Source organism: Arthrobacter sp. AK01 (genome assembly GCF_021109375.1).
Lineage (GTDB): Bacteria > Actinomycetota > Actinomycetes > Actinomycetales > Micrococcaceae > Arthrobacter.
On record NZ_JAJOHP010000001.1, the window covers coordinates 1 to 114215 of the forward strand.

At 62.8% G+C, this 114215-nt stretch carries 102 protein-coding genes, 1 tRNA gene and 1 riboswitch (1 of these 104 running past the window's edge); of the genes, 63 read left to right on the forward strand and 40 right to left on the reverse strand.

The genetic code is table 11. From position 1 onward, the window contains the following. Positions 1-115: 115 nt before the first annotated feature. From LN996_RS00005 to LN996_RS00020, 4 genes are all read right to left on the reverse strand, one after another. Complete coding sequence (locus LN996_RS00005; protein WP_231337910.1) at positions 116-1009, reverse strand: amino acid ABC transporter permease; 894 nt, start codon at positions 1007-1009, stop codon at positions 116-118. Further along, the gene (locus LN996_RS00010) at positions 1006-1656 is read right to left on the reverse strand and encodes an amino acid ABC transporter permease (RefSeq protein ID WP_089595689.1); all 651 of its coding nucleotides are present in this window, start codon (positions 1654-1656) and stop codon (positions 1006-1008) included. Before LN996_RS00010 ends, LN996_RS00005 begins: the two co-directional genes overlap by 4 nt. Positions 1657-1749: 93 nt before the next feature. Then, entirely contained in the window at positions 1750-2625 is an 876-nt protein-coding gene (locus LN996_RS00015) for a glutamate ABC transporter substrate-binding protein (protein ID WP_231337911.1), read from the reverse strand. Positions 2626-2700: 75 nt separating this feature from the next. Further along, positions 2701-3456, reverse strand: coding sequence for an amino acid ABC transporter ATP-binding protein (locus LN996_RS00020; protein ID WP_062072913.1), 756 nt, complete (start codon positions 3454-3456; stop codon positions 2701-2703). 163 nt (positions 3457-3619) lie between these two features. Between LN996_RS00020 and LN996_RS00025 the strand changes: the two genes are divergently transcribed. The 4 genes from LN996_RS00025 (at position 3620) to LN996_RS00040 (ending at position 6505) form a co-directional block, all read left to right on the forward strand. Further along, positions 3620-4459, forward strand: coding sequence for a TIGR00730 family Rossman fold protein (locus LN996_RS00025; RefSeq protein WP_231337912.1), 840 nt, complete (start codon positions 3620-3622; stop codon positions 4457-4459). 26 nt (positions 4460-4485) lie between these two features. Beyond that, complete coding sequence (locus LN996_RS00030; protein ID WP_231337913.1) at positions 4486-4818, forward strand: DivIVA domain-containing protein; 333 nt, start codon at positions 4486-4488, stop codon at positions 4816-4818. Between the two features lie 74 nt (positions 4819-4892). After that, entirely contained in the window at positions 4893-6110 is a 1218-nt protein-coding gene (locus LN996_RS00035; protein ID WP_231338299.1) for a hypothetical protein, read from the forward strand. A gap of 227 nt (positions 6111-6337) precedes the next feature. Further along, positions 6338-6505 carry a DUF3117 domain-containing protein gene (locus LN996_RS00040; protein WP_064721643.1) on the forward strand — a complete coding sequence of 56 codons (168 nt, stop codon included), beginning with the start codon at positions 6338-6340 and terminating at the stop codon, positions 6503-6505. Between the two features lie 81 nt (positions 6506-6586). Here LN996_RS00040 and LN996_RS00045 read toward each other — a convergent pair whose 3' ends face one another. Continuing rightward, positions 6587-7219, reverse strand: a complete 633-nt coding sequence (locus tag LN996_RS00045) for an O-methyltransferase (protein ID WP_090818104.1) — start codon at positions 7217-7219, stop codon at positions 6587-6589. Positions 7220-7455: 236 nt separating this feature from the next. Here LN996_RS00045 and sigE point away from each other — a divergent pair, with 236 nt between their 5' ends. The 3 genes from sigE to LN996_RS00060 are packed head-to-tail and all read left to right on the forward strand — an operon-like array spanning position 7456 to position 9437. Then, a complete protein-coding gene (gene sigE, locus LN996_RS00050) occupies positions 7456-8079 on the forward strand; it encodes an RNA polymerase sigma factor SigE (RefSeq protein ID WP_231337914.1) in 624 nt (207 codons plus the stop codon). Positions 8080-8086: 7 nt separating this feature from the next. Beyond that, positions 8087-9001, forward strand: a complete 915-nt coding sequence (locus LN996_RS00055) for a hypothetical protein (protein ID WP_231337915.1) — start codon at positions 8087-8089, stop codon at positions 8999-9001. 31 nt (positions 9002-9032) lie between these two features. Continuing rightward, the gene (locus tag LN996_RS00060; protein ID WP_231337916.1) at positions 9033-9437 is read left to right on the forward strand and encodes a Sec-independent protein translocase TatB; all 405 of its coding nucleotides are present in this window, start codon (positions 9033-9035) and stop codon (positions 9435-9437) included. 36 nt (positions 9438-9473) lie between these two features. Here LN996_RS00060 and LN996_RS00065 read toward each other — a convergent pair whose 3' ends face one another. Genes LN996_RS00065 through LN996_RS00075 form a run of 3 tightly spaced genes read right to left on the reverse strand, consistent with a single transcriptional unit; the run spans position 9474 to position 12601 of the window. Continuing rightward, entirely contained in the window at positions 9474-10601 is a 1128-nt protein-coding gene (locus LN996_RS00065; RefSeq protein ID WP_231337917.1) for an Mrp/NBP35 family ATP-binding protein, read from the reverse strand. Positions 10602-10605: 4 nt separating this feature from the next. Beyond that, positions 10606-11337, reverse strand: a complete 732-nt coding sequence (locus LN996_RS00070) for a DUF1003 domain-containing protein (protein ID WP_231337918.1) — start codon at positions 11335-11337, stop codon at positions 10606-10608. Beyond that, positions 11318-12601 carry a magnesium transporter MgtE N-terminal domain-containing protein gene (locus tag LN996_RS00075; protein WP_011775428.1) on the reverse strand — a complete coding sequence of 428 codons (1284 nt, stop codon included), beginning with the start codon at positions 12599-12601 and terminating at the stop codon, positions 11318-11320. The genes LN996_RS00070 and LN996_RS00075 overlap by 20 nt, the downstream gene beginning before the upstream one ends. A 76-nt stretch (positions 12602-12677) precedes the next feature. On the opposite strand from LN996_RS00075, the gene LN996_RS00080 reads away from it, so the two are divergent. Beyond that, a complete protein-coding gene (locus tag LN996_RS00080) occupies positions 12678-13505 on the forward strand; it encodes a general stress protein (protein WP_231337919.1) in 828 nt (275 codons plus the stop codon). Positions 13506-13600: 95 nt separating this feature from the next. On the opposite strand, the gene LN996_RS00085 is transcribed toward LN996_RS00080, so the two are convergent. Beyond that, the gene (locus tag LN996_RS00085; protein WP_231337920.1) at positions 13601-15184 is read right to left on the reverse strand and encodes an aminopeptidase P family protein; all 1584 of its coding nucleotides are present in this window, start codon (positions 15182-15184) and stop codon (positions 13601-13603) included. A gap of 80 nt (positions 15185-15264) precedes the next feature. Between LN996_RS00085 and LN996_RS00090 the strand changes: the two genes are divergently transcribed. Together LN996_RS00090 and LN996_RS00095 are read left to right on the forward strand one after the other, a co-directional pair. Beyond that, positions 15265-16110 carry a PHP domain-containing protein gene (locus LN996_RS00090; RefSeq protein ID WP_231337921.1) on the forward strand — a complete coding sequence of 282 codons (846 nt, stop codon included), beginning with the start codon at positions 15265-15267 and terminating at the stop codon, positions 16108-16110. 13 nt (positions 16111-16123) lie between these two features. Next, positions 16124-16732 carry a MarC family protein gene (locus LN996_RS00095; protein WP_231337922.1) on the forward strand — a complete coding sequence of 203 codons (609 nt, stop codon included), beginning with the start codon at positions 16124-16126 and terminating at the stop codon, positions 16730-16732. 17 nt (positions 16733-16749) lie between these two features. Here LN996_RS00095 and LN996_RS00100 read toward each other — a convergent pair whose 3' ends face one another. The 3 genes from LN996_RS00100 to LN996_RS00110 all read right to left on the reverse strand — a co-directional run bounded on the left by LN996_RS00100 (position 16750) and on the right by LN996_RS00110 (position 21118). After that, on the reverse strand, positions 16750-17628 hold the full coding sequence (locus LN996_RS00100; RefSeq protein ID WP_231337923.1) for a site-specific DNA-methyltransferase: 879 nt from the start codon (positions 17626-17628) through the stop codon (positions 16750-16752). A gap of 8 nt (positions 17629-17636) precedes the next feature. Beyond that, a complete protein-coding gene (locus tag LN996_RS00105; protein WP_231337924.1) occupies positions 17637-19343 on the reverse strand; it encodes a DEAD/DEAH box helicase in 1707 nt (568 codons plus the stop codon). Between the two features lie 278 nt (positions 19344-19621). Next, the gene (locus tag LN996_RS00110; RefSeq protein ID WP_231337925.1) at positions 19622-21118 is read right to left on the reverse strand and encodes an RNB domain-containing ribonuclease; all 1497 of its coding nucleotides are present in this window, start codon (positions 21116-21118) and stop codon (positions 19622-19624) included. Between the two features lie 41 nt (positions 21119-21159). Here LN996_RS00110 and LN996_RS00115 point away from each other — a divergent pair, with 41 nt between their 5' ends. Then, a complete protein-coding gene (locus LN996_RS00115; RefSeq protein WP_231337926.1) occupies positions 21160-21828 on the forward strand; it encodes a ferritin-like fold-containing protein in 669 nt (222 codons plus the stop codon). A 21-nt stretch (positions 21829-21849) separates the two neighbouring features. Here LN996_RS00115 and thiE read toward each other — a convergent pair whose 3' ends face one another. Beyond that, positions 21850-22515, reverse strand: coding sequence for a thiamine phosphate synthase (gene thiE, locus LN996_RS00120; protein ID WP_231337927.1), 666 nt, complete (start codon positions 22513-22515; stop codon positions 21850-21852). A 27-nt stretch (positions 22516-22542) separates the two neighbouring features. After that, a riboswitch (TPP riboswitch) is annotated at positions 22543-22661 on the forward strand. Between thiE and thiO the strand changes: the two genes are divergently transcribed. The 4 genes from thiO (at position 22654) to LN996_RS00140 (ending at position 25336) form a co-directional block, all read left to right on the forward strand. Beyond that, a complete protein-coding gene (gene thiO, locus LN996_RS00125; RefSeq protein ID WP_231337928.1) occupies positions 22654-23919 on the forward strand; it encodes a glycine oxidase ThiO in 1266 nt (421 codons plus the stop codon). Its footprint overlaps the riboswitch before it by 8 nt. Then, positions 23916-24152, forward strand: a complete 237-nt coding sequence (gene thiS, locus LN996_RS00130) for a sulfur carrier protein ThiS (protein WP_159703647.1) — start codon at positions 23916-23918, stop codon at positions 24150-24152. The genes thiO and thiS overlap by 4 nt, the downstream gene beginning before the upstream one ends. A 3-nt stretch (positions 24153-24155) precedes the next feature. After that, a complete protein-coding gene (locus tag LN996_RS00135) occupies positions 24156-24968 on the forward strand; it encodes a thiazole synthase (RefSeq protein WP_256491633.1) in 813 nt (270 codons plus the stop codon). 17 nt (positions 24969-24985) lie between these two features. Further along, on the forward strand, positions 24986-25336 hold the full coding sequence (locus LN996_RS00140) for a 4a-hydroxytetrahydrobiopterin dehydratase (protein WP_231337929.1): 351 nt from the start codon (positions 24986-24988) through the stop codon (positions 25334-25336). 76 nt (positions 25337-25412) lie between these two features. Here the strand turns inward: LN996_RS00140 and LN996_RS00145 are convergent, their stop codons facing one another. The 3 genes from LN996_RS00145 to LN996_RS00155 are packed head-to-tail and all read right to left on the reverse strand — an operon-like array spanning position 25413 to position 26763. Beyond that, positions 25413-25715, reverse strand: coding sequence for a hypothetical protein (locus LN996_RS00145; RefSeq protein WP_231337930.1), 303 nt, complete (start codon positions 25713-25715; stop codon positions 25413-25415). A gap of 38 nt (positions 25716-25753) precedes the next feature. Then, positions 25754-25978: a DUF3107 domain-containing protein gene (locus LN996_RS00150; protein WP_026539987.1), complete on the reverse strand. Its 225-nt coding sequence runs from the start codon at positions 25976-25978 to the stop codon at positions 25754-25756. A gap of 50 nt (positions 25979-26028) precedes the next feature. Next, a complete protein-coding gene (locus LN996_RS00155; RefSeq protein ID WP_231337931.1) occupies positions 26029-26763 on the reverse strand; it encodes a TetR/AcrR family transcriptional regulator in 735 nt (244 codons plus the stop codon). Positions 26764-26769: 6 nt separating this feature from the next. Between LN996_RS00155 and moeB the strand changes: the two genes are divergently transcribed. Then, a complete protein-coding gene (gene moeB / locus LN996_RS00160) occupies positions 26770-27972 on the forward strand; it encodes a molybdopterin-synthase adenylyltransferase MoeB (RefSeq protein ID WP_231337932.1) in 1203 nt (400 codons plus the stop codon). A gap of 39 nt (positions 27973-28011) precedes the next feature. Continuing rightward, the gene (locus tag LN996_RS00165) at positions 28012-28998 is read left to right on the forward strand and encodes an SDR family NAD(P)-dependent oxidoreductase (protein ID WP_231337933.1); all 987 of its coding nucleotides are present in this window, start codon (positions 28012-28014) and stop codon (positions 28996-28998) included. A gap of 8 nt (positions 28999-29006) precedes the next feature. Here LN996_RS00165 and LN996_RS00170 read toward each other — a convergent pair whose 3' ends face one another. Continuing rightward, entirely contained in the window at positions 29007-30329 is a 1323-nt protein-coding gene (locus tag LN996_RS00170; RefSeq protein ID WP_231337934.1) for a glutamyl-tRNA reductase, read from the reverse strand. Between the two features lie 158 nt (positions 30330-30487). Between LN996_RS00170 and hemE the strand changes: the two genes are divergently transcribed. The 10 genes from hemE (at position 30488) to LN996_RS00220 (ending at position 41740) form a co-directional block, all read left to right on the forward strand. After that, positions 30488-31603: a uroporphyrinogen decarboxylase gene (gene hemE, locus LN996_RS00175; RefSeq protein ID WP_231337935.1), complete on the forward strand. Its 1116-nt coding sequence runs from the start codon at positions 30488-30490 to the stop codon at positions 31601-31603. A 5-nt stretch (positions 31604-31608) separates the two neighbouring features. Next, positions 31609-33078: a protoporphyrinogen oxidase gene (hemG, locus tag LN996_RS00180; RefSeq protein ID WP_231337936.1), complete on the forward strand. Its 1470-nt coding sequence runs from the start codon at positions 31609-31611 to the stop codon at positions 33076-33078. A gap of 72 nt (positions 33079-33150) precedes the next feature. Further along, the gene (hemQ, locus tag LN996_RS00185; RefSeq protein WP_231337937.1) at positions 33151-33852 is read left to right on the forward strand and encodes a hydrogen peroxide-dependent heme synthase; all 702 of its coding nucleotides are present in this window, start codon (positions 33151-33153) and stop codon (positions 33850-33852) included. Next, on the forward strand, positions 33849-35072 hold the full coding sequence (locus tag LN996_RS00190; protein ID WP_231337938.1) for a ferrochelatase: 1224 nt from the start codon (positions 33849-33851) through the stop codon (positions 35070-35072). The genes hemQ and LN996_RS00190 overlap by 4 nt, the downstream gene beginning before the upstream one ends. Next, positions 35069-36067, forward strand: coding sequence for a hydroxymethylbilane synthase (hemC, locus tag LN996_RS00195; RefSeq protein WP_231337939.1), 999 nt, complete (start codon positions 35069-35071; stop codon positions 36065-36067). Before LN996_RS00190 ends, hemC begins: the two co-directional genes overlap by 4 nt. Next, entirely contained in the window at positions 36054-36932 is an 879-nt protein-coding gene (locus tag LN996_RS00200) for a uroporphyrinogen-III synthase (RefSeq protein WP_231337940.1), read from the forward strand. The genes hemC and LN996_RS00200 overlap by 14 nt, the downstream gene beginning before the upstream one ends. Continuing rightward, positions 36929-37909 (forward strand): porphobilinogen synthase, encoded by a 981-nt coding sequence (gene hemB / locus LN996_RS00205; protein ID WP_231337941.1) that lies wholly within the window; start codon positions 36929-36931, stop codon positions 37907-37909. The genes LN996_RS00200 and hemB overlap by 4 nt, the downstream gene beginning before the upstream one ends. After that, positions 37909-38988 (forward strand): LLM class flavin-dependent oxidoreductase, encoded by a 1080-nt coding sequence (locus tag LN996_RS00210; protein ID WP_231337942.1) that lies wholly within the window; start codon positions 37909-37911, stop codon positions 38986-38988. Before hemB ends, LN996_RS00210 begins: the two co-directional genes overlap by 1 nt. A 43-nt stretch (positions 38989-39031) precedes the next feature. Next, positions 39032-40351, forward strand: coding sequence for a glutamate-1-semialdehyde 2,1-aminomutase (gene hemL, locus LN996_RS00215; RefSeq protein ID WP_231337943.1), 1320 nt, complete (start codon positions 39032-39034; stop codon positions 40349-40351). A 111-nt stretch (positions 40352-40462) separates the two neighbouring features. Next, the gene (locus LN996_RS00220) at positions 40463-41740 is read left to right on the forward strand and encodes a glycoside hydrolase family 3 N-terminal domain-containing protein (RefSeq protein ID WP_231337944.1); all 1278 of its coding nucleotides are present in this window, start codon (positions 40463-40465) and stop codon (positions 41738-41740) included. A 64-nt stretch (positions 41741-41804) separates the two neighbouring features. Here LN996_RS00220 and LN996_RS00225 read toward each other — a convergent pair whose 3' ends face one another. The 4 genes from LN996_RS00225 to LN996_RS00240 form a co-directional block, all read right to left on the reverse strand. Then, positions 41805-42542, reverse strand: coding sequence for an amino acid ABC transporter ATP-binding protein (locus LN996_RS00225; protein WP_231337945.1), 738 nt, complete (start codon positions 42540-42542; stop codon positions 41805-41807). After that, positions 42539-43303 (reverse strand): amino acid ABC transporter permease, encoded by a 765-nt coding sequence (locus tag LN996_RS00230; RefSeq protein WP_231337946.1) that lies wholly within the window; start codon positions 43301-43303, stop codon positions 42539-42541. Before LN996_RS00230 ends, LN996_RS00225 begins: the two co-directional genes overlap by 4 nt. A 12-nt stretch (positions 43304-43315) precedes the next feature. Next, positions 43316-44266, reverse strand: coding sequence for an ABC transporter substrate-binding protein (locus LN996_RS00235; RefSeq protein WP_231337947.1), 951 nt, complete (start codon positions 44264-44266; stop codon positions 43316-43318). Between the two features lie 324 nt (positions 44267-44590). After that, positions 44591-45301 (reverse strand): 3'-5' exonuclease, encoded by a 711-nt coding sequence (locus tag LN996_RS00240; RefSeq protein ID WP_231337948.1) that lies wholly within the window; start codon positions 45299-45301, stop codon positions 44591-44593. A 65-nt stretch (positions 45302-45366) separates the two neighbouring features. Between LN996_RS00240 and LN996_RS00245 the strand changes: the two genes are divergently transcribed. Genes LN996_RS00245 through LN996_RS00255 form a run of 3 tightly spaced genes read left to right on the forward strand, consistent with a single transcriptional unit; the run spans position 45367 to position 52615 of the window. Beyond that, the gene (locus LN996_RS00245) at positions 45367-45783 is read left to right on the forward strand and encodes an MGMT family protein (protein ID WP_231337949.1); all 417 of its coding nucleotides are present in this window, start codon (positions 45367-45369) and stop codon (positions 45781-45783) included. Continuing rightward, positions 45780-49106: an ATP-dependent DNA helicase gene (locus LN996_RS00250; RefSeq protein ID WP_231337950.1), complete on the forward strand. Its 3327-nt coding sequence runs from the start codon at positions 45780-45782 to the stop codon at positions 49104-49106. Before LN996_RS00245 ends, LN996_RS00250 begins: the two co-directional genes overlap by 4 nt. After that, positions 49103-52615, forward strand: a complete 3513-nt coding sequence (locus LN996_RS00255; protein ID WP_231337951.1) for an ATP-dependent DNA helicase — start codon at positions 49103-49105, stop codon at positions 52613-52615. Before LN996_RS00250 ends, LN996_RS00255 begins: the two co-directional genes overlap by 4 nt. A gap of 20 nt (positions 52616-52635) precedes the next feature. On the opposite strand, the gene LN996_RS00260 is transcribed toward LN996_RS00255, so the two are convergent. Then, on the reverse strand, positions 52636-53913 hold the full coding sequence (locus LN996_RS00260) for a macrolide 2'-phosphotransferase (protein WP_231337952.1): 1278 nt from the start codon (positions 53911-53913) through the stop codon (positions 52636-52638). A 171-nt stretch (positions 53914-54084) separates the two neighbouring features. Between LN996_RS00260 and nudC the strand changes: the two genes are divergently transcribed. Genes nudC through LN996_RS00275 form a run of 3 tightly spaced genes read left to right on the forward strand, consistent with a single transcriptional unit; the run spans position 54085 to position 57799 of the window. Then, positions 54085-55074 carry an NAD(+) diphosphatase gene (nudC, locus tag LN996_RS00265; protein WP_231337953.1) on the forward strand — a complete coding sequence of 330 codons (990 nt, stop codon included), beginning with the start codon at positions 54085-54087 and terminating at the stop codon, positions 55072-55074. Further along, on the forward strand, positions 55071-57203 hold the full coding sequence (locus tag LN996_RS00270; protein ID WP_231337954.1) for an ATP-dependent DNA helicase UvrD2: 2133 nt from the start codon (positions 55071-55073) through the stop codon (positions 57201-57203). Before nudC ends, LN996_RS00270 begins: the two co-directional genes overlap by 4 nt. Continuing rightward, positions 57203-57799 (forward strand): M48 family metallopeptidase, encoded by a 597-nt coding sequence (locus LN996_RS00275; RefSeq protein WP_231337955.1) that lies wholly within the window; start codon positions 57203-57205, stop codon positions 57797-57799. Before LN996_RS00270 ends, LN996_RS00275 begins: the two co-directional genes overlap by 1 nt. Before the next feature lie 56 nt (positions 57800-57855). Here the strand turns inward: LN996_RS00275 and LN996_RS00280 are convergent, their stop codons facing one another. Beyond that, a complete protein-coding gene (locus LN996_RS00280) occupies positions 57856-59322 on the reverse strand; it encodes a zinc-dependent metalloprotease (protein ID WP_231337956.1) in 1467 nt (488 codons plus the stop codon). 210 nt (positions 59323-59532) lie between these two features. Here LN996_RS00280 and LN996_RS00285 point away from each other — a divergent pair, with 210 nt between their 5' ends. From LN996_RS00285 to LN996_RS00300, 4 genes are all read left to right on the forward strand, one after another. Continuing rightward, entirely contained in the window at positions 59533-60669 is a 1137-nt protein-coding gene (locus tag LN996_RS00285; RefSeq protein ID WP_231337957.1) for a PDZ domain-containing protein, read from the forward strand. Between the two features lie 126 nt (positions 60670-60795). Beyond that, positions 60796-63792, forward strand: a complete 2997-nt coding sequence (locus tag LN996_RS00290) for a UPF0182 family protein (RefSeq protein ID WP_231337958.1) — start codon at positions 60796-60798, stop codon at positions 63790-63792. Between the two features lie 137 nt (positions 63793-63929). Continuing rightward, positions 63930-64003, forward strand: a tRNA-Met gene (locus tag LN996_RS00295). Positions 64004-64164: 161 nt separating this feature from the next. Continuing rightward, on the forward strand, positions 64165-64965 hold the full coding sequence (locus tag LN996_RS00300) for a GntR family transcriptional regulator (RefSeq protein ID WP_231337959.1): 801 nt from the start codon (positions 64165-64167) through the stop codon (positions 64963-64965). Between the two features lie 93 nt (positions 64966-65058). On the opposite strand, the gene LN996_RS00305 is transcribed toward LN996_RS00300, so the two are convergent. Beyond that, complete coding sequence (locus LN996_RS00305; RefSeq protein ID WP_231337960.1) at positions 65059-65847, reverse strand: PspA/IM30 family protein; 789 nt, start codon at positions 65845-65847, stop codon at positions 65059-65061. A 98-nt stretch (positions 65848-65945) separates the two neighbouring features. Further along, on the reverse strand, positions 65946-68006 hold the full coding sequence (locus tag LN996_RS00310) for a TPM domain-containing protein (protein WP_231337961.1): 2061 nt from the start codon (positions 68004-68006) through the stop codon (positions 65946-65948). A 321-nt stretch (positions 68007-68327) separates the two neighbouring features. On the opposite strand from LN996_RS00310, the gene LN996_RS00315 reads away from it, so the two are divergent. From LN996_RS00315 to LN996_RS00340, 6 genes are all read left to right on the forward strand, one after another. Then, positions 68328-70046 (forward strand): trypsin-like peptidase domain-containing protein, encoded by a 1719-nt coding sequence (locus tag LN996_RS00315; RefSeq protein WP_231337962.1) that lies wholly within the window; start codon positions 68328-68330, stop codon positions 70044-70046. A gap of 250 nt (positions 70047-70296) precedes the next feature. Beyond that, positions 70297-71100 carry an electron transfer flavoprotein subunit beta/FixA family protein gene (locus LN996_RS00320; RefSeq protein ID WP_231337963.1) on the forward strand — a complete coding sequence of 268 codons (804 nt, stop codon included), beginning with the start codon at positions 70297-70299 and terminating at the stop codon, positions 71098-71100. A 14-nt stretch (positions 71101-71114) separates the two neighbouring features. Beyond that, a complete protein-coding gene (locus LN996_RS00325; protein ID WP_231337964.1) occupies positions 71115-72068 on the forward strand; it encodes an electron transfer flavoprotein subunit alpha/FixB family protein in 954 nt (317 codons plus the stop codon). Between the two features lie 20 nt (positions 72069-72088). Then, positions 72089-72853 carry a PIG-L deacetylase family protein gene (locus LN996_RS00330; RefSeq protein WP_231337965.1) on the forward strand — a complete coding sequence of 255 codons (765 nt, stop codon included), beginning with the start codon at positions 72089-72091 and terminating at the stop codon, positions 72851-72853. Between the two features lie 74 nt (positions 72854-72927). Continuing rightward, entirely contained in the window at positions 72928-73473 is a 546-nt protein-coding gene (locus LN996_RS00335; RefSeq protein WP_231337966.1) for a gluconokinase, read from the forward strand. Beyond that, positions 73470-74873 (forward strand): gluconate:H+ symporter, encoded by a 1404-nt coding sequence (locus LN996_RS00340; protein WP_231337967.1) that lies wholly within the window; start codon positions 73470-73472, stop codon positions 74871-74873. The genes LN996_RS00335 and LN996_RS00340 overlap by 4 nt, the downstream gene beginning before the upstream one ends. Before the next feature lie 79 nt (positions 74874-74952). Here the strand turns inward: LN996_RS00340 and LN996_RS00345 are convergent, their stop codons facing one another. The 4 genes from LN996_RS00345 to LN996_RS00360 form a co-directional block, all read right to left on the reverse strand. Then, entirely contained in the window at positions 74953-75786 is an 834-nt protein-coding gene (locus LN996_RS00345) for an anti-sigma factor (protein WP_231337968.1), read from the reverse strand. Position 75787: 1 nt separating this feature from the next. Then, complete coding sequence (gene sigK, locus LN996_RS00350; protein WP_256492644.1) at positions 75788-76393, reverse strand: ECF RNA polymerase sigma factor SigK; 606 nt, start codon at positions 76391-76393, stop codon at positions 75788-75790. Between the two features lie 188 nt (positions 76394-76581). Further along, a complete protein-coding gene (locus tag LN996_RS00355; RefSeq protein WP_231337970.1) occupies positions 76582-77049 on the reverse strand; it encodes a tRNA (cytidine(34)-2'-O)-methyltransferase in 468 nt (155 codons plus the stop codon). Positions 77050-77111: 62 nt separating this feature from the next. After that, positions 77112-78056: a J domain-containing protein gene (locus LN996_RS00360; RefSeq protein WP_231337971.1), complete on the reverse strand. Its 945-nt coding sequence runs from the start codon at positions 78054-78056 to the stop codon at positions 77112-77114. Positions 78057-78176: 120 nt separating this feature from the next. On the opposite strand from LN996_RS00360, the gene LN996_RS00365 reads away from it, so the two are divergent. The 4 genes from LN996_RS00365 to LN996_RS00380 all read left to right on the forward strand — a co-directional run bounded on the left by LN996_RS00365 (position 78177) and on the right by LN996_RS00380 (position 81850). Then, positions 78177-79106, forward strand: a complete 930-nt coding sequence (locus LN996_RS00365; protein WP_231337972.1) for a diacylglycerol kinase family protein — start codon at positions 78177-78179, stop codon at positions 79104-79106. Between the two features lie 59 nt (positions 79107-79165). Continuing rightward, the gene (locus tag LN996_RS00370) at positions 79166-79843 is read left to right on the forward strand and encodes a hypothetical protein (RefSeq protein ID WP_231337973.1); all 678 of its coding nucleotides are present in this window, start codon (positions 79166-79168) and stop codon (positions 79841-79843) included. Positions 79844-79917: 74 nt separating this feature from the next. Continuing rightward, positions 79918-80595 carry a metalloregulator ArsR/SmtB family transcription factor gene (locus LN996_RS00375; RefSeq protein WP_231337974.1) on the forward strand — a complete coding sequence of 226 codons (678 nt, stop codon included), beginning with the start codon at positions 79918-79920 and terminating at the stop codon, positions 80593-80595. A gap of 22 nt (positions 80596-80617) precedes the next feature. Next, the gene (locus tag LN996_RS00380) at positions 80618-81850 is read left to right on the forward strand and encodes a cysteine desulfurase family protein (RefSeq protein ID WP_231337975.1); all 1233 of its coding nucleotides are present in this window, start codon (positions 80618-80620) and stop codon (positions 81848-81850) included. Here LN996_RS00380 and LN996_RS00385 read toward each other — a convergent pair. Further along, entirely contained in the window at positions 81847-83094 is a 1248-nt protein-coding gene (locus LN996_RS00385; RefSeq protein WP_231337976.1) for an NAD(P)/FAD-dependent oxidoreductase, read from the reverse strand. The genes LN996_RS00380 and LN996_RS00385 overlap by 4 nt on opposite strands. A gap of 159 nt (positions 83095-83253) precedes the next feature. On the opposite strand from LN996_RS00385, the gene mnmA reads away from it, so the two are divergent. Both mnmA and LN996_RS00395 read left to right on the forward strand, forming a co-directional pair. Continuing rightward, positions 83254-84393, forward strand: a complete 1140-nt coding sequence (gene mnmA, locus LN996_RS00390; protein WP_256491624.1) for a tRNA 2-thiouridine(34) synthase MnmA — start codon at positions 83254-83256, stop codon at positions 84391-84393. Between the two features lie 108 nt (positions 84394-84501). After that, the gene (locus LN996_RS00395) at positions 84502-86127 is read left to right on the forward strand and encodes a hypothetical protein (RefSeq protein WP_231337977.1); all 1626 of its coding nucleotides are present in this window, start codon (positions 84502-84504) and stop codon (positions 86125-86127) included. Between the two features lie 30 nt (positions 86128-86157). Here LN996_RS00395 and LN996_RS00400 read toward each other — a convergent pair whose 3' ends face one another. Then, a complete protein-coding gene (locus tag LN996_RS00400; protein ID WP_231337978.1) occupies positions 86158-86985 on the reverse strand; it encodes a caspase family protein in 828 nt (275 codons plus the stop codon). Between the two features lie 246 nt (positions 86986-87231). Between LN996_RS00400 and LN996_RS00405 the strand changes: the two genes are divergently transcribed. From LN996_RS00405 to LN996_RS00420, 4 genes are all read left to right on the forward strand, one after another. Then, positions 87232-88860 carry an ABC transporter substrate-binding protein gene (locus LN996_RS00405; RefSeq protein ID WP_231337979.1) on the forward strand — a complete coding sequence of 543 codons (1629 nt, stop codon included), beginning with the start codon at positions 87232-87234 and terminating at the stop codon, positions 88858-88860. A gap of 129 nt (positions 88861-88989) precedes the next feature. Next, complete coding sequence (locus LN996_RS00410; protein WP_231337980.1) at positions 88990-90081, forward strand: ABC transporter permease; 1092 nt, start codon at positions 88990-88992, stop codon at positions 90079-90081. Positions 90082-90083: 2 nt separating this feature from the next. Further along, complete coding sequence (locus LN996_RS00415) at positions 90084-91097, forward strand: ABC transporter permease (protein ID WP_231337981.1); 1014 nt, start codon at positions 90084-90086, stop codon at positions 91095-91097. Continuing rightward, positions 91094-92800, forward strand: coding sequence for an ABC transporter ATP-binding protein (locus LN996_RS00420; protein WP_231337982.1), 1707 nt, complete (start codon positions 91094-91096; stop codon positions 92798-92800). The genes LN996_RS00415 and LN996_RS00420 overlap by 4 nt, the downstream gene beginning before the upstream one ends. A gap of 72 nt (positions 92801-92872) precedes the next feature. Here the strand turns inward: LN996_RS00420 and LN996_RS00425 are convergent, their stop codons facing one another. After that, positions 92873-93529 carry an NADPH-dependent F420 reductase gene (locus LN996_RS00425; RefSeq protein WP_231337985.1) on the reverse strand — a complete coding sequence of 219 codons (657 nt, stop codon included), beginning with the start codon at positions 93527-93529 and terminating at the stop codon, positions 92873-92875. Between the two features lie 149 nt (positions 93530-93678). Between LN996_RS00425 and LN996_RS00430 the strand changes: the two genes are divergently transcribed. Both LN996_RS00430 and LN996_RS00435 read left to right on the forward strand, forming a co-directional pair. Further along, positions 93679-94068, forward strand: coding sequence for a chorismate mutase (locus LN996_RS00430; RefSeq protein ID WP_231337986.1), 390 nt, complete (start codon positions 93679-93681; stop codon positions 94066-94068). Between the two features lie 3 nt (positions 94069-94071). Continuing rightward, positions 94072-95106 carry a hypothetical protein gene (locus LN996_RS00435; RefSeq protein ID WP_231337987.1) on the forward strand — a complete coding sequence of 345 codons (1035 nt, stop codon included), beginning with the start codon at positions 94072-94074 and terminating at the stop codon, positions 95104-95106. Positions 95107-95151: 45 nt separating this feature from the next. Here the strand turns inward: LN996_RS00435 and LN996_RS00440 are convergent, their stop codons facing one another. Genes LN996_RS00440 through LN996_RS00465 form a run of 6 tightly spaced genes read right to left on the reverse strand, consistent with a single transcriptional unit; the run spans position 95152 to position 101487 of the window. Next, the gene (locus tag LN996_RS00440) at positions 95152-95877 is read right to left on the reverse strand and encodes a DUF4166 domain-containing protein (RefSeq protein WP_231337988.1); all 726 of its coding nucleotides are present in this window, start codon (positions 95875-95877) and stop codon (positions 95152-95154) included. A 25-nt stretch (positions 95878-95902) separates the two neighbouring features. Continuing rightward, on the reverse strand, positions 95903-97195 hold the full coding sequence (locus LN996_RS00445; RefSeq protein ID WP_231337989.1) for a DUF58 domain-containing protein: 1293 nt from the start codon (positions 97193-97195) through the stop codon (positions 95903-95905). Between the two features lie 32 nt (positions 97196-97227). Beyond that, positions 97228-98331 carry a MoxR family ATPase gene (locus LN996_RS00450; RefSeq protein ID WP_231337990.1) on the reverse strand — a complete coding sequence of 368 codons (1104 nt, stop codon included), beginning with the start codon at positions 98329-98331 and terminating at the stop codon, positions 97228-97230. Beyond that, positions 98328-99530, reverse strand: coding sequence for a DUF4350 domain-containing protein (locus tag LN996_RS00455; protein ID WP_231337991.1), 1203 nt, complete (start codon positions 99528-99530; stop codon positions 98328-98330). The genes LN996_RS00450 and LN996_RS00455 overlap by 4 nt, the downstream gene beginning before the upstream one ends. Then, positions 99527-100165 (reverse strand): DUF4129 domain-containing protein, encoded by a 639-nt coding sequence (locus LN996_RS00460; protein WP_231337992.1) that lies wholly within the window; start codon positions 100163-100165, stop codon positions 99527-99529. Before LN996_RS00460 ends, LN996_RS00455 begins: the two co-directional genes overlap by 4 nt. A 50-nt stretch (positions 100166-100215) precedes the next feature. Beyond that, positions 100216-101487 (reverse strand): hypothetical protein, encoded by a 1272-nt coding sequence (locus tag LN996_RS00465; protein WP_231337993.1) that lies wholly within the window; start codon positions 101485-101487, stop codon positions 100216-100218. A 223-nt stretch (positions 101488-101710) separates the two neighbouring features. On the opposite strand from LN996_RS00465, the gene mtrA reads away from it, so the two are divergent. The 7 genes from mtrA (at position 101711) to secA (ending at position 112098) form a co-directional block, all read left to right on the forward strand. Then, positions 101711-102385, forward strand: coding sequence for an MtrAB system response regulator MtrA (gene mtrA / locus LN996_RS00470; RefSeq protein WP_014922244.1), 675 nt, complete (start codon positions 101711-101713; stop codon positions 102383-102385). Beyond that, entirely contained in the window at positions 102357-104324 is a 1968-nt protein-coding gene (gene mtrB / locus LN996_RS00475) for an MtrAB system histidine kinase MtrB (RefSeq protein ID WP_231337994.1), read from the forward strand. The genes mtrA and mtrB overlap by 29 nt, the downstream gene beginning before the upstream one ends. Then, a complete protein-coding gene (locus LN996_RS00480) occupies positions 104321-106033 on the forward strand; it encodes an LpqB family beta-propeller domain-containing protein (RefSeq protein ID WP_231337995.1) in 1713 nt (570 codons plus the stop codon). The genes mtrB and LN996_RS00480 overlap by 4 nt, the downstream gene beginning before the upstream one ends. Before the next feature lie 85 nt (positions 106034-106118). Next, a complete protein-coding gene (locus tag LN996_RS00485) occupies positions 106119-107123 on the forward strand; it encodes a ComF family protein (protein WP_231337996.1) in 1005 nt (334 codons plus the stop codon). A 143-nt stretch (positions 107124-107266) separates the two neighbouring features. Beyond that, positions 107267-107995: a ribosome hibernation-promoting factor, HPF/YfiA family gene (gene hpf, locus LN996_RS00490; RefSeq protein WP_231337997.1), complete on the forward strand. Its 729-nt coding sequence runs from the start codon at positions 107267-107269 to the stop codon at positions 107993-107995. A gap of 29 nt (positions 107996-108024) precedes the next feature. Next, positions 108025-109314, forward strand: a complete 1290-nt coding sequence (locus LN996_RS00495; RefSeq protein WP_231337998.1) for a winged helix-turn-helix domain-containing protein — start codon at positions 108025-108027, stop codon at positions 109312-109314. Between the two features lie 42 nt (positions 109315-109356). Beyond that, positions 109357-112098, forward strand: a complete 2742-nt coding sequence (secA, locus tag LN996_RS00500) for a preprotein translocase subunit SecA (RefSeq protein WP_231337999.1) — start codon at positions 109357-109359, stop codon at positions 112096-112098. A gap of 110 nt (positions 112099-112208) precedes the next feature. On the opposite strand, the gene LN996_RS00505 is transcribed toward secA, so the two are convergent. After that, a complete protein-coding gene (locus tag LN996_RS00505; RefSeq protein ID WP_231338000.1) occupies positions 112209-112631 on the reverse strand; it encodes an Rv3235 family protein in 423 nt (140 codons plus the stop codon). Between the two features lie 158 nt (positions 112632-112789). Beyond that, positions 112790-113563, reverse strand: a complete 774-nt coding sequence (locus tag LN996_RS00510) for a LysM peptidoglycan-binding domain-containing protein (RefSeq protein WP_231338001.1) — start codon at positions 113561-113563, stop codon at positions 112790-112792. 148 nt (positions 113564-113711) lie between these two features. Between LN996_RS00510 and LN996_RS00515 the strand changes: the two genes are divergently transcribed. Continuing rightward, positions 113712-114215: the 5' portion of a hypothetical protein gene (locus LN996_RS00515; RefSeq protein ID WP_231338002.1), read on the forward strand. It continues 84 nt past the right edge of the window; 504 of the gene's 588 nt are visible here — the first part of the coding sequence; the start codon lies at positions 113712-113714; its stop codon lies off the right edge, out of view.

Below are 114215 nucleotides of genomic sequence, written 5' to 3' on the forward strand. Positions count from 1 at the left end.
CCCCTGCCGGGCGCGCGCCCGCCGCGGCCGCGGGGGGTGCAGTCCAACCCCCCCCCCCCAAAACCCCCCCCCCTGCCGCGGGGGGCGGCGCCCCCCCTTCTGGCTTGGTGCAGGACTACGCCTTGTTCGGGCCTTCGACGGAGTCCTTGGCGATGGGGTCGTTACCGCCCACCACGAGCCCTGTCCGGAGGCTGGGGGGAGCCACGCCGCCAGCGGCCTTCTTGGAGCCACGGCGTTCGATCAGGATGGCGATCCGTGAAACGGTCAGGTTGATCAGGATGTAGATCGCAGCACCGACGAAGAAGGCCGGGAACAGGAAGTCCGGGCCCAGGAAGTCGGCCATGATCTGGATTTTCCGCAGAAGTTCCTCGTAGCCAACGATGTACCCGAGGGAAGTGTCCTTGAGCAGGACCACCAGCTGGGCGATCAACGACGGCAGCATCCGGCGGACGGCCTGCGGGAATTCGATGGACATCCGCGACTGGAAGCTCCGCAGGCCAATGGCCAGGCCGGCTTCACGTTGTCCCTTCGGCAGGGACTGGATGCCTGCACGGAGGATTTCGGCGAAGATGGCGGCGTTGTAGAGCGTTAGGCCCACCACTACAGCTTGGAACTGACCGGTTGCGAAAACCAGCAGGACGAACAACATCATGAGGACCACGGGCATGCCGCGGAGGAACTCGAGGACCACCTGGGTTGGAATGCGGATCCAGGCGATCAGGGAGATTCTCAGCAGGCAGAGGGCTATGCCCAACGGGAAGGCAATGATTGCTGCGACTGCAGCTGCAGCCAGCGTGGAGAGAATGCCTTGGCCGATCAGGCTCCAGACATCCGGGGCCATGGGGCCGTAGAAGATCTCCCAGCGGTCTGCGTCGAAGATGCCCTGCTGAGCCAGAGTTGTGACGGCAATGGCAAGGACACCGAGGATGATCAGGATTCCGGCTGCGGATCCCAGGAGCGAGTAAAGGCGGGCTTTGGGCCCGGGGACGTCGTACAGGACCGAAGTCATCGGGCAATCGCCACCTTTCGTTCAACAAAGTGCGCCAGAAGACCCAGGGGCACCGTGATCAGGAGGTAGAAGAAGGCCACCCCGAGCAGGATCCAGAGGACTTGGTCTCCGTAGTCGTTGGAGAGCTGGCGGCCGTAGCCGAACAGCTCGAGGACGAAGAACGCGCCGGCCACCGAAGAGTTCTTGACCAAGGCGATCAGGATATTGATCAAAGGAGGTATGACGGTTCGGACGGCCTGGGGAAGCACAATGAAGCCCAGGACCTGGGTGAATGTCATGCCGATACTGCGGGCAGCTTCTGCTTGGCCCACCGGCACGCTGTTGACACCGGAACGGACTGCTTCGGCGATGAAGGCTGCCGTGTAGCTGCTCAGCGCGATGATGGCGGCGACTTCGAATTGCTCGAATTTGACGCCCAGCCGGGGGAGAACGATGGCTGCGAAGAAGAAAATGATGGTCAACGGGGTGTTACGGGCGACTTCAACATAGAACATGCTGAAACCGCGGAGTGCAGCCACGGGGGAAACCCTCATGGCCGCCAGGAGTGTGCCGACAAGGAGGGCAATGATTCCTGAAATTACGGAGAGATAAAGGGTTCGGAGAAATCCGTCCCAGTATTCGGGGAGGCTTGCTATGACGGCGTCCATGGCTTCCTTTGACTGCAGCTAATCAGGGAACAGGGTCCTGGAGTGGTCAACTGCCGCCGTCCGGAAGGGGCGGCGGCAGCTAACGGATCCCGACTAGTAGCGGTTGATCGCAGGAAGTTCAGGAGTGGTCTTGATGACCTTGCCTGCGGTGGCTTCCCAAGCCTTCTTGTATTCGCCGTCCTTCTGGAATGCTTCGAGCTGATCGTTGATCCAGTTGCGGAAGACGGTGTCGTCCTTCTTCAGGCCGATGCCGTAAGGCTCCTTGGTGAAGGTCTCGTCCGAGGCGAGCTTGAAGGCGTCCGGTTCCTTGTCCACGTAGCCGGCGAGGATCACGTTATCCGTGGTCACTGCAACTACCTGCTTGTTGCGCAGCGGCTCCAGGCAAGCGGTGTAGGTGGCGGCCGGAACAACCTCTGCGCCGTACTTCTCTGCGATGGTCTTTGCCGGGGTGGAGCCCGTCACGGAGCAGACCTTCTTGCCGGAGACGTCTTCAGGCTTGGTGATGGAGTTGTCGTCCTTGTTCACCAGCAGGGCCTGGCCGGCTTCGTAGTAAGGTCCGGCGAAGGCAACCTTCTCCTTGCGGGCGTCGTTGATGGTGTAGGTGGCGATGACCAGATCAACGCGACCCTGCTCAATGAACGATTCACGGTTCTGGGAGACGGTCTCTACCCATTCGATCTTGTCGGCAGGAATGCCCAGCTTGGCGGCGATTGCCTTGCCCATTTCGACGTCGAAACCGACAGGCTTGCCGTCAAGGCCCTTCTGGCCGAACAGGGGCTGGTCAAACTTGGTGCCGATGGTGATCTTCTGGGCTTTGTTCAGCTTCTCCATCGTGGTGCCGGCTTCGAAGCTCGCCGAGGCCACAGGGGTAGAGGTGGTGCCGCTGCCGCCACATGCGCTCAGCGAGAGGGCGAGCACGGCAGAAGCGGCCACCAGCAGCGACTTCCTCCGGGTAATGAAAGCCTTCATGACATTCCTTTCTTAGGTTGGCCGTCGTTCGGCCTGGGTGAGGTCTTTACGGCCTGGGGTGCGGGCGATAAGGAGCTAGTGGGTCAAAAGCTTGGACAGGAAGTCCTTGGCACGGGTGCTCTTCGGGTTGGTGAAGAATTCCTCCGGAGTTGCGTCTTCCACGATCTGGCCGTCAGCCATGAACACCACACGGTCAGCAGCCTTGCGGGCAAAGCCCATCTCGTGGGTGACCACGATCATGGTCATGCCCTCCTTGGCCAGCTGGATCATGACGTCCAGTACTTCGTTGATCATCTCGGGGTCCAACGCCGACGTGGGCTCGTCGAACAACATCACTTTGGGCTTCATGGCCAGTGCTCGTGCGATAGCCACACGCTGCTGCTGGCCACCGGAGAGCTGGGCGGGAAGCTTGGGAGCCTGGTGCCCGACACCTACGCGCTCCAGGAGGGCCATGGCTTCCTTGTCAGCGGTTCCCTTGGCCACCTTCTTTACCTTGATCGGGCCCAGGGTGACGTTCTCAAGAATCGTCTTGTGGGCGAACAGGTTGAAGGACTGGAAGACCATTCCGACGTCGGCACGCAGGTGCGCGAGATCCTTGCCTTCTTCGGGAAGCTTCTTCCCGTCGATGGCGATATCGCCGTCATCGATCGTTTCCAAACGGTTGATCGCACGGCACAGCGTGGACTTACCGGAACCGGAGGGCCCGATGACCACCACCACTTCACCCTTCTTGACCTGAAGGTTAATGTCCTTGAGGACGTGCAATTGACCGTAGTGCTTGTTGACGCCATTCAGGGAGACGAGGGCATCGCCGGACGCTTGAGTAGTCATACGACGAATCTAGCGAACAAAGAAGCAAATATGACCACGGTCACGGCAACTTCCTGAAGATCGTGACTGAACAGAAACCTGCCCCACAGCGATATACCAGACTGCAATGCAAGAAGCGGGTCGCGGCGACAGAGCAGGCACTCATAGGCGCTAGCCTTGGGCAATGAGCATCAGCCAGCACCCAGTACCCCACTCCGATGCCAACGGCCATGTCAAGGCGGCCCATGTGCCCCTGCCTTCGGAGATTGCCCCGGCGAAGCACAAAGGCTCCCTGGAGCTTCGGCGCAAACAAGCGGATACGGGCATGTCGGACCAGCATTTGCTGGATACGAGTGGGGCCGGACAGTTCATTCACACCGATCCGTGGCGTGTCCTGAGGATTCAGAGCGAATTTGTGGAGGGCTTCGGGGCCCTTGCTGACCTGGGCCCGGCTGTCAGCGTGTTCGGTTCCGCACGTACAAAGCCGGGCACCGAGTACTACGAGATGGCCGTGGATGTTGGTCGCAAACTTGCCGAAGCGGGCGTCGCGGTGATCACCGGCGGCGGGCCTGGTTCCATGGAAGCGGCAAACAAAGGTGCCGTGGAAGGCAATGGAGTCTCCGTGGGTCTCGGCATTGAATTGCCGTTCGAACAGGGCCTCAACCAGTGGGTGGACCTGGGCATCAATTTCCGGTACTTCTTCGCCCGCAAGACGATGTTCGTCAAGTACGCCCAGGGCTTTGTGGTCCTTCCTGGTGGGCTGGGAACGCTGGACGAACTCTTTGAGGCAATGGTGCTGGTTCAAACCCGCAAGGTGACGTCGTTCCCCATCGTCCTCCTGGGCGTGCGGTTCTGGGGTCCGATGATCGAGTGGATCAGGGAAACATTGGTCGCGGAGGGCATGGTGTCCGAAAAGGACCTTGACCTGATCCAGTTGGTTGATGACCCTGCAGATGCGGTGCACCGCGTTTTGCACGGGGCGCCGCTTCCTCCCACGCCCAACGGAAACCAGCGCCCAGAATAGGCACTCCTTTCTGGCACCATGGACCTGTGAGCTTTTTCCTGGTGTTCCTCGCGATTGTCCTTCTCGGCGCTGCGCTGTACCTCGGAGCCGGGATGGTCCGGGGGCGGTCGATTGGAGCGGGCCTCGACGACCCCGTACCAAACCTGCCCCCCGTGGTGCTGCCGTCGCAAGCAAAGCCCTCCGACGTCGATTCCCTGCGTTTCGCATTGGGGCTGAGAGGGTACCGGATGGACCAGGTAGACCAGGTCCTGGATGACCTGCGTGACCAGCTGCTGGCCAAAGACCGTGAGATAGAAAGACTCAATGCACTGGCACAGCCGCGGCTGGAGGACGGCGAAACCAAGCGGATACAACCGTGAGCCGGGCGGCTCCGATCCAGACCGAAGGCGCTACGGCCCGGGTTTCGCATGCGGTCTCGGCCGCGGTGGCCCGGATGGGCGCGTGGCCGTGGTGGCTGCAGGTTTCCCTGGTCTTTGTGGCGGCCAGAGTGGTCAGCGCCTGTATCTTCATGGCCGCCGCCATTCACCAGGGAACTAACCCGTGGTTCCCGCCAGCGCCGGATTACTGGAACTTCATTACCATCTGGGACGGACGCTGGTACCAGGAAGCCGCAGACAAGGGCTATCCCTCGGAACTGCCCGTGGATGCGAACGGCGTGGTCAAGGAGAATGCCTGGGCCTTCTATGCGCTGTTTCCCTTCCTGGCCCGCGGCGTGTCCGCGATCACCGGGATGGGTGCATTGCCTGCCCTCACGGCCATTGCGATGCTGGCCGGCCTGGGTGCGGCACTAGTCATTTACAAGCTCTTCCGGGAGTTCGCCGGCAGGCGCACGGCGATGTGGGGCGTAGTCTTCGTTTCCACCTTTCCGGTGTCCCCGATCCTGCAAGTCCCGTATGCCGAGTCCTTGAACCTGCTGCTGCTGGCGGCCTCCCTGCTGCTGGTCGTCCGGCGCCACTACCTTGCCGCCATTCCGGTTGTGCTCCTGATGTGTTTGTCCAGGCCAACCGGAGTCCCGTTTGCCGCCATGCTGGGGCTCCTGTTCCTGTGGCGGTTATGGGGCCGGCTGCGGCCGCCGGCAGCAGCGCTGGAAACAGTAGGCAGGACTGCAACAGGTGGCACCACAACAGATCCGACGTCGACGCGCAGCTTGGTGTCACTGGCCGTCCTGGTGTTCGCGACTGGCCTGGGAGCCTTGGCATGGCCAGCCATCGCCTGGGCCGTGACTGGGGACCCTGCGGCCTACACCCGTACGGAAACGGCATGGCGCGGACACGATCTTGTCCCCTTTAAGCCGTGGTTTGATACTGGCCGGATGTTGTTCGGGCCAGTTCTGGGTGTGCTGGCGCCCTTTGTCTTCACCGCCCTTTTTGTGTTGGTGATGATCTCCAAGCCCGTCCGGGCCCTAGGGGCTGAACTCCGCCTGTGGTGCGCCTGCTATATGGGTTATCTGCTGGTATTCCTGCATCCGCAGACCAGTACCTTCCGGATGTTGCTACCTCTTTTCCCGCTGGCCTTGGGTGCGGCGCTGCTGTCCAAGTCCAGGGCCTATCGGGGGACTGTGGTGGTCCTGTTCGTTCTCCTCCAAATCGTGTGGGTGGTATGGCTTTGGGCATGGGCTCCGTTACCCGGCGGTGGCGACTATCCGCCCTGACGTGGAGCTTTGCCCGGGAAACACAATATGTACAAAGCCCGGACAAATAGCCCGCTGATTCGCTACGGACGGGTAAGTACGGGATAATGGACTACGAGCAAGGACAAAGCACCTAAAAGTGCCCGGCCAAGGCGGCCTCCCAAGCGGTGCCGCCGGCTGCAATTGCGACGCGGATCCAGCCCGGCCGGGTTGGGCGTGACTTGGGACAAATGGAGGGGATTTTCCTAATGGCGGCTATGAAACCACGTACTGGCGACGGCCCTATGGAAGTTACCAAAGAGGGACGCAGCCTGATCATGCGTGTGCCACTCGAAGGCGGAGGACGACTTGTAGTCGAACTCAATGCCGCCGAAGCGGAAAACCTCAAGGAATGCCTCGTAGGTGTGACCGAATAGATTTAGAAGCAGGGCCTGGCGGGAGCCGGGCCCTGCTTTTGTTTAAGGCTCATGTCTAGGCCCGCTCGGACCAGACACACGCTACTTCTTGACCGCCACAAGCAGGCCATCGCCGGTGGGCAGCATGGCTGAAGCCAGCCGCTCGTCGTCGCGGATTGCCTTGCCAATCTGGCGCAGGACCACGGTGGTGGAGTCGCGCGCTGCCGGGTTGGCTACACGGTCCTTGTCCAGGGCGTCGTTGATCACCAGCGTTCCGCCGGACTTGAGCAGGCGGATCGCCTGTTCCACGTACTTGGGAAAGTTCGGCTTGTCGGCGTCGATGAAGACGAGGTCGTAGGCGGAATCGGTCAGGCGTGGCAGCACGTCGGCAGCGCGGCCCGATATGGTGCGCGTGCGGTTGGCTGGGCTGCCGGATTCCAGGAACGCTTCCCTGGCGGCCTTGAGGTGTTCGACATCGACGTCGATGGTGGTCAGGACTGCCTGGGGGCTCAGGCCCCGCAGCAGGCAGACGCCGGAAACTCCGGCGCCGGAACCCACTTCAACCACGGTCTGGGCCTTGGAAGCGGCAGCCAGGACCGTCAGGACCGCCCCGACGCCCGGGCTGATGGGCGTGACTCCCAGCTCGAAGGACCGTTCCCGGGCGCGCAACAAGACGTCATCCTCAGCAGGCAGATCTTCTGCATAGGACCAGCTGCTTGACTTGTCGGCACTCATGAAGGGTTTCGCTTTCCGCGGGTAGGGGTGTTTGTACCAGACTACTGTGTCCGCGCCCGTATACCCGCTGTTGGGCAGCCGCCCTGAAGCTGTGTCCGGGAGTGTATTCAGCCCTGCGGGAAAAACGCCCGCCAGTCAGGAAATTCCCAGACAACCTTGGGATGATATTGCTCCGGTCATCCATGAGGTGGGCGGCGCCGAAGACTCGGTGAACCACAGTTTGAGGGGAGTGGACGATGCCGGCATCGCATGCTGCGCCAGTCCAAGCATCGGAAAGCCTTGAGGCCGTAAGTGACTGGGTCATGCCCAGCTGGGAGGAAGTGGTTGCGAACCACTCCGCCAAGGTATACCGCCTCGCCTATCGCCTGACCGGCAACAAGTTCGACGCCGAGGACCTCACCCAAGAGGTGTTTGTCCGGGTGTTCCGGTCGCTGGAAAACTTCAAACCGGGGACCCTGGATGGTTGGCTGCACCGCATCACCACCAACCTGTTCCTGGACCAGGCCCGTCGCAAGAGCCGTATCCGTTTCGATGCCCTTGCAGAGGACGCCGAGTCCCGCTTGCCCGGCCGCGAACCAGGTCCGGAGCAGAGCTTCGAGCACAACAACCTTGATTTGGACGTCCAGCGCGCGTTGGAGGAGTTGCCGCCGGACTTCCGCGCCGCCGTCGTGCTGTGCGATCTTGAAGGCCTCTCCTATGACGAGGTTGCAGAGGCGCTGGGTGTGAAGCTCGGTACCGTCAGGTCCCGTATTCACCGCGGCCGGACCATGCTGCGCGAGAAGCTTGCCCACCGTGACCCCCGACCCGCGGAGGCACGCAAGCCGCGCCTGAAGATGCCGCGCATCGCCAGCATTCTTTAGGACGTCGATGCCCCGACATCCTCTTCGTCCGGGACGGTCGTCCCGGCGCAAATTGGCTGCGCTGCGCCATACGCGAAGCCCGGAACACGTGCAGGAATGCGTTGCCTGCAGTACGGCGCTGCGCCGGGAGCGGCAGTACCTTGAACGTCTTCAGAGTGCCTCCGTGCCCGAGGCCAGCCAGGATCTCGCTGCCCGGCTCATCCAGCACACCGAACGGCTTGCCAACGAGCCGGATTACTTGATCCCAGCCCAGGCATCCAGGGGAGGGCTGCGTCGTGGCCTACGTATTGCGGGCGTCGCCGCGGGCACCCTGGCGGTCAGCGCCGGCGCCCTGGCGGTCTCGGCGTATGTCGTAGCAGGCGATAATGAGGCCCAGGTGCTTGCGGGAACCAGCGAGGTTGGTGCACTCGCGGGCGCGTGGACGGGAACCCCGGCAGAAACCACACTGGGACCCGCTTTCCGCGCCGGCAGCACCATCAGCTTGAGTGATGCACAGTTGGATAGCCTGCGCGAAGACGGATGGGCATGCCCCGAACTGTCGGCGATGGGCTTCCACATCGTGTCCGCCCAGGCAACCGAGCGCAATGGCCATCCAGTTGTGGAGCTCCGCCTTGAAAGCAATGGGCACTACGCCACCATTGTGGAGGAACACCTGCCGGCGGATCAGCCCGGCACCGGACGATCCACCTCGGCGCAGCTTTCCGTCACGCAGGGTAGCCCGTGGAAGGCTGTCTACACCATGCCTGAGGCCGTGATCAGCTATGCGTCCGACCTCCCGGCAGATACCGCGGATGACGCCGTCCCCGAGATCGTCCGGGCCGGGGAGTCAATGGCCGTTCTGCCTTCCAACGAAGGGTCGGAGGCATGGCACGCGAGACTGCTGCGCGGGCTCCAGACCCTTCTCCGGCCCGCCGGTTTATGAGCGACACCACAGACAAGGTAATCTTCGTAGCGTGTTTGGAATCAACGGCCCGGAGTTCATACTCCTTCTGATTATCGGCGTACTCGTCATCGGTCCCAGCCGTTTGCCCGAATACACTCAAAAGCTCGCAAACCTGGTCAAGGAAGTCCGGCGGATGGCTTCGGGTGCGCGTGAGCAGATCAAGGAAGAAGTCGGCATCGATATCGATGAAGTCGACTGGAAGAAGTACGATCCCCGCCAGTACGATCCCCGGCGCATCATCAAGGATGCACTCCTTGATGATGACACCAAGCCCGTCAGTGCCGGTGCGCCTGCTGTTGCAGCTACTGCTGCTGCGGGCGCGGCTGCGTCGGAGACCAAGCCCAAGACCCCCACCCGGGTCATCGAGCGGCTGGCTGAGGGCGAAGCTGCACCCTTCGATTCCGAGGCAACCTGACCCGACTGATAATGCCGCCCTCGCGAGCGGTAAGGGTCAGCGGGGTTCGATCCCCAGTGACAGCCCCGACAATCCGCGGGGCCGTGAGGCCAAAGCGGAGGCGACTTCCAGCATCGCCTTGGCAGCGGCCGTTTCGGGTGCTGCCAGGACCACGGGCTTCCCGGCGTCGCCACCCTCACGCAATCGGATGTCCAACGGAATCTGGCCCAGTAGCGGAACTTCGCTGCCTACGGCAGCGCTCAACCGCTCAGCCAGGATGGCACCTCCACCACTTCCGAACAATTCCATCCGGCCGCCGTCGGGCATCTCCAGGAACGACATGTTCTCGATGACGCCCGCCACCTTCTGCCCTGTCTGGGTGGCGATGGTTCCGGCGCGTTCAGCGACGTCTGCTGCAGCTGCCTGCGGCGTGGTCACTACCAGGATCTCGGCGTTGGGCAACAACTGGGCTACGGATATGGCGATGTCGCCCGTGCCCGGAGGCAGGTCCAGGAAAAGGGCATCGAGGTCGCCGAAATAGACGTCCGTCAGGAATTGTTCAAGGGCGCGGTGGAGCATGGGTCCACGCCAGGCGACCGGCTGGTTGCCTGCAACGAACATGCCGATCGAGATGACTTTCACGCCGTACGCCACCGGGGGCAGGATCATGTCGTCCACTTGGGTGGGCTTTTGGGTGATCCCCATCAGGGCCGGCACTGAGAAGCCATGGACATCGGCGTCCACAATGCCCACGCGCAAGCCCTGGGCGGCCAGTGCACAGGCGAGGTTGACGGTGACCGAGGACTTGCCGACACCACCCTTTCCACTGGCAACGGCGTAGACCTTGGTCAGCGAACCAGGCTTGGTGAAAGGTATGCCGCGCTGTCCGCCGGGTCCCCGGAGTTGCTCTTTGAGGGCTTCGCGTTGGGCCGGGGTCATGACCTTCAGTTCCACGTCCACGCCTGTCACGCCGGGGACATTGGACAACGCCGCTGTGGCGTCCTCCGTAATGGTCTCGCGCAGCGGGCACCCGGCAATGGTCAGCAGGACAGCTACGTGCACGGCGCCTGCATCGTCTGCAGACACCGATTCCACCATCCCGAGTTCCGTGATGGGCCGGCGGAGCTCGGGATCAATAACGGTTGCCAGGGCAGCATGAAGAGCCTCGGCGGATGTGGTGCTCATACGGTCAGGTCCGGCTTTCGGGGTCTTCGGGAGTTGGTTTGGCGGTGGAGTGCTGCGGGCCGCTGGCACGGGGCGGGCGGACCTTCGGAATCTGCTGGGTGCGGGGGCCACGCGACTTATCGCGCTTCTCCTTGAGCTTCTCCTTGACCTTCTCGCCCGGTGACTCCGAGCCATCAGCGGAGCCTTCGTTCTCGCGGAGTTCCTCCTGGGCATCGATGATGTCTTCGAGCAGACTCCTGAGCTCGGTCCGGACATAGTCACGGGTGGCCACTTCGCGCAGGGCGATGCGGAGGGAAGCCAACTCCCGGGTCAGGTACTCGGTGTCGGAGAGGTTGCGTTCGGCGCGTTGGCGGTCCTGCTGAAGGGAGACACGGTCCCGGTCGTCCTGCCGGTTCTGGGCCAGCAGCAGGAGGGGAGCGGCGTACGAGGCCTGCAGCGACAGCATCAGGGTCAGAAGGGTGAAACCCAGCTCCATCCGGTCGAACTGCCAGTCCGTGGGCGCGAAGGAGTTCCACGCAAGCCAGAACACGCAGAACACCGTCATATAGACAAGGAACGTGGGCGTACCCATGAAACGGGCGAAACCCTCCGTCGCGTTGCCGAAGGCGTCCGGGTTGGGGGAGAACTTGGGCAGTATCCGCTGCCGGCCGCTCAGGGGCGTATCCAGGCTGCTGCCGGAGCGTCCTGTGGACTTGGTGGATCGGGTGGCGTTGTTATCAGCCAATGCGGCCTCCAAGTTTCCTTATAGGGGCATCGTCCTCGTGGGCGCGCCAGTCATCCGGCAACAGGTGATCCAGCACGTCATCAACAGTCACCGCCCCCACAAGGCGGCCGTCGTCGTCCACGACTGGAAGGGAATTCAGGTTGTACGTGGCCAAGGTCCGGGCAACTTCGCTGATGTGGGCCTGGTCCGAAAGCGGTTCCAGGTTTTTGTCCACGAGGTTGCCCAAAGGTTCCGGTGGCGGGAAACGCAGAAGCTGCTGTATATGCACCACACCAAGGAAACGGCCGGTGGGTGTCTCCAAAGGCGGGCGGGCAATGAAGATGGATGAGGCCAGCGCGGGTGAGAGCTCCTCGCGGCGGACGTGGGCCAGTGCCTCAGCTACGGTCGCCTCCGGCGGGAGGATGACCGGGACAGGGGTCATCAAGCCACCTGCGGTGTCTTCGTCGTACTCCAGGAGGCGGCGGACATCCTCGGCTTCCTGGGGCTCCATGAGCTGAAGCAGCTCTTCTGCTTGCGCGGACGGAAGCTCGGCGAGGAGGTCGGCGGCGTCGTCAGGATCCATTTCTTCAAGCACGTCTGCGGCGCGTTCAACGTCCAGCGCGGAAAGGATCTCCACCTGGTCATCCTCCGGTAGCTCCTGGAGGACATCGGCGAGGCGTTCGTCCTGAAGCTCGCTGGCCACCTCAAAACGCCTTTTGTCGCTCATTTCCTGCAGGGCCTCGGCAAAGTCCGCGGGCTTGAGGTCCTCGTGGGTGGCAACGAACTGGGTTGCGGCCTGGGGCTCGTTGTGGGCACCGGTCTGGGCATCGGCCCAATCGATGATGAGGGTCTCGTTGCGGCGGAGCCTGCCAAACGGCGACAAAGAATGTCCGCGGCGGACAAAGAGCTTGCTGACAAACCAGTCTTTGGACCGGTGCTGGTCCATGGCGATGTCCTCGATCGTGGCGTCTCCACTGCCGTCGGCCAGCGTCACACGGCGATCGAACATCTCGGCCACCACCAGCGTTTCGGCGCCGCGCTGCTCGAAGCGGCGCAGGTTGACCAAACCGGTGCAGATGATCTGCGTCTGGTCGATGGACGTAATGCGCGTCATGGGAACGAAGACGCGCTTCTTGCCCGGCACCTCCACCACGATGCCCACCACGTGGGGGGCTCCACGGGTCCCGCGGGAGAGCACCACGACGTCGCGCAGGCGGCCTAGACGGTCGCCCAAGGGGTCGAAGACGTCCAAGCCGAGCAGGCGCGCGACAAAGACGCGTGAAGGATGTGTGCTCATGTTTACAGGCTACCGAGTCTGCTCTCTTTTAGCTGAATTCCAGCTGTTACACATGTCCATGAGACACAATGGGGCTATGTCTAACATTTTTGGTGCTCCCAAAGCCGTAGAGGAATCCCGCAGCGTCCCCCAAGGCGACACTGTGGGCTCATACACCTCGTATTTGGATGCCCAGAAGGCGGTGGACTACCTCGCGGACCAGCAGTTCCCGGTTCAGCTGGTGTCGATCGTGGGCAACGACCTCAAAATGGTGGAGCGGGTGACCGGCCGCCTGAGCTACCCGAGGGTGGCATTGTCAGGCGCTTTGAGCGGCATGTGGTTCGGCCTTTTCGTCGGTGTCATGCTCTCCTTCTTCACACCCGCGGGTGGTCCGTTCTCCATCATCACCTCGGTGCTGATGGGCGCGGCGTTCTTCATGCTCTTCGGAATCGTCACGTACGCCACGCAACGCGGGAAGCGTGACTTCACCTCCACCAGCCAGGTGGTGGCCACCAATTACGATGTCATCGTTGCCGTGGAGGCAGCGCACGAAGCCCGGCGGTTGCTCCAGCAGCTGCCCATGAACCCATCGCAGGCAGCCACGGCCCAGGCGCCAAACTACAGCCCCCAGAATCCTCCGCTGCATCAGCCGGGCCAAGCGCCGGAGCGTCCTTCCACGTGGAACGACCCCTACGGCCAGCGCGGCCCCGAGCCCACCGCCGGCGTCCCTGAGGGCCAGAACGCACCCGCCGGGACAACGGCCCCTGTCGCCCAGGAGCCTGTGCAGACCCCGGCGCCGGCAGCCGTCCGTTACCCGGACCTGCCCGACGGCCGACCGCAGTACGGTGTGCGCGTCACGGAAGGCCAGAACGCACAGCAGGGGGATGGGCGGGAGTCCGGCTCCGAAGATTCGTCCAAGCAGTAGAAGAAGATAAGTGCTGGACAAGAATAAGTTCTGAATAAGGGAAGGCCACCGGATCTCCGGTGGCCTTCCCTTTTTGCAAAGCAGTGCGGTCAGGCTTAGCCCTGCGCCTCCTGGTAGATGCCGGCCATCCAGGACTCAACGTCGTCGGCCTTCCGCGGCAATGCGGCGCTGAGGTTGACGGGACCGTCGGCGGTCATCAGGATGTCGTCCTCGATCCGGACACCGATTCCGCGGTATTCCTCCGGAATGGCGAGGTCCTCATCCTTGAAGTAGAGGCCGGGTTCAATGGTGAACACCATGCCCTCGGTGAGGATCCCATCAAGGTAGAGTTCGCGCTTTGCCTGGGCACAGTCGTGGACGTCCAAGCCGAGGTGGTGGCTGGTGCCGTGCGGCATCCAACGGCGGTGCTGTTGGCCTTCGGGGCTGATCGCTTCCTCGACGGAGACAGGGAGGAGCCCCCATTCTGAGAGGCGTTCGGCCAGGACCGTTGTTGCCGCTGTGTGGATGTCGCGGAACTTCACGCCAGGCTGGGCCGCCGCGAAGCCGGCGTCGGCGGCGTCGAGGACGGCTTCGTACACCTTGCGCTGGACGTCGGTGAAGGTGCCGGTGGCAGGAAGGGTGCGGGTGACATCGGCCGTGTACAAGGAATCGGCTTCCACTCCGGCGTCCAGGAGCAGGAGTTCGCCGGCATTCACGGTTCCTGAGTTGCGGTTCCAGTGCAGCACCGTGGCGTTGTTTCCGGAGGCGGCAATGGTGTCGTAGCCGAGTTCGTTGCCTTCCTCACGGGCGCGGGCAAAGAAGGCACCCTCAACAACACGCTCGCCGCGCTTGTGGGTCAAGGCACGGGGGAGTGCGCGAACCACGTCGGCGAAGCCCTCAACGGTAGCCGCGACGGCGATCTTCATCTGCTCGATTTCCCACTCGTCCTTGAGGAGGCGCAGTTCAGAAAGTGCTTCGCTGAGCTTTTCGTCCAGGGTATCGAGTTCGCCGAGGTCCAAGGTCTCGGGGTCCTTGGCGGTGTTATAGCGTGCTGTGTCCACCAGGGCATCGATGTTCTCATCCACCTTGCGGACCAGCCGGATGGAAATGCCACCGATTTCCGGGGCGCCCACGTTCTTGGTGATGGCCATCTCGAGTTCGGCGATGTGCGCGGTGGGCAGGCCCAGCCGTGCTTCGAATTCGGCCAGGGTGGGACGGGCGCCGATCCAGAACTCGCCGGCGCGGGAGTCCGCGTAGAACTGTTCGGTATCGCGGCCTGCCAGCGGACGGAAGTAGAGCGTCGCGGTGTGGTGACCGCCGTCGTCGCCCTTTCCTTCCGCAACCGGCTCCAGGATCAGGACGGCGTCGGGCTCGTGGTCCAGGCCCAACCCTGTGAGGTGGGCGAACCCCGAGTGGGGGCGGAAGCGGTAGTCGCAGTCGTTGGAGCGGACCTTCAACGGTCCGGCCGGGACAACAAGCCGCTCGCCCTTGAACAGTTCGGAGAGGGTACGACGGCGGCGGGCGGCATGGTCCGCGACGGCGTCACGCGCAGGGGTCACCTGCGCGGCAGGCGCCCAATTGCTGGCCATGAATGCCTTGAAGGCATCGGACGTGGGCCTCTGTGAGCGGTTGTTGACGCGCTCTTGCAGCGGCTGGGAATTTGAGGAGTCCATGTTTTGGGTGTTTTCGGCATCGTTCACCGTTACATCGTCCCACCAGTTCCGTGAGGAGGCCAACGGCGCAGCGCTCCAAGCCGGGCTGCATCCAATAGGCTGTGAAAGTGAGGATAGACCTGCATGCGCACTCCAACGTTTCCGACGGAACCGAGACACCCGCGGGGGTGATTATTTCCGCTGTGGCGGCAGGCTTGGACGCGGTCGCTCTGACTGACCACGATTCCACGGATGGCTGGGAGCCAGCGGCTGCAGCTGCCCTGGAACATGGCATCTCCTTTGTCCCGGGCATGGAGATCTCCTGCCGAACGGAACAGGGCATCAGCGTCCACTTGCTCAGCTACCTGCACGACCCCGCCCACCCGGGATTGTTGGAGGAGATCACCAAGTCCAAGGATGCCCGGCTCACCCGTGCCGAGCACATGGTCACCTTGTTGTCCGAGGACTATCCCTTGACCTGGGACGACGTCATCCACCACGTCGCCCCGGGTGCAACTGTCGGGCGCCCCCACATTGCCGATGCTTTGGTCGCCGCTGGCGTCGTCGCCGATCGGACCGAAGCCTTCACCTCCATCCTCACCTCACATTCGCGGTACTTCGTGCAGCACTACGCGCCCAACCCGGCGTTCGCCGTCGAGCTTGTCCGTGCCGCGGGCGGCGTTCCGGTCTTCGCCCACCCGGTGGCGTCATCGCGGGGTCGCATCGTGGGGGAGCGGACGTACAGGGAGATGATCGACGCCGGACTGCTGGGACTTGAAGTCGAGCATCGGGACAACCCGGAGGATGGACGCGGGTTCCTGCGGGGGTTGGCGGCGGAACACGGCCTGCTCATGACGGGCTCCTCCGACTATCACGGAGCGGGCAAACCCAACCTCTTGGGCGAGAACATGACATCGCCGGAGGTTCTGGCACGGATCGAGGAGTTGGCAACAGGATCCACGGTGATTCGGTGAAGGGGGTCCGCTGATGGATTTGCAGCTGCTCGCATCGGTGATCGTTACGTTGTTCGTGATCATGGATCCACCCGGTACGGTGCCCATTTTCATGTCATTGACGGCCCAGATGTCCGCGAAAGACAGAAACCGCTCTGCGTTCCAGGCGCTCTTGGTGGCCACTGGCGTGATCGTCGTGTTCGCGATCTTCGGTCAGTCCATCCTGAACTACATGCATATTTCGCTGGCGGCCTTGCAGGGTGCCGGTGGCCTGCTGCTGGTGCTGATCGCATTGCAGCTCCTGACTGGTTCCACCAGCGGCGAGGAGAATGCCGCCAAGTACAAGAACGTCGCGTTCGTGCCTCTGGGTACTCCCTTGATGGCCGGTCCCGGCGCGATCGTGGCGGTCATGGTCTTTGTCCAGCAGTCCACCGAATTGTCCGAATATTTGGCCGTGGGACTTGGCATCGCGGCAGTGCTGGCCTCGCTGTACCTGGCGATGCGGTTCGCGGGTGTGGTGCAGCGCGTGCTGGGCGAGAACGGCGTGGAGCTTGTTACCAGGATCGCCGGCCTGCTGCTCTCCGCCATTGCGGTGCAGATGATCGCAGACTCCGTGACGGCCTTCGTCAAAGGCGTCGCCTGAAGCCCGGTTTGAACGTTCTAGAGGCTGGTGGGCTGGATCTCGTGGAAGACGGCCTTGGTGCCCAGTCGTTTACGCATGACCTCGATGGCCTGTTCATTCTGGTCTACGCACACAAAGCTGCGGCCCAGTTTGGCTGCCACGGCACCGAGGGTTCCGGAGCCTGCAAAGAAATCCAGGCACCAGTCGCCCTCACGGCTTGATGCTGAGACGATCCGGCGGACCAGTCCTTCGGGCTTCTGGGTGGGATACCCGGTCTTTTCGCGGCCGGTGGGCGAAACAATGGTGTGCCACCAGACATCCGTGGGCAATTTTCCGAGCTCTCGCTTTGCGGGCGTGACGAGGCCCGGTGCCATGTACGGTTCCCTGTCCACTTCGGCGTTGTCGAAATGGTACTTGGTGGGGTTCTTGACGTACACCAGGATGTTGTCGTGCTTGGTTGGCCAACGGTTCTTGGCGCGGGCGCCGTAGTCGTAGGCCCAGATGATCTCGTTGAGGAAGCATTCCCGGCCAAAGATGGCGTCGAGCATCACCTTGGCATAGTGCACCTCACGGTAATCGAGGTGAAGGTACAAGGTGCCGTCGTCAGCCAACAGCCGCCAGGCCTCTACGAGCTTGGGTTCCAGGAAGGACCAGTAGTCGCTGAAGGCGTCGTCGTAGCTGTGGAGGGCGCCCTTGATGGTGTCGTAGGACCGGCCTTTGAAGCCGACGCGGTCGCCGTCGCCGTCCGCGTTGCGGACCATGCGGGTTTCCTGGCGACGCTGGACCCGGCCGGTATTGAAGGGCGGGTCCACGTAAATGAGTGTGAAGGCGCCGTCCGGCAGCGAAGGGAGGAATTCCGCGTTGTCCGCGTGCACCACCAAATTGCCGCCGTCCGGCGCCCAAACAGTTTCAGTCATTGAGGTTTTTAGGCCTCGGCGCTGCCGGACTGGGCAGCTGCAGTCTCACCGGAGACCACTTCGCCGTTGCGGCGGCGCGTGCGGGTACGACGCGTCCTGGCAGGCTTTTCAGCGCTGTCCGATGCGGCCGTGCGGGCGTCTGAGGCGCCGGCCGCTGGGGCTGCTTCGCCTTCTGACGTACGACGGCGGCGCGTACGGTTGCGTCCACCATCGCCCTTGGATTCGCTGGAGTCGGAGTCGCCGGACTTGCCGGAACGGCCACGTCCCCCGTCGCGGCCACGGCCGCCATCGCGTCCGCCGTCCCGGCCGGAACTGCCGGAGCGTGCGTTCTTCTTGCCGGTCTCGCCAAGGTCTTCAAGTACCTCGGCGTCTACGCCGGCGAGGACGCGCTTGTTGCGCGGCAGCCTGCCCTTGGTGCCCTCGGGGATGTCCAGATCGGTGTAGAGGTGCGGTGAGGAGGAGTACGTCTCAACAGGCTCGGGAACGCTGAGTCCCAGGGCCTTGTTGATCAGGCCCCAGCGGGGCATGTCGTCCCAGTCCACGAACGTGACGGCAGTGCCCTTGTTGCCTGCGCGGCCGGTGCGGCCAACACGGTGCAAGTAAATCTTCTCGTCTTCAACGCACTGGTAGTTGATGACGTGCGTGACGTCGTCGACGTCGATGCCGCGGGCGGCAACGTCGGTTGCTACCAGGACGTCCACCTTGTTGTTGCGGAAGGCCCGGAGGGCCTGCTCGCGGGCACCCTGGCCAAGGTCGCCGTGGATGGCCGCAGCGGCGAATCCGCGGTCGACGAGTTCCTCGGCAACTTTCGCTGCGGTGCGCTTGGTCTTGGTGAAGATGATGGTCCGGCCGCGCCCGCGTGACTGCAGGATACGTGCCACGACTTCGGTCTTGTCCATGCTGTGGGCACGGTAGATGAGCTGGCGGATATCGCGCTTGGTGAGGCCTTCATCGTTCGGATCAGCAGCGCGGATGTGGGTTGGCTGCGTCATGTAGCGGCGTGCCATCGCGATCACGGGGCCGGGCATCGTGGCCGAGAAGAGCAGCGTCTGCCGAACGGCAGGGGTGCCGGCGATCAGGGTCTCAACGTCCGGGAGGAAGCCAAGGTCCAACATTTCGTCCGCCTCATCAAGAATCACCATCTTGACGTTCTTCAAGCTCAGGTGCTTCTGCTTGTAGAGGTCGATCAGGCGGCCCGGGGTACCGACAACGATTTCGACGCCCTTCTGCAGGGCATCGATCTGGGGCTCGTAGGCACGGCCGCCGTAGATGGTCGCGATGCGGGCGTTGCGCTTGCGTGAAGCAGTCTGGAGGTCGTTGGCAACCTGCACCGCGAGTTCACGCGTGGGGACGATCACCAGGGCCTGGGGTGCGCCCGGGACAGCAAGCTTTTCGTAGCCGGCGTCGTCGCGGCCGACCACACGCTGGAGCGCGGGAATGCCGAAGCCCAGTGTCTTGCCTGTACCGGTCTTGGCCTGGCCGATGATGTCGTGGCCGCTCAGGGCTACGGGCAGGGTCATTGCCTGGATGGGGAAGGGATGGGTGATCCCGGCGTCGGCCAAGGACTCAACAATGTCCGCGCGGACGTTGTAGTCAGCGAACGACTTTTCTTCGATCTCGTGGGGCGTCTCATCCGAGGTGATCGTTTCCTCGGGCTCGATGGTTTCAGTTCCGGTGGAGTCCGTCAGGACTTCATGGGTATGCAATTCACTCACAGGGAGTTTCCTTATTCATTTGGGCATTGGCGCTGCATGCTCAACGGGGGCGGCGGAGCCGTACCGGAGCACGAACGGGCGCGCAAGCAAATCCAGTGGAAGCCGATCGCGGGCTATCTAAGTACTGGCACTGGTGACCAGTTGGTACATCTCAAGATCGCGTAGGGGCGGGCTTGTTGAGTTCAAAAATTCACTGAATCAACGACCGGGCATCCATTACTACAGGCTTAGTCTATCCTCTGGCGCCGGCAAAGCCCGGATCGCCGCCGGGAAGGCCGTCAGGGAAGCAGTTGGAACCGGATCTCCCTGCTGGCAATATCGGCCTTCACCAGCCGTACCCGAACGTTGGTCCCGGACTCCAACTCGCCGTCGCAGCGGGCAGTCACGGCAGGTTCGGCAATCTGGACGACGCCGTAAGGACCGCTCCCGTTTCCATTGCCGTTACCGTTGCCCGTGCCTTTTCCGTTGGCATTGCCGTTTGAAGGCTTGGACCCGGATATGACCACGGCGTCAAACTCCTGCCCGACGTGGTTGGCCACCAGCGCCGCTTCCACAGTGTCCAAGGCGGCGCGCTCGAGGCGTCCGGCCAGCTGATCCGAGGACGCCATGATGTCGGGCAGGGAGGGCAGGGCATCACGCGCCCAGGCCGGTATCGGGTGGTTATTGCTCAGGGCTTCGCAGATCACCAGGACAAAACGGTCAATGAGCCGCCGCAACGGTGCGGTGGTGTGGGCGTAGGGAGCTCCAATGGCTGCCTGAACCACATTGGCGGGCACCTCCCCGTCAAACGGAGTGTAGCCGGCGCCGCGGAACAAGGTGCCGGCCGAGTGCAGGATGGCCAGTTGCTTGGGATCGGATGCGTCCAGCGTCCGGAGGTATTCGCCGTAGGAGGTCTTGCCGTCCCAAGGCTTTCCCAGTGCGACGGTCTGCCGTTTGAAATGGAGCAGCGAACGGTCGTCCGGCGCGGGCATGGTCCGCAGGATGCCAACCTTCCCGTCAAGCATCAGTTGGGCGGCGGCCATGCCGGTCATGAGGGAGATCTGGGCATTCCAGTCCTCCACAGGCAAGGACGGGGCGGCAGCGATCCTGTACCCGCCGCCGTCGGTCGCTTGTACTATTTCCTGTTCCGGCATGTTGAGGCTTGCGCCCCCGCGCAGCCGTTCGAGTTCAACGCGCTTGAGGCCAACTTCTTTCAGGAGTTGCAGGACGGGTGGGGCTGTTCCGTCGTCGATCTGCTGCTGGGCGCCCGTGTAGCTCAGCTTGGAAGTGCTGCGAACAACAGCGCGCGCCATCGACACTGCCACCACATCCGCTTGCGCATCCAGCTCGAATTCCCAGACGAACGCACTGCAGACCTGGCCGGCCAGCAGGCTTCCGGCGTTCTCGCTGATGACCTCCGGGTGCAGGGGGATCCGCCCGTCAGGAGCGTAGAACGTCTGCCCGCGCTGCCGTGTCTCGGCATCCAGGGCGCCGCCGGGGACCACGAAGGCCGGCACGTCGGCGATGGCGTAGAGAACCTTGTATCCGTCACCGGAGCGGTCCATGAACAACGCCTGGTCCAGGTCTGTCGACGTGGCAGGGTCGATGGTCAGGAAGGGGATTTCGCGCATGTCCCGGTCCGGTAACTTCAGGGTTTCCACGGCTTGGCGTGCTTCTGCTACGGCCGCTGCCGGATATGCACCAGGAAGGTCCAGCTCGGTCCTCAGGGCAGCCAGTGCGGCGGCAAGCTGGTCCGACGAATCGTCGACGTTGGGTGCAATCCGATGATGTGACACGAAAATCAGGTTAGCCCGAATCCGGCGGATAGTCTTGGATCATGGGCACTTCCCCGGACGCTGCAGCTTCAACCGGGCAACTCGCCGCGGAGCTGCTTGGAGCAATGGCATATGGCGAGTTGTCAGCGTTTGGGCGGCTCTCCGTCGATTCCCGCTACGCCCCCACGCTTCATGACCGCTCAGTCTTGGCAAAAATCGCCGTGGGCGCCTACGGAAACTTTGCACTCCTCAACGATCGGCTGGCCGAGATGGGCATCGATCCCGAAGAGGCCATGCTGCCGTTCCAGCGCTCCTTCGACCACTTCCATGAACGCACCAAGCCAGGGGACTGGTTCGAATCCGTCATGAAGGCCTACGTCATCGATACCGTGTCATCGGACTTTTACAGGGCCGTCGCGGTATTCCTTGATGCCACGACCCAACAGTTCGTTGATCGCGTGGCTTCTCCCGATCAGGCAACGGAGGTCCTGCGTGTCCTGCTCAGGCGGGCACTGGCCGATGACCCCCGCTTGGCCTCGCGTCTGGCCCTCTGGGGCCGCCGACTGGTGGGCGAAGCACTGACGCAGGCCCAACGCGTCGGCACGGAACACCCGCAGCTGGGGCCCACGCTGAGGAGCGGCGGCGACGCCCGTGCAGCAGTCAAGAGGCTGACCGGCGACCTCGCCGAGAAGCACGCACGACGGATGACAGGCCTCGGCCTGACTGCGTAACCTCCTGGCCGCTTGCTTCCGCTATACGGTGTCCAGTGCCTGCAACAGCGACTTGGCGGCCGCCGTCGGATCCGTGGCCTCAGTGATGGCCCGGACGACGACGATGCGGCTGGCGCCAGCGGCAACCACCTGCTCCACGTTGCTGTGGTCGATGCCGCCGATGGCGAACCAGGGGAGATCCACTTCTGCGTGTTTGACCGCTTTCGCGGCAAATGTGACCAGGTCCAGACCGACGGCTTGCCGACCGGGCTTGGTCGGTGTTGCCCAGACGGGGCCGACACAGAAATAGTCCAGTCCGGTGGGGCTCGACGACGCGGCGATTGCGGCATCGATCTGCGTAGTGGTGTGCGTGGACAGGCCTATTCCCGTGACGTTCGGCAGGAGGGCCCGGGCGGCCGTCAAAGGGAGGTCCTTTTGGCCGACATGGAACACCGGAGCCCCGGAAATACCGGCAACATCGGCGCGGTCGTTCACTGCCCAAAGCTTTCCATGACGTTGGGCCACGCTGCGCAGGACAGCCAGCATTTCCAATTCTTCGGCCGCTTCCAGCGCCTTGTCGCGGAGTTGGATGATGTCCACGCCGCCCTCGAAAGCGGCGTCCACAAAGTCTTCGAAATCGCCTTGCTGTTTGCGGGCATCGGTGCACAAGTACAGGCGGGCGGCGGAGAGGGCATCAGGCTGGGTCATGGAAACCAGAGTAGTTCCTCTAAACTGGGCACGTACTGCGGGAGCCGCGACGTTCGTTATATGACCGTCCGGCTGAGAGGGCTTCAGCGCCGACCGCTTGACCTGATCCGGCTAGTACCGGCGTAGGGAAGGAAACGAATGGCAGAATCCCGCCATACCCCCCTCCACGCAGACGTGGCGGTCGTTGGGGGCGGCATTATTGGCCTTGGCATCGCCCACGGAGCCCGGCGGCTGGGCCGCTCGGTGGCACTGGTCGATCCCGCACCGGCAACCGGAGCCACTTACGCTGCGGCAGGGATGCTTGCCCCTGTCAGCGAACTGCACTACCAGGAGGAAGACCTCCTGGAACTGATGCTGGAGTCTTCGCACCTGTGGCCGTCCTTCGCGGACGCACTTTCCCGTGAAGGTACTGACACTGGATACCGCGCGACGCCGACACTCGCCGTGGGTGCCGACGCCGCCGACCGCAGGGCGCTCGCCGATCTCCGCGCCGTACAGCTTGGAGCCGGCCTGGCCGTTGAACCACTGGCCCTTCGCGACGCGAGGGTGCGCGAGCCGCTCCTCAGCCCGCAAATCTCCTGCGCCTTCGACATCCCAGCCGATCACCAAGTGGATCCCCGGAAGCTGGCGGCCTGCCTGGTGACTGAACTGGAGAACCACTCGCACCGGGACGCTACGTGGGTGCACGGAACGGATGACGGGTACGGGGTCCGTGCCGGCGCCCGCCGGTTGTTGTGGGACGGTGGGCGCGTCTCAGGAGTGGAGCTCGACTCCGGCGCCACTGTCCACGCCAGTGAAACCGTGGTGGCCAACGGTCTGGGGGCCGTGGAGTTGTCCGGACTCCCTGACGGTCTCAGCCTTCCTGTGAGGCCGGTATACGGCGACATCCTCAGGCTTCGCGTCCCCGACCACCTGCGGCCGTTGGTGACTTCCACAGTCCGCGGCATGGTGCGCGGCGTACCGGTGTACATCGTTCCCCGGGATGATGGCACCGTGGTCATCGGGGCCACCCAACGCGAGGACGGCTTGTCTGCGTCATCCAACGCTGTCTCAGCCGGCGGCGTATATCAACTTCTGCGGGATGCCCAAACCCTGGTCCCTGCCGTGGCGGAATTGGAACTCCTTGAAGCAACAGCCCGGGCCCGCCCCGGGACTCCGGATAATGCACCGCTTCTTGGCCGCGTCGCCACTACCAGCGGAGACGTTGACGGGCTGGTGATCGCCACAGGATTCTTCCGTCACGGTGTTCTCCTGACACCCGTGGCCGCCAGGATCGTGTGCGACCTGATCAACGGTTCGGCAGACCCCCGATGGGCGCACTTCCGTCCGGACCGTTTCGCCACGAACACATCCCTATCGCGGGCTCTTACGCCGGCACACGTTCCGAGTAAGGAAACAGCATGAACATCAAACTCAACGGATCCGACCACGCAGTGCCGGAGGACGCTTCCGTCAGCACACTCGTCACCGCTGTCACCGGCCGCGTCCTGGACCACCGCGGACAGGCAGCCGACGGCGGCAAGCTGGGTGTCGCCGTCGCGCGCAATTCCGAGGTGGTGCCGCGCAGCCAATGGTCTGCGACAGCGCTCGCCGCCGGAGACGAACTCGAACTCGTTACCGCAGTCCAAGGAGGCTGAAGCATGACAACAGCAAACACTGAGGTCCGCACCACGGACGTACCTACCGACGCGCTGGTGATCGAGGGCGTCGAATTCGGCTCCCGCCTGATCATGGGGACAGGAGGTGCCCCGAGCCTGGACGGTCTGGGCGCCGCACTCCTGGCCTCCGGGACCGAGCTCACCACTGTGGCCATGCGGCGCTACTCGCCGGCCGAAACCGGATCGCTCTTCCAACTCCTTGTGGACCATGGCATCCGCGTGCTGCCCAACACGGCGGGTTGCTTCACTGCCAAGGACGCCGTGATGACCGCTGAACTGGCGCGCGAGGCCCTGGAGACCGACTGGGTGAAGCTGGAAGTCATCGCGGACGAACACACACTGCTTCCGGACGCCGTGGAGCTGGTGGATGCAACGGAACAACTGGTGAACCGGGGCTTCAAGGTTTTCGCCTATACCAATGATGATCCCGTACTGGCACTCAGGCTCGAGAACCTGGGAGCCACTGCCGTCATGCCGTTGGGCTCACCCATTGGGACGGGCCTCGGCATCCTGAACCCGCACAACATCGAGCTCATCGTGTCCCGGGCCTCAGTCCCGGTGGTGCTCGATGCTGGAATCGGGACGGCATCCGACGCCGCCCTCGCCATGGAGTTGGGCTGCGACGCCGTCCTGTTGGCCACCGCAGTGACCAGGGCGCAGAACCCGGTACAGATGGGCGAAGCCTTCAAACACGCCGTCATCGCCGGTAGGCTGGCCAAGCAAGCAGGCCGGATTCCGCGGCGAGAGCACGCCTTGGCGTCCTCAGCCATGGAGGGCCGGGCAGAGTTCCTCTAGATGCAGGGTTCTCCTGTGTGGAAGGAGTAGTCGTGGCGGGCAACGATGACCACCTGACTCAGGCGGATGTCGAAGGCGCTCTTCGGGACCTTCCGGACTGGAGATATCAGGATGGCCTCGTCACCGTCTATAAAACCCCGACGGCAGCCCTGGCCCTGGCTCTTATCGCCGCGATCGGCCGGATCGCCGAAGAACAAAACCATCATCCGGATCTTGACTGGCGTTACAACCGGGTGTTCGTGCGCTACGTCTCCCACGATGCGGGTGGGCAGGTGACCCAACGCGACGTCGCCGCCGCGGCTTCCGTGAGTGAGGCCGCAGCCGGGATTGGTGCCGCCGCCCAGCCGGAGCGCTATCGGGGCGCCTGAACAGGACTGGCGGAGCGTTAAAGCAACAGTGACCATCACCCGAGGGGCGATGGTCACTGTTGCTTGGTTGTCGCTGTTAGAGCCTCAGTGCTTTGGTCAGGGCGGCAGTATCGTGCTGGGTGCGTGTTCGGCCCAGGAAGACCACTACGCCGGCGGCGGCAGCTGTCCCCAGAACGATCGGCAGGACCCAAGGGATCCACGTTGCGCCTGGCTGGTAGCCCAGACCGGCACTAATGAAAGCGATCCAGCTCAGGGTGCCCACGGCTGCAGAGACGCCGGCCGGCAAGGCGATGCCGTACTTGCCGTGCCTCTTGTCGTTGGCCCACACGATGAAGCCGGTGGCAACGGTGGCCAGAACCACCACCACGAGTGAAAGCATTAAGACTCCTTAGCGGACGACGTTAGGTGGGCAATGCCCTAGAGGGCGCCGAAACCGACGCGGCGGACTTCCTCGGCGCCAATCTCCACGTAACCCAGGACACTGCCGGGGACGATGATCTGGCGGCCCTTCTCATCGGTCAGGCGCAGTTCCGAGCCCTTGGACACGGCTTCGGCCACGATCTTGGCAACGGCATCGGCATCCAAAGCGGATTCGAGCACGATTTCACGGCCAACGTTCTGAATGCCGATCTTTACTTCCACAGCAAGGCCTCCAAGCCAATCAAGTGTTAAGTCAGTCCTCTATTTGTAGCCTAGGACTCTTTGGGGAATCGACTGATTCCGCGCCAAGCTAAACGATAGATCAGATCACTGGCCACATCGAGGTCCAGGTTTCCATCCGTTTCAAGCCAGTACCGCGCGCTGACCTGCGCCATTCCAGCCAGACCACGGCCAAGAAGTTGTGCCTCCAGGGGCGGCAGCTTGGTGTCTTCCGCAATGACGTGGGCGACTGCGTCGGCGAACGTCTTGTTGAAAGTCTCCAAACGGGAGCTGACATCGGGATCATTAATAAGGTCGGACTCGAACACCAAGCGGTGGGCTTGGTCGTCATCAGCGATAAACCTGTAATAGGCGCGCATCACAGCCTTAACGCGTTCCTTGTTGTCCGTGGTGGAGTTCAAGGCACTGAGCATCAGTTCCGTCAGCGTTGCCAAGTGGCTGTCCAGGAGGGCCATGTAGAGCTCTCGCTTGGAGGGGAAGTGCTGGTACAGCACAGGCTTGCTCACGTGGGCAGCCTCTGCGATTTCGTCCATGGCAGCGCCATGGAAACCGTTGGAGACGAATACTTCCAACGCCGCGTTCAGTAACTGTGCGCGGCGCTCGTCCCGCGGCAACCTTGGTGAACGCGTTGAACCAGCCCGTTCCTGCTTGGCTGGTGCCCCATCGTTTGCCCGTGTGCCGTCAGCCACAGTCTGCCGCCTTTCCTTTGCAGTTATGACCACTCTACTCGTGGGTAATATGACCGGGCGGCATCGGCAGGCATACATTGGGGTATGGCCTCAATTGTTGCTGCCCACTCTGCTGCGCCCGCTGTCCTGCCGCCCCTCGTTGAACCTGCTGCCGAACTCACGCCGGCCGAGGTGGAGCGATACTCCCGGCATCTCATCATTCCGGAAATCGGCGCCGTGGGCCAACGCAGGCTTAAGAATGCGAAAGTCCTCGTCATAGGCGCAGGGGGACTTGGTTCCCCGGCCCTGTTGTATTTGGCGGCTGCCGGTGTTGGCACGCTCGGCATAGTGGACGATGACGTGGTTGACCTCAGCAACCTGCAGCGCCAGGTCATCCACGGCGTCAAGGACGTGGGCATTCCAAAGATCGAGTCCGCACGCAATGCCATCACCGAACTCAATCCGTTGGTGAGCGTGGTGCTGCACAACGTTCGCCTCGACTCCTCGAACGCCCTGGACTTGTTTGCGCAGTATGACCTCATACTGGATGGCGCCGACAACTTCGCCACCCGATACCTCGTGAACGACGCCGCAGCCATTCTCGGCAAACCTTACGTATGGGGTTCCATCTTCCGTTTTGACGGCCAGGTAAGTGTTTTCTGGGCTGACCACGGACCTACCTACCGGGACCTGTATCCCGAAGCGCCACCCGCCGGCTCCGTGCCGTCCTGTGGTGAGGGCGGGGTTTTCGGCATGTTGTGCGCAGCGGTTGGCTCGCTCATGGTGACCGAAGCGGTGAAGCTGATTACCGGCGTCGGGCGTTCATTGCTGGGACGCGTCGCGCTCTTTGACGCCTTGGGCGGCAGCTGGCGCGAGATCAGGGTTTCGAAGGATCCGGAAGCCGACCCCATCACCGAACTCACCGACTACGAGGCCTTTTGTGGTGTGACGCCCTTGGCTCCGACTGACCGGGACCACACCGTGTCCGCCAAGGAACTCGCCGGACTGCTGGCTGAGCGGGAGTCTGGGGAGAGGGACTTCGAGCTGGTGGATGTCCGCGAATCGGGCGAGCACAGCATCGTGAGCATCGACGGTTCCGTCCTCATACCGCAGGGCAGGATCCTCTCCGGTGAGGCGTGGGTGGACTTGCCGCTGGACAAGGACATCATCTTCCATTGCAAGGCCGGTACGCGCTCCGCTGCTGCCCTGGAAGCTGCGCAGAAGGCGGGCTACAGCCGCGTCCGGCATCTCGACGGCGGCATTCTCGCCTGGGTCCGCGACGTGGAGCCCGGGAAGCCGAGCTACTAGTTCGTTGCTGCCGGGCCGGTGCGTCTGGGAAGCTCAACCATGAGCGAAATCACGGATACACCCCAGCAGCCGCTTGGTTCGGAATTCGGACACGGCTCCACGGCCATGGACGTTGTGTCGGGAGTCGACCTCTCAGGCAGGACGGCTATTGTGACCGGCGGATACTCAGGCCTCGGACTGGAAACGGTGCGTGCCCTGGTTTCAGCCGGAGCGCAGGTAACGGTTCCGGCCCGCAGGCTGGAGCACGCCCGAGTCGTCCTTGCGGAAGCCGGCCTGGCCAACGACGTACAGATTGACCAACTGGATCTGGCAGACCAAGGCAGCGTGAAGGATTTTGCGGCACGCTTCCTGGAAGGGCAGAGCACCCTGGACATCCTGATCAACAACGCCGCCATCATGGCAAGTCCAGAGCAGCGTGTGGGGCCGGGGTGGGAAGCGCAGTTCGCCACCAATCATCTGGGGCACTACACTCTGGTCAACGTTCTCTGGCCGGCCTTGGCTGCTTCCGGTGACGCCCGCGTTGTTTCCTTGTCCTCCACCGGCCACAAGCTGTCCTCCATCCGGTTCGACGACATCAATTTCACTGCCGGCTACGACAAATGGCGAGCCTATGGCCAGGCCAAGACCGCGAATGCGCTTTTTGCCGTCGAGTTGGACCGGCTGGGCCGGGCCTTCGGCGTGCGTGCCTTCGCGGTGCACCCTGGGGGCATCATGACCGAGCTGCAACGTCACTTGCCCAAGGAAGAGATGGTGGCCGCAGGCTGGATGGACGCCGAGGGCAATCTTCGTGAGGGTTTCAAGACGCCGGAACAAGGCGCAGCGACGTCGCTGTGGGCTGCTACGTCCAAAGCGCTGGCTGGCAAGGGCGGTGTCTACTGCGAGGACTGCGATATAGCGCATCCCACGGAGAAGGAGTCACCGCTGGCGCGTTATCAGGGAGTAGACCCCCACGCCGTCGACAAGGACGCGGCAAGGAAACTGTGGGAGCTTTCCGCTGGGATGACGGGCGTGAACGCTTTCGCCTAGCGGTTGCGTCAGGCGCTTTCGGAGCGGAGTTGCTGGTGGTCCACGGGGCACTCCGCGGCCGGGGTTGCTGACTGCGGCTGTTCCACCTGGATGCCGTAGAGGGCCTCAAGGGCGGCTACATAGTCATCTTGTTGGCCGTTGGCAGCGAGTTCGCGGGCACGGACCGTCGGGATGTGGAGGAGTTGCTTGACCATGCGGCGCAGCGCGAACTCAACCTCTTCGGCGGCAGCAGTGCAACCGTGGCGGGCGCGCACCTTTTCCATCTCGGCGTCCAGGACATTCATGGTGTGGCGTCGCAGCGCCACAATGGCCGTGTCCACAGACCGGGCCTCGCGCTCTGACTCGAAGGACGCGGCAGCCCCGGTGACGATTGCGCTGGCCTGGGACAGCGATTCTGCCTGTTCCTGGGGTGCGGCGAGACGAACGGACTCAAGCGTCAGGAGCTCAACGCCGTCGAGTTCTCCCACAGCGGGGTCGAAGTCATGGGTAAGGGCAAGGTCGATCGCGATCAACGGCTTGCCCGAGTTTTCCCGGACGCGGGCAAGTTCAGCGGCCTCAACCCGGTTGTCGGAACCGCTGCAGCCAATCATGACGTCAGCTGCGGCAACAGCAGCGGGGAGCGTGTCGGCGTCGAGCGCGGTCCCACCGCGGGTGGCGACGAAGCCTTCGGCGCGGCCGGAGGAAGAATAGACGGAGACCTCAGTGCAGCCGCGTTCCCTGAGCAGCGACATTGTGGCGCCGGCGTACGCTCCGGTACCGAAGACGACTACCTGTTTGGTCGACCAATCATCGTTTTCAGCGAGGTCAGTGGCGAGGTCCAACGCAACGGAGACGATGGAGAGGCCGCGGGAGCCGAGGGCAGTCTGCGCACCGACATCCTTGGCGGTCTTGGAAGCCGCCTGGAAAAGCCGGACGAGCCCGGAGCTTGCCGTGCCTTCCTGCTGGGCGGTAATCAGTGCCCGGCGTACCTGGCCGGCGATTTCCCGTTCGCCCACAACCGCGGAGTCCAGGCCCGCGCTCACGGCGAAGAGGTGCCTGGTGACATCGGCTCCAGTGTGGGTGGCGAAGGAGCGGGATACGAGTTGCTCGTTGAGGCCGCTCAGCTCACTGATCTGCGAAACGAGGGCGGAGCGGGCTGCTTCAAGGTCGGCCCCATTGGCTGTTTCCCCGTAAACCTCGTAGCGGTTGCAGGTGGCCAACACCACCGTTCCGGAAACCACAGGGGAATCGATGAGGGCAGCGGAGGCAAGCCCAGAGGAACCGTTGCTCAACTGAGCGACAGTTTCGAGGTCGATGTCGGCGTGTGTAGCCACCAATGAGAAAAGAACCACAGCACCCCAATCATAGCTTTTTCGTAGCCCGGTAGAACAATGTGGCGCCGTGGTGATCCACACGCAGGCGAGTGATCCCGGCCACAACGGCCCGGGCGGGGCGCGACGTGACAGCTTGTCGTTATCTTTTGCCCCGGATTTTCGGCACAATCGAAGGCATGACTTCTAGCGCGGCAGCATCCAACAGTACGGCCTCCACCGCCCCGGCGGGAACCCTCGGCGCCAACCACCCGCTGAAGGACGGCCGCACCTCGGACTCCCCGTTGATCACGGCCTACCGCGGTGGCACGCCCTCCCGCAGGCCCGTGTGGTTCATGCGCCAGGCCGGTCGCTCCCTGCCCGAGTACCTGAAGGTGCGCGAGGGCGTTGCGATGCTGGACTCATGCCTGAGGCCCGAGCTGGCCGCTGAGATCACGCTTCAGCCGGTCCGCCGCCACGACGTCGATGCCGCAATCTTCTTCTCCGACATCGTCATCCCCTTGAAGCTTGCCGGGGTGGGCGTTGACATCGTCCCCGGTGTGGGCCCGGTTTTGGACAAGCCCGTGCGCACGGCTGAGGACGTGGCGGCACTTCCCACCCTGACCTGGGAAGCGCTTGAACCCATCCGCGAAGCCGTCCGCCTGACCGTTGCCGAACTTGGCAAGACGCCGCTGATCGGGTTCGCCGGTGCACCGTTCACCCTTGCTGCCTACATGGTTGAGGGAAAGCCGTCGCGTGACCACCTCGGCCCGCGGACCATGATGCACGCTGATCCTGAAACGTGGGAAGCCTTGGCGAACTGGGCAGCCGATACTTCCGGCATGTTCCTGCAGGCGCAACTTGAGGCCGGCGCTTCGGCCGCACAACTCTTTGACTCCTGGGCAGGATCCCTGGGTCTGGCCGACTACACCAAGTACGTGGCACCTGCCTCGACGCGGGCCCTCGACCACGTCCGCGGTTTGGGGGCTCCGCTGATTCACTTCGGCACCGGCACGTCCGAGCTCCTGGTCGCCATGCGCGATGTCGGGGTGGACGTGGTGGGCGTTGACTACCGCCTGCCCCTCGATGAGGCCAATCGTCGCTTGGGTGGAACAGTGCCGTTGCAGGGGAACATCGATCCCGCGCTGCTTTCGGCACCGTGGGAGGTCCTTGAAGCACACGTCCGCGAGGTCATCGCGGCAGGCGCGCACGCGCCGGGCCATGTCCTGAACCTCGGCCACGGCGTTCCTCCGGAGACGGACCCCACGGTACTGACGCGCGTCGTGGAGCTCATCCACTCGATCGCCGCAGAGTAGGGCCAATGCGCGGGGGACACTCAACTCCAAAGACGCACCCACCTAAGGAAACCGCCGTGGTGGTGGGTGGAGGGATCTCGGGCCTTCTCGCTGCGCGGGAACTCGCTTTGGCGGGCATGTCTGTCACGGTCCTGGAGGCACGCCAGGAGTGGGGAGGTTGCGTTGGGAGCCACGTCGTGGCGGGACTGCGCCTTGACAGCGGCGCCGAGTCCTTCGCCACACGGTCTCCGGCCGTAGCCGACCTAGCGCGCGAACTCGGCTTGGCGGACAACATCGTTTCCCCACACCCTGGAGGTGCCTGGGTGCAATTGCCGGATGGCCCGCAGGAACTGCCCAAGACCGGCGTCCTGGGCATTCCCGCCAATCCCTGGGACCGGGAAGTCCGCCGTTCCCTGGGGCTGATCGGCGCCATCAGGGCATCCATGGACCGCTGGCTGCCTGCATCGATCGGAACCTCTGCCGAGGTCACCAGCGTCTCATCATTGGTACGTGTCCGTATGGGCAAGAAGGTCCTGGAACGTTTGGTGTCCCCGGTAGTGGGTGGCGTTCACTCCGCCGATCCCGGCCTCCTGGACATTGACATGGTTGCACCCGGGCTCAGGGCAGGTATCCGCAAGCACGGTTCGCTTGCTGCCGCTGTCGCGGCGCAGCGCAAGCACGCCACCGGCTCCGCCTCCAGTCCAGCAAAGCCAGGGTCCGCCGTCGCCGGTTTGAAGGGTGGCATGAACACTCTGGTGGCTGCGTTGGTCGGCGACCTACGGAAGCGCGGAGTCGATTTGCTGACCGGCAAACATGCCGATGCCGTCGTGAGGACCCGCGATGGCTGGCTGGTTACCGCGGGCGATTCCGCGTACGACGCCGGCCGGCTGGTCGTCGCGCTCGACGGTCCTGCCGCCGTCGGGCTGCTGGAGCCGTCCCTGCCCGGGTTGTCCGGCCTGCGTCCCGCTCCGGGGCCGTTGGTCAGCCTGGTGACGATGGTGGTGGACTTGCCGGAGTTGGATCGAAGGCCCAGGGGCACAGGCATCCTGGTTGCGCCGCAGACCCCCGGAATCAAAGCCAAGGCACTGACGCACGCGACTGCCAAGTGGGATTGGTTGGCAGCAGAAGCCGGTCCGGGTACGCATGTCCTGCGACTTTCCTATGGGCGGCGCGAAGAGACTGGTGGGGGAGCGGAATCCGCCACCGACGACGGTTCCCTCTTGGCTGCGGCCCTGGAGGACGCGTCAGCATTGTTGACGGTTCCGGTGTCCCGTGCGGACATTGTTGATTGGGATGTGGTGCGCTGGTCCGGCGCCCTGCCCTTTGCTGCCGTTGGTCATAAACAGCGGGTTGCGCAGGTGCGCAAAGCGTGTGCCGAAGTGGATGGCTTGACTGTCGTGGGCGGCTGGCTGGCCGGAAATGGCTTGGCGGCCGTGGTGGCGGACACCCGGGGGCAGCTGGCGACGGGATGGGGCCAAAAGCACTCCCGTCTGTGATTTGTGTCACTTCTACGCGCTGTAGAACTGATCCGTTTCGACTTAGGGGCTGGCACGGGGCAAACTTGAACCATGAGCCACACTTCTGCCGAATCTGTCACTAAAACTGCTGAAACCGAAGAACAGTTCTACACGCTGTGGACGGTCTTCAAGCGCTCGGCCGACGTTCTGCGCAGCGGCGATGCTGCCCAGGAATTCGAAGCCCTTGCGGAGAAGCTCGCCGACGGCGGCGTGATCCTGCGCGGTAGCTACGACGTCTCGGCAATGCGCTCGGATGCTGACATCATGGTGTGGCTCCACGGCCCCAAGCCGGAGGACCTTCAGTCCGCAGTCCGCTCCATCCGCCGCAGCAAGCTTTTTGCAGGAACCGACATCGTTTGGTCCGCCATGGGCGTGCACCGCGAAGCCGAGTTCTCCAAGAGCCATGTGCCCGCCTACGCCCGCGGCGTGGAGCCCAGCACCTGGCTTTGCGTCTACCCGTTCGTGCGCTCCTATGAGTGGTACCTGCTTCCGACGGAAGAACGCGGCAAGATGCTCCGCGACCACGGCATGCTGGGCCGCGAATTCCCGCAGGTCATTTCCAACACCGTCTCCTCGTTCGCTCTGGGCGACTGGGAATGGATCCTCGGTCTCGAGGCACCTGACCTGGTGGACCTGGTGGACCTGATGCGCCACCTGCGCTCCACCGAGGCACGCCACCACGTGCGCGAAGAAATCCCCTTCTACACCGGCCGCCGCGTCACGGCGGCCGAGATTGCCGAGGTTCTCGCATGACCGGCCCCGAAGTTTCCACAGCACCCAACGCCATCACTGAGCGCGGCCGCCAGGAAGCCAAACGCTACGACGCCGTGCTTCTTGCGTCCTTTGGTGGTCCCGAAGGCCAGGACGACGTCATCCCCTTCCTGCGCAACGTCACCCGTGGCCGGGGCATCCCGGACGAGCGCCTCGAAGAGGTCTCGCACCACTACCGCGCGTTTGGCGGGATCAGCCCCATCAACCAGCAGAACCGTGAGCTGAAGGCCGCCATTGAGGCTGAACTGGCCAAGCGGGAAATTGAGCTGCCGGTTCTGTGGGGCAACCGTAACTGGGATCCCTACATCGCGCCGGTCCTGCAGGACGCGTACGACGCCGGACACCGCCGGATCCTGATGCTCACCACCAGCATCTACTCCTGTTACTCCAGCTGCCGCCAGTACCGCGAAGACATCGGCATTGCCCTGACGGAAACCGGTCTGGACGGCAAGCTTCAGGTGGACAAGATCCGCCAGTACTTCGACCACCCCGGCGTAGTCCAGCCCTTCCTTGAGGGTACGGCAGCGGGTCTTGAAGAGATCCGTGGCAAGTTGGCCGCAGCTGGCGAAACCGACCCTGACGCCAGGATCCGCGTGTTGTTCGCAACGCACTCGATTCCCACCAGGGACGCCGAGGCCGCCGGAAGCTCCGACGACGAGCCGCGCGAATTCGCAGAAGGCTCCGCATACGCAGCCCAGCACCTGGCAAATGCCAAGGCCATCATGGACGTTGTGGCACCGAACGTCGCCTGGGATCTTGTGTACCAGTCCCGCTCCGGTGCACCGCACATCCCGTGGCTGGAACCGGACATCAACGACCACCTTGAGGAAATAGCGCCCCAGGGCGTCCGCGGTGTGGTCATTGTTCCCCTTGGCTTCGTCAGCGATCACATGGAAGTTGCCTGGGACCTCGACACCGAGGCCCTGGAAACCTGCAAGAACCTGGACATCGAAGCCACTCGCGTTCCTACCCCGGGGACGCATGCGGCTTTCGTATCCGGCCTGGTGGACCTGATCTGCGAACGGACAGTGGAGAACAACATCGCCGACCGTCCCCATGTCACGGACCTTGGACCTTGGTACGACGTGTGCCGGCCCAATTGCTGCGAGAACTTCCGAGGCGCCAAGCCCGTCATTGCAGAGGTTGGCACTACCACCGGTACCGGCCATGATGCCTACCCGGCTTCGGAGGCAGCAAAGTGACCGTTCGCATCGGCACAAGGGCCAGCAAACTGGCTCTGACGCAGACGCAGCAAACGGCAGACAAATTGGCTGCGGTTGGCGGCTTCCCGGTGGAGCTCGTTCACATCAAGACCGAAGGCGACGTCAAGACCGGTTCCCTTTCCCAAATGGGCGGAACAGGCGTGTTCGTTGCAGCGTTGCGTGACGCGTTGCTGGCTGACAGCTGCGATGTCGCCGTGCACTCCCTCAAGGATCTGCCCACCGGGGCCGCCGTGGGCCTCAGCATTGCTGCGACACCCCAGCGCGTTGATGTCAGGGACGTACTATGCGCCCGCGATGGGCTGACCCTTGCGGAGCTTCCGGGCGGGGCAAGAGTGGGCACAGGCTCACCCCGTCGGGCAGCACAACTCCGGGCCGCCCGGCCTGACATCGAAGTGCTGGACATCCGCGGAAACGTGGACACCCGCCTTGGACGCGTCCCGGGGCTTCCCGGAAATGCCACTGAGGAGGTTGTTCCGGGCAAGTCCTGCGATCTTGACGCTGTGGTGCTGGCTGCTGCTGGCTTGGAACGTATAGACCGACTGGATACTGTCAGCGAGTTCTTCGCCACGGACGTCATGCTTCCCGCACCAGGACAAGGCGCGCTGGCCATTGAGTGCCGCACGGAGGAGGCTCCACGTCAGGCAGGAACCACTGAGGGCTCCAACGGTGTGCTGGCGCAGGCACTGGCAGCCTTGAACGACGACGACACCCGCCTGGCCGTAACGGCCGAACGTGCCGTACTGGCCAGGCTTGAAGCCGGTTGTGCCGCGCCCGTCGGCGCCTATGCTTTCCGGAAGGGCAGCATGCTCTATTTGGAAGCCGTTGTCTGCGCCGTGGATGGCACCAAAACTGTGCGCGAGAAAAAGGCCACGGACGGCCTGACCGACGTTGGAGCCACGTTGCTCGGCATCGAAGTGGCGGAGCTCTTGCTTGCTGCCGGCGCCGCGGAGATCGCGGACCTTGCCGCGTCCTGAGCTGCATGCATCACAAGGGCTGAGCGGTCGGCGCGTCCTGATTACCAGGAGCGCCGATCGTGCCAGGCCGCTGGCGTCACTCCTTGGAAGCCTGGGCGCCACACCTTTGGTCCTGCCCCTCATCGATTTTGAACGGGCTGAGGACCAGGCCTCCCTCGATGACGCTCTTGACCGGCTGGCCGCAGGCGACTTTGACTGGCTGGTGCTCAGCAGCGTCACCACCGTGCGGGTTCTCTTGGAGAAGGCTGCAAGGCATGGAAAGTCCCTCGCGGACCTGGTCCCTGCCGAAACCAAGGTGGCGACCATCGGCCCATCATCCCGGGATGTCCTTGAGTCCGTTGGCCTCACCGTCGCTTTGGCTCCTGCGGAGGTCCAATCCGCAGAAGGATTGCTTGCTGCGTGGAAACCGGGCCCCGTACGGGTACTGCTGCCGCAGGCTGATATTGCAGCACCCGGCCTGCGGGAAGGCTTGGCGACGAAGGGTGCGGTAGTGGCCACGGTTGTTGCCTACCAGACCGTAGACTACCCCGCCCGGACAGGACGGAAGCTGGAAGCGCAGCTGCCCGCCGCCGTCGTTGATTCCGAAACTGGACAGGTGCCGATCCTCACCCCGGAAGACGCCCTGGCAGCGCTCGAGGCCGGGACGCTGGACGCCGTAGTTGCTGCTTCACCCAGTGCCGCACGGCGCATCGCCGAGATGTTCCCATCGTTGGGCGCCTGCCGCCTGATCGCGATAGGACGTCCGACGGCGGCAGAGGTTTCCCGCCTCGGCCTCACCGTCGCTGCCACAGCCAAAGAACCAACCCCGGACGGCATCGTGGCCGCCTTGGAATCTGTTTTCGCCAACGAAGGGAACCCGCAATGAGCTTTCCAAACCATCGTCCCCGCCGCTTGCGCACAACTCCCGCCATGCGCAGGCTCACCGCTGAGAATCGACTGGCACCCGCAGACCTGATCCTGCCGGCTTTCATCCGTGAAGGACTCACTGAACCCAGCCCCATCAGCTCCATGCCGGGAGTCGTCCAGCACACCACCGATTCCTTGAAGCGTGCGGCAGCCGAAGCCGTGGAGCTGGGCGTGGGCGGCATCATGCTGTTCGGTGTGCCGGCGGTACGTGACGCGCAGGGTACTGCGTCCCTCGACCCTGAAGGTGTCCTGAACAAGGCCATCCGCGATGTCAAAGCGGAAGTCGGCGATGACCTGGTGATCATGGGCGACGTTTGCCTGGACGAATTCACCGACCACGGCCACTGCGGTGTGCTGGATGCTGACGGATATGTGGATAACGACGCCACCCTGGAGATCTACGGCCGGATGGCGGTGGCGCAGGCCGAGGCAGGCGCCCATGTGCTGGGGCCGTCGGGAATGATGGACGGCCAGATCGCCGTGATCCGCCAGGCGCTGGAGGAATCCGGGAACAAGAACACTGCGGTCTTGGCTTACGCCGCCAAATACGCCTCTGCTTTCTATGGCCCCTTCCGGGAAGCCGTCGATTCCCAGCTCAAGGGTGACCGGCGGACCTACCAGATGGACGCGGCCAACCGCCGTGAAGCCATCCTCGAAGTTGAACTGGACCTCGAAGAGGGCGCCGACATGGTGATGGTCAAGCCGGCCATGAGCTACTTGGACATCCTGGCCGACGTCGCAGCCATGAGTCCCGTGCCGGTTTCGGCCTACCAAATTTCAGGTGAGTACGCCATGATCGAAGCGGCTGCGGCAAACGGCTGGATCGACAGGCGCGGTGCCATCACCGAATCCGTCCTGGGGATCAAGCGTGCCGGGGCCGATACCGTGCTGACCTACTGGGCCTCCGAACTTGCAGGCTGGCTGAAGGAGTCCTGATGACGTCCGTTCCCTCCGACCCCACAGCGCCGGTAGCGGCCAACCACATCCTGCTGGGACTGAACACCTTCGGCGACGCGGGGCTGGACGCCGAAGGCAACCCCAAGGAGCATGCCAGCGTGCTTCGCGAGCTGCTGGAGGAAGCAAAACTGGCTGACGCCGTCGGGATCCATGCTTTTGGCGTGGGCGAACACCACCGGCGGGACTTTGCTGTCTCCGCACCGGAAGTCTTCCTTGCAGCCGCAGCCGCTGTGACGTCCAGGATTCGCCTGGGATCGGCCGTCACGGTCCTCAGCTCCGATGATCCGATCCGGGTCTTCCAAAGGTTCGCAACCGTGGATGCCATCGCCAACGGCAGGGCTGAGGTCATGCTGGGGCGAGGCTCTTTCGTGGAGTCCTTCCCGCTGTTTGGCCTGGACCTGGCGGACTACGAGGTCCTCTTCGAGGAAAAGCTTGAGCTGTTCGACAAGGTGCGCGCCCAGAAACCCATCCACTGGGAGGGGCGCACACGGCCCAACGTCGGTGGACTCCAGGTCTACCCGCGGTTGCAGCACCACCTTCTGCCGGCCTGGATCGGTGTGGGCGGCACGCCTGAGTCCGTTCTGCGCTGTGCTGAATACGGGTATCCGATCATCTTCGCCATCATTGGGGGAGAGCCCCGCCGCTTTGCCCCTCTGGTGAACCTGTACCGCGAGGCCATGGGCAAGTACGGCCACCCGATGCGCCAGATCGCAACCCATTCACCCGGATTCATCGCCGATACCGATGAGGCCGCCCGGGAGGAGCTCTTCCCGCATTGGCTTGAGCAGCGCAACAGGATCGGCGCCGAGCGGGGCTGGGGTCCGGGCAACCGGGGCGAGTTCGATGCCATGTGTGGCCCCGAGGGTGCGCTCTACGTAGGCTCTCCGGAGACCGTCGCGCGAAAGATCGTCCTCCTGAAGCGCAACCTTGGAGTGGATCGCTTCGACCTCAAGTACAGCAACGGAACGTTGCCGCACCAGTCCATGATGCGCTGCATCGAGCTCTACGGCACAGAGGTGGCCCCTCGCGTCGCCGAACTGTTGGCTGGCGCTTCGTAGCTTGCGGCCTTGCCGCCGATGAATCACTGAAAGAATAGGAACCATGACTTCAAACACCCCTGTCTCCGACCAGCTCTTCGACCGCGCGCGGTCCCTTATGCCCGGCGGAGTCAACTCCCCGGTCCGCGCCTTCGGATCCGTCGGCGGAAACCCGAAGTTCATGGTCTCGGCCAAGGGGGCCTACCTCACGGATGCCGATGGCAAGGAATACGTGGACCTCGTGTGCTCCTGGGGTCCGGCGCTGCTGGGCCACGCTCACCCGGCAGTACTCGACGCCGTCCACGCAGCAGTGGACCGTGGGCTGTCATTCGGTGCTTCCACGCCGGATGAAGCCAATCTTGCGGCGATCGTCAAAGAGCGTGTCTCGGCCGTCGAGCGCCTGCGGATGGTGTCCACTGGCACAGAAGCGACCATGACTGCGGTCCGCCTTGCCCGCGGCTTTACCGGACGCAACCTGATCATCAAGTTCGCTGGCTGCTACCACGGCCACCTGGATGGGCTGCTTGCCGCCGCAGGCTCCGGCGTCGCCACGCTGGCATTGCCGGGCTCGGCCGGCGTCACGGAAGCTACGGCAGCTGAAACTTTGGTGCTGCCCTACAACGACCTCGACGCCGTCGAGGCCGCCTTCGCGACGCACGGGAGCAACATCGCCGCTGTGATTACCGAGGCGGCTCCGGCCAACATGGGCGTTGTCACCCCGGGGGAGGGCTTCAACGCAGGGCTGTCCCGCATCACCAAGGAACACGGTGCGCTTCTCATCCTTGACGAAGTCCTCACGGGATTCCGCACAGGCTACGCCGGCTACTGGGGGCTGACGGGCCGCCAGGAAGGCTGGGCGCCGGATCTGCTGACCTTCGGCAAGGTCATCGGCGGCGGAATGCCGACGGCGGCACTTGGCGGCCGTGCCGACGTCATGGATTACCTCGCTCCTGTGGGCCCGGTCTACCAGGCAGGCACACTGTCCGGGAATCCTGTTGCCATGGCCGCCGGCGTAGCAACGCTGACAAACGCCACCCCCGAGGTCTATGCGTTTGTGGATGCCCGTTCCCTGGAACTCTCGGCGGCGCTGTCGTCAGCCCTGGACGCTGCAGGAGTGGACCACTCCATCCAGAGGGCCGGAAACCTGTTCTCCGTTGCGTTCGGCACTTCGGCCCACGGCGTCCACAACTACGCCGATGCGCAGGGCCAGGAGACGTTCCGTTATGCGCCGTTCTTCCACTCCATGTTGGACTCCGGGGTCTACCTTCCGCCGTCCGTCTTCGAGGCCTGGTTCCTGTCAGCGGCCCACGACGACGCCGCGATGAACCGCATCGTGGATGCCTTGCCGGCGGCTGCAAAAGCTGCGGCTGCCGCGTCCGCCTGATCATGCTGATGCCCCGGGCGACTGCGCGCAGCAGCTGCCCGGGGCATGGTGGTGTCCCTACGGGGTAGGCTCGTAGATGGAAACCCAACCCCAACGAACTAACGGTTTACCATGCGCAAGATCCAGAGAATTGCATCCCTCGGTGTGAGCATCGCGGCGGCTGGAGCTATCCTCGCCATGGCGTCGGGTTGCTCAACCGGCAGCGGAAGCACCGCCCAAACCACAACTGAAGGGACGCCGTCGGCCTCCCCTTCCACGCCGTCAGGCACCCCGAAGCCCAGCACCGCGTCAGCGGTGCCAACGAAGCCGACAACGGTTCCTTCGCCCTCTGCCGCGCCGGCCACCACCTCTCCCACTGTGGCCGAGCAACAGCTGGCTGCGTTAAGCCTTGAGCAGCGCGTGGGCCAGTTGTTTATGGTGGCGGCCAAGGCCACCGGCGCCGAGCCAGGAACCATGCAAGCGTTGAAGCAGTATCACGCGGGCAACGTCTACCTAAGTGGGCGCAGCAAAGCAGGCTCTGCCGCTACTGCCGGCGTTGTGTCTGCGTTGACGGGAACGGTCTCGGCCGCCACCACCGGCGGCATACCCCTCTACGTGGCCACCGACCAGGAGGGCGGGTACGTCCAGGTTCTTTCGGGCCCTGGATTCTCCACGATTCCCACGGCCTTGGTGCAGGCATCCTCCGGTCCTGCCAAGCTCCGCACTGATGCTGCAACATGGGGCATGGAGCTGCGCAGCGCTGGCGTCAACGTCAATCTCGCGCCGGTCCTGGACACGGTCACGAGCCCGGAGTTCGCGCCGTCCAACGCTCCCATCGGCCACTTTCAACGTGAGTACGGTTACGAACCCGGCACTGTTTCCGTCCTGGGCAACGCCTTTGCGGATGGCATGAAGGACGCCGGAGTGGCGCCTGTAGTGAAGCACTTCCCCGGTTTGGGCAGGGTTGTTCCCAACACGGACGTCACCAGCGATGTCCGGGACACCGTCACCACGCGGGATGATCCTGCCTTGGAGCCGTTCCACGCAGCCATCAAGTCGGGCACGCAATGGGTCATGGTATCGAATGCGTTCTATGACCGGATCGATCCTGCCAACATTGCACCGTTCTCACCGACGGTCATGGACACCATGCTGCGTGCGGATGCGGGCTTCAAAGGCATCGTTCTCTCGGATGACCTTTGCAGTGCCGCGCAGCTGGAAGCCTGGTCCGATGCGGATCGAGCCCTGAACTTCTTTGGCGCAGGCGGAACCATGCTGGTGTGCGCTGATCCCGCGAGTATTCCAGCAATGCATCAGGCCGTGGTGAAGAAGGCGCAAAGCGATACCGCGTTCCGGGCAAAAGTGGATGCCGCGGCTTTGACGGTTCTTCGGGTCAAGGCCGGGCAATGAGAACAGCAAAGAACCCCGCCTTCGCAGCGAAGGCGGGGTTCTGAGCAGTTGCTGCTGGCCCTGGCTAGAGGACGTCCGAAAGGAATCCTTGAAGGCGTTCCGTTTGGGGATTGGTGAACAGTTGCTCCGGAGGGCCGGATTCCACCACAACACCGGCGTCCATGAAGGTCACCACGTCTGAGACGTTGCGGGAGAAACCCATTTCGTGGGTCACTACCACCATGGTCATGCCGCCTTGGGCCAGGTCTGTCATAAGGGCAAGGACACCCTTGACGAGTTCCGGGTCCAGAGCCGAGGTGGCTTCGTCGAAGAACATCACCTCGGGCTTCATGGCCAGGGCACGGGCAATGGCTACACGCTGCTGTTGGCCACCTGAAAGGTTGGCCGGACGCGAGTCAGCCTTGTGCTTCAAGCCCACCAGGTCCAGTTGGGCCAAAGCCTCCTCCCGGGCCTGCTCCTTGGACATGCCACGGAGCTTGCGGAGTGCCAACGAAATGTTCTCAGCCACCGTCTTGTGCGGAAAGAGGTTGAACTGCTGAAAGACCATGCCGATGCGGCGGCGCAGTTCGTCCGGATTGTCTTTGAGCACTGAACGCCCATCCAGCAGGATGTCGCCCTGGTCAGGCTCAATGAGCCGGTTCATCACGCGCAGGAGCGTCGACTTGCCTGAGCCGGAAGGACCGATCACGGAAGCCGTGGTGCCCTTCTCTACGTGCAGGTCAATGCCCCGCAACACGTGGTTGCTGCCGAAGGACAAATGGATGTTCTTCGCCGTCAATGTGCCTGAAGCGAATTCGCTCATGCTTGGGCTCCCTTTCCAACGACGGCTGCCGCCTCGTCAGGTTCCTTCTTTTCCGGGCGGCCGGAGCGCATCCGGGCATCGATCCAGTTCACAAAGTGCGTGAGCGGGATGGTAAGCGCGAGGTAGAAGATGGCTGCAGCCACATACGGGGACAGGTTTCCGCTGTTGGCAGCGGCGTCCTTGCCGATCTGGAAGATCTCACGTTCCGTGGCCAGCAGGCCGAGCATGAACACAAGCGATGATTCCTTGATCAACGCAATGAACTGGTTGACCAGGGCCGGAAGGACCCTGCGGATTCCCTGGGGTACCACCACGAGGCGCATCGAAGAGCCGTAGCTGAACCCCAACGCACGGGTTGCTTCGAGTTGGCCCTTGTCCACGCTCTGGATACCCGAGCGGAAGATTTCACCGATGTACGCGCCGGACATCATGGACAAAGCCGTGATGGCCATGGGATACGGGTTGCTGGAACCCGTGAGCTCACGAACGATCGGGCCAAACCCGAATCCGATGACCAGGATGGTCAGCACTGGCGGCAGGCCGCGGAGGATGTCCGTGTAAATGCGGGCAATCCACCGGGCTGCGGCGTTCCGGGAGATCCCCATCAGTGCCAGCAGCATACCGATGGCTGTCCCGATGATGCCCGACGTAACAGCCAGGATCAGCGTATTGGGAAGACCGACGGCGAACATCTTGGGGATGACTTCGCCCATCGCCTCCCAGTCCAGGAAGGCGTCAGCTAATTGATTGAGGATATCCATGGAACGTCCGGGTTACTTGGCGGGAACTTGGACGGCCTTGCTGCCCGGCGTCCAGCCCTGGGGAGTCTGCTCTGCGGCAGTGGGACGGTCTTTGTACCACTCGGCAGTGAGCTTGGTCCAGGTGCCGTCAGCAATGACAGCGTCCAAACCGGAGTTCAGGGCGTCGATCAGCGGCTGGTTGTCCTTGTTCACGGCGTAAGCGGTGAAGTTCTGGGTGTTGACGACCTTTTCGGCGATGGTGGTGTTATCGCCTTCCTTGACCTGGCCCTCAGCCTGCTGGGAGGGAGCCACCCAAGCGTCGATCTGGCCGTTCTTCACGTTGCCGTAGACCGTGTTGTAGTCGGGGAAACGGACCGGCTCGATCTTGAGGGTGTTCGTCATGTAGTCATCCTGGACGGTGCCCTGGACTACTCCGACGCGGAGGCCTTCCTTGAGGTCGGCGAAGCCCTTGATCTTCGAGTCGTTCTTGGTCACGACAGCCATGTAGCCGAAGTCGTAGCCGTTGGTGAACGCTACGGTGTTGCGGCGGGCGTCCGTGGTGGAGATCGAGGACGATCCGACGTCGAACTGCTTGTTGGCGACCTGGGAGAGCAGCGCCGAGAAATCGGTGGATGCGAATTCGACCTTGAGGCCAAGCTTGTCGCCAATGGCGCGGAGCAGCTCATTGTCGTAGCCGGTGAACTTGCCGGAAGGATCAATGAAGATGTTCGGAGGGGCATCCGAGAGCGTGCCGACGCGCAGGGTGCCTTCGGTCGCGAGGCCGAGCTTGGACTTATCGATCTTGTCCAAGGGAGTGACATCGGCGGTGGTGTAATTGTCCAGCGTTTGCTGGTCACTGCCGGCGAGGGCGTCGGTGGGGGAGCCGCTGGGCTCGGAGGAGCCTCCACCGCATGCTGCCAGGGAAATCACCAGGGCTGCGGCCACGGGGGCAACAGACAGCCACTTAGGGGCTTTGAATTTCATAAAGAAATCACTTTCATCGGGTCACGGAGACGTTTCGCGGTGGGCGGGGAATGTGGCAACCGAAAGAAGGTTGGCTGCCCTAGCAGACTTCAACCCGCCAAACTTAATTATGTCACCAGCCCGCCAACGCATAGTGAATCGAACAAACGGTTGCCAGCACTCGATTACGCCGAACAGAATTCCCTTGGACGGCGGCGGGACTCCGGACTATTTCGGGAGTAGCTCTCCGCATGGAATCCACGCATGACCAAGCTCGGGTTGGGGGTTCCCGAATTTGCTGTGACTTGCGTCGCAGAAAGTAACGTACGCGGGATTGTTCCCGGCCTAGAAGCCGCCCCGGCTTGCGTCCTCGGGCGGAAGTACCGGCCATTCACCTTCGATGACTGCCGTGGGTTTGCTGCGCCGCAAGTACTGCTGAAAATCGGCGGCCTGGGATGCAGCCCAGTCTACTTGCAGTTGATGGAGCGTGGATGCAGGCATCTGCAGCTTGGGGAATTTGCCGGCCATGGCATCCAACACGCGGAGAGTGGCCAACGCATCCGCAGCAGACGTATGGGCGTTGGTCAGGTCCACTCCGTATTCCTCGCACAGGGCGGTCAGGGTGCGCTTGCCTTTGCGGTAGCGGTCAACCTGCTTGTTCATGACGTACGGGTCCAGAACCGGGAAACGGCTCAATTGCGGGACGCCGTAGCGGGCGGACTCGGCGGCCAAGACGGTGAAGTCGTAACTGGCGTTGAAAGCGATGACTGGAGTGCCGGCGTCGAAAAGTTCCTGGAGAGCCGCGGCGACTTCCCGCGTGACCTCCGCCGCCGGGCGGCCTTCAGCACGGGCTTTTTCCGTGGTGACACCATGCACTTCACTGGCTTCGAGGGGGATTTCGACGCCGGGATCGGCCAGCCATTCATGCTCCGCCACCAGTTCCCCGCGGGCGTCCACGACAGTGATGGAGGCGGTGACGATCCGCGCCGACCGCGAGTTCTTCCCGGTGGTCTCGAGGTCGAATGCGGCACGGGAGAGGGTGTTCCAGGAGCTCATGTTTTCAAGTTACCGGCTGGCTCCGACACTATTGGGCACGACACTCCTGCCGTTACGCTGAACACATGCGGATGGAGTATGTAACGGCGGTCCTGGCCGTTGTGGACCTCGTTCCGCCGGGTTCTGCGGTCTCCTATGGTGACGTCGCGGAGCTCCTGGGAGCCGGTGGACCCAGGCAAGTTGGCGCGGTCATGAGCCACTATGGCAGTTCGGTGGCTTGGTGGAGGGTGCTTCGGGCAAGCGGGGAGGCGCCCCCGGGCCACGAAGCTGACGCCCTTCGGCACTACCTGGATGAATCGACACCCCTCCACGGTGCTTACGAAGCATTCCAGAGAACGGGCGAAGGTCGCTGGCGGGTGGACCTGACAGCGGCGCGTTGGGCGCCTAGGGACGCCGACTTCGATCAACTGGATGTGATCTCCGACCAGTTGGAGCGTCAACTCCATAAATTGTCGGTGCCCGATGATGAAATGACTGTGTGACCGCGACTCCAACCAAAACCCGCCAAGTACCGGCAGCTCTTCGTCTGCTGCCTCCGCGCGAAACCCACTACGCGTCGCCCGTTTTGTCCCCGGACCAAGAAGCAGTCGTTTCCCTCCGACAGGGGAGCGGTCCGGTCCTGGTGCCCGGGGGCCCGGGAACCGGTAAGTCCACAGTGCTCGTCGAATCCGCGGTCCGACGCGTTCGTGAGGATGGACTGGACGCCGAACGGATACTGATCCTCGCGCCCGGACGGCATGCTGCCGCAGCCTTGCGGGATACTTTTACGGGGCGGCTTGACCGCAGCCTTAGTACGACGCCGGCACGCACCTGGGCGTCGTACGCTTTCGATGTCATCCGGCGGGCGAAAGCCGAAGGCGTCCTGCCCCTTGCCAGGCCCCCGAAGCTTCTGTCCGGACCGGAGCAGGACCTGATCATCAAGGAGTTGCTCGAGGGGCACTCGCGGCCCGGTTTCCAGTTGCCTTGGCCGGAGGACCTCGCGGCGGCACTTCCCACCCGCGGCTTCCGCCACGAGATCCGTCAGCTGTTCGACCGCATCATTGAATCGGGCCGTACGGCGGAGGATCTGCTCGGTCTTGCCCATGAATGTGGACGTCCCGATTGGATCGCCGCGGCCGAGCTTTACAGCGAATACAGGGATGTGTTGGACCTGCGCATGCCAGAGGCCTTCGACCCCGCAGGAATCATCACCACGGCGCGGCAGATCTTCCAGGATTCGCCGGCCTTCCTGGCCGCCGAACGCGAACGCCTCCAGCTCATTTTGGTGGACGATGCCCAGGAGTCCAATCCTGCCGTGTTTGAGCTGCTCGCCGACATATCGGAGGCCAAGGACGTTGTGGTGACGTACTCCCCGGATACTGTCGTGCAGGGTTTCCGTGGTGCACGTCCGGACCTTGTTGCTGAGCTGCCTGCCCTGTTGGGAGGCCTGCAGCAGGCAGTTCAAGAATGTCCGCTGTGGGTTACGCACCGTCACCTGCCCGAGGTAGCCGAAGCATGGACGCGTGTCGCAGCTCGAATTTCGCAGCGTTCCGGTGGTCAATTGGCCCGGAGGCTGGAGCAACCACCAATGGCGGAGCCTGCGTCGGCCGGCGAAGGCCGCGTGGAGGGGCATGTGCTTCCGTCCGCCGTCCACGAGATGCGGTACGTTGCCCAGAGGATTCTGGAAGCGCAGTTACGGGAACACCGGGACTTCAGCGATATCGCGGTGATAGTTCGCAACGGCGGACAGATCTCGCAGTTGCAGCGGTACCTGAGCGGCCAGGGAATCCCGGTACGCGTTCCGGTGGCAGACTCAGCCGTCCGCGACGAAGTAGCCGTACGTCCGCTGTTGGAGACCTTTGCGATAGTCCTGGACCCAGCTAAGTTGACTCCCGAAACGGCAGTTTCCCTCCTTACATCGCGTGTTGGCGGGGCCACTGCCATCGAATTGCGCAGGCTCAGGCAATCGCTCCGCCGCGAGGAACTTCTGGGCGGAGGTGGCCGATCCAGCGACGCCCTCCTGGTGGAGGCCCTGCTTCAACCCGGAGCCCTGGCGTCGCTGGGAATAGAGGGGAGCTCGGCCCGCCGGCTGGCCCGCATGATAGCGGCTGGATCCGGGGCTGCGGCTGAGCCCGGGGCAAATGCCGAGTCTGTTCTGTGGGCCTTATGGCAAGCCACCGGATTGTCGTCCCGGTGGGCTGAAATGGCACTTGAGGGAGGCAACGCAGGCGCAAGGGCGGATCGTGACTTCGACGCCATGATGGCCCTGTTCCATACAGCCGAACGCTTCGTCGACCAGTTGCCCGGATCCGGTCCTGAACAGTTCCTGGAGTATCTGTTGAACCAGGAACTCCCCATGGACACCCTCGCCGCACGGGCCCAGCTCGAGGCCTGCGTGGAGATCATGACTCCGGCCAGTGCAGCGGGCCGGGAATGGCCGGTGGTGATCGTTGCCGGCCTCCAAGAGGGTGTGTGGCCCAACACCCGTCTACGTGGTGAGCTTCTGGGGAGCACGCTGTATGCCGACGCCGTGGAGCATGGAGTGGATTATGCCGTTCGTCGTGGACCTCTGAGCAGGCTCCGGGATATCCGGTATGACGAACTCAGGAGTTTTTCGACCGCCGTGTCGCGTGCCCGTGAGGTCCTGATTTGTACGGCCGTTTCGTCCGACGATGAGCAACCCTCCGCCTTCCTGGATTACGTGGCACCACTGGATTCCGGCGAGTACAGGCGCGAGTACACGCCCGTGGACCGCCCTATGACCCTTCGGGCACTTGTCGCGGAACTGAGGCAACATGCCCAGTCCGAAGATTCCGGCACGGGCGCCGGGCACGAGGCGGCGCGGTTGCTGGCCCGGCTCGCAAGTACGGAACCGCCTGTTCCCGGCGCCCACCCGGACACTTGGTGGGGCTTGGCGCCCTTGAGTTCCGTGGAGCCAGCTGTTCCTCCTGGCGGAACGGTCCCGGTCTCACCTTCCAAGGTTGAAGCCGTCCATAAGTCGCCGCTGGACTGGTTTGTCCAGGCCGCTGGAGGTGAGGCTGCCACAGATTTTGCACGGAGCCTGGGAACGCTGGTCCACAGTATTGCCCAGGAATTTCCCGACGCTTCGCGGTCGGAGTACGTCGCGGAACTTGTCCGCCGATGGCCCACATTGGGTATGAAGGACAACTGGGAAGGGAGGCTTGACTTCCAGCGCGCGGAGCAGATGGTCCGCAAGTTGGCCCAGTACGTTCTCATCATGCGCGGTGACGGAAGAAGCCTGCTGGCGGTAGAGCACGACTTTGAAGTCCAGCTTCCTGATGTCCGTGTGGAGGCGGCCACCCCGGATGGAAGTGACGGGGAGTCCACCCGGCGCGCGGTCCTCCGTGGCCAAGTGGACCGCCTTGAGATCGATCCCGAGGGCAGGCTCGTCATCGTGGACCTCAAGACCGGCAAGCGCCAACCGGGGAAGGCCGAGGTTGCCAAGCACCCGCAACTGGGCGCCTATCAGGCGGCCGTGCTCAAGGGCGGCTTCCAGGATGCGGGAACCGATAAACCAACGGCCGACGCCGGTCCCCTCGCCGGGACCCCGAACGGCGTTGTCCCCGGGGGTGCCGTACTGGCCCAGCTAGGGACCAAGACCAAGAGTCCGGGAGTGCAGCAGCAGGATCCGTTGGACCCTTCCGACAATTGGGCGGAGAACCTGGTCAACGAGGCTGCTGCGCTGATGGCCGGAGCAACGTTCGAAGCCCGGCATGATCCCAGCAAAGGGGGGCATGGCGGCCATGGCTGCCGTCTCCCGGATATTTGTCCACTGTGCGCCAGAGGAAAGCAGGTCACCGAATGACAACTGAGCTCCTGGACGGCCTTGCCGCCGCTCCATCCGGCACTCAGGGCGAGGCAGATGTTCCGGAGCCCCGCTTTTCACCCTCCGACCTTGCTGACATCCTTGGCGAAAAGAACCATCCCACCCCCGAACAGTCGGACATTATTGCTTCCTCGCTGTCACCGCGTTTGGTGATTGCCGGTGCCGGTTCGGGGAAGACCGCCACCATGGCAGACCGGGTGGTGTGGCTCGTAGCCAATGGCTGGGTACGTCCGGAGGAAGTACTTGGTGTGACCTTCACGCGCAAGGCTGCAGGAGAACTGGCCAGCCGGATCCGGAACAAGCTGGCCACTCTCCAGCGAATTGCAGCGCAGGATGACGGCAGCATCGGGTTCCCCGACGGACTCGTGGGTGCTGACGACCTTGAACCCAAGGTCTCCACCTACCACTCCTACGCCAGCGGCATAGTGTCTGATTATGGTCTGCGGTTGGGCATCGAGCGCGACGTCGTCCTGTTGGGTGGGGCACAATCCTGGCAGTTGGCCAGCGAAGTAGTCGAGGCGTACGACGGCGACTATGAGCACTTCACCGCGGCCAAGTCCACCCTCGTCAATGCCGTCATTCAACTTGCCGGGGAGTGCGCCGAACACCTGCAGGATCCTGCTTCCGTGCGGGACTGGGTCCTTGAACGCGTCGAGACCTTTGGCCAGCTTCCCTACGTGGCCGGTGCAAAGAAGAACCCGACCCAGGCTGCTGCAGATCTGGCAGCCATGCTCCGAACCCGCGCCAGCGTGGCAGACATGGTGGTTCGCTACCAAGAGGCAAAGCGGCAACGCGGAGTCCTCGATTTCGGCGACCTCGTGGCTCTCGCTGCCCGGATTGCCAGTGACATTCCCCTCGCGGCGTCAACGGAGAGGGCCCGCTACAAAGTGGTGCTCCTGGACGAATTCCAGGACACATCCCATGCCCAGCTGGTTCTCTTTTCGCGGCTCTTCGGCCGAGGACACGCCGTCACCGCGGTGGGAGATCCCAACCAGTCGATTTATGGGTTCCGCGGTGCTTCGGCCGGACAGCTCTTCCATTTTGTCCAGGAGTTCCCCGTCAGGAACATGGACGCGACAGGGGATGATGAGGCCTATTCCGTGGCTCCAACGTCGTACCTGACTACAGCCTGGCGGAACGGTCGGCACATTCTTGAAGCTGCCAACACCATCGCAGCGCCCTTGAACAAAGCCGCAGCATCGGATGGCCCTGCGGGGGAGAGGGGGACAGCCGGCAGCGTTTCTGTGCCTCCGTTGGTTCCGAGCCCGGCGGCGGTCGACGGAAGCGTCGTGATCGGCCGTTTTGGTACGGATGAGAATGAGGCCGCTGTCGTAGCCCGCGATGTCCGCCGCTATCAGCGCACCGTCTTCGAGCAAGAGAAGGACGGGACGCCGGTCAAGCCAACCATGGCGGTCCTGTGCCGCAGGCGCGCGCAGATGGAGTGCCTTCGCCGGGAGTTTGAGCTGCAGGGAATTGCCTATGAGATCGTGGGACTTGGTGGTTTGCTGGACACGCCGGAGATTGTGGACCTGGTGGCCACCCTGCGTGTCCTCGCCGATCCCGGGCGGTCCGATGCCTTGATGAGGCTGCTGGCCGGAGCCCGTTGGCGGATTGGCCCGGCAGACTTGATGGCGTTCAGCGACTGGTCCCGCTTCCTTGCCCGTCGGCGTTCAGCTCCGGACGGCTACTCCGAAACCACAGATGACAACGAGCAACCGGCCGCGGTAGTGGTCGAGAGCGACATCACGGATACCGCCAGCCTCGTGGAAGCCTTGGACTTCCTCCCTCGTCCGGGCTGGACGTCCGGGCACGGGAGGAGCCTGAGTGCCGCCGCCATGGAGCGGCTGAGCAGACTTGCGTCGGAACTTCGTTCCCTGAGGAGCTACATCGGAGACGACCTCACGACGCTCCTCGGGGAGGTCGAACGTGCCATGCTCCTGGACATTGAAGTAGCGGCCAAGCCTGGAATCAGCATTCACCAGGCGCGCCGGAACCTTGACGCCTTCCAAGATGCCGCGGCCGGATTCCTTCAGACGTCCCAGCGCATCGATCTCTTGGCATTCTTGTCATGGCTTGAGGCTGCGGCCTCCGAGGAGGGCGGCCTGGACGTTGCCCCCGTCGAAACCAACCGGGAGGCCGTGCAGTTGCTCACGGTGCACGCCTCCAAGGGCTTGGAATGGGATGTTGTCTTCGTCCCCGGCCTCAACGAAGGTTCGTTCCCCAGCAGCAGGGATTCGCGATGGAGCAGCGGAGCTGCTGCGTTGCCTTGGCCTTTGCGGGGTGACCGCGCAGACCTCCCCCAGTGGGACCTCGACCAGCCTGACCAAAAGGGGTGGCTGGACGCGGAGAAGGATTTCAAGTCCGAAGTCCAGCATCATGGCGAGGCCGAGGAACGGAGGCTCGCCTATGTCGCCTACACTCGGGCGAAATTCGTCTTGTGGGCCTCCAGCGCCGCCTGGAACGGCTCCCGCTCGGGGATGGCCGGTATCTCTGCCTTCCTCTCCGACTTGGCCCCGCTTGCCGGAGTCGACCCCGAGGCCGGTTCAAGCCGCCCCCTCAGGCCCGGCTGCGCAGTGGTCCATCCGGAATCCGTAGCCGAGGATGCACTCCCGGAAGAGAGCCCGCTGACCGCAGTGCTTGAGGTCGCCGGCTTCCCGTATGATCCCCTCGAAGGCCCTTCCGATCCCCGGAGCGGCGCCCGCCTCAGGTTGGTCCCCGGGCGCAGGCTGGCCATGGACCAGGCGGCGGCAAGGGTCCGTGCATACATCGATGATGCCGTCGGCCAGGCACCCTCCCCGGAGCCCGGTGGCCCTGCCCGTAAATGGTCCCAGGAGGCAGAACTACTGCTGGACCGCCAACAGCAACGTAAGTCAGTGCAGGATGTTCACCTGCCGAGCCATATTTCGGCCTCGCTTTTCGTGGACCTCGGTGCTGACCCGGCTGCCGTCCTCACCCAACTCCGCAGGCCTGTTCCCCGCGAACCTGGCATTTCAGCCCGCAAAGGTACGGCCTTCCATGCGTGGGTTGAGGAGTACTTCGGGACCACCGGCATGCTCGACCTCGATGAGGCGCCAGGCTCGGACTCCCACATCGACGAGGCATACGGCTTGGATGACATGGTGGCGGCCTTCAAGCAGTCCGAGTGGGCACAGCGCGCGCCCGCATTTGTCGAAGTGCCCGTGGAAACCCGGATCGGGGATGTCGTAGTCCGTGGACGCATAGATGCAGTGTTCCGTGACGCCGATGGACGTTGGCAGCTCATCGACTGGAAGACCGGACGACGCCCCGCGGGTCAGCAGTTGGCGACACGGGCGGTGCAGCTGGCTGTTTACCGGCTCGCTTGGGCCCGGCTCAAGGGCGTGCCCCTTGAAGACGTCAGCGCTGCGTTTTACTACGTGGCGGAGGACTCAGTGGTGCGGCCGCACGATCTGGGCAGTGCCGAGGAACTGGAGCAGATCGTGGCGAGGGCTTTGGAAAGCGCCGGCTAGGGGCTGGACCGCTGGTAGTGCTAGGACCTCTCGGCCGGGTGGAGCGGTGTCACATTGACCACGCTGATCGCAGCCGTTGACGTGTCATCCGGGTCTGCCGAGTCAGCGGAATCGCTGTCCTCCGAGGGCACAGACCTTTCAGCCTCCCCGGTGTCTACGGCTGATACCGGTTCACCGCTTCCCTCTGGGACGGGCGGATGAGACTGCCCGGGAGGCCCTGCAACAGTCGCCGAAGCGGCCGGTATGGCCGCTACCGTAACGGTTGGACCGGCGTCGGGAATTGCCGCGACGCTGACGGGAAGCTGCTGGCCGGCCGGAGTTTCAGGTGCCTGCAACACAGCGGCCTCTTCCTCAGCCGCTTGCGCTGCTTCTTCTTCGCGTCGGGCCTGCTCCTCGATGTCATCGGCCAGTGTTTGGAGCATGGACTCAGCTTCGGCGGTCATGCTCTGGTGTCCGGCCGCCATGGCCTTGACCAGGTACTGGGCGAGGGCGAATTCTGCCAGCAGCGCTGCACGACGGAGCAGGTGGCCATCCGGGGTCTCCCGGCGTGCCTGGGTGTAATGGGTCAGGACGGCATCAACGAACGTGGCTTCATTGGACGCAACCAGCCACGCGAAGTCGTCGGCAGGGTCACCAATCCTGAGGTCGGTCCACCCCGTCAAGGCAGTTACGGAGTCGTCCTGCACCATGAGGTTGTCTTCATGGAGGTCTCCGTGGACCACTGATGTATTGAACCGCCAGAGGGCAACGTCTTCGAGGGCGTGTTCCCAACGGCGAAGGAGAGTGGCCGGAATCTTCCCGGTGGTTGCCGCTTGGTCCAGTTCATTGAGCTTGCGCTGCCGGAACTCATTGGCAGAGTAACTCGGCAGGTCCGCGTTGGTCACGAGGGTCAACGGGAGGTCGTGAATGGCTGCCAGGGCTGCCCCGATCTCCTGGGCCAGGGCGAGGCTGCCTGCGGAAAGTTCATCTATGGACAGCGTCGAGCCCTGCAGGTGGGCGTATACGAACGTGGTGAGGACGCCTTGACGCACGGTGCCGGCGATGGTTGGCACGTGGAAGGGCAGCTCGGCACGGATGGCCGGCGCAAAAGCACGCAGCACCATGAACTCGGTCTCCAGCCGCGTGCTGGCTTCCGGATGGCGTGGGCAACGGACGCGCCAGCGTTTGCCTTCCGAGTCGAGCAGCAGCGCCGAGTCGAAATCGGCGTCGTCGTCGGGGGAAAAGGCTGTAGCCGTCGGCGCCAGGCCAGGCACCGCCGCGGTTGCTATGGCGGCCAGTTCGAGCGGTGTTCTTCTCACGTTCTCCACGGTAGATTGAGTGTGGCCTGTGGCCATGATGCAGTGCGGCGAGTCTTCAGATCCGCAGCAAAACAGGGCAATTGTGCCTCCCCGGCAGTCCGGTATGGACGCATCCACAGGGCGGGGACCTTCCAAATGTTTTTTGTCGGTACGAATCAGTACGGTAGATACATGAGTTATACGGAGTCGCGGGCGCTGGCCAACCACCTGATGGACACTGTTCTTCCAGTGCGCCCTGCCATGGTGGATCGCGGCTCCGGGGTGCGGATGAAGCCCGGCATGGTTGAAGATCTCATCGCGTCCGGCACGGCAAAGGCCATGGTGATCTCCCAGCGCAAGGCGCTGGTGACTGCCGATGGGCTCTGGTTCGGGGATGCCACACCGCTGTGGAACGTCCTCAACGGAGCCGACGGCGGTGCTGCCGCGGCCATTTATCTGGGCACCACTCTGGGACCTTCCTCCTTGGCGGAAGGCACGTCCGTTCTGCTTTTCACGGTTGCTGAACCTCCCGCGCCGGGCACTGCCACGGTACCTGCGGACGCCCAATGGGCCGGCTTCCGGGACGTCGCTGCGCGTTTGGACGCCAATGACACCGCCTTGTTCATCGAGGCCAGCGCAATCTCCAACTGGCACGCCACGCACACTCACTGCCCTCAGTGCGGAAATCCCACCGACGTCGAGGCCGGGGGCTGGGTGCGCCGTTGTCCCCGGGACAATTCGGAGCACTATCCGCGAACCGACCCTGCAATTATCGTCACGGTTGTTGGACCTGACGGCCGCATCCTTCTTGGTGGCGGTGGTCCTACAGACGCCAGGAACTATTCCACGCTCGCCGGCTTTGTTGAGCCCGGTGAATCGCTGGAGCAGGCCGTTGTGCGTGAAATCGGGGAAGAAGTAGGCGTCCGTGTAACGGCTTGCCAGTATCTCGGTTCGCAATCCTGGCCGTTCCCTGCCTCACTGATGTTGGGCTTCACCGCCGTCACGGAAGACACTGTTGCCAGGCCGGATGGCGTTGAAGTCACCAGGGCGCGCTGGTTCAGCCGCGAAGAGCTCCAGGACGCCGTCTCCAACGGCGAGATCACCATCTCGACTCGCCTGTCCATTGCTCGTTCACTGATTGAACATTGGTACGGCGGCGTCATCGAAGACCTACAGCCGTGACCGAAGACATTTTCGACGCCGGCGGTTCACTTGAGGAACGCATCCTCGGCGGCTTGGATGAAGAACAGCGGGAAGTAGCCAGTACCCTGACGGGGCCGATGTGCGTACTCGCCGGGGCCGGCACTGGAAAGACGCGTGCCATTACCCACCGCATTGCCTACGGAGTCCATTCCGGCGTTTACAGCCCGCAGCGCCTGCTGGCGGTGACATTTACGGCGCGGGCGGCGGCCGAGATGCGCAGTCGGCTTCGCGACCTCGGGGTGGCCAACGTGCAGGCCCGTACCTTCCATGCCGCTGCCCTGAGGCAGCTGCAGTTCTTCTGGCCGCAGGCCATCGGCGGTACCTTGCCGAATCTGTTGGACCATAAAGCCAACATGATCGCAGAAGCATCCCGCAGGCTCCGGCTCAGTACTGATCGGGCGACCATCAGGGACCTGGCTGCCGAAATTGAATGGGCCAAGGTGTCCATGCTCACGCCGGCCAACTACCTCGAGAACGCCCAGGACCGGGGAACGCCTGGTGGCTTTGACCTGACGGCTGTGTCCAGGGTCTTCCAGGCATATGAGGACATCAAGACAGATCGCAACGTCATCGACTTCGAAGACGTCCTCCTGATCACGGTGGGTATTCTCCAGGAGGATCCGAAAGTCGCCGCAACCGTCCGTGAACAGTACCGTCACTTTGTGGTGGACGAGTACCAAGACGTATCGCCGCTGCAACAGCGGCTCCTGGATTTATGGCTCGGCGGCAGGGACGAGCTGTGTGTGGTGGGCGATGCCAGCCAAACGATCTACTCCTTCACCGGCGCCTCACCCAAGCACCTGCTCGGCTTCAAGGCACAATTCCCTGGGGCAACCGTCGTCAAGCTCATTCGCGACTACCGGTCCACACCGCAAGTGGTGAAGTTGGCCAATGACCTCCTCGGTTCCCGTCGAAGCGGTGGACCGGTGGCGGATGCCGCATGGGCGCCGCCGCTCAAGCTCGTCGCGCAGCGGCCAGCCGGTCCGGAACCGCGGTTCATGGAATGCCCGGATGACGAAGCCGAGGCCGCCGTGGTGGCAGGCCGGATCCAGGAACTGCTCAACACCGGAGTCAAAGCCAGTGAGATCGCAATCCTTTTCCGCACGAATGGCCAGTCGGAGGCCTACGAGCAAGCCCTTGCTTCAGCGGGCATCGGCTACCAGTTGCGGGGAGGCGAGCGGTTCTTCGCCCGCAAGGAAGTCCGCGACGCCATCCTCCAACTGAGGGCCGCAACGCGGGCAGTGGCCGAGGGGCCCCAGGAAGCACTGGGACAGATTGTTCGTGACATCGTTGCGTCGCTTGGCTACACGGATGCCGCACCGCACAGCGGGGGAGCCCTCCGGGAGCGTTGGGAATCATTGGCTGCCTTGGTCGCGTTGGCGGACGAACTAGCCATCAGCCGCGGCGAGTCCTTCACGTTGGCCGAATTCGTCAATGAACTCCAGGAACGCTCGGTGGCGCAGCATGCACCCACGGTCCAGGGCGTGACCTTGGCGTCCCTCCACGCTGCCAAGGGCCTGGAATGGGATGCGGTGTTCCTCGTGGGCCTCAGCGAAGGCCTTATGCCCATTTCCTTTGCGGACACTCCTGAGGACGTGGATGAGGAACGCCGGTTGCTCTACGTCGGGATTACCCGGGCACGGGAGCACCTCACTTTGTCTTGGTCCACGGCCCGGACGCCGGGTGGCCGCGCCAACCGCAAACCCTCACGGTTCCTTGACGGACTTCGCCCTAATTCGGTGGCGTCGGCCAGCGCCCGCAGCAAGACAGGTCCCACGCGCCGTAAGGCGGCTGTTCCGGCGTCATGCAGGGTGTGCGGGAGTATGCTCGCCAGCGGAGCCGAACGCAAGGTCGGGCGCTGTAACCAGTGCCCGCCTTCATACGAGGAACAAACTTTCGATGCGTTGAGGCAGTGGCGCAAGGATGAAGCGAAGTCCGCCGATGTCCCGGCGTACGTCGTCTTCACGGACGCCACCCTCACGGCGATCGCAGAGGCCAAACCGTCCTCCCTTGAAGAACTGGCCGGCCTTGCCGGAATTGGACCGTCCAAGCTTGAACGCTATGGCGAAGCAGTCCTGGCCGTCCTGACTGAGAGCAGCGAACTCTGATGCCCCGCCCACCGGCCGGGTCGGCAGAGATTCCACTGGTCACCGACGACGGTGCTCCGGTAGTGGTGCGTCGTTCGGTCAGACGGCGCAGGACTGTTGCAGCCTTTTGGGAAGACGGCAAGGCCGTTGTGGCCATCCCGGCCACCTTCACCACATCCCAGGAACGGGAATGGGTCCACCGGATGCTGGCCAAGTTGAAGAAACAGGGCGAGCAAAGATCCGGCCGGGGCAAGCGCCGTCCGGCCACCGATGAAGTACTGGCTGAGCACGCCGCCCACCTCTCCCGGACGTACTTGGGCGGCCGGGCAGTTCCGACGTCGGTACGTTGGGTCAGCAACCAGAACTCGCGCTGGGGTTCGGCTACTCCGGCGGATGGCACGATCAGGCTCTCGAACAAGCTTCAGGCCATGCCCCAGTGGGTCATCGACTACGTCCTGGTGCACGAGCTCGCGCACTTACTGGTGGCTGGGCACAACGCCGACTTCTGGCGGCTCGTTGAGGCCTACCCAGAGACCCAGCGTGCGAAGGCCTTCCTGGAGGGCGTTGCCTTTGCTACGGCCAGGGGCCTCCCGGCAGATTCGGACTCGACGACTTAACGCAGCTTAACGAAGCAACGGCCGCCAATGGAATGGCGGCCGTTGCTTACGAGGACTTATTTGGCTGGGGATTCCGGATCGGTGTCGTCCGTTTCAGTTTCGTTGCCGGGGCCGTTCCCGGCGGGATCGCCTTGTGTATCGGACTTTTCTGAAGTGCTGTCCTGGGCTTCTTCAGCATCGTAACCGCCGCTCAACAGCTTCTGCAGGGCATCATCAACTTCGCTGTCACTGGCCTCGGCAAGCCTCCGGCGTTCGGAGAACCCCTTGGGATCGTCAAGGTCTTCACCGGTTGGCAGCAGGTCCGGGTGGTGCCAGATCGCATCGCGACCGGCGATGCCGCGTTCTTCCTTCAGGGTTGCCCACAGTGTGGCAGCCTCCCGGAGCCTGCGCGGACGCAGTTCCAGACCGACAAGGGACGAGAAAGCGTGCTCGGCAGGTCCGCCAGTGGCCCGACGACGCCGTACGGTTTCGCGGAGGGCGGTCGCAGAGGGCAGGACCTTGTCGGTAGCCTCAGCTGTGAGTTCGTCCACCCAGCCTTCAACAAGCGCCAGTGCTGTTTCGAGCTTCTCCAGTGCAGCTGTCTGAACCGGGGTGCGTTCCGGGGTGAAGACGCCCTGCGAGAGTGCTTCCTGGATTCCCTCGGGGTTGCTGGGATCAAGATCCCTGGCCAGGTCTTCTATGCGGGACATGTCGATGTGGATGCCGCGGGCGTATGCCTCAATGGCACCCAGCAGGTGTCCGCGCAACCACGGTACTTGGACGAACAGGCGGGCATGGGCTGCTTCACGAACGGCGAGGAAGAGCCGGACGTCGTTCTCGGGGAGGCTGAGGCCTTCGCCGAACTTGGCCACATTGGCCGGCAGCAGTGCCATTTCAAGATCTGCCAACGGGACGCCGATGTCGGTGGAGCTGACAACCTCTGCCGAGAGCGCGCCGATTGCCTGACCCAGTTGCATACCAAAGATGGCGCCGCCCATGTTTTGCAGCATGGACGAGGCGCCGCCCATCATGGACTTCATTTCCTCGGGCAGCTGCTGGGTGAGCGCGTTGGACAAGGCATTGGCGACGCTGTTCGCCACGGGTTCGGTGAGTCGCTTCCAGGTGCCAAGTGTCGCTTCAACCCACTCGGCCCGGGACCATGCGCGGCCGATGAGGCCTGTTGCCGAGAGATCAGTCACGGGGTCAAGCCAAAGTTCGGCGAGCCTGAGAGCTTCGTCGATCTCTTTGGCCTGCATGGCGTTGACGGAGGGATCGCTGCCGGTCGCTGCAACGCGCCGCGCATTTTCGTGGGCGAGCTGCCAGTTCACAGGGCCTTCGGAGGTCGAGCTCATCATGGCCTGGACCTGCGCGAACATTTGCTGGAGCAGCTGGGGATCGTTGGGCAGGCCTGCGGCCTTGGCCAGCTCGGCGGGATCGATGCTGCCCATGCCCTGGCCACCCATCAGGTTCTGCAGCATTTCTGCCAGGGGATCCTTGGGGGTGTCGTCGTCTTCGTTGGACGGGTTGTTGGGGTTGGATGTCATGGTGCCGCCGATCGTCGAACTGGCTGGTGATCTCTTTCACCGTACCCCGCAGCCGGTATGCTGTCTGCCCGGATACGGCGCCGTTCGCTGTAGGCAAAGCAGTGCCGCAACGTTGGACCGCGTAGTGTTGATGCTTGGTATGTGCCGCCGTTGTCTTCGGTGGCAGAAGCCATGGAACCGGTCAAGCAGTGCCGGCATAGAGAGGCCTCAATGCTTACTTCGCCCAGCCCCGAGGGCTCATTGGACCCGCGTCAAACACCCGACGCCGATTCCTCCTCAGTGCCTCCGGCACCTCCCCGCGACACCAGGTACATGATCATGGTGATCTCAGGCTTGCTGGCCCTGGGCCTCGGCATTGGTGCTGCAGCGTTGCCGGTTCCATACGTTATCGAGTCGGCCGGGCCCACCTTCAATACCTTGGGCAAGGACGGCGATAAACCGGTCATCAGCATTTCGGGCCGTGAGTCCTTCCCTGCCAATGGCAACCTGGATCTGACCACCGTCGTCATGACCGGCGGCCCGAAGAGCCCGGCGACCATTTTCGATGTCTTCCGGGCCTGGCTGGACAGCTCAAAGGCCATTTATCCGGAGGAGCTCATCTACCCCAAAGGCACTACTGCTGAGCAGACTGTGCAAGAGGGCGAGATTGCCATGGAGACGTCCCAGGAGAACGCCTTTGCTGCCGCATTGCGCGAGCTGGACATCCCGTTCGAGCAAAAGCTGAACGTCGCTGGTCTCTCGGAAGCATCACCTTCGGCTGGGAAAATTCAGCAAGGCGATCTCCTGAAGTCCATTAACGGCAAGGCCATTACCTCCATGAGCGTGATCCAGGCTGAGCTGGCCGCGGGAGCCGGCGCGCCGGTCGCCGTCGTCGTGGAAAGGAACGGTACTCCAGTGACGGCAACAATCACTCCCACCAGGAATGCGGCTGACCGCTATGTTCTGGGTGTGCTCCTGGCCAGTGATTTCATCTTTCCATTCGACGTCAGTATTTCCTTGGAGAACGTGGGAGGGCCCAGCGCCGGAATGATGTTCGCCCTGGGCATTATCGATAACCTCACACCGGGGGACCTGACGGGCGGCAAACACGTGGCAGGTACGGGCACCATCACTGCCGATGGCGCCGTGGGACCCATCGGTGGCATTGCCCAGAAGATGATCGGAGCCCGGCAGCAGGGGGCCACTATGTTCCTCGCGCCGGCCGCCAATTGCGCCGACGTGGTGGGCCATGTGCCGGACGGACTGCAGGTAGTCAAAGTGGAAACGCTGGCAGACGCTACCTCCGCCGTGGAGCGACTCGGGTCCGGAGAAGACACGACGGGCCTTCCCACCTGCACAAACAACTAGACTGGCGGTGGAACTTAGCTTCACCGCCACTCGTGGCATATATGACGGCCTCCGCCATATCCCAGCGGCAGAGAAAGTCAACCACTCGCATACCGACTGTTCACTGACACCAATGAGGTACAGAGTTTGTCCCGTCCCGCCAGCTCCAACCCGCCCGGAAGATCACCGCTGAGACGAGGTGCCCTTACTCCGACGCTAATTGTCGTGGCTGTGGCCGTCGTCGGGTTCATTTTCTTCGCCAATGTGTGGACTGACGTCCTCTGGTACCAGCAGCTTGGTTTCTTCGAAGTCTATATACGCGAAAACCTGGCCAGGATCATCACGTTCCTGATCGGTTTCGCCATGATGTTCGCTGCTGTTTTCTTTGCCATCAGGATCGCGTACCGTTCCCGCCCCGTCTATGCTCCGGATGCCGAGTCACGGGACAACCTGAATCGCTACCAGGCCCAGCTTGAGCCTGTTCGCAGGGTCGTCATGATCGGCCTGCCCATCCTGTTCGGTCTATTTGCCGGCAGTGCCGCAGCCAGCCAGTGGCAGAAAGCCTTGTTGTTCTTCAACCAGGAGCCCTTCGGTCAGACGGACCCGCTGTTCAACCTCGACATCAGCTTCTACCTGATGTCGCTGCCGTTCCTCGGCTTCGTCACCGGGTTCCTCATCAGCATCGCCGTTGTGGCCGGTATCGCGGGCATCCTGACCCACTACCTTTACGGCAGCATCCGCCTGATGGAACGCGGCATCTTCACCAGCCGTGCTGCCCAGATCCATATCGCAGTGACAGGTGCGCTTTTCCTGATCCTGCTCGGTATTAATTTCTGGCTCGACAGGTACACCACGGTGCAGAGCAACTCCGGCCGCTGGGCCGGTGCCCTGTACACAGACGTCAATGCCGTGGTGCCCACCAAGGCAATCCTCGCCGTTGCTGCCGGCCTCGTTGCCATCCTGTTCATCATTGCCGCGATCATCGGGCGCTGGCGCCTGCCGGTCATCGGTACTGCAATGCTTGTCATCACGGCCATCCTGGCCGGTGGCGTCTATCCGTGGGTTATCCAGCAATTCCAGGTACGCCCCTCGGAAAACACCTTGGAAAAGGAGTTTATAGACCGCAACATCAAGATGACACGGGCCGCCTATGGCCTGGACCAGATTGATGTATCGGCCTACAATGCCACCACCACTGCCACAACCGGTGCACTCGCTGCAGATGCCCAGACCACTGCAAACATTCGCCTTCTGGACCCGAACCTGATTTCTTCCGCGTTCGCCCAGTTGGAGCAATACCGCCCGTATTACCAGTTCCCGCAGACCCTGAATGTTGACCGTTACATGGTTGATGGCAAGGTCCAGGACACGGTGATTGCTGTCCGCGAGCTCAACCCGGATGGCCTGAGCGCCAACCAGCAGACATGGGTTAACCGCCACATTGTGTACACCCACGGTTATGGTGTGGTCGCAGCCAAGGGCAACAAGTTTACGGCCGACGGCAAGCCGGAGTTCCTGCAGTCGGGCATCCCGTCCAATGGTGTCCTCGGCAACGACACCACGTATGAGCCCCGCATCTACTTCGGTGAGAACTCGCCCGAGTACTCCATCGTGGGTGCACCGGACGGGGCTCCGAACCGTGAGCAGGACCGGCCAGCAGGCAGGGAAGGCGGTGGAGAGACCCAGTACACATTCAGTGGCAACGGTGGACCCAACGTTGGAAACTGGCTCAACCGGATTTTGTACTCCATTAAGTTCCAGTCTTCGGACCTTTTGCTGTCCGATGGCGTCAATGCTGAGTCCCAGATTCTGTATGAACGCAACCCCCGCGAACGCGTCGAGAAGCTGGCTCCGTACCTGACTGTTGACGGTAACGCCTATCCGGCTGTCGTTGACGGCCGCGTGAAGTGGATCGTTGACGGCTACACCACCAGCCAGTATTTCCCGTACTCGCAGCCGCAGCAGTTGCAGAACGCGACTGCTGACTCGCAGACAAGTGCCGGCCGGACTGTTGCCCTTCCGAACAGCTCAGTCAACTACATCCGGAACTCCGTCAAGGCCACAGTGGATGCCTACGACGGCTCCGTGAACCTCTACGCCTGGGACGATCAGGACCCCATCCTGAAGGCTTGGCAGAAGGTCTTCCCGACCGTCATCAAGCCTTACTCGGAGATGTCCGGGGATCTCATGAGCCACGTCCGGTACCCGGAGGACCTCTTCAAGGTCCAGCGTGAACTGCTCGGCCGCTACCATGTGACGGACCCGGACAGCTTCTACCAGAACAACGATGCTTGGAGCGTTCCGAACGATCCCACCGTATCGGAGGCCGTGAAGCAGCCGCCGTTCTACATGTCCCTGCAAATGCCTGACCAGGAAAAGCCGGCCTTCCAGCTGACGTCGTCCTTCATCCCGCAGACGGTAAACGGCAGCGCGAGGAATATCCTCTACGGCTTCCTCGCTGCTGACTCTGATGCCGGCAACGTGAAGGGCGTCAAGGGGGAGAGCTACGGAAAGCTGCGGCTCCTGGAGCTTCCCACCGATACGCAGGTTCCAGGTCCTGGACAAGCGCAGAACAAGTTCAACTCTGATCCAACCGTGTCCCAGGCATTGAACCTCCTGCGACAGGGAGCGTCGGACGTCTTGAACGGCAACCTGTTGACCCTTCCTGTAGGTGGCGGCCTTCTCTACGTGCAGCCCGTCTACTTGAAGTCCACCGGTGAGACGTCCTACCCGACGTTGCAGCGCGTGCTGGTGGCCTTCGGTGACAAGATCGGCTTTGCCCCGACCCTGGACGAGGCACTCGATCAACTGTTCGGTGGCAACTCCGGTGCTACGGCCGGCGACGCGGACAACAACGGCCAGACGCCCACTGCACCTCCTGGCACCACCACGCCGCCCACTGGCCCGACCGATGCCAAGGCTGACCTCAAGGCAGCATTGGACGAGGCCAACAAGGCGATCCAGGATGGCCAGGCTGCCCTGGCCAAGGGTGACTTTGCCGCCTACGGGGCCCAGCAGACCAAGCTTTCAGACGCCTTGAAGAAGGCTCTGGACGCGGAAACACGTCTGGGCGCCACGACGACTCCGACGGCGACGCCGGAGGCTACTCCCAGCGCCACACCGTCGGCTTCGCCGAGCAGCTAAGCGGCGACAGTGACTGCAGAGGGCCTGTGCCCGCTTCCTTCGGGAGCGGGCACGGGCCCTTTCGCGATGGGGGAGATGTACATCACGTAGCCAGGATTTGGTCTCCCATTCACCGGGCGGTAATGTTGTTCTTGCGACGCGGGGTGGAGCAGTTCGGTAGCTCGCTGGGCTCATAACCCAGAGGTCACAGGTTCAAATCCTGTCCCCGCAACTGGAGAAGAGGTCCGGATCAGTAAATACTGATCCGGATCTCTTGTTTAACGCCGTCCTCCTTTGGTGAGCAGGCAGTTGGCTGTTGAGCAGGGAGCCGGAATGCCGGTGCTAGCATCGGATCCGGATTTGCTGAGGCTAGACAACGGATGGGATGGCGCTATGGTCAACGAAGACTTCAACCCCGGCCTCAATCGTGAAGTCCTTCAGAGGGACAGCCCTGTCGCGGTCTATCAGCAGGTGGCTGAAGTTCTCACGGACCAGGTCAGCCGTTTGGAGCCCGGGTCACGGATACCGACCGAAGAGTCCTTGATGGACGAGTACGGCATTAGTCGTACTACCGTCCGCAAAGCCATCGAAACGCTCGTGGTGAAGGGTTTGCTGGTCCGCAGGCAGGGCAAGGGGACATTCGTGATGGCCCAGCGTCCCGTCAAGATGCTGAACCGTCTGGCGCCATTCATGGAGACGTTCACGGCGGCAGGCATGAAGACCGTCAAGGGCCTCATCGAATACAAATGGATGGAAAAAGACAAGTCAGTACCGGCCAAGCTGGTCTCTGATGACAACCTCGTCCTGGTGATCCGCCGTTCGTACTCAAGCGCCGGCTGGCCTTATGCCATTGCAGAGATCTTCATCCCGTCGCAGATCGGACGCCATATCAGCCTGGCGGATGCCGAGCGGAACTCCATTTACCAGGTCATCCAGGACAGGACGCTGAAGCCGCTCCAGCGGGCGGAAATCACCGTCACGATGCATGAGCCCCCGGAACACCTTGCAGACGCTCTCAACGTCCGTGGCTTTGCCATGGTGCCGCGACTGGAGCGGACGACGCTGGGCCCTCACGGGGAGGTCCTGGAATGTACGGTGACGTACTTCCATCCCAGGGGTTTCGAGATCCGCGCTGAAGTGGCAACGGATGTCAGTCCCGGGCAGGATTCAGTTGTGCAATCACCTGCGGGGTAAATAGACATCAGACAACAATGGGCCGGATCCTTGCAGGATCCGGCCCATTGCCTTGGTTCAGTTGTACGTCACAGGCGCTCCGCCTGATGGTTACTAGAGCTTGTCGAAGTCGGCTTCGTCGACGGTAGCGCCGGTTGAAGCAGGAGCTCCGGCGCCGATGGCCGGCTTGGAACCACCGGACTTCAGGGCTGCAAGGCGGGCTTCAATCTCCGTCTGCTCACCGAGGTCCTCGAGCTGGTTGAACTGGGCGTCGAGGCTGGAGCTGGCAAGCTCCTGCTGGCCCAGGACCTTGGCTTCTTCGCGGCGGATCTTCTCTTCGAAGCGGCCAACCTCGCTGGTGGGATCCATGATGTCGATGCTCTTGAGGGCGTCGTGTACCTGGGACTGGGCCGCTGCGGTCTTGGAGCGGGCAACGAGCTCGTTGCGCTTGGCGGTCAGCTGGTTGAGCTTGTTCTTCATCTGGTCAAGCCCGGTCTTGAGCTTGTCGACGACCTCTGTCTGGGACGCAATGCTCGGCTCAGCCGACTTTGCCTCTGACTCCGCAGTCATCTGGCGCTGGATGGCCACCTTGGCAAGGTTGTCGAACTTCTGGGCATCGACGGAATCGCCGGCGGAGCGGTACTCGTCGGCCTTGCGGGATGCGGCGAGGGCCTTGTTGCCCCAGTCCTGGGCGTTCTTGATGTCCTCGTTGTAGTCCGCCTGCAACATCCGAAGATTGCCGATGGTCTGGGCCACGGCTGACTCGGCCTCGGCAATGTTGTTCGTGTAGTCGCGGACCATCTGGTCCAGCATCTTCTGCGGGTCCTCAGCCTGGTCCAGCAAGGCATTGATGTTTGCCTTGGCGAGCTGCGAGATCCGACCGAAAATGGACTGCTTAACCATGGTGTTGCCTTTCGTCCTGCTCAGTGGTGCCACTGAAGTCAGTGATCAGTTGTTGTACCGCTTCTATGCGGGGCATGGACCCCACCTAGTCTGTCGGGCTAGAAACTGCCGGAGTCTCCGCCGCCGAAGTCGCCTCCGCCGCCGCCCCAGTCTCCGCCGCCACCGGAATCGCCACCGAAGAAGCCACCGCCGCCTCCGCCGTCGTTGTTGCCGCCCCAGCCGCCTCCGCCGCCGTTCAGGATGGAATTGATGAGGATACCGCCGAGGATGGCGCCGCCAAGGCCGCCGCCTCCGCCGCCACCGCCGAACATGCCACCGCGTCCGTAGCCTTGGCCCTGGTCTGCGTAGCCGAACTGGTCGACGTCGGACTGTGCAAGTTGGGCCGCCTGGGCAGCAAGTGAGTGCGCCTGCTGGGCGTAGGTCAGTGCCGTCACAGGATCATTGCGTGAGATGGACAGCGCGTAATCCAGATTGCGCTGAGCCTCGGCCAACCTGGTCCGGGCTTCCGTACCTACGCCGCCGCGTCGGGCAGTGATGTAGTCCGAGGTGGCGCTGATCTGGGCCTGGGCAGCCATGATGGTCTGCTGCAGTGATGCTTGCGCCCGGCGGGCCTGCTCCTGCTGGTCGCGAATACCGGACAGTGACTGGTCCAGGGCTTGATGGGCTGATTCCACCCGGCTGAGCGTAGCGATGGGATCAATCTTTCCGCCCTGGATCTCGGTTTTCACCTGTGCCAAGGCGGCTTCCACACCGGCTACGGGGCCAGCAAGTTCGGGGTGCTCACCCGATTGGATCATGGCCCTGGCCTGGGCGAGGTCCTGGCTGGTCTCCGCAACTGCGCCTTCCAGGGAGGCACGTGCCTCATCCAGGCTGCCGGCCGTCTTGGAGATGGCATCGATCAATACGTTGGTTTGGTGCAGGCTTTCCTCGGCGGCACGAACGGCCACTGCGGCCAGGCTGTTCTCGCCGGCCGCCAACTTCTCCTGGGCTGCGGTGACGGCGTTCTGCACGAATGCGAGGCGCTCTTTTGCCTGCAGGATGTTATCGGAGACCTGCGTCAAGGCAGAGTCGGCGTACTTGGCGCGCAAGCCATCCAGCGACTGTTCTGAGTTGGCGATCTTGGAATCCGCGTCCCTGGCTCCGGCGGACACTGCCGCCAAGGCCTGCGGGGCGTTCTTTTCAAGCTCACGCAACGAGTCAAAGTCGGCCTTCTGGTCTCGCAGCGAAGCAAGTGCTGCCTCTGACCTGCGGATGATTTCGCCGAGCCAGCTCCGCTGTTGTTCTTCGGTGTCCGGGATGTGGTCATCAAGCTGCTGCTGCAACTTGAAGGACTCCGTCATGTGGCCCTTTGCTTCTTCAAGGGCTTTGGTGAAGTTGCCGATCGCGGAATCACCATACTGGGCCTGTGCGAAGCCGAGTTCCTGTTCGCTGGACTTGATGGCGTCGTCGGCCTCGATCAGCAGTGAGCCGCTCTTCTGACGTAGCTCCGGGATGCTCAGCCCAGCGAGAGGGTCCAGCTGCTCACCTTGCGGTCCATAGCTAGCGCTGGTGGCCTGGCTGCTGCCCTTCTTGCGGCGATTGCGCAAGTACAGGTACGTCCCTGCGCCACCGGCGGCTACTACACCGACTCCAACGAGGACGCCAACACCGGCGTTGCCGCTGGGCACTGTCCCGCTTCCACCGCCTGCGGCATCGCCGATGGCAGCAGCCGTATCTATGGCTGCTTGGGCGTAGTCCTTCTTGCCGCCTGCCAGATTGGCAACAACGGCGTTCTGAGCGATTGCCGACTGCTTGGAGTAGATGGAGCTGCCCGAGTTCAGGGCAAAGTTGTACTGGCCAGCCGTGGAAATTGCCAGAATGGCGTCCGGCTTGCCCATGAGCTTCTTATCGGCAACGGCCTTGGTCCACTCCTTGGGGTCCGAGGGGTTGGTGAAGGAATCCACGGTGACAACGTACAGGTTGTACTTGTGGTCCTTGAGAGTCTTTTGGATGGCTTCCTGGACCTCGCCTTTTCGGCTGCCCAGGACGTTGGCGTCGTCCACGATGTTCTGCCCGGACGGAATGGTCACCGGATCGACAGCCCAAGCCGCTGTGGCCGGGAAGGCCAACAGTCCAGCCACGCCAATTCCGGCGAGTACGCGTTTAAATATTGACCGCATGTGCAACCCTTCAGCACGTCTGCGACTGGAACAAGGCGTACCAATCGTCACAGAATGCTCAGCGCCCCCACGCATGGTGTAAAGCCGCAGGTCGCTGTGGCAATTCCTCTTGATTCTATGGTGCACCCCCTAACCCGTCCACAGGGGTGAATATGCCACCAGCGAAATATAGGAGAGAGCAGGATTGTCCAGGCGTTAAGGGCAATTGCGGAGGGGCTGAAAGGGTCTTACTGAGCCTTTCAGGAAGCTCCCAGCGAACGTCCGCTTTTGTTCCAGTTATTGGGTCCATAGTTGTTGAAGACGAGGACGAAAGGAAGACCCATGACGGAGAACCCAGCGCAGGGCACCGCACCGGAGGACCGCGAGCCATCCGAGCCGCGGGACACCACCAGCGACAACACCGATGCCACCGCCACCCAGCAGCAGCCTGCCTGGACTTCAGGGCACGAGCCTTCAGGGCAGGAGGCAGGTGCCGGAAACGGTGCACAGCCCACCACGCCACTGCCAGCGTTCCAGCCGCCTGCAAGCCCGGCTGGCCGGCGGGATCAGGAGAACGCGCCGACACAGCATGCCAGTCAGCACGCAGCCCCTGCCCAGCAGGCACCCCAGCAATACACAGCACAGCACCCAGGGCACCACGCAGCACCCGCCCAACCGTCCGGCCAGCCCAATGCCACCCAGCAGCAGCCGCAGTACTACGGCGCTCCGCAGCACCAGGATCCGGCGAACCGCCCGAACTACCCCCAGCACCAGCCGTTCTACGGCACGGGCGCAAACCCCCAGGGACAGCACGGCCCTGGAATGCAGCACGCACCCGGTAACTCAACGGTCGCCACCAAGCGCAAGCCCGCGTTCGGCGTCGGAACCCTCGTAGCCAGCATGCTCGCGGCGGGCCTCATCGGTGGCGGTGTAGTGGCCGGAAGCAACGTGCTCTGGGACCAGCCGGCTCCGGCAGCGTCGACGAGCGGACAGTCCAGCACGGTCATCGTCAACAACAAGGATGACGTCAACGTGATCACTGCGGCAGCTGCCAAGGCATCGCCGAGTGTTGTAACGATCAAGGCAACCAGCGGCAACGAGGGCGGAACCGGTTCAGGCATCATCCTCGATGACCAGGGCCATATTCTCACCAACACGCATGTCGTGACCCTGGACGGTGCCACGGCCAATGCCGCCATCGAGGTACGTACAAGCGACGGCAAGGTCCTCAAGGCCACAGTTGTAGGCACGGACCCACTCTCGGACCTCGCGGTGATCAAAGTCAGCGACGCGTCCGGGTTGGTTCCGGCAACGCTCGGTGACTCCTCCAAGATCAATGTGGGGGACACCGCCGTCGCCATCGGTTCGCCTCTGGGCCTGACGGGTACGGTGACGGACGGTATCGTCTCCACGCTCAACCGCACCATCAGCGTTGCCTCGTCTGCCGTGCCGGAAGGCACACCCGACGAGAGCCAGGGCGGCGACGAAGGCTTCCAGTTCGCGCCTCCAAACGGTGGCCAGAGCCAGTCAACAGCCAACGAAGGCTCCATTGCCATCAACGTCATCCAGACAGACGCCGCCATCAACCCCGGTAACTCCGGTGGTGCGTTGGTGAACAGCAAGGGTGAGGTCATCGGCGTCAACGTCGCCATCGCGTCTGCCGGCAGCGGAACGTCCGAGTCGTCCAGTGGCAACATCGGTGTTGGCTTCAGTGTCCCGATCAACCATGCCAAGCGCGTGGCACAGGAAATCATCGACACCGGCAAAGCCAGCCACGGCCAGTTCGGTGTGTCGGTCCGTTCGAAGTCGTCCACAGGGAGTGATTCCGGCTTCTCTGTCGGCGCCGAAGTTGCCTCAGTGACCACCGGTTCGGCGGCAGCCAAAGCAGGACTCAAGGTAGGCGACGTTGTCACCAAGTTCGGCGACTACACGGTGAGCGACCCGAACCAGCTGACGGCTGCGGTACGGGAACAGCCGGCCGGTGCCAAGGTCAAGGTCACCATTGAACGCGGCGGCCAGGCCCAGGAGGTTGAGGTAACCCTCGACGCCGCCCAGCAGTAGGCAGCGGGAACAGCGCACGACGGCGGGCCGACACCTTTGGGTGTCGCCCGCCGTTTTGCCGTACCCGGCACAGCATCAGCCCAACGAAAGTCACGCGGGCAGCTGAAACAGGGGTTAACGCTGGGAGTGGCTTTCTGCGGGCAATATGCTTAGCTAGGACGAGCCCACGCGCTGGGCAATTCACGGCCACGCTGCTGCGGTTGGCCGTCCACAAGCATGGAAGGCTGCTTCGAAGACAGTGGAAGAGACATTGAAGATTGTCGTTCTGGTCAAGCACGTCCCGGACGCGCAGTTCGACCGGCACATTACCGGACCCGGAAACACCACCGACCGTGATGAGAGCATCTTGTCCGAGCTGGACGAGTACGCCCTTGAGGCAGCGCTGCAGCTGGCCGAGGAACGCGGCGGCCCGAAGGCCGGCAACGAGGTCATTGCCTTGAGCATGGGTCCCTCCGGTGCCGTCAACGCGGTGAAGAAGTCATTGCAGATCGGCGCTTATTCGGGCGTTCACCTCAGCGATGACGCTTTGGCCGGTTCTGATGCAGCTGCCACCTCGCTGGCCCTCGCCGCCGCTATCCGCCACATCTCGGCTGATGGCCGCCCGGTGGACCTGGTCCTCACAGGCATGGCGTCCACCGACGGTGAGACGTCGCTGATCCCGGCCCAGTTGGCCGAACGCTTGTCCTATCCGCAGGTGACGTTCGCGTCCAGCCTTGAGGTTGCGGGCAATCAGGTCACCGCCCGCCGTGACGCCGGCGCCTTCTCTGAAACGGTGGAAGCGCAGCTCCCTGCCGTGGTTTCGGTCACCGACCAGATCAACGAGCCGCGCTACCCCAATTTCAAGGGCATCCTGGCCGCCAAGAAGAAGAAGATCGCGTCCCTGTCGCTCTCGGACATTGGCGTGGATGCCTCGCAGGTGGGTCTCGCCGGTTCTTGGACAGTGGTGGAATCCGCAGAGGCGCGTCCGCCACGGACGGCAGGCACCATCATCACCGACGACGGCGACGCCGGCATCAAGCTGGTCGACTTCCTCGCCGCCCAGAAGCTGCTCTAAAGGGGATTCCAACCATGGCAAATGCACTTGTTTTCATTGACAACCCCGGAGCGGCTCTCAAGAAGAGCAGCCTGGAACTCCTGACCATCGCCCGCTCGCTGGGGGAGACCGCCGTCGCGTTCACCGGTGAGCTGAACGACGACGTCGCAGCCACCTTGGGTGCCTACGGCGCCACTACGGTCTACCTGCCGTCGGAGGAGGACCTCGACAACTACCTGGTTGGCCCGAAGGCTGCCTACCTCGCCGCTGCAGTGGCCTCCTCGGGAGCCACGGCAGTCCTCCTGGACAACTCTCCGGAGGGCAAGGAAATCGCGGGCAGGCTCGGTATCAAGCTCAACGCCGGCGTGATCACTGACGTCGTGGGCGTTGAAGCCGATGGCACCGCGCACAAGTCTGTTCTTGCCGGCTCGTACAACACCACGGCGAAGGCAACTACTCCGGTCACAGTTCTTTCGGTCAAGGCGAACAACGTAGAGCCTTCGCCGGTTGGTGCCGCGGCTGCCCCGGCCACTGCAACGATTGAAGTACCGGCGGGCGCGATCGCCAACTCTGCCCGCATCGCTGCCCGGACCGAGAAGCCGGTCAGCGGCCGCCCGGACCTCAGCGAAGCGAGGATAGTCGTAGCCGGCGGCCGCGGCGTTGACGGCGACTTCGCTCCGGTTGAAGAGCTCGCAGATGCCTTGGGCGCTGCGGTGGGCGCCTCCCGTGCCGCCACCGACGCAGGCTGGATCGGTCACGACGCCCAGGTGGGCCAAACCGGTGTCACGGTTTCGCCCCAGTTGTACATCTCGGCCGGCATCTCAGGCGCAATCCAGCAGAAGGCCGGAATGCAGACCTCCAAAGTCATTGTGGCCATCAACAAGGATGCAGAATCGCCGGTGTTCGAGATTGCCGACTACGGCATCATCGGTGACCTGTTCAAGGTTCTCCCACAGGCCACGGCCGAGATCAAGAAGCGGAAAGGCTGATCCCTTTGCCTACTGGCGCTATGTCAGCAAAGAGCCCGTTCGACGCCTCCACGGAGCGCGTCGAGCGGGTGCTTTGTTTTACTGCCCACCCTGACGACATCGACTTCGGCGCTGCTGGCACCATTGCAGCGTGGACTGCGGCCGGCGTCGAGGTCAGCTACTGCATCATGACCGACGGTGACGCCGGCGGTTTCGATCCGGCCGACAGGGATCGGATCACTGAACTCCGCTCAGAGGAGCAAAGGCGGGCGGCCGCCCTGGTAGGTGTCACCGACATCCGTTACCTCCACGAGCTCGATGGCTACCTTGAACCGACACATGGCGTCATCAAGCAGGTTGTGAAGCTGATCCGCGAAATCCGGCCGGACATCGTGCTGACCATGCACCCGGAACGGAACTGGGACCGACTTCAAAAGAGCCACCCGGACCACCTGGCGGCCGGGGAAGCCGTAACCCGGGCGGTTTATCCGGCGGTGGAGAATCCCTTTGCCTATCCAGAACTGGCCGAGGCCGGTCTGGGTGCCTACAAGCTGCCGTGGTTGTGGTTTATCTCCAGCCCCGAAGCCAGGGAGAACCACTTTGTGGATGTCTCAGGACACGTCGAGGCCAAGCTCGAGGCCATCCGTGTCCATGCAAGCCAGCATCCCGATATTGAAGGCATGGAGTGCGTTGTCAGGAGCATGCTGTTGGCGAACGGCGAGCGGGCCGGCCTGACTGCGGGTACCAGTGCTGAGGCCTTCCACGTGGTGTCCGTCAACGGTTCAAGCACCATCGCAGGTTTCTGACGTTGCCGTGGTGTAACCCGTGTCATATGCTTGATCTCGGTTAAATCATATTTATTCGAGGAAGGCAGACTTTGATGGCGAAGACTGCGCAACAACCCGTACTGGTGATTATGGGAGTCTCCGGTTCCGGCAAATCGACTGTAGCCGGTGTTCTTGCCGGCAAGCTGGGGTGGGATCTCGCCGAAGGCGACGACCTGCACCCGGAGGCGAATGTAGCCAAGATGCAGTCGGGGCTGGCCCTCAGCGATGAGGACCGCTGGCCCTGGCTGGGCATTATTTCGGACTGGATCCGCGAGCGGGCGGATGCAGGAACCCCGGCGATCATTACGTGCTCGGCTCTGAAAAAGAAGTACCGCGACGTGCTTCGCGGCGAGGGAGTGGTGTTCGTCTTCCTGCAGGGGAGCAAGGACAAGATCTCCGATCGTCTGGCATCCAGGCACGGCCACTTCATGCCGCCATCACTCCTGGAATCGCAGTTCGACGCCTTGGAGGAGCCCACGGAAGACGAGAACCACATCTCGCTGTGCGTTTCGGCTTCGCCGGCAGAAGAAGCCGACGAAGTCATTGAACGGCTCGGTCTCCGGCCCGCAGGCGCCGGCCCCGAAGCGACAGCCTCGTGAGGGTCCTGGAAACCGCGACGCAAGTACAGGAATGGACCGGGCACGACACCCAACTTCTTGTGGTGGCCGCGCTGGGCATTGCCCTGATTGTCGTGTTGATTGCCAAGCTCAAGCTTCATCCGTTCCTTGCGCTGGTGCTGGGCTCGGCCTTCGTTGGCCTGGCCTCCGGCGTGGAACTGGGCAAGGTCATCACCAACTTCGAAGACGGGGTTGGTGGTGTCCTCAAGGAAGTCGGGCTGCTCATTGCCCTGGGAGCCATGCTCGGGAAGTTGCTGGCCGATTCCGGTGGCGCCAACCGGGTAGTGGACACTTTGCTGGCAAAAGCCAGCGGCAACAAGTTGGTCTGGATGATCACGCTCGTGGCGGTCATCATCGGGCTGCCCATGTTCTTCGAAATCGGGCTCGTCCTGCTGCTTCCGGTGATTGTCCTGGTGACGCAGCGGTCCAAGATGAAGCTGATGCGCATCGCCATTCCGGCGTTGGCTGGCCTATCTGTGCTTCACGGGCTCGTGCCGCCGCATCCGGGACCACTCATTGCGATCAGCGCAGTCAAAGCCGAACTGGGAACAACCCTCGGTCTGGGCATCCTCGTGGCGGTTCCCACGGTCATCATCTGTGGTCCGCTCTTTTCGCGGTTGGCGGCCCGGTGGGTCCCTGTCGACGCGCCCGCCGTGGCCGGAGGCATCGACACCCAGCACGCGGCAGACATGAGCGAAGTCAAGCGCCAGCCCTCGTTCCTGGTCACTCTGTTGACCATCATCTTCCCCGTGGTCCTGATGCTGCTCAAGGCGCTGGGCGGCATCATCTGGCCAAACCCCGAAACGGCACCAGCCATCCGGATCTTCTTCGACTTCGTGGGCCAGCCTTTGGTGGCCATGACGCTGGCTGTGCTCCTTGCAATCGTGACCTTCGGTTACGCCGTGGGCTTCACCGGCAGCAAGATCACCTCGAAGGTGGGTGAAAGCCTTGGGCCGATCGCCGCGATCCTCCTCATTGTGGGAGCGGGTGGCGGTTTCAAGCAGACGCTGATCGGCGCCGGGGTAGGGGATGCCGTCAAGAAATGGGCCGAAGGTGCCAACATGTCGGTCCTGGTGCTCGGCTTCATCGTGGCTGTGGCTCTCCGCCTTGCCACTGGCTCAGCTACGGTTGCCACGGTAACGGCCGCGGGAATTGTGGCGCCACTGGCGAGCAGCTTGAGCCCGACGCACGCTGCCTTGCTGGCCTTGGCAATTGGCGCAGGCTCGCTGTTCCTGTCCCACGTGAACGACGCCGGATTCTGGTTGGTCAAAGAACTCTTCGGGCTCACCGTTGGGCAGACATTCAAGACCTGGTCGGTCATGGAAACCCTGATCTCCGTGGTGGGTTTCGGGTTCGTGATGCTTCTATCGCTCGTCTTATAGCTGCTGAAGGTACCGACACGCACGAGGGCGGCGGGCCCCATGGTGGGCCGGCCGCCGTCGTGCATTAACTTCCCGAGCGTCAGGCGCTGAGCGCGACCACCAGGACCGGCTCAGTGGTGGGGGCGCTCGATCCGCCTGTGGGTTCCACCGTGATGGCTACGGACGATGCCGATGCCAGGCCCTTCACAACGGCGGGCTTGGAGAGCGTCTGGGCGTCCATGGTGCCCTGGGGTACGGGGGCCGACCCGTCCTTGGGAAGGGTCCACAATTGGTAGACCTTGCCTTCCGGCGCCGGGGCAACTCCATCCATCAGGACCACGAACGAGTCTTTGGCCGATGACGCGGAGATGGTGGCTGTACCGCCGCCGGGAACCGGCGCGGACTTCTTCTGGACATCCTGTGCTTGCAGCACCTGGTTGACTGGGTCATTCTGCGCCGAGACGTAGGTGCCGACTCCGATGCCGCCGAGAGCAATGACGGCTGCAGCGGCTGCCCCAACGATCCATCGGCGCGCGCCACCAGTCCGGCTGCGCTCCTCGCGCTTCATTCTCGCTGCGGCAAGTTCATCGACGGCAGGGATTTCAGGTCCGGGACTTACCGGCTCTGCGGCGGGCTTCACGGAGGGATCGTTGGCAATACGCTCCATGATGTTGTCGAACAGGCCTGCAGGGGGCGCTTCCTCCGGTGCGAAGCTGACCGCCAGAGTCTCCCGGGCTTCACGAACCCGTTCGTGGAACTCCGGACCTTCTGGAGCATCCTTGATGTAGTCGTCTATCAAGGCCCGTTCTTCGTCACTGACAGCGTTCAAAGCATAGATTTCAGCCAGTTCAAGGACGCGGCCCTCGGCGAGGTCGGTAGCGATGTCGTTGGCAAACATTCTGCGGATAAAGCCTCCACTGGTGTTCTCACTCATATCAACCCACCCCCAGGCAGGTCTTCAGGCGCAGCAGTCCATCCCGGATGCGGGACTTGATGGTCGGGACGGCAGCGCCGAGTTGCTCGGCGACCTCCCGATACGTCAAACCGCCGTAGTATGCGAGGCGGACGGACTCGCGCTGGGTGTCCGTGAGCGTGCCGAGGCATCGGCTGACGGCTTCGGCTTCCAGGTTCGTGTCAGCCTCTTCGACGACCAGGTCGCGGTCCGGGTCCAGGCTCGCTGCACCGTATTTGGCTTCACGGTCCGTTGCGGCCTGGACAGTGCGAACACGGTCGATGGCCCGTCGATGCGCAATGGTCATGAGCCAGGCCAGTGGGGTTCCGGCCGCGCGATCAAACTTCGCCGCTCCTTGCCACACCTGGATGAAAACCTCCTGGGTGGCGTCCTCGCTCAAGTCAGGGTCTATCAGGACGCGCCTGGCCATACCGAAGACCCGTCTGGAGGTCAGGCGGTAGAACTCGGCAAAAGCCTGCTGGTCGCCGGTGGCCACGAGCTCGAGCAAACCAGTCAACTGCGCATTCAAATCTGCTGCAGTGCCAGTAGCCTCAAAGACCGGGGGGCCGGGGTTGTTGGGGATGTCCATCACCGTCCAGCATATGTCGTCCCGTTTGAATGTGGCAGCACGTCCATGTTGTGTTGCGGACGCGGCAGTGCGGTGCTTTACCGTCATCACCCTGGTCTGCAGCGCGCTCACGTAGGCTCCTCAACGAATGTCCAAGGCAGGACTTGTCCCTGCATAAGGTATTCGGTGCTGTGGCGGCGTTGGATGGGCTAGACCTTGGCGCCGGCAAATCCGTTCTGCCGCCAGGCTTCGAACACGGCGATAGAGGCAGCATTGGCCAGATTGAGTGAGCGGAGCGACGGCTTCATGGGAAGGCGAAGGCGTGCGGTGACGTGGGGGTCCTGCTTCAGCCAGTCCGGCAGGCCAACCGACTCCGGCCCAAACATCAGGACGTCGCCTTCGCGATAGCTGATATCGGTATAGGACGTCTCGCCGTCGGAAGTGTAGGCGAAGACGCGCTCGGGCTTCAGTGCTGCCCAGGCGGCGTCGATATCCTTATGAACTGTGACTACTGCAAGATCGTGGTAGTCAAGGCCGGCACGTCGCAGCTTGGCATCGGAAAAGTCGAAGCCAAGGGGCTCCACCAAGTGGAGCTCAGCTCCCGTGATGGCGGCCAAGCGGATGGCGTTGCCCGTATTGCCCGGGATTTCTGGGGTGTGGAAGAGGATGCGGAACACCGTCCCATCTTAGTCAGGCTGTCCGGAGCAGCCGCATCCCGGTGTTCGGAGGTTCCGGTGGCCTAGTGCATCCCGCGAAGCAGCCGGGCCAGGACCGGCACCACCACAGTATTCGGAGCCGGCCCCGAGCTGAGGAACTGCTTGAGCCCCCTGACGAGCCCGGCGCCATTGACTACCTCCACGGCATTGTGGCTGGATTGGCCCTTGCCGTACTGGTCGATGACCGGTTCATGGAGGTTGCCGTCGGGACTGTGAAGGACCACCCAGCCCGTGACGTTGAGTTCGGGGAAGATGTCCTGCATATGGCGGACAATGTGGGCAAGTTGCGGGGGAGCCACGGAACGGCCGCCGTGGCGCAGGGAATTGCCGTCCCAGGCATAGGCGCCTTTGGGCAGCAACATGGATCCGACCAACGCCAGCCGGTAGCCGGAGAGGACTGCGTGGTCGATGTGGTTATTGTCCGACGGTGAGCGCAGGCCGTTGATGAGCCTCGCGGCGGGAATGGCAGGCAGTACCTGGCGGCTGATGAGCTGGACCGTGCGCATCTCCCTCTGGATACGCGCTTCGGCGCCAAAGATTCCTCGTTTGCGGGGGAGTCCGTGGACTTGTTGGGCTGCTTCCGCCGCAGAAATGAGCGGAACCTCGTTGGGATCGTCAAAAGGGGGAACATAGACCGCGGGAGCACCGGCAGTGTTGCGCTGGGCCTGGGGCCGCCTGACGTTGCTTGTGGCAAAGGGGCCCGGAGCAGCGGTGCCCGTGTAGTCGCCGGGCCTTGGCTGGCTGGGGCCTGAGGCGCCGCTGGCGTACCTCCGGTCGTACTCAGCCCTGCGCTGCGGATCGATCAGGGTTTCGTAGGCGAGCGTCACGCGCCTGAAAGTCTCCGCTTCTCCACCGTGATCGGGGTGTGCCTTCCGGGCAGCCTTCCGGTAGGCCACTTTGATCTCCTTGTCCGTGGCTGTGACGGAAACACGGAGAACCTGATAGTGCGAATTGCTGCCCTCGGCCAAGCACGGGCCCTTCTCTAAATGTCGGTGCGCTCCGATGAGACGCGGTACTGGCAGTTTATCCAGCCACTATGTGAACGTCGGCATCGGGGCTGGTGGTTCCCGGCTGGCATAATTCAGCCTGTGACTCCACCGGCAACTGAAATCCCGTCCAGTGTGCCGGGGACGATCGCACTGGCAATAAACCCTGCGGCCTCTTTTGGCCGGACCCGCAACGCCGGGGACCTGGCCGCAGCCAAGTTCCGTGCCGCCGGCGGGGACGTCGTCGTACTCACGGCTGACAGTTACGACGCCCTGAGGCGGCTTGTTGACCAGACCCTGGCCGGCACCAGGGTGGACGCCTTGGTGGTGGTGGGCGGTGACGGCATGGTCCATCTGGGGGTCAACGCGCTCGCCGGAACGGACATTGCCCTTGGCATCGTCCCGAGCGGAACGGGAAACGATGTTGCCCGACTGTTGGATTTGCCCCTTCATGACACCTCGGCCGCCTGCCGGAGGATCCTGGCCGCGATGCCATCAGGCGGCCGGAAGATCGACGTCGGACGCGTCACAGCGAAGGGGCGGGCAACCTACTTTGCCGGCGTTCTCTCGGCCGGGTTTGACGCTGCGGTCAATGAGAGGGCCAATTCCTGGCGCTGGCCACGTGGAAAAAGCCGCTACAACCTTGCCATGCTCAGGGAACTGGGCTCCTTCCGGCGGATCGAATACAAGGTCACTGCCGACGACGTGACCTGGAACCAGCCTGCGCTGCTCATTTCGGTGGCAAACGGGCAGTTCATTGGCGGCGGCATGCGGATTACCCCTGATGCTTCGCCCGAGGACGGCATGCTGGATCTGTTTGTGGTCCGACCCCTGTCCCGGCTCCGCTTCCTTGCTGTCTTCCCGAAGGTCTTCGCCGGCAAGCACACCGGACACCCTGCCGTGGAGATCAAGCGTGTGCGGAAGGTACGGCTGGAGGCAGAAGCCGTGGTGGCATATGCCGACGGCGAGCGCGTCGCCCCCCTGCCTGTGGATGTCGACATTGTTCCGGGGGGTCTGCGCGTGCTTGCCTAGGCAAGCCCGGCGGCTAGACTCGATCGCGGCAGATGGCTTGGCATGGTGACTAAGGAGCGATGGTGGCGCGTAAGGTTCGACGACGGGTGGCTGGGATTGCTGCCTTGGGAACCGTTGGTGTCGCGCTGGCAGCCTGCACCGTGAACATTCCGGATCCAGCGGCACCAAAGCCGTCGCCCTCGGAGTCGGTCCTGGCGACGCCCACCATCACGCCCGGGCACGATGCTGCCGCCGTGGCGGCGAAGGATTTGCCCTTGACTGCGGGGAACACGTTGGCCCCGGGAGATCCCGTGACGGTCTCCACCCGGTTGGAAGAGGTTCCGGGATGGGCTGTTGTTCATTCCGGACTCCAGGGCGAAGTCCGGTACCGGAAGAATGACGGCTGCACGCTGGCTGTCCGCGTCAGTGTCAATCAGGGGCCGTTGGTCGCCCAAGGAGACGATGCGGCGTCAACGAAGGAGCTCTTCCACTATCTTGACCCCGGCATTGCGGTGGACAACCTGAAGCCGGTGACACTGCGGTGGGGAGAGGATTCGGACAAACCGCCTCACAATGTCGAATTCCTCGCGTTGGAATCGTCTGCGGCGTCGGGCGGCAAGGCCGCTGTTGTGATGGCCCGTTTGTTCAGCGTCCCGGCGTCCTCTGTGTATGTGTCGTTGGCTTGCCCGGATGATGGTGCCTTGTCCACGGCACGCGCAGAAGCGGCGGCCCGGCTCGTAGTGGTGCCGCCGGGATAGCCCTGGCTCTGATCCGCAATGTGTGGTCAGGGCTATAAAGCAACGTGTCTTGTTTTTAGAGCTACTGTTGCTCCATGAGCGTGTCAGGCCTCACGTGGCTCCAACGGCTTTCGGCTATCGCGTCACTGAACGATGCCTGCCGAAGGGCGTTGTACGCCTATGTCAGGAACGCGGGCCACGCCGTGGGGCGCGACGAAGCTGCTCGGGCCATGGCACTTCCGCGCAGCACGGCGTCGTTCCATTTGGACAGGCTGGTGCGGGACGGTTTGTTGCGGCCGGAGTTCAGGAAGACACCGGACAAAGCCGGGCCAGGTTCCGGGCGCCCTGCCAAGCTCTACACTCCAGTGCTGGACGAGGTGGGCGCATCAGTCCCGGCACGCCAGTACGACCTCGCTGCCGATCTCATGGCCGCGGCCATCGAGGGCTCATCGGATCAAGGTACGCCGGCTGCGGAGGTGCTGATGGCCGTGGCGGACGCGAAGGGACGCAAAGCAGGACGTCCGGGTGACTTCCTTGGAGTCTTGGCCGACCTTGGATACGAGCCGGCACAAGATGCCACAGGCGGATACCGCCTGCTTAACTGTCCTTTTCACCGGTTGTCGCAGGATCACCATGCGGTGGTTTGCTCAATGAACGGATCATTTCTCGCCGGAGTCGCAGTGGCCTCCGGCCGCGATACCGGCGCAGTGGTGCAGGACTCCGGTGCAGGCCACTGTTGCGCCCGCATCGCGGCCGAAACGAACGTGTCCTAAGCCCCGTCGGTAGAATGGCAAGGTGCCTGTATACCTTGACCACGCTGCCACCACGCCCCTGTCGGCCGAGGCGCTCGCCGTCATGACTCGTGAGTTGGGGCGAACGGGCAACCCGTCCTCGCTGCATGGTGCGGGTCGCCGCGCCCGGCGCGCGGTTGAGGACGCCCGCGAAACATTGGCCGCAGCTGCCGGGGCGCACCCCTCGGAGGTTATCTTCACCTCGGGTGGGACGGAGGCAGACAACCTGGCAGTCAAGGGCCTGTTCTGGGCCCGCCACGGCGAGGATTCCCGCCGGAAGCGGATCCTGTGCTCCGCCGTCGAGCATCATGCGGTCCTGGACACCGTGGAGTGGCTGGAGCGGCACGAGGGCGCGGATGTTGTGTGGCTTCCTGTCGATGGGACCGGCACGGTGCAGCTTGGGGACGTCAAGCGGGAAATTGAGCGGGACCCCGAATCCGTGGCCCTGGTGACAGTTATGTGGGCCAACAACGAGGTCGGGACCATCCAGCCGGTGGCGGACATCGTGGAGCTTGCAAAGCCCCACGGAATCCCGGTCCATTCGGATGCCGTCCAGGCTTTCGGCTCTGTTCCCCTGGATTTCCGCGGCTCCGGCCTCGCTGCCATGTCTGTGTCGGGCCACAAGCTTGGTGGCCCTGTAGGTGTTGGTGCGCTCTTCCTGGGACGGTCCGTGAAGTTGACGCCTGTGCAGCACGGCGGTGGGCAGGAACGCGACGTTCGCTCGGGAACACTGGACACGCCGGCGATTGCCGCTTTTGCCGCCGCTGCTGAGGCAGTCACTGTGAATCTGGCGCTAGAGGGGGAGCGACTCAGCGCACTGCGCGACCATCTCATCGATGGCGTTCGCGCTTCTGTTCCGGATGCAGTGCTGCGTGGTGCCGCTGGTGCAGGCCGCCTGCCAGGAAATGCCCACTTCACTTTTCCGGGGTGTGAAGGAGATTCGCTGCTGTTCCTCCTGGACCTCGCGGGTGTTGAATCATCCACCGGTTCTGCATGCACGGCCGGAGTCCCGCGGCCCTCGCACGTCTTGTTGGCCATGGGCCTTGATGAGGACACCGCACGCGGAGCCCAGCGCTTCACGTTGGGCCACAGCTCCACGGAAGCGGATGTGGACGCGCTCCTCAAGGCACTCCCCGAGGCTTGCTCCCGGGCGCGGCAGGCCGGTATGGCAGGTCACGAATCCAGCATCCAAACGGCTGCCACGGTAGCCCGGCAGGGTGCGGCCGAACCGAACTAGCTTCGATGCCCGCCGGGCAAGAGTTCCTCCAGCGGCACCCCGGGATCCGTAAGCAGAGCGACGTCCGCGCGGACGCGACTCGAAATCAACGCTTTGATGGGTTTTTGCACGCGGCGCTGGTTGACGCTCATGCCGGCAACTACCTGCTGTTCCCGCAACCAGAAGGCAATGAAGCTGCCGTCATCCAGTGAGCCGCGGATGACAGGCTCAACGCCGGACGCCAGGGACGGAAACCCCGAGTACTCCATGCTGAGATCGAACTGGTCCGTATAGAAGTAGGGCACTACATCCAAAACGGCTTCCTGGCCAAGCATGGACTTTGCGGCCACCTTCCCGCCGTTGAGCGCATTGGCCCAGTGTTCGCTGCGGTGATGTTCCCCGGTGAAGGGGTGGAAGGCATTTGCCACGTCTCCAGCTGCGAAGACGTCGGGCGCGCTGGTGTGGAGTCCCGCGTCCACCAGGATTCCGTTGCGGAGTGCGAGCCCGGCTGCTTCGGCAAGTGCTGTATTCGGCAGAACGCCAACTGCAATGATGACGACGTCGGCTGCCAGCGTTTCCCCGGTATTCGTCCGGACCGCTGTGGGCTTGCCGTGCTTCCCTTCAATCCCTGCGGCGCTGGCGGGAAGCCGGAAGTGGACGCCATGTTCGGTATGGATTTGTTGGAAATACCTGCCAAGCCTGGGCCCGATTGCCGCGCTCAGGGGAATGTCTTCGAGACCTAGCAGGGTGACCTCGTTGCCGTAGGTGCGCGCGGCCGCTGACAGTTCCATTCCGATCCAGCCTGACCCGATCATGACGACGCTTCGGCCCCCTTCCCTGAGGAGGGATCTGAGCCGCAGACTGTCGTCAAAGGTCCGGAACGTCATCACGCCGTCCAGGTCTGCGCCGGGGATCGGGACTGTCCGCGGTTGTGCGCCGGTTGCCAGAAGCAGCTTGGAGTATCCCAGGCCCCGGCCATTGGACAGGGCGACCTCATGGTCTCCCAGGTTGATCCCGCTCACGGGGCTGGCGAGGAGGACCTCGACGTCATTGTCCTGGTACCAACCGGCCGGCATCACCTCTACGGCATCGTCTCCCACCTTTTCCAAGAGGAATTCCTTGGACAACGGCGGACGGATGTAGGGAATCCGGTTCTCGGCGCCAATCAGTGTGATGGGACCCGAATAGCCTTCGGACCGCAATGTCCGGGCTGCGGTGGCGCCGGCAAGCCCACCGCCGGCGATGACGATTCGTTCGTGTGCCATGTCAGCTCGATTCTAAAACCAGTAGCTTTGACTTTAGAAGCGCATGCCGGACCGGTCAAGGGATTTAGCGCAGCCCTTGCACGGCAAGCTAGAATAGATGGGCACCCCGGCTATCCTGAGCCGGAATCGATGCCATAGCCCCAAATACAGAAAGCCAGCATGCGAGTACTTGCAGCAATGAGCGGCGGAGTGGACTCCGCCGTGGCCGCCGCCCGCGCCGTAGAGGCCGGACACGACGTCGTCGGAGTCCACCTCGCGTTGTCGCGGATGCCCGGCACCCTGCGCACCGGAAGCCGGGGCTGCTGCACCATCGAGGACTCCCGTGACGCTTGGCGTGCTTGCGACGTCCTGGGCATCCCCTACTACGTGTGGGACTTCTCGGAACGCTTCAAGGAAGACGTCGTCCAGGACTTCATTGACGAATACGCCGCTGGCCGCACCCCCAACCCCTGCATGCGGTGCAACGAGCGCATCAAATTCGCAGCCCTCTTGGAGAAAGCCATAGCCCTGGGCTTCGACGCCGTATGCACCGGGCACTATGCCAAGGTGATCGAAGATGCCGACGGCAACCGAGAACTCCACCGGGCTGCAGATTGGGCCAAGGACCAGAGCTACGTCCTCGGCGTCCTGACCCATGAGCAGCTCAAGCACTCCATGTTCCCGCTGGCGGAGACCCCGTCCAAGGCAGAAGTGCGCGCCGAAGCGGAACGTCGGGGCCTGTCCGTGGCCAATAAGCCCGACAGCCACGATATCTGCTTCATTTCCGACGGCGACACCCGTGGGTGGCTCGCCGAAAAGATCGACATGACCACCGGCGACATCGTTGACGAGACCGGGGCCAAGGTGGGAGAACACCCCGGCGCCAACGCCTTCACGGTGGGACAGCGTCGCGGCCTCAAGCTGGGAACCCCCGCGGCTGACGGCAAACCACGCTTCGTCCTTGAGATCCGTCCCAAGGAAAACAAGGTAGTTGTGGGACCGGAAGCATTGCTGGCCATCGACGAAATCAGGGGCATCAAGGTTTCGTGGGCAGGGTTGCCCATCTCCGAGGTTGCTACTGGCGCCGACTTTGACTGCCATGCCCAAGTGCGGGCCCACGGTGACCCCGTTCCAGCGGTGGCACACGTTGAATTGGTCGACGACGAATCGGGTGTTCAGCGGGCCGAGCTCGTTGTCACACTGACCGATCCGCTCCGCGGTGTGGCTCCGGGCCAGACCGTGGTCCTTTACCAGGGCAGCCGGGTCTTGGGCCAGGCGACCATCGACGCCGCCCGCTCTCTTCAGCGCGTAGCGCTTTAGGTTCCAGCGCCCTAGTAGTTATTGCCACCGGATTCCACCGACTCCATACTGGGCTAAGCAGCGCTTCCGCTGCGGTGTTTGGGGTCCGCATTCGGGATGGCGATGACTGTGGCATTTCCAAAGAAGAGTCCGGGAGACATCAAAGCCGGGCAGATGGTCTCCGTGACCGTTCTGGCCGAGGGGCCGATTGGCGCCTCGGGGGCGCCCCCGCTGACAGCCCAGGTTCGCATTCCGGTGGAACGCCTAAGGCGTGGTCCCACGGGTCACCGCTACGCCATCCACATCCGGAAGTGGCGCGGCACTACGGTGTCCCCGGTGACCCTGACCCAACAGGGAGATCCTTGGCAGCTGGTCTCGGAACCTCCGCCAACGGGCTTACGTGAACTTTTGGATGACACCCGTTTCCTGGCCCAGCACGTCTATGGCGTGGCGATGAGCACCTTGGACATTTTTGAAAGCACGCTCGGCAGGCGCATGCCATGGAATCCTGAGGGCCGGGTGGTTCTCAAGGCGCGGGACTTGATCACCGCCACTGACACAGGCTATGAGCGCGGAACCAACGTCATTCGCTTCGGGTCCGTGGACCGAATGGGCTACAAAGTGCCGACTGCCCTCTATCGCGACATCGTTGCCCACGAAGTGACGCACGCGATTCTGGATGGTTTCCGGCCGGCCTGGGCCGACCAGATGGCCACCATGGAGCAACTGGCCATGCACGAAGCCTTGGCCGATATCGTAGCCATTCTTTCCGTCTTCTCATCCCGTGAAGTGGTCTACCGGCAACTCGAAGCGGCAGGCGGTGGTTTTGAGGCCGGGCAGGTTGTGGATGATGCCGTCCTGATGCGTTCCCTCTTCGACTTCGCACGCGACCTTTTTGCCCGCGGTCCCTTGCGTGAACCTTTCGTCGGCGCCGTGCCGGAAGACTGGCAGGCAATGCCGGAGCCCCATGCGCGCGGCGCCGTCGTGGTGGGTGCGGTGCTACGGTCCGTCCAACGACTGTGGTCGGAACGGAACGCCCGCTTCGGGGACAGCCAAAGCCTCCAACAGAAGGCCGAATCGGGTTCGATCGTGGCTATCAGGGTCTTGAGGATGGTGATTCGCGGACTCTCGTATATGCCTCCGGTTGACGTCTCGTGGCGGGATCTCCTGCGCGGCATCATTGCCGCTGACGTGGACATGGTTCCCGAAGACAACTACGGGTATCGCGAGGCACTCCAAACTGAGTTCTCCGCGATCGGTATCCGTCGAGTGTCAATGAACAACATCAGCGGCGTGGACAATTACCAGGGACTCCGTTATCCCATCAGGCTTTCTGCCCTCGGCTCCGACCCCCAGGAGGTGCAACGTTTCGTCTGGGAGAATCCCCGGCTCCTGGAGGCGGCGCGGCTTGAACGGCGGACGCCCCTGAGTTCCACGCGTGTACGCACCTCTGAGCGTGTCTCCCCGGACGGTTTCATCATTTCCGAGATAGGGGCCTCGTTCATCCAGACGGTCCGCATGAGCCGACGGGAGGCGTACGTCCGCCTTGGCCTGAGGACGCGGAGGGACTTCGTGGACATCCGTGGGGGAGGGCTGCTGCGCTTCGACGCCGGCGGCCGCCTTGTGTATGCCGCCCTGAAACCAGTCATGGACAGGGAGCGCCAAGGACAGTTATTTGGCTCCGACCAACGTCATGATGCCGAAGAAGCTGCCTCGTCCGGAGTCCGGGACAAGTTCCATGGCACGGGCGACTAGCTGATGAGGGGATGAAGCGGGCAGCGCGGGTCAGGCGCCCCAAGCAGCCTTGCCTGCTGCCGTCGAAGCTTCCAATTGGGCGATTTGGTCGAAGCCGCCGGACTTGAGTCCTTTGCTGACCTGCTTCAGGATCTCAGCCCGTCCCACCGTGCTGTCGCCCAGCAGGGACTTCACGAAGTTGTAGGTGAACGCACCGTTATACCGCCCATCGATCAAGGCATCTGCGGCTGTCTGGTCAGAACGGCAAGCGGCCATCAAGACCGGCGTCGAGAGTTTCGCGGTCCTGACCATGTCCCTCAGGCTGCGGGTTTCCTTGGATTCGTTGGCGATGACTGCGCGGGGCGTAGGGGCCGGCAGGAAGCGGGGGCGGCGACCGGGAATCAGGTCCAAAGACTTGAGCCCGGTCCCACTGTGGCAGGTGTCCAGCACAACATCCATGAGCACACCTTTGGGGAGCCGGGCGAACAGCGCTGCCAGCTCGTCGTCCGAGATCACGGTGTCCGGATCCCAGGCATCACCGGAATTGTTGATGTCGTAGCATGCGAAGGCCTCATCCAGGCGGTCGCCCTCGTCTCCGTTGGTGTCCGGCACTTGCGTTCCATGGCTGGAGAAAGTGAAGACGATGTGGTTGGCTGTGCCCGCCACCGCCGTGTCCACCAACTTGTTGAGTTCGGCCATCACCGTTTTCTTCACTGCCTTGGCATCGCGCAGCACCGTGATGGCGGAACTTTCAAAGCCGTAGTGTTTCTCCATCATTTCGGCGAGGTCTTCGGCATCGTTGACGCAGCCGTTGAGCCAACTCGATTGCGGTAGGAACTTGAACTTGTTGATCCCTACACAGAGTGCTGCCTTGCTCATGTGCCTGTCCTTTGGGCTGTCGTTCAGTGAGTGGAGACCCTTCGACAACGATATTCCCGCACCCCTACCGGGACAATGGCCCTGGACAGGCGAATGAAGCTACTGGAAAGTAAATTTTGTGTCTCAAATCACTATTTCAAGGGTTCGTATCCTTCGAAGTCTGGTTGAATCGAGGCACTAAGAGTGTGCGCCGTCACAAATATCCCACGGCGGCGCGCCGAATCCATCGAACAGAAGGTTCACCAGATGGCACTGAACAAGAAGGCCCTGCACGGCGTTATCGCGCTGGCGGGCATCTCCGCGCTCGCTTTGACGGCATGCACGGGACCCTCCGGCGGCGGCTCATCATCTGCCCCGGCTGCCGCGGGCCCCATCGCCTACGGCACCACAGACAAGGTCACGTCCCTGGACCCGGCCGGATCTTACGACAACGGTTCATTCATGGTGATGAACCAGATCTACTCCTTCCTCTTGAACTCCAAGCCCGGCGGTGCGGAGCCAGTACCGGACCTCGCGGAATCGTCGTCGTTCACAGCACCCTCGGAATACACTGTCAAGCTCAAGTCCGGGCTGAAATGGGCCAACGGCCACACGTTGGATTCCAAGGACGTCAAGTTCTCGTTTGATCGGCAAGTGGCCATTAACGACCCCGCTGGTCCGGCATCGTTGCTGACCAACATCGAGAGCGTGAGCACCCCCGACGCCACCACTGTGGTCTTCAAGTTGAAGAACGCAAACGACCAAACGTTCAGCCAGATCCTCAGCAGCCCCGCCGCGCCAATCGTGGACGATGAAGTCTTCCCGGCCGACAAGGTCCTCTCGGACGACGAGATCATCAAGGCGAACGCGTTCTACGGCCAGTACACCATTGACAGCTACAAGAAGAACGAACTTGTCAGCTTCAAGGCCTTCGCCGACTATCAAGGCGTTCTTGGCAAGCCCGCGAACGAGGCAGCCACCATCAAGTACTACGCCAGCCCCACCAACCTGAAGCTGGAAATCCAGCAAGGAGCAATTGACGTTGCCTTCCGCAGCTTGAGCGCTACGGACATCGACGACCTCCGCAAGGACTCGAAGGTCAAGGTCCTTACCGGACCGGGTGGCGAAATCCGCTACATCACGTTCAACTTCGACACCATGCCGTACGGAACGAAGGCTGCAGGCGCAGACCCGGCCAAGGCACTCGCCGTTCGCCAGGCCGTGGCCAACCTCGTTGACCGCCAGGCCATTGCCGATCAGGTCTACAAGGGCACCTACCTGCCCCTGTACTCCAACGTTCCGAGCGGCTTCCTCGGCGCCAACGAGTCCTTCAAGGATGCTTACGGCGATGCGGGAAAGCCAAGCCTGGACAAGGCCAAGAAGGTCCTGGCCGACGCCGGCATTACGGAACCCGTCGCACTGAACCTGCAGTACAACCCGGACCACTACGGCGGATCCTCCGGAGACGAATACGCCATGGTCAAGGAGCAGTTGGAGAAGTCCGGCCTCTTCACGGTGAACCTGCAGTCCACCGAATGGGTCACGTACAGCAAGGCCAGCCGTGCCGACGAGTACCCGTTGTTCCAGTTTGGTTGGTTCCCCGACTTCAGCGATGCCGATAACTACCTCACTCCGTTCTTCCCCGAGGGCGGCTTCCTGAAGAACCACTACAACAACGCCACGGTGAACGAGCTCATCGGCAAGCAGCTCACTGAAGCAGACAAGACCAAGCGAGAAGCGGACATCAAGGAAGTCCAGAACGCGCTGGCCAAGGACATCTCCACCCTGCCCCTGCTCCAGGGTGCTCAGGTGGCGGTGGTCGGAAGTGGCGTGAACGGCGTCGACAAGACCCTGGATCCGTCCTTCAAGTTCCGTCTCGGAGTAATTTCCAAGTAGCCGCACCTTTGTGATGAGAAGGGAGGCGGGACACTGATCCGGTGTCCCGCCTCCTTTGCTGACCACCAACATGGCCGGCACGCATGAGACAACCCCGCGTAATCCACGGGCAGGAAATGCAGGTAGCAAATGACAACACTTATAGATGTACCCGAGGCTGAGCCCGGCATCGTAGCTCCCAAGAGCAAGTCCAAAGGCGGGGGAGGGCTGGGCAGATATATCGTGATCAGGTTCTTCCTGATCATTCCCACCGTCTTCATCCTCGTAACGCTGGTCTTCTTCCTGATGCGGGTCATCGGAGACCCCATCACCGCATCCCAAGGCGGACGCCTCCCCCCGGATGTCCTGGCCCAGCGCATCCACGACGCCGGGTATGACCGGCCGGTCCTGGTCCAGTACTTCGAGTACCTTGGCCAGCTCATCACCGGCAATTTCGGAACCACCATCACCGATCGGCGACCAGTGGTGGAGGTGCTGACCACCTTTGGTGCAGCCACCCTTGAGCTTTCCATCAACGCACTGATCGTGGCGCTGGCAGTCGGCATTCCGTTCGGGCTCATCGCAGCCCAGCACCGCGACAAGACTCCGGATGCTCTGCTGAGGTTCTTCGCGATCCTCTGCTACGCCACTCCGGTGTTCTTCTCCGGCCTGCTGCTCAAGCTGACCTTTTCCGTGTGGCTTGGATGGTTCCCGGTGGCGGGGCGCGCCTCCACCCGGACTGAACTGACCATGAGCGGCCTGGCGGCGCCATCCGGTATCTACTGGCTGGACGCACTACGGAGCGGAAACTTCATGGCATTGGGGGACATCGCTTCCCATGCCGTCCTTCCCGCCATAGCACTCGGCCTGCTGACTGCTGGTGTTTTCCTGCGGCTGGTGCGTACCAACGTCATCGGCACGTTGGGAAAGGACTACATCGAGGCCGGTCGCTCCAGGGGCGTCAGTGAGTTCCGGCTGGTGACCAAACACGCTTACAAGCCGGCTCTCATTCCCATCATCACCGTCATGGGGTTGCAGATTGCCCTCATGCTCGGCGGTGCCATCCTGACCGAAACCACCTTTGAATGGAAGGGACTGGGCTACCAGTTGGTGCAATACCTGAATGCCCGCGACTTTGTCGCCGTCCAGGGAATCGTGGTGCTCCTGGCCATCATCGTTGCAGTCACCAACTTCATCGTGGATATCATCGCCGCGCTCATCGACCCCCGAGTGAGGTACTGACCATGAGTACTCCTGCATTGACCGCACCCAAGCAGCCGTTGTTCTCCCGGCTTCCCGTGATTTCGCACCTTAAGAAGAGCGTGGGCCTCCAGCGCGGCATGCTCATCGTCGGCGTCGTCCTCAGCGGGCTTTTCATCCTGACCAGCATCTTCGCACCACTCCTGGCACCGTACGGCTACTCCCAGCTCAGCGATGAGTCGGGTTCGTTCCCCACCCAACAAGCCCCCAGCGGTGAACACCTGCTGGGAACAACAGTGGGTGGCTACGACGTTTTGTCGCGTGTCATTTGGGGCTCGCAGACCGCCGTGACGGTGATCATCGTGTCAGTGGCGATGTCCCTGTTCCTCGGTGTGGCCCTCGGCCTGCTGAGTGGCTATTTCGGCGGCTGGCTGGACAGGATCCTAGTGGTTGTCGCGGATGCCATCTACGCGTTCCCCACCCTCCTCCTGGCCATTGTCATCTCCATCGTGATCAGCCGTGGCCAGTCCAGCTTCTGGGGCGGCATCTTCTCCTGTGCGTTCTCCATAACCGTGGTTTTCGTCCCGCAGTACTTCCGGGTTATCCGCGCCGAGACCATCCGGCTGAAGGCTGAGCCGTTCGTCGAGTCGGCCAAGGTCCTGGGCGCGTCCAGCATGCGCATCATCGGACGCCACATTTTCAAGAATGCCACCCGGACCCTGCCGCTGATGTTCACCCTTAACGCCTCGGAAGCAATCCTGACGCTCGCCGGCCTGGGCTTCCTTGGCTTCGGCATCGAGCCCACTTCCGCTGCTGAATGGGGGTTCGACCTCAACAAGGCCTTGGCTGACACCTCATCCGGTATCTGGTGGACGGGAGTCTTCCCTGGTATTGCGATCGTGCTCACAGTCCTGGGCCTGACATTGGTGGGCGAAAGCATCAATGACCTCAACGACCCCCGGATCCGTGGACGCAAGCGCGCGGGCAGAACACCCGCGCCAGGGACTCCGGCAGCACCAACAACGCCGTCAACCCCGGCAGAGGCAGGTAAGCCATGACCACCAACCTTGGAAATGTGTCGGACCGGGCGGGCAGTGGCCAGCCGGTTCTCACCATCGACCGTCTCCAGGTCACCTTCGCCACCGATGGCGGCGATGTGCACGCCGTCAAGGACGTAAGCCTTGACGTGAAGGCTGGTGAAGTCGTTGCGATCGTGGGCGAGTCGGGATCCGGCAAGACCGTGACCGCCAAGACCATCCTTGGCCTGCTCCCGGAAACAGCCATTAGTTCGGGCGCGGTGGTGATCAACGGCAACAACGTGATCAGCGTCAGCAAATCCACGCTCCGCAAGATCCGCGGACGCGATGTGGCCATGGTGTTCCAGGAACCTTCCACGGCTTTGAATCCCGTCTTTACCGTTGGCTGGCAAATTGCCGAAGGCATCCGGGCGCACGCAACCGACGGCAAGCGCGTCTCCGCCAAGGAGGCAAAGCAACGGGCAACCGAGGCACTGCGCAAGGTGGGTATCCCCGACCCTGAAACCCGGGTCAACTACTACCCGCACCAGTTCTCCGGCGGCCAGAAACAGCGCGTGGTCATCGCGGCGGCGCTGGCCCTGAACCCGGGGCTGATCGTGGCCGATGAGCCGACCACCGCGTTGGATGTCACGGTTCAAGCGGAAATCCTGCAGCTCCTGCGTGATTTGAGGGACAACTATGGGACCTCGATTGTGCTCATCACCCACAACATGGGTGTGGTTGCCGATCTCGCGGACAGGGTAGTGGTCATGTACCAGGGCGACGTGGTGGAGGAAGCTCCTTCCCGGGTCCTCTTCGCTGATCCACAAGAGGACTACACCAAGAAGCTGCTGGCGGCCGTGCCGCACCTGGGACGCCATTCGGCTTCGGAAGGCGCCCGGGGGCGCCTCCACCAGGACGGCAAAATCCTGGTGGAAGCGAAGAACCTCACCATCGAATACCCGGGCAGGTTCGGCAGGCACGGGTTCAAAGCCGTGGACAACGTCAGCTTCACGGTCTCGGAGAACGAGGTCTTTGGCCTGGTGGGGGAGTCCGGCTCGGGCAAGTCGACCATCGGACGGGCCATTGCGGGGCTGAACCGGACAACCGGCGGCAGCCTGAAGGTGCTGGGCTACGAAATGCTGGATTTCAAGGAGCGTACTTTCCGTCCGCTCCGCAAGGAGATCGGCTTCGTCTTCCAGGATCCGGCGGCCTCGTTCAATCCGCACCTCACCATCGGTGAGTGCGTCGCTGAACCGCTCATGATCCACACCAAGCCGAGCGCGGCTGAGGCGAGGAAAAAGGTAGGTGAGCTGCTCGAGTCAGTCCAGCTGCCGGCGTCGTACGCGCAACGCTACCCGCACGAGCTGTCCGGCGGGCAGCGGCAGCGCGCCTCCTTGGCGAGGTCGCTGGCGCTGAACCCACGCCTCCTGATCGCCGACGAACCCACCTCCGCCTTGGACGTTTCCGTTCAGGCGAAGGTCCTGGACCTGTTCAAGGACATCCAGGAGCAGTTCGGTTTTGCGGCGCTGTTCATCAGCCACGACCTCGCTGTGGTGGACATGTTGTCCCACTGGGTGGGGGTTCTCTACAAGGGCCAACTGGTGGAGCAGGGGATCGGGAACCATGTGATGGGCTCGCCTCAGCACGACTACACCAAGCGGCTCATTGCGTCCCTGCCGGTACCGGACCCTGACGAACAGGCACGACGGCGGGAAGCCCACCGCGCGCTGCTGGGCGGCTAGACCCGGCCCTGGTAAATGAAAGGCACGCCCCATGGCGAGGGGCGTGCCTTTCCTGTGCTGGAGGTGCTCGGGCTATTCGGAAACGATACCGATGTTGAACATTTTTCCCTGCGGCTGCTGCATGAAGATCCGGAGCCATAGCGGCAGCCACATCTCCAATCCGCGGGCAGCGTCGAGGCCGCCAAGGTCCCTGATGTGCTCAGGTGCCCAGCCGAATTCCTGCAGCAACCCGGAGACAGTGGACTTGGCCCCTTGGTCATTGCCAGCCATGAAAATGTCATGGGGACCGGGGAGCCTGGCCGGCTCCACCATGACCGGCGCGCTGACCGTATTCAGAGATTTGACCACCCGAACGTCCGGATATGTCCGCTGGATGGTCTCAGCGATGCTGTCCGTATTGCATACGGCCAGTGATGGGGGAAAGCCACTCGAAGAGTCCAGGGCATTGGACACGTCCAGCAGGATCTTGCCCTTGAGGTTGGCTTCGCCTGCCTCGCCGAGGGCTGCCAGGCTCACAGTGCCCGGCGTGGCGTTCACAATCAGCTCGGATTGCCCTGCTGCATCGGCGAAGGAGCCGGCATGGGCCTGTGTGCCGGCCTGCCGGGCCCATTCCTCTCCCTTCGGATTGCCGGGTTCCCGGGATCCCATGGTTACTTCATGTCCCAAGGACACCAGCTTGCCCGCCAGGGCGTGCCCCACCATACCCGTGCCCAGAACCGCGATTTTCATGGAAGCTCCTTTGCCAAACCAGCAGTGATGCTGCCATTGTGCTCCGATCCCGGCCGCGGGGAAACCGACTTTGCCGCATTGGCCTGTTGGGTCCGACGTGCGAAGGTAACACCCGCGGCGGTGCCGCCCGGCACCATAGACTGGGATGCATGACCGAGCACAACAACGCCCTTTCCGATGACGCCGATTCCTTCAACCCGGCAGCGAGTTCCTTGGCCGGCCAGGTGGACCGTGCCGTCATGGATGAGCTGCTGTCCATTCGGTCAAGCATCGACAACATCGACGCAACACTCGTATTCCTGCTCGCGGAGCGTTTCAAAGCAACCCAAAAGGTAGGGGTGCTCAAGGCCACGCATAAGCTTCCTGCCGGAGACCCGGGCCGCGAGTCTGCCCAGATTGCCCGCCTGCGCCGGCTTGCCGAGGATGCACACCTTGATCCCGCCTTCGCGGAGAAATTCCTGAACTTCATCATCAGCGAAGTGATCCGCCACCACGAAGCCATAGCAGAGGATCACCAGATTTCACGCCTGCAGGCATAGTTGATGTCGTCCGAGAATGACCAGCGCGCCAGCGCCACTGCACTGGGCCCTTGGCCAGGCAGCGATCCTGCGGAGGCAATCCGGATAATCCGGGGCGAATTGGGGGATCCCCACCTTCCGTTCCTGCCCGAGCTGCCGGACCGCGGAGTGGGCTCGGATCCGGTTGGGCGGACCGGCTCCCTGCTTGTTGACCTGGCCCTTGACGTCCAACCGCACGGGTGGCGCCTGGTTGACAGGCCAGGAAAGGACGCCCGGCGCGCACGCTCGGCTTTGTCGACGGACATCAATATCCTTGCCGACGTTGCGGGCGCCGAAGACGTTTCTGCGGCGGAACTCAAGATCCAGTTGTTGGGTCCCCTGAGCCTCGCGGCGAACCTCCACCTGCACAACGGCGAACGGGCGCTACTGGACTACGGAGCCCGCCGGGACATCGCGGAGTCCCTGGCCGCCGGCGTCGCCGATCATGTCCGTCGGATCTCGGCGGCAGTTCCAGGCGCCGGCATCGTGGTCCAGGTGGACGAACCGGATATCGCCTCGGTTATGGCTGGGACGATCCCGACGGCGAGTGGCTACCGCACGCTCCGGTCCGTGGCCGGCGAAGAAGTCACGGCGGCATGGCGTCTGGTGATCGAGGCACTCAAGGCTGCAGGCGTCGTCGAGACTGTGGTCTCCGTTCCGGAGGTAGAGGCGCCGATCGAACGGATTCTTGCTGCAGGAGCCGACGGCGTCGCCGTTCCCCTGAGGGCACTGACCACCCGCCAGTGGGAACAGCTCGCGGGCGCTGTGGAGAGCGGCAAACGCGTGTGGGCCGGGGCGCTGCACATCAGCGACCCGCAAGGGCGGCTGCCCCGGACTTCAGACGTTGTTGAGAGTATCTGGAAGCCGTGGCGTCAGCTTGGCCTGCCGGCCTCGGGCCTGGCCGGAATCCGCGTCACACCCTCCTCGGGCCTCGCGGGCTTCAAGCCTTCAGCGGCCATGGATGTGCTGAAGAAACTGACCCAGACAGCCGACGGGCTGGACCAGTTGGCACAAGGGTGAAGTTGGCACAGCGGTGACGGTGACGCAGGGCTGAAGGCGGCCGCGCTAGATCCTCTTTTCCCAACGGTCTGGTTCTGCGTAGCGCGGCAGGGCTGTGCCCGGTGCTGCTCCGGGCAGGTACGGCACCAACCGGTAGTCGAAGCGTCCGGCATACACGAGGACCAATCCGATCTGTGGCTGGATCACCTTGACCTGGATCCGGTGTTTGCCCTCGGCACTGTCCCACCACTGCTCCGCATAGGCGCGCGCGTCCAGCGCTGCCGGCAAAGGAAGTCGAAGGGGGCCCAGGAACAGCCTGCTCGCCTTGGAAACACCACGGAGCCTGCCCTCGGTGGTGACACTGACATCCAGATCCGTCACCAGCCGCCGATACCGTCCCACGTGGTCCACCAGATGGGCCCGCTCCGGTCCGCTCTGCCGGCCGTGGTCCGGCATGACCGCGCTCGTTGTATCGTGGAACAGCCTTGTCCCGGAGGGAAAATAGATCTCACGCCGGGCAGTCAGGGCAGGGCGTCCAAAAGGATCAATGTGTGCGTGGTTCTCGATGCGGAACCGGATGCCCTCGCCGTACTCCGGGAAGAATGCTTGCTCGCTCCCCGTGAGGGCGAGCAGGGGACGCAGCCACTTCTGCCGGCAACCCACCACGTCAAAGGTGCCTTCCCCTATTCCGTAGGAACCGGAACCGGCGGCCAGCGAGAAGTAGTCCTGGAGCTCCGGGGTCAGCTTGGTGAAGTCATCGCCAAGTGCGAGCTGGTAGATCGGGGCGTTCATGGCAGTCCTTTCCGGACAATGGGAACTAGAGCCTTCCGGCGGCTTTGAGCCGGATATACGTGTCGGCGAGCAGGGGTGGAACCTCCAGCGGCTCTGCATCGACCACCTCGGCCCCCAGTTGCCGGAGCTGGGCTGTCACTGCTGCCCTTTCCAACAAAGCCCGTTCGGCGGCGGCGGCACGAAACACTTGGCTTGCTGTGGTCCGTTCTTCCTTCATGGCCGCCAGCAGGGGGTCCCGTACCGAAGCAACCACCACCACGTGTTGGCGGGACAATTGCGCCACAGTGGGGAGGAGCCCTTCTTCGGGGGCGCCGCCGTCGAGCGCCGTCAACAGCACCACCAGCGAGCGGTGCGCCGAGACCGCCCGCACTTGCGCCGGGATTTGCTGCCAGTCCAGTTCGATCAGTTCCGCTTCCAAAGGAGCCATGGCCTGGACAAGTTGGCCCAGGAGGTTGCCTTTGGACGCCGATTCGACCCGGGCCCGGAGCCGGCGGTCGTAAGCAAGGAAGTCAACCCGGTCCCCACCGCGTTCGGCAAGTACCGAGAGCAGTAAGGCCGCTTCGATTCCCGTATCGAGGCGGGGCTCGTCCACGATCCTGGCGGCGGCTGTACGAGAGGTATCCAGGACAATGACCACCCGCCGGTCGCGTTCCGGGCGCCACGTCCGGACAACCACTGATGTCCGGCGTGCTGTGGCGCGCCAATCGATGGACCGGACGTCATCACCGCGGACGTAATCGCGGAGGGAATCGAATTCTGTTCCGGCCCCGCGAATCTGCACGGCTGCCCTGCCATCCAGCTCCCGGAGCTTGCGGAGCTTGGAGGGCAGATGGCGCTTCGAGTGGAAAGGCGGCAGGACCCTCAGCTGACCGGGAAGGATGCGCGTCCGTTGCCTGGCCGCCATGCCGAGTGGTCCGAAGGAACGAATGGTGACGTGGGGGCTTTCCAGGTCACCGCGGCGGCTGGGAACCAGCTCCACTCTCATGCGACGCCGCTCGCCCGGGGGGACCACCAACGGTTGGACAGGATGCACGGCACCGGCAGAGGGCTGCCACGCGTCCCTTACCTCGGCCCGCAATTTCCGACGGGTGGGGTTGGTGAGCGTCACAACAGAGTCCGCCCTGCCCTGCAGGGTCACGTTTCCGGGCTGTTGGCGGTCCAGTCCGAGCTTTGCAGGCGACGCCGCCAGGAGCACGTCAAGTACCAGCATCATCAGTAACCCGACGCCAGTGAACAGAACCGTGCTTCCTGCGGGAAACAACACCAACGGCACTAATCCGGCCAGGGCAAGCAGCACGAAACGACCCGTGATGGCCATTCAGGCCGCCCCGGGCAGGATCCGGCCGGAGCTCACCTCGGCACCGGAACCGAAGCGAGGATGCTGCCCAGGACATCGTCCACCTGGATTCCATCCATCTGTGCTTCCGGACGGAGGGCAACCCGGTGCCGAAGGCACGGCAACGACAACGCCTTGACGTCGTCCGGAGTGACGAAGGACCTCCCGGACAGCCACGCCCATGCTTTGGAGGTATTGAGCAGTGCCGTCGCACCACGGGGCGAGACTCCCAGCTGGAAGGAAGGCGCGGACCTCGTGGCGCGTACAACGTCAACGATGTAACCGAGGATCTCGGGAGCGACAACTACATGCGCTACTGCTGCCTGGGCAGCGGAAAGCTCGAGGGCGCCCGCCACCGCCCGCACACCTGCAGCGGCGAGGTTTCGCGGATCGAAACCGGCGGCATGGCGCCGGATCACCTCGATCTCCTCGGCCCTTCCAGGCAGCGGCATGGTGAGCTTGAGGAGGAACCGGTCCAGCTGGGCTTCAGGCAAGGGATAAGTACCTTCGTACTCCACCGGGTTTTGGGTGGCGGCCACGATGAACGGATTCGGAAGCCGGCGCGAAACTCCATCCACGGATACTTGACGCTCCTCCATGGCCTCCAAGAGGGACGCCTGGGTCTTCGGCGGCGTACGGTTGATCTCGTCCGCGAGCATGATGTTGGTGAAGACGGGACCTTCGCGGAACGTGAATTCGGAAGAATGGGAGTCGTAGACGAGGGAGCCCGTAACGTCGCCGGGCATGAGGTCCGGGGTGAACTGAACACGCTTGGTGTCCAGGCTCAACGCGGTGGACAAGGCCCTCACCAGCAGGGTTTTTGCTACGCCGGGGACGCCCTCCAGGAGCACGTGGCCGCCACAAAGCAGCGCAATAAGCATGCCAGTGACCGTAGGGTCCTGCCCGACAACCGCCTTCGCCACTTCGGCCCGGACATTCAGCAGGGATTGGCGGGCAGGGTCATCAGTTGTCCGCGGCTCCCCAGCTGCAGTGCGGTGACCACTTCCCAGGGCGTCATTGCCTGGCGCCACGCTCTGCTGCGGGAGGCCCTGCTGCTGCGGGGCACCGCCCGTGTATTGGCTGTTGCTGTCCGTGTAGCTGTTCGGCTGGCTGCTCATCGGGCGGTCGCCTCCTGTTCGATTCGTTCGATCTGTTGTGCCCACTGCACCAGTTGTCCTTCGTTTTCCGGTAAAAAGTCGATCAGGACGGACCGTATGTCCGCTGCAGGCCGCTCCAGGTGTTGGGCACAGGCGTCCACAATGGCGTCCTTGGTTGCGTCTGCGCCGAGGCTGAAGTGCTTGGCCAAGCGGGTCAATGCCCCTGCCCGTAGATTGCCCGCGGCAAGCCCCACAGCCCGCGAGTCCTGGTAAAGGCGTGCCCTGCCTTCTGCAGTTTCCGCGGCCTTGACCACCACGGGAAGTGGCTCGAACACCAGCGGGCCCAGGCGTCGGCCACGCCAAGCGATGGCCAGGACCACCACGAGTCCCAGCCAAGGTCCGGCGAAAGCCAGCCAACGCGGCGCCAACTCGTTCAGCGTGGGGGCCGAGCCAGCCGCCGAGAGGTCCTCGATTCCCGGTAGGTACCAGACGAGGTTGGCGTTGGCGCCAAGGGTACGGAGCGCAACGGCGGCGTTGCCTTCCAATGCGAGGTGTTGATTGTCAACCAGATCCGTGCTGCCAAGGACTATTACCCGGCTGTCCGCCGACGCGGCATAGAGGCCTGACTGATTGCCCGGCAAGGCATAGCAGACTACCGGCCCCGAATAGATGGAGCCTTGTGCCGAGATCCTGCCTGCCGCCCTGGCGTCGTCCTGATCACATCCGGGATCGATGACCTTTGTTGCTTCAGGAACCACGCCACCGGGACGGAAGCCTTGATTTACCGCCGTTATTGTTTTGAGCCGTGGCTTGACCAGGACTACCCGATCAGCCCCGGCCATGAGGTCTGCCAGTTGGGTTTGATCAAGGAACCCCCGCGGATCATGGACGAGGACAGTGGCGCCGTTTTGGTTGGTCAAGGCCGCCATGGTGTCCTCAAAGGTGTTTGTCGGCGTGACGGATACGCCTTGGCGCCCCAGTATTTCGGCCACGGCCATGGCACCATCGGGCGCTGGATTGTGTGCGGACAGCGGCCGTGGATCCTTCGAGGCGGACACGCTGGAGATGGCAAGAAAAGCAACAAGGCCAGCCAACAATCCGCCGATCCCAATCCAGGCCAAGTGCTTCCGGAACCAGGTTGCGAACCCCTGGCCCGGGGGAAGTCCGACGTCGGCCGCATGGCCCCGCGGCCGGGCTTCATCCCTCACCTGCGTGGTCATCGGGGCACCGCAAATCCGGCGTGCGCCTGCCCTGCGAAGTCGGGCTTCACCCCGAGAAGGTCACCATCCAGCTGGCGGACGGCCTCGTAGCCGGATGCAGTGGCGCCCTGTTCGCCGTAGCGCACAGCGTCGAAGAGGCGGGCGGCCGCGTCAAGCCGGGCCTGTGCGAAACCGAAGACCTGCCCTAGTTGCCTTGCCGCTTCATCGGCCGTTCTTCCGGCTCGGACTTCAATGACGTCACGCTCTTCAGCTGAGCGGACAAGCGCCCGGAATTGGTCGACGACGGCGGCCGGCCAGTCGCCGTCGTCGGCCGCGGTTGCCGCGCGTTTCCTGTAGCCGTCTGAATCCATGGTGTTGTCGTCCCCATAGATGTCAGCGTGGGCGGCCTTTCGCCGGGCGTTCAGACGGGGGCGGACCACAATGACGGCAACGATGATGAGCGCAACGGCCAACGCGACTATCAAGGGAGCAGCAAAGTCCGGTCCGGAGCCCGCTCCGTCCCCCTCCAAGGACGTCAGCCAGTCCAGGAAATCACGCCACAGTTGGTCCAACCAGCTGGGCTGGGCGTCAGGGTACTGGGGTTTGGACAGTTCTTCGGCGGCCCAACGACGCGCCTCGTCGCGGTCGGGCGTCACAGGTGGTTCCATGGCTGCCAGGGCGACGGGCGCATCCCACGGCGGAACCCTCATGCCGGTGGACGCGGCCCGGGAGGAGCGGACGGAAACTGCCCGCCGTTCGGTGGCTGGAATGTGCTTGCGAGCCGACTCGAAGCACCGCCCGGTATGCCCTCCGGATCGTCGCCGGTTTCCATCAGCCGCATCAGCTCAACGTCCAAACCATCCCGACGCATGCGGAGGTCCATATAGATCAAGGCGAAGACGGAGGCCTGGAAGGCGAAAGTGACGGACCCGACCAGCGCGCCGATTGCCGAGGAAATCACTGTGGTGACCACCAGCGTGGAAGCAACGGTTTCGGCATCGGGGTGGGGGGCAACCACACCACCAATGGCTGCCGCCGCCAAGGAAGCAGGGATCTGCACTATCTGGGCGATGATGCCCACCATGATGGCGACAACAAGGGTGATCCCGAAGATGCGCCACCAGTTGTTCCTTGTCAGTTGCCAGGACCTGAGGAGTCCGTCGTAGACGCCGGTCCGCTCAACCACAATGGCGGCAGGGGCCAGCATCAGCTTCAGTCCGACCCAGACAAAGGCCACTATCGAACCGAGGCCCAACGGCAGGACAACGAGCAAGGCGCCGGGTCCCATGGCCGTGAACAACAGGACCGAAACGCCCACAATGGCCGCGACTGCGAGTATCCCGCCGAAAGTCAGTAAGGCCGCAACGCCCAGCAGCGGCCAGATCCGTCGGCCGGCGAGCTTCCACATCTGTTTGAAGCCGGTCCGTCGGTTGAGGACCGAGCGGGCTACCGGCACTACCAGGACGCCCTGAAGGACCGAGCCCAGAAAACCGATCAGCACCGAGACGCCCAGGGTGCTTGCCATGATGGCGAGGAAGGGGCCCATGGCGTCGTTGAATTCCGCTTCGGAGGTCACGGATTCAAAAGACATCGACAGTTGGAACATCCCCACCGTGACGATGCCGACGAACACCGCCCCAAGGGCTTGCACAATCAGGGCCGAACCGAACATCGATGCCGCGTTGCGGCGAATCGTCTGGAAGGACCCGTCCAGAATCTCTCCGAACTGGAGCGGACGCAGGGGGATAACGCCAGGTTTGGGAGGAGCAACATAGAAGGGTTGTCCATAAGATGGGCCCGGCGGCCATCCAGGGGTGGGTTGGGCTTGGTGACCACCGCTTTGCGGTGCCGCCCAGGCCGGGGGACCACCCCACTGTGGCTGACCGCCCCACTGTGGCTGGCCGCCCCACTGTGGCTGGTTGCCCGGCGCGGGCTGACTGCCCGGCGATGGATTTTGGCCGTGCTCTGGCTGTGACACGATATCCTCCCCATAAGACCCGGCCCGTCGACATCCGACGTCCCCCATACGGACCTTGGCACCCAGCCTATAGTCCCGTCGTCGTCCCTCATAGCCCGCCGCCCGGCCAGCCGGCAAAGGCGGAGTGGCGCTGTTGTGCAGTACGGTGGAACTGCCCATGGGGCGCCATGCCGTGCGCCGTGCCCAACGGGACAAAGACTTGGTGATAAGGGAATATATAACTATGAAGGCACGCATTCTGGTAGTTGACGACGACGAAGCGCTCGCAGAGATGATTGGCATCGTCTTGCGCAATGATGGCTTCGAGCCGGTGTTCTGCGCAGATGGCGGCCAGGCATTGGAGGTCTTCCGCTCTTCCAAGCCGGACCTGGTGCTGTTGGATCTTATGTTGCCGGGCTCTGACGGCATTGAAGTGTGCCGGCAGATCCGTGGTGAGTCGGACGTCCCCATTGTCATGCTCACTGCAAAGTCTGATACGTCCGATGTCGTCCGGGGTCTTGAATCGGGTGCCGACGATTACGTGCCCAAGCCTTTCAAGCCGGCTGAACTCGTGGCGCGGGTTCGTGCGCGGCTCCGTCCGGGCGACCAGAAGGCCCCCGAAACGCTGCGTATCGCGGACGTGACCATCGACGTCGCGGGCCACTTGGTCACGCGCGGCGGTGAGCGGATTTCGCTGACCCCCCTGGAGTTCGATCTTCTGGTCGCGCTGGCACGCAAGCCTTGGCAGGTCTTTACCCGCGAGCTGCTCCTTGAACAGGTTTGGGGATACCGCCATGCCGCGGATACGCGCCTGGTCAATGTGCACGTCCAGCGCCTGCGGTCCAAGATTGAGCGTGATCCGGAGGCGCCCGAGGTCGTTTTGACGGTGCGTGGTGTCGGATATAAAGCAGGTTCCTGAGTCTCCGGTCGGCAAGGCCGGCGCGACAGACGAGGACCTTGAACCAAGGGGTCCGGAAGCGGCCGGTGTCCAGCCTTTGACGCCGGCACCATCAACCGACCCCGAACAGTCCCAGGAGGGGTCGGGACCGAAGACCCGGAACCTGTCGTGGCTGCTGTCGCGCGGACGAATCTGGACCCGACGCGGACTCATCCTGATTCTTCGGGTTTCGCGGCTGGTGTCCTTCGGCGTGCGCCAGATCAGGCCGGGACTTCGATACCTCTGGCGGTCCTTGCTTCGGCGTTGGCGGCGATCGCTGGAATTTCGAACAGTCCTCACCACGTTGCTGCTCGCTGTCACGTCCTTTGCGATTGTCGGCGCGTACTTGTCCAACCAAATCGCGAACAACCTCTTCCAGGAACGCCTGGCCCAGGCCGAGTCCGAGTCGCGCTACAACGTCAAGCAGGTCCAGGACACGTTCGACGGCGCGCAGGTCACCGACCAGTCCAGTGTCATCACGTTGGTTTACGACACACTGACTGCCGTGGAGGGCCGGGGTTCAGTGATCCAGCGCAGATACGTCTTTGAAGCGAAACCGGAGCAAACAAAGCCGCGAAACCGCTGGGTCGAGTCACGCGCGTCCGACCAACTGACGGTGAGGGTCATACCGCCGGAGTTGCGCAAGGCTGTCCAGGAAGGCGGAAAGCAGCAGTTCTGGGCTTCCACCCAATTCCCTGTAGGCAATGAGGACCGCCCCGGCATCGCCGTCGGCAACTTGGTGACGTTCAATGGCACGTCCTACGAGCTCTACCTGATTTACGACCTCAACACGGCCCAACAAACACTGGACGAAATCCAGAACGTCCTCTGGGCAGGCGGCGCAGCCCTTGTCCTCATGATCGGGGCCATCGCGTGGTACGTGACGCGCAATGTGGTCAGTCCTGTCAGCCATGCCGCCGTAGTCTCGGAAAAGCTCGCGGCAGGCCAGCTCCAGGAACGCATGGTGGTCAAAGGGGAAGACGAGGTCGCCAGGCTCGGTGCCTCCTTCAACCATATGGCTGCCAGCCTGCAGGAACAGATCACCCAGTTGGCAACTTTGTCGCAAATGCAGCAGCGCTTTGTCTCAGATGTGTCCCACGAACTGCGTACCCCGCTTACCACCGTCCGCATGGCGGCCGAGGTCCTCTTCGAAGCCCGTGAGGACTTCGACCCCATGAACAAAAGATCAGCCGAGCTGCTCTACCACCAGGTGGAACGCTTCCAGTCGTTGCTTTCGGACCTGTTGGAGATTTCGCGCTTCGACGCCGGCGCTGCCGTCCTGGACGCAGAACCCCAGGACATCTTCCAAGTGATCTCCCACGTCACTGAGGGTGCGGCACCCGTGGCGGTGGAATATGGGTCCGATGTCAGGCTCAATGCCAGGCAAAAGAGCATTGTGGTGGAAATGGACTCCAGGAGAATCGACCGGATTCTCCGCAACTTGCTGCTCAACGCCCTGGAACATGGCGAGGGCAAGCCAATCCACATATCAGTTGCCGCCAACCACGATGCCGTAGCTGTGTCAGTGCGGGACCATGGCATTGGGATGAGTCAAGCAGAAGCTGCACGGGTCTTCGACCGTTTCTGGCGGGCGGACCCCGCGCGGGCGCGAACCACGGGGGGCAGCGGCCTGGGACTCTCCATCGCGGCTGAGGACACCAAGTTGCACAATGGCTGGCTTCAGGCCTGGGGCCGCAAGGGGGCCGGCTCCAATTTCCGGCTGACATTGCCACTCAGGCAAGGAGGCACCATCGTGAAATCGCCGCTGCAGCTTGAACCCACAGATATTAAGTTTCCCGGGGCCGGGACCGAGCGCCAAATGCTCATACTTGGGACAGAATTAGGAAGTCCTCCGCAAAAGTCCGAGGCTGGAACCGGCCGGCCCATGGTGGCCGACGATGGCGCCGAGGAGGGAGCATGATGCATCTCCGGAACTCCAAGGCGGTTGTGGCCGTCCTGGCGGTGCTGATGGTTTTGGTCGCCTCCTGTGCGCAGATTCCCCGTTCCGGTCCAGTTGGCAAGAGCAAGGACGAGGGTGCAGGCAATCCCAATGCGCCCGTGTTCTTTCCTGCGGCCCCACGCGCCGGTTCAAGTCCCGAGACTGTCATTGAGGACTTTTACATGGCCGGCAGCGGCTACGAGGACGACTATCCTGTGGCGCGCCAGTATCTGACCCAAGCGCAGTCGGTTACATGGAAGCCTGACAAGCGCGCCATAGTTTTCCGTGAGGCGCAGGTGGTCAAGTCCGCCGCTGAGAATGAGTACCTTTACGAACTCGACCTCGCCTATTCGGTGGATGCTGACGGCGTTGCTACCCAATTTCCGCCGGGGACCAAGGAGACCATCCCGCTGACACTTGAACAGGTGGAAGGGGAGTGGCGGATTTCCAAGGTGCCGGATGGCACGGCTATCCCGGAGGAAACATTCAAGGTCATTTATGGGGCAAATCCCATCTACTTCTACGACCCCACGTTTACCTACGCTGTTCCTGACTACAGGTGGTTCATCAAGAAGAACACCGTCAAATCCATGACAAGCGCACTCCTGGCTGGTCCGGCTCCCTACCTTCGAGGTGCAGTTGTCAGTGCGTTCCCGTCCGGGATGAAGCTTGCACGGGAATCCGTGCCGGTCGTATCAGGCTCTGCGCAGGTGGACCTGTCTGCCAAGGAACTGTTCGAGGCCTCTGCGGAAGACCGCCAGAGGATGCAAAACCAGTTGGCTTTGACCTTCCGGGACCAGCCCGACGTCATCAACGTCCAGTTGCGTGCGGACCAGGACCTTGTGCGGGTTGAAGACAACGGCACCGTACTGCCCCCAGTACTGGACAAGAGTGTTCCCGCCCGCCAAATCGCGGTGAACAACGGTGACCTGGTGCGCTATGAGAACAACCGGATCACTCCGCTGCCGGACATACAATCGGTAGCTGGATTGGGGCCCCACTCGCCGGCGGAGTCTCCGGTGTCCCAAACGGCCGCATTCCTTAACGGTGATAAGACAACTCTGTACGCGATCGAACCCGGGCAACCCGCACGTCAATTGACCACCCGGAGCACCCTGACCGGCCCCTCTTTCAGTCCGCACGACTGGGTATGGACGGCAGGACCGGGTGCCAACGGGGCCGCCGAGGTCGTGGCATTCAAGCCCACCGGTGTTGCACCCGGCATGGCCATACCCAACGTCACCTTGACTCCCTCCTGGTTGTCCGGAAGGACCGTCAAGGACTTCAGGGTCTCCAGGGAAGGGACCCGGGCACTGGTTATTTCCGAGGCGAATGGAAAGTCCACGGTGCAGATCACCGGAATCGTCCGGAATCCCGACGGCGTTCCCAAGGACCTCACCACTCCTGTCACCCTGCTGAGCACTGCCACGGCTGACCAAGGTGTCTGGGTCAACGGCTCGACGGTGGCAGTGATGTCCAGTTCGGCCACCGCAACCGTGGTTCCCGAGCTCTTGTCTTTGGCAACGGGCGAGCCTCAACAGCTGGCACCTTGGGACGGGCTGACCAGCCTCAGCGCCGGAAACGGCTCCGAGCAGATTTATGGCCAATCGGAGGCGGGCGTTTTCCAACGTGTCGGAAATGGCTGGGAGCTCCAGCTGAAGGGGCCTACGGAGCCAGCCTTCCCGGGCTGACCTGCCACCAGAAGTGCCGGGTCGATTGTCCACATAGGGCTCACAGCGACTTCCGGCCGAGCCGGCAACTGGGCAGGCTTGCAGGATGACTTCCCCAGGCATCAGGAACGGGCACCGTGGGTGGCGGGTCGTGAGCGGGGACCCCGACCTCCACGCCGCAGATCCTGTCAGGGCGCACCGACGTGGTGGGGAACAGCGTCGCTTTGACCGGCTGATATCCGCACTGCGGGGAGCCATGGCTGACCTGATGGCTCTGTTGGTTCCGGTTGAATGCGTTTGCTGCGGAGTGGAGGACACCGTGTTGTGCGGCGGCTGCGCGAAGCGTGTCCGTCAACTGTGCAGGCAGCCTTTCCGTGCGGAGCAGGAATCGCCCGCATTGGTTGACGTCGATGGCACGGCAAAACTCGAAGTGGTCGCAGCGGGCCCGTACCGGGATGAACTGGCACGATGCCTGCTGTCATTCAAGCACTTTGGCCAGTGGCGTCTGGCAGGTGTTTTGGCTCCTTGCCTCGGCAAGGCGGTGGAGACCGCCATTGGAGGACAGCCAGGCTATTGCCTCGTCCCTGTTCCCACGAGCGGCCGGGCATACCGCAAACGCGGATTCAGCCCCCTGCACCTCCTGCTTCGATGTCTGCGGATGCGCCGCGTCCTGCCGCAATGCCCCATCATTGACGCACTTGAGAAGAGGCCGGCAATACCGGTCCACGCAGTCAGCAGAGATTCCTTGCGGGGGCTCACTGCCCGGATGTTCCAGATCGTTTCGGATAAGGACGGGACAAGCCGCGAAGCCGGCCAAAAGGGCTTGGGGAGGGGTGCGCGGGCCAGCAAGGTCCGGGGGTCCATGAGGGTACGCAGACGGCGTTTGGACACGATCAGAGGCATGAGGTGCATTCTTGTGGACGATGTCCTCACCACCGGGGCCACTCTCGCTGAGGCAGCGCGGGCCGTCAGGGCTGCTGGCGGAGTGGTGTGTGGCGCCGTCGTGCTCGCGGCCACGAGGCCACCAGCCTACGCTTCAAACAGCACCGCAGACTATCCACGTGAAGCCCTTAAGACTCAATCAAAAAATAAGTGGCTAAAGGATGAATAACGCGTGGCGATGAACTAACGTCGGTTGTGGGTACCAAGAACAGATGTACCTGTCGATAGCGGCTCGGAAAGGGGCTCGACTGTCCGTCAGACTAGCCCCCAACAGCGTCGTTGTCGTGTCACCTGAGTTATTTGGAGGGCACCATGGAGTTCATGATCAGCGGACGAAATCTCACAGTTTCTGACCGCTTTCGCGAATACGCCGGCGAGAAAATCTCAAAGATTGAATCGCTGGGGGATAAGGTCCAGCGAGTCGACGCCAAGGTTTCCAAGGAAACCAATCCCCGGCAGACGCCGGGCCAGCTCACCGTCGAAGTGACAGTCCTGGGCCGCGGCCCCGTCATCCGTGCCGAGGCCACAGCCGCTGACAAATTCGCTGCCTTCGATCTCGCGTACAACAAGCTTCTTGAGAGGCTTCGCCGTGCGAAGGACCGGAAAAAGGTGCACCACGGCCGCCACACGCCTAAGGCAGTGCGGGAAGCCACAGCAACACTTGAGCCCGCCAGTGCGAGCGAACCGCTCTACGTTGAAGCCAGCAATCACCAAGAGTCTGTGCCGCAGGCAGAAGAGCGTTCGCCCTACGACATCGAGAACGACATTCCGGCTGGCGATTCACCCGTCCTGATCCGCCGGAAGGTGTTCCCCGCCGCGTCACTGACCCTGGATGATGCAGTGGACAGCATGGAACTCGTTGGGCACAACTTCTACCTTTTCCTGGACAAGGAAACCAACGCGCCGTCTGTCGTGTACCGGCGCAGTGGTTGGACGTACGGTGTGATCACCCTCGACTCCACGTGCGAGCCTGGCGAGGAGGCCGTGGAAGAGAAGATTCACGCCTACCGCTCTGACGACCAGGCTTCGACAGCCAAGTAAGGCAATATTTCCTGAATGAAGGGACTTCCATGACCGCTTCGCTGAGCCTGTCACAGGCACGGCGGATCGCATTGGCAGCTCAAGGATTGGCAAAGGTCCGGCCCACCGGCCCCGTGACTGCACGGGCGGTGGGCCGGACCTTTGCCCAACTCCAGCTTGTCCAGATCGATTCCGTAAACGTCGTGGCCCGAAGCCACTACCTTCCGTTCTTTTCCCGGCTGGGCAACTACGACCCCCTCATCCTCCAAACCATGGCTGGCCGGAAGCCGCGAAGGATGATGGAGTACTGGGCACACGAGGCCAGCTTTATCCGCCCGGAGCACTTTCAGGACCTGTTGGTGTGGCAAAAGCGGGCGTGGGTGGGAGCCCACCACCTGGATCCTGGTGTCCGTCAGGAGATGGAGGATCGCATCCTCGCAGCCCTCACGGCAGGACGTCCCATGACCGCGTCCGAACTCACCGCAGAACTCGGACATGCCCAGGCAGCCGAACGTGACAACTGGGGGTGGAATTGGAACATCGTCAAGCGGGTCCTGGAACATCTGTTTGAAGAGGGAAGAGTGTCGGCTGCTTCCCGGACCCCTCAATTCGAGCGAAAGTACACCCTGACATCAAGGGTCGTACCAAACTTGGCCTTGTCCGGAGGCGACCCTGAGGAGTCACTTGACCGGTTGATGGATGCAGCCGCCCAAGCCCACGGCATTGGTACTGTGCGCTGCTTTTCCGACTACTTCCGGACGCCCCTCAAGGCGGGAGCTGATTCGGTTCAGCGGCTGGTCAGGGCTGGTCGCCTTCAACGAGTGTCAGTCAGTGGTTGGGACAGGGAAATCTATCAGCATGTCAGCGCCGGAACACCACGCATAGCCAAAGGGCGGGCGCTGCTGAGTCCATTCGATTCCCTGGTTTTTGAGCGCCGGCGGCTTGAAGAACTGTTTGGCTTCCATTACAGGATTGAGATCTACACCCCTGCCGCCAAGCGCCGATTCGGCTACTACGTCTTGCCGTTCCTGCTTCGCGACGGGATCGTCGCGCGCGTGGACCTGAAAGCGGATCGGGCGTCCGGCCAGCTCTTGGTACGCTCGGCATTCGGTGAGGTTGGTGCACCGGCGGATACCGCCGTCGAACTTGCTGCCGAACTTGACCTCATGGCCTCCTGGCTTGGGTTGCAGGAAGTGGTGGTGTGGCCCGTTGGAGATCTCGCCGGCGTGCTCGCCGAGGCCGTGGCACGCCGCCGTGATCGCACGAAAGAGCACGGGCAACCGGGCAGTCCGCTCACAGGGGAACCCGGCAACGTGGCGCTGGTCTCTCCCGTAGACTGAAACAGCCAGAATTCGGCAGCATGAGACTGGGAGCAATTTCACGTGGCATCACTAATCGAAAAACTTCTCCGCACGGGTGACAAAAAGACACTCAAGCAACTGCGGAACTATGCCGATTCCATCAATGCCCTGGAAGACTCCTTCAAGTCCTTCACGGATGCCGAACTACGCGAGGAAACGGACCATCTGCGTTCCCGCCACCAAGATGGCGAAACTCTGGAAGCCCTCCTCCCGGAAGCGTTCGCTGCTGTTCGTGAAGCTTCCTCCCGGACTTTGGGCATGAGGCACTTCGACGTACAGCTTATGGGTGGTGCCGCACTTCATCTGGGCAACATCGCAGAAATGAAAACCGGTGAAGGCAAGACCCTCGTGGCCACGGCGCCGGCCTACCTCAACGCCCTCGCGGGCAAAGGCGTCCACGTCGTCACGGTCAACGACTACCTCGCTGAGTACCAGTCAGAACTCATGGGCCGCGTCTACAGGTTCCTGGGCCTCACCAGCGGCTGCATCCTTTCCAACCAGGACCCCGCAGTGCGCCGGCAGCAATACGCCGCAGACATCACCTATGGAACCAACAACGAGTTCGGCTTCGACTACCTGCGCGACAACATGGCGTGGGATGCAAGCGAACTGGTCCAGCGTGGCCACAATTTCGCGATCGTGGATGAGGTCGACTCCATCCTGATTGATGAAGCACGTACTCCGCTCATCATTTCCGGGCCGGCGCAGGGCGACACCAACCGGTGGTACAGCGAATTCGCCAAGGTCGTGCTCCGGCTGCAGCCGGAGGTCGACTACGAGGTTGACGAAAAGAAGCGAACCGTAGGCGTGCTCGAAGCCGGTATTGAAAAGGTGGAGGATTACCTCGGAATCCAAAACCTTTACGAATCGGCCAACACGCCTTTGATCGGCTTCCTCAACAACGCCATTAAGGCCAAGGAACTGTTCAAGAGGGATAAGGACTACGTCATCCTCGACGGCGAGGTCCTGATTGTTGACGAACACACCGGGCGTATCCTGGCTGGACGTCGCTACAACGAAGGCATGCACCAAGCCATCGAGGCCAAGGAAAACGTCGAGATCAAGGCCGAGAACCAGACTCTCGCCACAGTGACCTTGCAGAACTACTTCCGCATGTACTCGAAGCTTGCCGGCATGACCGGCACGGCCGAGACAGAGGCCGCGGAGTTCATGAGCACCTACAAGCTGGGTGTCGTTCCCATCCCCACCAACCGCGACATGCAGCGCATTGACCAGTCCGACCTTGTCTATAAGAACGAAGTCGTGAAGTTCGACGCCGTCGTGCAGGACATTGCCGAAAGGCACGAGAACGGACAGCCGGTGCTGGTCGGCACCACCAGTGTCGAGAAGAGCGAGTACCTCTCCAAGCTGCTGGCCAAGGAAGGCATCAGGCACGAAGTCCTGAACGCCAAGAACCACGCGCGCGAAGCCTCCATCGTGGCCCAGGCCGGACGAAAAGGGGCTGTTACCGTCGCCACGAACATGGCGGGCCGCGGCACTGACATCATGTTGGGCGGCAATGCCGAATTTACTGCCATCGCAGAGCTTGCAAAGCGCGGGCTTGACCCTGAAGAGAACTCGGAAGAGTACGAGGCAGCATGGCCAGAGGCGCTTTCGGCAGCGAAGCAAGCGGTCAAGGACGAACATGAAGAAGTTCTCGACCTTGGTGGACTTTACGTGCTGGGTACCGAGCGCCACGAATCGCGCCGGATCGACAACCAGCTGCGTGGCCGTTCAGGACGCCAGGGCGACCCTGGTGAGTCCCGCTTCTACCTTTCGCTGACGGACGACCTCATGAGGTTGTTCAACTCTGGCGCGGCAGAAAGGCTCATGAACAGCTCCGTTCCGGATGACGTTGCGCTCGAATCCAAGCTTGTTTCGAGAGCCATCGCATCCGCCCAAGGGCAGGTGGAAGGGCGCAACGCCGAACAGCGTAAGAACGTCCTCAAGTACGATGACGTCCTCAACCGCCAGCGTGAAGCCATCTATGGGGACCGTCGTCGAATCCTCGAGGGTGACGACCTCCACGAGAAGGTCCAGTTCTTCCTGGAAGACACCATCAACGCCCTCATTGATGCCGCCACTGCCGAGGGAACTGGGGACGATTGGGACTTCAACCAGCTTTGGGCCAATCTGAAGACGCTCTACCCGGCAACCGTTACCGCTGAGGAAATCATTGAGGAAGCGGGCGGCAGGTCCAGGGTCACGGCCGACTTCCTGAGGGATGAGATCCTCTCAGATGCCCGGCTCGTTTACCAGGCACGCGAAGAGGCCATCGGGTCTGAGAGCATGCGTGAGCTTGAACGCAGGGTGGTGCTTTCGGTGCTGGGGCGCAAATGGCAGGAACACCTTTACGAGATGGACTATCTCAAGGAGGGAATCGGTCTCCGGGCCATGGCCCAGCGCGATCCTTTGGTGGAATACCAGCGCGAAGGCTTTGTCATGTTCCAGAGCATGATGGAAGCCATTCGCGAAGAAAGTATTGGGTTCCTCTACAACCTTGAGGTAGAGGTAACACCCGCCGAGGATGTTGTAGTGGCTGACGACACTGCCGCTGGAGCGCACACCGAACATCATGAGCCACAAATCCGGGCGGCCGGCCTGCAGGCGCCAGAGAAGCCGGCACAGCTGCAGTACACTGCTCCCGGCGAGGATGGGGCCACTCAAACGCGCATCGAGGGCCGTGCCTCAGGTCGATCGGGTAACCCTGCCAAGGCAGCAAGCCAGGATCAGCGCAAGACGGCAAAAAAGAAGCGTCGCTGAGCCATTCCGCTGGGGCGGGACAAGCGCGGTATGTAAAAGGGTGGACCTCGGACTCATTGTCCGGGGTCCACCCTTTTCGTACGTGGTCATGGTGGCCGGGCGCGGTGGTGCTAACCGATTTCCAGAGCGGTGACCCGCCAGATGCCGTCGAAGCGCTCCAACCTCATGGCGATGGCCCGGCATCTTTGTTCTTCTGCAACAACGATGCTTGCTTCGCAAATAATTGCGGAGATGGAACAAACCCTGACGGAACGGACCATGGGGCTCCGGTGTGGCCGCAAATTGGCCCGGATTCTGGCGGCGTGCTTGCGCGTGAGGGCGGCCCGATGCTGGAGGGAAAGGTAGCATTCCGGATCCAAGGACCTGGAAAGCTGGCTGACCGGGCGGGTGCCGGCCAGAACCTCCAACGCTGCCTGGGCGATGCTGCGCGCAACCAGCCGTACATCGATATCAGGGGCCTTAGAGCCCTTCGCGGCGATAGGACGTTTGGCGCTCCGGCGCCCTGCCGGGTGGCTTGCAGTTGCAACGGTCATGGTCATACCCTCTGGCATTCACTACTTGAGCCCGGGCGTGGGGACGCCCTGCTCGAATGGCTTCTGCTGGGATGACGCTGGAATTAACTTTGACGCGCGGACCTGGCCCCTGAGCGGGTGTCGTCCAAGATTTGAAAGGGCGGCGGAGACCCTGGATGCTAGCCGGGTAAGGGTGGCCGCAGCACTTGGCCCGGAAGCACCACGGAGGGGTCACCGCCTATGACGGTCCTGTTGGCGGCGTACCATTTGGGCCATGCCAAGGCGATGTCGACGTCCGTGGCAAAAGGGCCCAGCCTCGAAGCGGCGATCGACCAGAGGGTATCTCCTGCTTCAACTACCACGCCGGTTTCGTTGGCAGTGGCAACCTGCCGGGAGGACTGACGGCTCAGCAGCCCTGGATCAGTCACTAGGGGCCCGGGCTGCCAGCGTGGATCATCGACCGGGGTTCCCGTTTCTCCGACGCCGGCCGTTTGTGGGACAGGGGCGGAGCCGACCAAGGACATCGGCGTCCACACTGCGGGTGCAGCCTGCACGGATTTACCGGCTTGCGGTTTCCAGCCCGGATCGGACGTTTCCATACTGGCGTGCGCCACTGATGCACCAAACAGATTCAAGCTCAGCACTGCCACTGCCAGTCGCACCATGAATCCGGGGCTGAACTTGGAGATGAAGTCAGCTCTTCTCTGCTGTCCGCCACGGTGCAAGAGCGAGGTGAGGAAGGCGATCAGAAGGGAAAGGATCCACCACATTACTATCCCCGCACCGACGGCGCTCGAAACAAAACCGAGGAGGTGTTCAAACGACATGCTGTGCCCGTGGCGCTCCGCGGACTGCCACTGACTCACGAGCACGCGGCCCACATAGCTAAGGAGCAGCCCTAGTCCAAGAATCGATACGGCCAGGGCAGTGTCATTGCGCAATGCTCGTGCCATTCAGGCCCCCAGGCTCCGTTTGATCGATTTTGATGTCATTTGAACCGCTTGGACTATTTTGAGCACATTTGTTAGTGCTTGTCCAATCGGATTGACGAGCCTTTAACGGGATTCGCCGTACCTACATGTTGCAGCCTAGTCTGACCACATGAGATGGGACTCTCTCTTCGATGACTTGGAAGCACAATTTTCAGCAGAGCGCGCCCTGGAAAGGGAATCCGAGATATCGGAGCGGGCCAGGGTCGAACTTGCTGCGATTGAGCTGGGGGACCGCCTTCGAGCCGTCGCCGGTTCCGGGATCAAAATTGTCCTGGCTGATGGCAGCATCATCCGCGGAAGCCTGCGACATGTAGGCGGCGAGTGGTTGGGGCTGGTGGACGGATCTCGGGAATGGCTGGTTCCCTGCGCTTCAGTGCTCTCATACGAGGGACTGGGCAGATCGGTCCGAAAGCCTCTGTCCCCGATGCAGCGTTCGCTGGGGATTTCCGCTGCCTTGAGGGCGTTGGCCAGGGACCGTGCCGAACTGATTGTTTACCTTAGTGCTCGGACGGGGGATGGCTACAAAGTACAAGGCGTCATCGACAGGGTCGGTCGCGATCATTTCGATCTCGCGGTTGTCCCCGACGGCGAGGTGCGTCGGGTCGGCAACGTG

What these genes read in the sequence shown, in the direction of transcription:
- LN996_RS00005 (WP_231337910.1), bottom strand. Translation starts at nt 1,009, where the DNA reads ATGACTTCGGTCCTGTACGACGTCCCCGGGCCCAAAGCCCGCCTTTAC.
- LN996_RS00010 (WP_089595689.1), bottom strand. Translation starts at nt 1,656, where the DNA reads ATGGACGCCGTCATAGCAAGCCTCCCCGAATACTGGGACGGATTTCTC.
- LN996_RS00015 (WP_231337911.1), bottom strand. Translation starts at nt 2,625, where the DNA reads ATGAAGGCTTTCATTACCCGGAGGAAGTCGCTGCTGGTGGCCGCTTCT.
- LN996_RS00020 (WP_062072913.1), bottom strand. Translation starts at nt 3,456, where the DNA reads ATGACTACTCAAGCGTCCGGCGATGCCCTCGTCTCCCTGAATGGCGTC.
- LN996_RS00025 (WP_231337912.1), top strand. Translation starts at nt 3,620, where the DNA reads ATGAGCATCAGCCAGCACCCAGTACCCCACTCCGATGCCAACGGCCAT.
- LN996_RS00035 (WP_231338299.1), top strand. Translation starts at nt 4,893, where the DNA reads ATGGGCGCGTGGCCGTGGTGGCTGCAGGTTTCCCTGGTCTTTGTGGCG.
- LN996_RS00040 (WP_064721643.1), top strand. Translation starts at nt 6,338, where the DNA reads ATGGCGGCTATGAAACCACGTACTGGCGACGGCCCTATGGAAGTTACC.
- LN996_RS00045 (WP_090818104.1), bottom strand. Translation starts at nt 7,219, where the DNA reads ATGAGTGCCGACAAGTCAAGCAGCTGGTCCTATGCAGAAGATCTGCCT.
- sigE (WP_231337914.1), top strand. Translation starts at nt 7,456, where the DNA reads ATGCCGGCATCGCATGCTGCGCCAGTCCAAGCATCGGAAAGCCTTGAG.
- LN996_RS00055 (WP_231337915.1), top strand. Translation starts at nt 8,087, where the DNA reads ATGCCCCGACATCCTCTTCGTCCGGGACGGTCGTCCCGGCGCAAATTG.
- LN996_RS00065 (WP_231337917.1), bottom strand. Translation starts at nt 10,601, where the DNA reads ATGAGCACCACATCCGCCGAGGCTCTTCATGCTGCCCTGGCAACCGTT.
- LN996_RS00075 (WP_011775428.1), bottom strand. Translation starts at nt 12,601, where the DNA reads ATGAGCACACATCCTTCACGCGTCTTTGTCGCGCGCCTGCTCGGCTTG.
- LN996_RS00080 (WP_231337919.1), top strand. Translation starts at nt 12,678, where the DNA reads ATGTCTAACATTTTTGGTGCTCCCAAAGCCGTAGAGGAATCCCGCAGC.
- LN996_RS00095 (WP_231337922.1), top strand. Translation starts at nt 16,124, where the DNA reads ATGGATTTGCAGCTGCTCGCATCGGTGATCGTTACGTTGTTCGTGATC.
- LN996_RS00100 (WP_231337923.1), bottom strand. Translation starts at nt 17,628, where the DNA reads ATGACTGAAACTGTTTGGGCGCCGGACGGCGGCAATTTGGTGGTGCAC.
- LN996_RS00115 (WP_231337926.1), top strand. Translation starts at nt 21,160, where the DNA reads ATGGGCACTTCCCCGGACGCTGCAGCTTCAACCGGGCAACTCGCCGCG.
- thiE (WP_231337927.1), bottom strand. Translation starts at nt 22,515, where the DNA reads ATGACCCAGCCTGATGCCCTCTCCGCCGCCCGCCTGTACTTGTGCACC.
- thiO (WP_231337928.1), top strand. Translation starts at nt 22,654, where the DNA reads ATGGCAGAATCCCGCCATACCCCCCTCCACGCAGACGTGGCGGTCGTT.
- thiS (WP_159703647.1), top strand. Translation starts at nt 23,916, where the DNA reads ATGAACATCAAACTCAACGGATCCGACCACGCAGTGCCGGAGGACGCT.
- LN996_RS00135 (WP_256491633.1), top strand. Translation starts at nt 24,156, where the DNA reads ATGACAACAGCAAACACTGAGGTCCGCACCACGGACGTACCTACCGAC.
- LN996_RS00145 (WP_231337930.1), bottom strand. Translation starts at nt 25,715, where the DNA reads ATGCTTTCACTCGTGGTGGTGGTTCTGGCCACCGTTGCCACCGGCTTC.
- LN996_RS00155 (WP_231337931.1), bottom strand. Translation starts at nt 26,763, where the DNA reads ATGTATGCCTGCCGATGCCGCCCGGTCATATTACCCACGAGTAGAGTG.
- moeB (WP_231337932.1), top strand. Translation starts at nt 26,770, where the DNA reads ATGGCCTCAATTGTTGCTGCCCACTCTGCTGCGCCCGCTGTCCTGCCG.
- LN996_RS00165 (WP_231337933.1), top strand. Translation starts at nt 28,012, where the DNA reads ATGAGCGAAATCACGGATACACCCCAGCAGCCGCTTGGTTCGGAATTC.
- hemE (WP_231337935.1), top strand. Translation starts at nt 30,488, where the DNA reads ATGACTTCTAGCGCGGCAGCATCCAACAGTACGGCCTCCACCGCCCCG.
- hemG (WP_231337936.1), top strand. Translation starts at nt 31,609, where the DNA reads ATGCGCGGGGGACACTCAACTCCAAAGACGCACCCACCTAAGGAAACC.
- hemQ (WP_231337937.1), top strand. Translation starts at nt 33,151, where the DNA reads ATGAGCCACACTTCTGCCGAATCTGTCACTAAAACTGCTGAAACCGAA.
- LN996_RS00190 (WP_231337938.1), top strand. Translation starts at nt 33,849, where the DNA reads ATGACCGGCCCCGAAGTTTCCACAGCACCCAACGCCATCACTGAGCGC.
- hemB (WP_231337941.1), top strand. Translation starts at nt 36,929, where the DNA reads ATGAGCTTTCCAAACCATCGTCCCCGCCGCTTGCGCACAACTCCCGCC.
- LN996_RS00210 (WP_231337942.1), top strand. Translation starts at nt 37,909, where the DNA reads ATGACGTCCGTTCCCTCCGACCCCACAGCGCCGGTAGCGGCCAACCAC.
- hemL (WP_231337943.1), top strand. Translation starts at nt 39,032, where the DNA reads ATGACTTCAAACACCCCTGTCTCCGACCAGCTCTTCGACCGCGCGCGG.
- LN996_RS00220 (WP_231337944.1), top strand. Translation starts at nt 40,463, where the DNA reads ATGCGCAAGATCCAGAGAATTGCATCCCTCGGTGTGAGCATCGCGGCG.
- LN996_RS00225 (WP_231337945.1), bottom strand. Translation starts at nt 42,542, where the DNA reads ATGAGCGAATTCGCTTCAGGCACATTGACGGCGAAGAACATCCATTTG.
- LN996_RS00230 (WP_231337946.1), bottom strand. Translation starts at nt 43,303, where the DNA reads ATGGATATCCTCAATCAATTAGCTGACGCCTTCCTGGACTGGGAGGCG.
- LN996_RS00235 (WP_231337947.1), bottom strand. Translation starts at nt 44,266, where the DNA reads ATGAAATTCAAAGCCCCTAAGTGGCTGTCTGTTGCCCCCGTGGCCGCA.
- LN996_RS00240 (WP_231337948.1), bottom strand. Translation starts at nt 45,301, where the DNA reads ATGAGCTCCTGGAACACCCTCTCCCGTGCCGCATTCGACCTCGAGACC.
- LN996_RS00245 (WP_231337949.1), top strand. Translation starts at nt 45,367, where the DNA reads ATGCGGATGGAGTATGTAACGGCGGTCCTGGCCGTTGTGGACCTCGTT.
- LN996_RS00255 (WP_231337951.1), top strand. Translation starts at nt 49,103, where the DNA reads ATGACAACTGAGCTCCTGGACGGCCTTGCCGCCGCTCCATCCGGCACT.
- nudC (WP_231337953.1), top strand. Translation starts at nt 54,085, where the DNA reads ATGAGTTATACGGAGTCGCGGGCGCTGGCCAACCACCTGATGGACACT.
- LN996_RS00275 (WP_231337955.1), top strand. Translation starts at nt 57,203, where the DNA reads ATGCCCCGCCCACCGGCCGGGTCGGCAGAGATTCCACTGGTCACCGAC.
- LN996_RS00280 (WP_231337956.1), bottom strand. Translation starts at nt 59,322, where the DNA reads ATGACATCCAACCCCAACAACCCGTCCAACGAAGACGACGACACCCCC.
- LN996_RS00285 (WP_231337957.1), top strand. Translation starts at nt 59,533, where the DNA reads ATGCTTACTTCGCCCAGCCCCGAGGGCTCATTGGACCCGCGTCAAACA.
- LN996_RS00300 (WP_231337959.1), top strand. Translation starts at nt 64,165, where the DNA reads ATGGTCAACGAAGACTTCAACCCCGGCCTCAATCGTGAAGTCCTTCAG.
- LN996_RS00305 (WP_231337960.1), bottom strand. Translation starts at nt 65,847, where the DNA reads ATGGTTAAGCAGTCCATTTTCGGTCGGATCTCGCAGCTCGCCAAGGCA.
- LN996_RS00310 (WP_231337961.1), bottom strand. Translation starts at nt 68,006, where the DNA reads ATGCGGTCAATATTTAAACGCGTACTCGCCGGAATTGGCGTGGCTGGA.
- LN996_RS00315 (WP_231337962.1), top strand. Translation starts at nt 68,328, where the DNA reads ATGACGGAGAACCCAGCGCAGGGCACCGCACCGGAGGACCGCGAGCCA.
- LN996_RS00325 (WP_231337964.1), top strand. Translation starts at nt 71,115, where the DNA reads ATGGCAAATGCACTTGTTTTCATTGACAACCCCGGAGCGGCTCTCAAG.
- LN996_RS00330 (WP_231337965.1), top strand. Translation starts at nt 72,089, where the DNA reads ATGTCAGCAAAGAGCCCGTTCGACGCCTCCACGGAGCGCGTCGAGCGG.
- LN996_RS00335 (WP_231337966.1), top strand. Translation starts at nt 72,928, where the DNA reads ATGGCGAAGACTGCGCAACAACCCGTACTGGTGATTATGGGAGTCTCC.
- LN996_RS00345 (WP_231337968.1), bottom strand. Translation starts at nt 75,786, where the DNA reads ATGAGTGAGAACACCAGTGGAGGCTTTATCCGCAGAATGTTTGCCAAC.
- sigK (WP_256492644.1), bottom strand. Translation starts at nt 76,393, where the DNA reads ATGGACATCCCCAACAACCCCGGCCCCCCGGTCTTTGAGGCTACTGGC.
- LN996_RS00370 (WP_231337973.1), top strand. Translation starts at nt 79,166, where the DNA reads ATGGTGGCGCGTAAGGTTCGACGACGGGTGGCTGGGATTGCTGCCTTG.
- LN996_RS00375 (WP_231337974.1), top strand. Translation starts at nt 79,918, where the DNA reads ATGAGCGTGTCAGGCCTCACGTGGCTCCAACGGCTTTCGGCTATCGCG.
- LN996_RS00385 (WP_231337976.1), bottom strand. Translation starts at nt 83,094, where the DNA reads ATGGCACACGAACGAATCGTCATCGCCGGCGGTGGGCTTGCCGGCGCC.
- mnmA (WP_256491624.1), top strand. Translation starts at nt 83,254, where the DNA reads ATGCGAGTACTTGCAGCAATGAGCGGCGGAGTGGACTCCGCCGTGGCC.
- LN996_RS00400 (WP_231337978.1), bottom strand. Translation starts at nt 86,985, where the DNA reads ATGAGCAAGGCAGCACTCTGTGTAGGGATCAACAAGTTCAAGTTCCTA.
- LN996_RS00405 (WP_231337979.1), top strand. Translation starts at nt 87,232, where the DNA reads ATGGCACTGAACAAGAAGGCCCTGCACGGCGTTATCGCGCTGGCGGGC.
- LN996_RS00410 (WP_231337980.1), top strand. Translation starts at nt 88,990, where the DNA reads ATGACAACACTTATAGATGTACCCGAGGCTGAGCCCGGCATCGTAGCT.
- LN996_RS00415 (WP_231337981.1), top strand. Translation starts at nt 90,084, where the DNA reads ATGAGTACTCCTGCATTGACCGCACCCAAGCAGCCGTTGTTCTCCCGG.
- LN996_RS00420 (WP_231337982.1), top strand. Translation starts at nt 91,094, where the DNA reads ATGACCACCAACCTTGGAAATGTGTCGGACCGGGCGGGCAGTGGCCAG.
- LN996_RS00425 (WP_231337985.1), bottom strand. Translation starts at nt 93,529, where the DNA reads ATGAAAATCGCGGTTCTGGGCACGGGTATGGTGGGGCACGCCCTGGCG.
- LN996_RS00430 (WP_231337986.1), top strand. Translation starts at nt 93,679, where the DNA reads ATGACCGAGCACAACAACGCCCTTTCCGATGACGCCGATTCCTTCAAC.
- LN996_RS00435 (WP_231337987.1), top strand. Translation starts at nt 94,072, where the DNA reads ATGTCGTCCGAGAATGACCAGCGCGCCAGCGCCACTGCACTGGGCCCT.
- LN996_RS00440 (WP_231337988.1), bottom strand. Translation starts at nt 95,877, where the DNA reads ATGAACGCCCCGATCTACCAGCTCGCACTTGGCGATGACTTCACCAAG.
- LN996_RS00445 (WP_231337989.1), bottom strand. Translation starts at nt 97,195, where the DNA reads ATGGCCATCACGGGTCGTTTCGTGCTGCTTGCCCTGGCCGGATTAGTG.
- LN996_RS00450 (WP_231337990.1), bottom strand. Translation starts at nt 98,331, where the DNA reads ATGAGCAGCCAGCCGAACAGCTACACGGACAGCAACAGCCAATACACG.
- LN996_RS00455 (WP_231337991.1), bottom strand. Translation starts at nt 99,530, where the DNA reads ATGACCACGCAGGTGAGGGATGAAGCCCGGCCGCGGGGCCATGCGGCC.
- mtrA (WP_014922244.1), top strand. Translation starts at nt 101,711, where the DNA reads ATGAAGGCACGCATTCTGGTAGTTGACGACGACGAAGCGCTCGCAGAG.
- LN996_RS00480 (WP_231337995.1), top strand. Translation starts at nt 104,321, where the DNA reads ATGATGCATCTCCGGAACTCCAAGGCGGTTGTGGCCGTCCTGGCGGTG.
- LN996_RS00485 (WP_231337996.1), top strand. Translation starts at nt 106,119, where the DNA reads ATGACTTCCCCAGGCATCAGGAACGGGCACCGTGGGTGGCGGGTCGTG.
- hpf (WP_231337997.1), top strand. Translation starts at nt 107,267, where the DNA reads ATGGAGTTCATGATCAGCGGACGAAATCTCACAGTTTCTGACCGCTTT.
- LN996_RS00495 (WP_231337998.1), top strand. Translation starts at nt 108,025, where the DNA reads ATGACCGCTTCGCTGAGCCTGTCACAGGCACGGCGGATCGCATTGGCA.
- LN996_RS00505 (WP_231338000.1), bottom strand. Translation starts at nt 112,631, where the DNA reads ATGACCGTTGCAACTGCAAGCCACCCGGCAGGGCGCCGGAGCGCCAAA.
- LN996_RS00510 (WP_231338001.1), bottom strand. Translation starts at nt 113,563, where the DNA reads ATGGCACGAGCATTGCGCAATGACACTGCCCTGGCCGTATCGATTCTT.